General features: G+C 70.5%; 71 protein-coding genes, 1 tRNA gene and 8 pseudogenes (1 of these 80 running past the window's edge). 43 read left to right on the top strand and 37 right to left on the bottom strand.

What is annotated here, in order from left to right:
* The coding region (locus CKY47_RS31680) for a helix-turn-helix domain-containing protein (protein ID WP_306750015.1) at window positions 1-297 on the bottom strand (297 nt) is incomplete at its 3' end.
* 338 nt (window positions 298-635) lie between these two features.
* Between CKY47_RS31680 and cas3 the strand changes: the two genes are divergently transcribed.
* The 7 genes from cas3 to cas6e are packed head-to-tail and all read left to right on the top strand — an operon-like array spanning window position 636 to window position 8216.
* Window positions 636-3029 carry a CRISPR-associated helicase Cas3' gene (gene cas3, locus CKY47_RS31685; protein WP_306750087.1) on the top strand — a complete coding sequence of 798 codons (2394 nt, stop codon included), beginning with the start codon at window positions 636-638 and terminating at the stop codon, window positions 3027-3029.
* The gene (locus tag CKY47_RS31690; RefSeq protein ID WP_306750016.1) at window positions 3026-3394 is read left to right on the top strand and encodes a hypothetical protein; all 369 of its coding nucleotides are present in this window, start codon (window positions 3026-3028) and stop codon (window positions 3392-3394) included. Before cas3 ends, CKY47_RS31690 begins: the two co-directional genes overlap by 4 nt.
* Window positions 3391-4998 carry a type I-E CRISPR-associated protein Cse1/CasA gene (gene casA, locus CKY47_RS31695; RefSeq protein WP_306750017.1) on the top strand — a complete coding sequence of 536 codons (1608 nt, stop codon included), beginning with the start codon at window positions 3391-3393 and terminating at the stop codon, window positions 4996-4998. The genes CKY47_RS31690 and casA overlap by 4 nt, the downstream gene beginning before the upstream one ends.
* A complete protein-coding gene (gene casB / locus CKY47_RS31700; protein WP_306750018.1) occupies window positions 4995-5663 on the top strand; it encodes a type I-E CRISPR-associated protein Cse2/CasB in 669 nt (222 codons plus the stop codon). The genes casA and casB overlap by 4 nt, the downstream gene beginning before the upstream one ends.
* Window positions 5660-6835 (top strand): type I-E CRISPR-associated protein Cas7/Cse4/CasC, encoded by a 1176-nt coding sequence (gene cas7e / locus CKY47_RS31705; RefSeq protein WP_306750019.1) that lies wholly within the window; start codon window positions 5660-5662, stop codon window positions 6833-6835. Before casB ends, cas7e begins: the two co-directional genes overlap by 4 nt.
* A gap of 5 nt (window positions 6836-6840) precedes the next feature.
* The gene (cas5e, locus tag CKY47_RS31710) at window positions 6841-7560 is read left to right on the top strand and encodes a type I-E CRISPR-associated protein Cas5/CasD (protein WP_306750020.1); all 720 of its coding nucleotides are present in this window, start codon (window positions 6841-6843) and stop codon (window positions 7558-7560) included.
* Window positions 7551-8216, top strand: a complete 666-nt coding sequence (cas6e, locus tag CKY47_RS31715) for a type I-E CRISPR-associated protein Cas6/Cse3/CasE (protein ID WP_306750021.1) — start codon at window positions 7551-7553, stop codon at window positions 8214-8216. The genes cas5e and cas6e overlap by 10 nt, the downstream gene beginning before the upstream one ends.
* 353 nt (window positions 8217-8569) lie before the next feature.
* Here the strand turns inward: cas6e and CKY47_RS31720 are convergent.
* From CKY47_RS31720 to CKY47_RS31730, 3 genes and pseudogenes are all read right to left on the bottom strand, one after another.
* A pseudogene (locus CKY47_RS31720) lies at window positions 8570-8674 on the bottom strand (transposase); the annotation flags it as partial.
* An 835-nt stretch (window positions 8675-9509) separates the two neighbouring features.
* Window positions 9510-10160 (bottom strand): 2'-5' RNA ligase family protein, encoded by a 651-nt coding sequence (locus CKY47_RS31725; RefSeq protein ID WP_306750022.1) that lies wholly within the window; start codon window positions 10158-10160, stop codon window positions 9510-9512.
* Window positions 10157-10432: a hypothetical protein gene (locus CKY47_RS31730; protein WP_306750023.1), complete on the bottom strand. Its 276-nt coding sequence runs from the start codon at window positions 10430-10432 to the stop codon at window positions 10157-10159. The genes CKY47_RS31725 and CKY47_RS31730 overlap by 4 nt, the downstream gene beginning before the upstream one ends.
* 26 nt (window positions 10433-10458) lie before the next feature.
* Here CKY47_RS31730 and CKY47_RS37085 point away from each other — a divergent pair.
* Window positions 10459-10767 (top strand): annotated as a pseudogene (locus tag CKY47_RS37085) (transposase family protein); the annotation flags it as partial.
* Window positions 10731-11645 carry an ISAs1 family transposase gene (locus CKY47_RS31735; protein ID WP_306750024.1) on the top strand — a complete coding sequence of 305 codons (915 nt, stop codon included), beginning with the start codon at window positions 10731-10733 and terminating at the stop codon, window positions 11643-11645. The pseudogene CKY47_RS37085 and the gene CKY47_RS31735, both read left to right, overlap by 37 nt.
* Before the next feature lie 107 nt (window positions 11646-11752).
* On the opposite strand, the gene CKY47_RS31740 is transcribed toward CKY47_RS31735, so the two are convergent.
* From CKY47_RS31740 to CKY47_RS31765, 7 genes are all read right to left on the bottom strand, one after another.
* Window positions 11753-12688, bottom strand: coding sequence for an anti-sigma factor RsbA family regulatory protein (locus CKY47_RS31740; protein ID WP_306750025.1), 936 nt, complete (start codon window positions 12686-12688; stop codon window positions 11753-11755).
* Window positions 12689-12860: 172 nt separating this feature from the next.
* On the bottom strand, window positions 12861-13856 hold the full coding sequence (locus CKY47_RS37090) for an anti-sigma factor antagonist (protein WP_371320769.1): 996 nt from the start codon (window positions 13854-13856) through the stop codon (window positions 12861-12863).
* A gap of 1053 nt (window positions 13857-14909) precedes the next feature.
* Window positions 14910-15851, bottom strand: coding sequence for an anti-sigma factor RsbA family regulatory protein (locus tag CKY47_RS31745; RefSeq protein ID WP_306750026.1), 942 nt, complete (start codon window positions 15849-15851; stop codon window positions 14910-14912).
* Entirely contained in the window at window positions 15848-16690 is an 843-nt protein-coding gene (locus CKY47_RS31750; protein WP_306750027.1) for an MEDS and STAS domain-containing protein, read from the bottom strand. The genes CKY47_RS31745 and CKY47_RS31750 overlap by 4 nt, the downstream gene beginning before the upstream one ends.
* A gap of 249 nt (window positions 16691-16939) precedes the next feature.
* Window positions 16940-17098, bottom strand: a complete 159-nt coding sequence (locus CKY47_RS31755; RefSeq protein ID WP_306750028.1) for a hypothetical protein — start codon at window positions 17096-17098, stop codon at window positions 16940-16942.
* A 1182-nt stretch (window positions 17099-18280) separates the two neighbouring features.
* Complete coding sequence (locus tag CKY47_RS31760) at window positions 18281-19639, bottom strand: beta-galactosidase (RefSeq protein WP_306750029.1); 1359 nt, start codon at window positions 19637-19639, stop codon at window positions 18281-18283.
* Complete coding sequence (locus tag CKY47_RS31765; RefSeq protein ID WP_306750030.1) at window positions 19587-21119, bottom strand: cellulase family glycosylhydrolase; 1533 nt, start codon at window positions 21117-21119, stop codon at window positions 19587-19589. Before CKY47_RS31765 ends, CKY47_RS31760 begins: the two co-directional genes overlap by 53 nt.
* Window positions 21120-21284: 165 nt before the next feature.
* Between CKY47_RS31765 and CKY47_RS31770 the strand changes: the two genes are divergently transcribed.
* A complete protein-coding gene (locus tag CKY47_RS31770; protein WP_306750031.1) occupies window positions 21285-21542 on the top strand; it encodes a hypothetical protein in 258 nt (85 codons plus the stop codon).
* Between the two features lie 233 nt (window positions 21543-21775).
* Here CKY47_RS31770 and CKY47_RS31775 read toward each other — a convergent pair whose 3' ends face one another.
* The gene (locus CKY47_RS31775) at window positions 21776-24235 is read right to left on the bottom strand and encodes a glycoside hydrolase family 2 protein (protein WP_306750032.1); all 2460 of its coding nucleotides are present in this window, start codon (window positions 24233-24235) and stop codon (window positions 21776-21778) included.
* A gap of 259 nt (window positions 24236-24494) precedes the next feature.
* Between CKY47_RS31775 and CKY47_RS31780 the strand changes: the two genes are divergently transcribed.
* The 5 genes from CKY47_RS31780 (at window position 24495) to CKY47_RS31800 (ending at window position 33064) form a co-directional block, all read left to right on the top strand.
* Entirely contained in the window at window positions 24495-26150 is a 1656-nt protein-coding gene (locus CKY47_RS31780) for an ABC transporter substrate-binding protein (protein WP_306750033.1), read from the top strand.
* Between the two features lie 170 nt (window positions 26151-26320).
* Window positions 26321-28048 (top strand): glycoside hydrolase family 13 protein, encoded by a 1728-nt coding sequence (locus CKY47_RS31785; RefSeq protein ID WP_306750034.1) that lies wholly within the window; start codon window positions 26321-26323, stop codon window positions 28046-28048.
* Between the two features lie 74 nt (window positions 28049-28122).
* The gene (locus CKY47_RS31790; protein WP_306750035.1) at window positions 28123-29625 is read left to right on the top strand and encodes a glycoside hydrolase family 43 protein; all 1503 of its coding nucleotides are present in this window, start codon (window positions 28123-28125) and stop codon (window positions 29623-29625) included.
* A gap of 269 nt (window positions 29626-29894) precedes the next feature.
* Window positions 29895-31148, top strand: coding sequence for an ROK family protein (locus tag CKY47_RS31795; protein WP_306750036.1), 1254 nt, complete (start codon window positions 29895-29897; stop codon window positions 31146-31148).
* A 935-nt stretch (window positions 31149-32083) separates the two neighbouring features.
* Window positions 32084-33064, top strand: a complete 981-nt coding sequence (locus CKY47_RS31800) for an ROK family protein (protein WP_306750037.1) — start codon at window positions 32084-32086, stop codon at window positions 33062-33064.
* Between the two features lie 81 nt (window positions 33065-33145).
* On the opposite strand, the gene CKY47_RS31805 is transcribed toward CKY47_RS31800, so the two are convergent.
* Window positions 33146-34234, bottom strand: coding sequence for a lytic polysaccharide monooxygenase auxiliary activity family 9 protein (locus tag CKY47_RS31805; protein WP_306750038.1), 1089 nt, complete (start codon window positions 34232-34234; stop codon window positions 33146-33148).
* Between the two features lie 90 nt (window positions 34235-34324).
* The gene (locus CKY47_RS31810; protein ID WP_306750040.1) at window positions 34325-35281 is read right to left on the bottom strand and encodes a cellulose binding domain-containing protein; all 957 of its coding nucleotides are present in this window, start codon (window positions 35279-35281) and stop codon (window positions 34325-34327) included.
* 999 nt (window positions 35282-36280) lie between these two features.
* Between CKY47_RS31810 and CKY47_RS31815 the strand changes: the two genes are divergently transcribed.
* The 3 genes and pseudogenes from CKY47_RS31815 to CKY47_RS31825 form a co-directional block, all read left to right on the top strand.
* Entirely contained in the window at window positions 36281-38947 is a 2667-nt protein-coding gene (locus tag CKY47_RS31815; protein WP_306750041.1) for a cellulose binding domain-containing protein, read from the top strand.
* A 39-nt stretch (window positions 38948-38986) separates the two neighbouring features.
* Window positions 38987-40078, top strand: a pseudogene (locus CKY47_RS31820) (IS630 family transposase).
* A gap of 118 nt (window positions 40079-40196) precedes the next feature.
* Window positions 40197-40735 (top strand): annotated as a pseudogene (locus tag CKY47_RS31825) (helix-turn-helix domain-containing protein); the annotation flags it as partial.
* A 113-nt stretch (window positions 40736-40848) separates the two neighbouring features.
* Here CKY47_RS31825 and CKY47_RS37095 read toward each other — a convergent pair.
* Window positions 40849-41046 (bottom strand): helix-turn-helix transcriptional regulator, encoded by a 198-nt coding sequence (locus CKY47_RS37095; RefSeq protein WP_371320770.1) that lies wholly within the window; start codon window positions 41044-41046, stop codon window positions 40849-40851.
* Window positions 41047-41154: 108 nt separating this feature from the next.
* Between CKY47_RS37095 and CKY47_RS31830 the strand changes: the two genes are divergently transcribed.
* Window positions 41155-41487 (top strand): hypothetical protein, encoded by a 333-nt coding sequence (locus CKY47_RS31830; RefSeq protein WP_306750043.1) that lies wholly within the window; start codon window positions 41155-41157, stop codon window positions 41485-41487.
* A gap of 262 nt (window positions 41488-41749) precedes the next feature.
* A complete protein-coding gene (locus CKY47_RS31835) occupies window positions 41750-42271 on the top strand; it encodes a hypothetical protein (protein ID WP_306750044.1) in 522 nt (173 codons plus the stop codon).
* A 320-nt stretch (window positions 42272-42591) separates the two neighbouring features.
* Here the strand turns inward: CKY47_RS31835 and CKY47_RS31840 are convergent.
* Window positions 42592-43454 (bottom strand): IS5 family transposase gene (locus tag CKY47_RS31840; RefSeq protein WP_371320774.1). Its coding sequence is split into 2 segments (ribosomal slippage): window positions 42592-43086 and window positions 43089-43454, totalling 861 coding nucleotides; the frame shifts between segments, so codons are not numbered across the junction.
* A 303-nt stretch (window positions 43455-43757) separates the two neighbouring features.
* Here CKY47_RS31840 and CKY47_RS31845 point away from each other — a divergent pair.
* From CKY47_RS31845 to CKY47_RS31870, 6 genes and pseudogenes are all read left to right on the top strand, one after another.
* Window positions 43758-44978: a hypothetical protein gene (locus CKY47_RS31845; RefSeq protein WP_306750045.1), complete on the top strand. Its 1221-nt coding sequence runs from the start codon at window positions 43758-43760 to the stop codon at window positions 44976-44978.
* Between the two features lie 270 nt (window positions 44979-45248).
* Window positions 45249-45551, top strand: a complete 303-nt coding sequence (locus CKY47_RS31850) for an FAD-dependent oxidoreductase (protein WP_306750046.1) — start codon at window positions 45249-45251, stop codon at window positions 45549-45551.
* A gap of 497 nt (window positions 45552-46048) precedes the next feature.
* Window positions 46049-59377, top strand: a complete 13329-nt coding sequence (locus CKY47_RS31855) for a hemopexin repeat-containing protein (RefSeq protein ID WP_306750047.1) — start codon at window positions 46049-46051, stop codon at window positions 59375-59377.
* A gap of 21 nt (window positions 59378-59398) precedes the next feature.
* Window positions 59399-60880: a DUF3626 domain-containing protein gene (locus CKY47_RS31860; RefSeq protein ID WP_306750048.1), complete on the top strand. Its 1482-nt coding sequence runs from the start codon at window positions 59399-59401 to the stop codon at window positions 60878-60880.
* A 330-nt stretch (window positions 60881-61210) separates the two neighbouring features.
* Window positions 61211-62024, top strand: a protein-coding gene (locus CKY47_RS31865) for an IS5 family transposase (protein ID WP_306750049.1) whose coding sequence is annotated in 2 segments (ribosomal slippage) — window positions 61211-61554 and window positions 61553-62024 — 816 coding nt in all. Because the reading frame shifts where the segments join, the coding sequence is not laid out codon by codon here.
* A gap of 12 nt (window positions 62025-62036) precedes the next feature.
* Window positions 62037-62386, top strand: a pseudogene (locus CKY47_RS31870) (transposase); the annotation flags it as partial.
* Window positions 62387-62791: 405 nt separating this feature from the next.
* On the opposite strand, the pseudogene CKY47_RS37100 reads toward CKY47_RS31870, so the two are convergent.
* Window positions 62792-62953, bottom strand: a pseudogene (locus CKY47_RS37100) (helix-turn-helix domain-containing protein); the annotation flags it as partial.
* A gap of 302 nt (window positions 62954-63255) precedes the next feature.
* On the opposite strand from CKY47_RS37100, the gene CKY47_RS31875 reads away from it, so the two are divergent.
* The 8 genes from CKY47_RS31875 (at window position 63256) to CKY47_RS31910 (ending at window position 83715) form a co-directional block, all read left to right on the top strand.
* Window positions 63256-64914: a hypothetical protein gene (locus CKY47_RS31875; RefSeq protein ID WP_306750050.1), complete on the top strand. Its 1659-nt coding sequence runs from the start codon at window positions 63256-63258 to the stop codon at window positions 64912-64914.
* A gap of 19 nt (window positions 64915-64933) precedes the next feature.
* Window positions 64934-66334 carry a hypothetical protein gene (locus CKY47_RS31880; protein WP_306750051.1) on the top strand — a complete coding sequence of 467 codons (1401 nt, stop codon included), beginning with the start codon at window positions 64934-64936 and terminating at the stop codon, window positions 66332-66334.
* An 11-nt stretch (window positions 66335-66345) separates the two neighbouring features.
* Entirely contained in the window at window positions 66346-70947 is a 4602-nt protein-coding gene (locus CKY47_RS31885; RefSeq protein ID WP_306750052.1) for a DUF6603 domain-containing protein, read from the top strand.
* Between the two features lie 22 nt (window positions 70948-70969).
* Window positions 70970-72106, top strand: a complete 1137-nt coding sequence (locus CKY47_RS31890) for a Kelch repeat-containing protein (RefSeq protein ID WP_306750053.1) — start codon at window positions 70970-70972, stop codon at window positions 72104-72106.
* A complete protein-coding gene (locus tag CKY47_RS31895) occupies window positions 72103-75171 on the top strand; it encodes a hypothetical protein (RefSeq protein ID WP_306750054.1) in 3069 nt (1022 codons plus the stop codon). Before CKY47_RS31890 ends, CKY47_RS31895 begins: the two co-directional genes overlap by 4 nt.
* Window positions 75152-80086 (top strand): hypothetical protein, encoded by a 4935-nt coding sequence (locus CKY47_RS31900; RefSeq protein ID WP_306750055.1) that lies wholly within the window; start codon window positions 75152-75154, stop codon window positions 80084-80086. Before CKY47_RS31895 ends, CKY47_RS31900 begins: the two co-directional genes overlap by 20 nt.
* A complete protein-coding gene (locus CKY47_RS31905) occupies window positions 80083-81864 on the top strand; it encodes a hypothetical protein (protein WP_306750056.1) in 1782 nt (593 codons plus the stop codon). The genes CKY47_RS31900 and CKY47_RS31905 overlap by 4 nt, the downstream gene beginning before the upstream one ends.
* 900 nt (window positions 81865-82764) lie before the next feature.
* Entirely contained in the window at window positions 82765-83715 is a 951-nt protein-coding gene (locus CKY47_RS31910) for an integrase core domain-containing protein (RefSeq protein WP_306750057.1), read from the top strand.
* A 333-nt stretch (window positions 83716-84048) separates the two neighbouring features.
* On the opposite strand, the gene CKY47_RS31915 is transcribed toward CKY47_RS31910, so the two are convergent.
* Window positions 84049-84675 carry a hypothetical protein gene (locus CKY47_RS31915; protein WP_306750058.1) on the bottom strand — a complete coding sequence of 209 codons (627 nt, stop codon included), beginning with the start codon at window positions 84673-84675 and terminating at the stop codon, window positions 84049-84051.
* 221 nt (window positions 84676-84896) lie between these two features.
* Between CKY47_RS31915 and CKY47_RS31920 the strand changes: the two genes are divergently transcribed.
* A complete protein-coding gene (locus CKY47_RS31920) occupies window positions 84897-85088 on the top strand; it encodes a hypothetical protein (RefSeq protein ID WP_306750059.1) in 192 nt (63 codons plus the stop codon).
* A gap of 557 nt (window positions 85089-85645) precedes the next feature.
* Window positions 85646-87019 carry a helicase-associated domain-containing protein gene (locus CKY47_RS31925; protein ID WP_306750060.1) on the top strand — a complete coding sequence of 458 codons (1374 nt, stop codon included), beginning with the start codon at window positions 85646-85648 and terminating at the stop codon, window positions 87017-87019.
* Window positions 87020-87179: 160 nt separating this feature from the next.
* On the opposite strand, the gene CKY47_RS31930 is transcribed toward CKY47_RS31925, so the two are convergent.
* The 6 genes and pseudogenes from CKY47_RS31930 to CKY47_RS31940 form a co-directional block, all read right to left on the bottom strand.
* A complete protein-coding gene (locus CKY47_RS31930; RefSeq protein ID WP_306750061.1) occupies window positions 87180-87557 on the bottom strand; it encodes an integrase core domain-containing protein in 378 nt (125 codons plus the stop codon).
* A 163-nt stretch (window positions 87558-87720) separates the two neighbouring features.
* Window positions 87721-87915 (bottom strand): annotated as a pseudogene (locus CKY47_RS37105) (IS3 family transposase); the annotation flags it as partial.
* Window positions 87884-88312 (bottom strand): transposase, encoded by a 429-nt coding sequence (locus tag CKY47_RS37110; protein ID WP_371320771.1) that lies wholly within the window; start codon window positions 88310-88312, stop codon window positions 87884-87886. The pseudogene CKY47_RS37105 and the gene CKY47_RS37110, both read right to left, overlap by 32 nt.
* Before the next feature lie 337 nt (window positions 88313-88649).
* Window positions 88650-89531: a hypothetical protein gene (locus CKY47_RS31935; protein ID WP_306750062.1), complete on the bottom strand. Its 882-nt coding sequence runs from the start codon at window positions 89529-89531 to the stop codon at window positions 88650-88652.
* Between the two features lie 127 nt (window positions 89532-89658).
* Window positions 89659-89922 carry an integrase core domain-containing protein gene (locus CKY47_RS37115; RefSeq protein WP_371320772.1) on the bottom strand — a complete coding sequence of 88 codons (264 nt, stop codon included), beginning with the start codon at window positions 89920-89922 and terminating at the stop codon, window positions 89659-89661.
* Window positions 89923-89947: 25 nt separating this feature from the next.
* Complete coding sequence (locus CKY47_RS31940; protein ID WP_371320773.1) at window positions 89948-90739, bottom strand: integrase; 792 nt, start codon at window positions 90737-90739, stop codon at window positions 89948-89950.
* Window positions 90740-90785: 46 nt separating this feature from the next.
* Here CKY47_RS31940 and CKY47_RS31945 point away from each other — a divergent pair, with 46 nt between their 5' ends.
* Window positions 90786-91760 carry a recombinase zinc beta ribbon domain-containing protein gene (locus CKY47_RS31945; RefSeq protein WP_306750089.1) on the top strand — a complete coding sequence of 325 codons (975 nt, stop codon included), beginning with the start codon at window positions 90786-90788 and terminating at the stop codon, window positions 91758-91760.
* On the opposite strand, the gene CKY47_RS31950 is transcribed toward CKY47_RS31945, so the two are convergent.
* The 4 genes from CKY47_RS31950 to CKY47_RS31965 all read right to left on the bottom strand — a co-directional run bounded on the left by CKY47_RS31950 (window position 91742) and on the right by CKY47_RS31965 (window position 98026).
* A tRNA-Leu gene (locus CKY47_RS31950) sits at window positions 91742-91824 on the bottom strand. The genes CKY47_RS31945 and CKY47_RS31950 overlap by 19 nt on opposite strands.
* A gap of 1582 nt (window positions 91825-93406) precedes the next feature.
* On the bottom strand, window positions 93407-93934 hold the full coding sequence (locus CKY47_RS31955) for an ABC transporter ATP-binding protein (RefSeq protein WP_306750063.1): 528 nt from the start codon (window positions 93932-93934) through the stop codon (window positions 93407-93409).
* A gap of 470 nt (window positions 93935-94404) precedes the next feature.
* Window positions 94405-96873 (bottom strand): ATP-binding SpoIIE family protein phosphatase, encoded by a 2469-nt coding sequence (locus tag CKY47_RS31960; RefSeq protein ID WP_306750064.1) that lies wholly within the window; start codon window positions 96871-96873, stop codon window positions 94405-94407.
* Complete coding sequence (locus CKY47_RS31965) at window positions 96866-98026, bottom strand: acyl-CoA dehydrogenase family protein (protein ID WP_306750065.1); 1161 nt, start codon at window positions 98024-98026, stop codon at window positions 96866-96868. The genes CKY47_RS31960 and CKY47_RS31965 overlap by 8 nt, the downstream gene beginning before the upstream one ends.
* A gap of 912 nt (window positions 98027-98938) precedes the next feature.
* On the opposite strand from CKY47_RS31965, the gene CKY47_RS31970 reads away from it, so the two are divergent.
* Together CKY47_RS31970 and CKY47_RS37120 are read left to right on the top strand one after the other, a co-directional pair.
* Window positions 98939-99184, top strand: a complete 246-nt coding sequence (locus tag CKY47_RS31970) for a WGxxGxxG family protein (protein ID WP_306750066.1) — start codon at window positions 98939-98941, stop codon at window positions 99182-99184.
* Between the two features lie 310 nt (window positions 99185-99494).
* Window positions 99495-99747, top strand: a pseudogene (locus tag CKY47_RS37120) (hypothetical protein); the annotation flags it as partial.
* A gap of 242 nt (window positions 99748-99989) precedes the next feature.
* Here the strand turns inward: CKY47_RS37120 and CKY47_RS31975 are convergent.
* From CKY47_RS31975 to CKY47_RS32005, 7 genes are all read right to left on the bottom strand, one after another.
* On the bottom strand, window positions 99990-100934 hold the full coding sequence (locus CKY47_RS31975) for a sensor histidine kinase (protein WP_306750067.1): 945 nt from the start codon (window positions 100932-100934) through the stop codon (window positions 99990-99992).
* Window positions 100931-101749: an MEDS domain-containing protein gene (locus tag CKY47_RS31980; RefSeq protein WP_306750068.1), complete on the bottom strand. Its 819-nt coding sequence runs from the start codon at window positions 101747-101749 to the stop codon at window positions 100931-100933. The genes CKY47_RS31975 and CKY47_RS31980 overlap by 4 nt, the downstream gene beginning before the upstream one ends.
* Window positions 101750-101958: 209 nt before the next feature.
* Window positions 101959-104424 carry an ATP-binding SpoIIE family protein phosphatase gene (locus CKY47_RS31985; RefSeq protein WP_306750069.1) on the bottom strand — a complete coding sequence of 822 codons (2466 nt, stop codon included), beginning with the start codon at window positions 104422-104424 and terminating at the stop codon, window positions 101959-101961.
* On the bottom strand, window positions 104421-104774 hold the full coding sequence (locus tag CKY47_RS31990; RefSeq protein WP_306750070.1) for an STAS domain-containing protein: 354 nt from the start codon (window positions 104772-104774) through the stop codon (window positions 104421-104423). Before CKY47_RS31990 ends, CKY47_RS31985 begins: the two co-directional genes overlap by 4 nt.
* A 739-nt stretch (window positions 104775-105513) precedes the next feature.
* Window positions 105514-105876: an AQJ64_40280 family protein gene (locus CKY47_RS31995; RefSeq protein WP_306750071.1), complete on the bottom strand. Its 363-nt coding sequence runs from the start codon at window positions 105874-105876 to the stop codon at window positions 105514-105516.
* 915 nt (window positions 105877-106791) lie between these two features.
* Window positions 106792-107013, bottom strand: a complete 222-nt coding sequence (locus CKY47_RS32000; protein ID WP_306750072.1) for a hypothetical protein — start codon at window positions 107011-107013, stop codon at window positions 106792-106794.
* A 91-nt stretch (window positions 107014-107104) separates the two neighbouring features.
* Window positions 107105-107290: a hypothetical protein gene (locus tag CKY47_RS32005; RefSeq protein ID WP_306750073.1), complete on the bottom strand. Its 186-nt coding sequence runs from the start codon at window positions 107288-107290 to the stop codon at window positions 107105-107107.
* A gap of 758 nt (window positions 107291-108048) precedes the next feature.
* Between CKY47_RS32005 and CKY47_RS32010 the strand changes: the two genes are divergently transcribed.
* From CKY47_RS32010 to CKY47_RS32025, 4 genes are all read left to right on the top strand, one after another.
* Window positions 108049-109275, top strand: coding sequence for a PP2C family protein-serine/threonine phosphatase (locus CKY47_RS32010; RefSeq protein ID WP_306750074.1), 1227 nt, complete (start codon window positions 108049-108051; stop codon window positions 109273-109275).
* 430 nt (window positions 109276-109705) lie between these two features.
* The gene (locus tag CKY47_RS32015) at window positions 109706-110152 is read left to right on the top strand and encodes an ATP-binding protein (RefSeq protein WP_306750075.1); all 447 of its coding nucleotides are present in this window, start codon (window positions 109706-109708) and stop codon (window positions 110150-110152) included.
* Between the two features lie 418 nt (window positions 110153-110570).
* Window positions 110571-111017, top strand: a complete 447-nt coding sequence (locus CKY47_RS32020; protein ID WP_306750090.1) for a response regulator — start codon at window positions 110571-110573, stop codon at window positions 111015-111017.
* Window positions 111018-111320: 303 nt separating this feature from the next.
* Window positions 111321-111875, top strand: coding sequence for a hypothetical protein (locus CKY47_RS32025; protein ID WP_306750076.1), 555 nt, complete (start codon window positions 111321-111323; stop codon window positions 111873-111875).
* 862 nt (window positions 111876-112737) lie between these two features.
* Here CKY47_RS32025 and CKY47_RS32030 read toward each other — a convergent pair.
* Together CKY47_RS32030 and CKY47_RS32035 are read right to left on the bottom strand one after the other, a co-directional pair.
* Complete coding sequence (locus tag CKY47_RS32030; RefSeq protein WP_306750077.1) at window positions 112738-112947, bottom strand: hypothetical protein; 210 nt, start codon at window positions 112945-112947, stop codon at window positions 112738-112740.
* A gap of 15 nt (window positions 112948-112962) precedes the next feature.
* A protein-coding gene (locus tag CKY47_RS32035; protein ID WP_306750078.1) for an RHS repeat-associated core domain-containing protein crosses the window boundary here: on the bottom strand, window positions 112963-115343 show its 3' portion. Its footprint extends 712 nt past the window's final position; 2381 of the gene's 3093 nt are visible here — the last part of the coding sequence; its start codon lies beyond the right edge, outside the window — the gene reads right to left on this strand; it ends in the stop codon at window positions 112963-112965.

A 115343-nucleotide genomic window follows, 5' to 3' on the forward strand; every position in this document is an offset into this window, starting at 1 on the left:
GTAGGCCAGTCGGGCGGCCCGTTCACCGGCGGCGCGGAGGTCGTCGGCCAAGCCGGCGAGCAGGTCCACCGCTTCGCGGACGTAGCGCCAGGCGGTGCTGTGGGAGATGCCGAACCCGATGGCGAGGCGGGCGTGGGTGTCGCCGTTGCGCAGGTGGGCAAGTACGAGCAGCGCCTGACGGCCGGGTTCCAGTCGACGCCATCGGGACCGACGCCGTGTTCGTTCCGCGCGGATGAGATCGGCCAGGCGGATGAGGGTGTGGTTGGACAGCGGAATCGCGGCAGGGTAAGACAGCACGGCGAGGCTCCCGGTTGGGGCATCGGATCTTGGTCGACTGCTGTCTTACCGGGAGCCTCGCCCACCGCGCCCCATCACCCAGCCCGGGCCGTGACCTGCACCGTCACGATGAAAATGGCTCAGTGGTCGGCAATGGGCTGCTGATGTTCTCACGGTCATCTGAGCTGTACCGCAGATGACTTCTCGCGCGGCGCTGCGACGTTTGGGTGAACTTCGGTCTCAATGGTGCTGGTGCTGCTGCCCTGATTGGATTTATCGAACGCGTTTCTGCTTTCATGTCGCACCTCGACGTCGGGGGAACGTCAGGTTCTGAAGCGAGGAGCGAAGCGGTTGTGGGCATGCCTCCTGTGTGGGGCGCCTGGGGGAAGTGGTCGCGGAAACGATTGCCGCACCCGCTGGTGTGCCACCTGATCGACACGGCCTTGGTGGCGCGGGAGCTGCTGCCGCGGTTGCTCGGGCCCCGGTGTCTGGTGATGTTGCGGACGACGTTTCGGCCGTTGGGGGATGCCGATGGTTGGATCGCCGTGCTGTGCGGCATTCACGACCTGGGCAAGTACTCGCCGACTTTTCAGGGGATCAAGGCCGATCTGGCCGCCGGGCGCCTGGGACCGGAAGCGGCATCTGATGTCCATTTCGTGCGCAAGCTCGACGGTGTCCAGCGCTTGGACATCCCCCACGGGCTGCTGACCGCACTGCACGTCAAGGACATGCTCACGTCGTGGGGAGCCGATGTCGTCGTCGCGGACGGGATCGCCGTGGTGTTGGGCGGCCATCACGGCTACTTCCCCAAGAGTTCGGCGGTCGCACAGGCCCGGACGGCCCGCAACGACCATGGTGGCGAGACGTGGGCGCGGTGGCGCGATGCGATGGTGCTTCAGATTGTCGATCATCTCGGGCTGGTCGATCCGCGGACGTTGCCGTGGTCGAAGGTCGAGTTCGATGTCGTCGCGGGTGTCGGCTTGGCGGGACTGACGACGGTCAGTGACTGGATCGCCTCCGACGAGTCGAATTACGAGTCGCCCGACGGGCCCTTCGATCTTGCGGAGTATGTCCGCGCCGCACGTCCGCGCGCCGTTCACGCGGTCCTGAAGGCCGGTGTGCAGCCGTGGAAACCGCCGGTCGACACCAGCTTCAGGGGCCTCAACCCGAAGACGTCGGATGTGCCGGAGGTGCGGCCGGTTCAGGTGTTGGCCGAGCGGTTGGTGGCCGATCGGCGTGGGCCCACGATGGTGGTGGTCGAGGCGCCGACCGGCGAGGGCAAGACGTTGCTGGCGTTGCAGGCGGCGGCGACGTTGGTGCGAACCCTGAAGCTGTCCGGTGTGTACGTGGGCATGCCGACCAAAGCCACGAGCAACCAGGTGCTGGAGGAGTTCGAGGCGCTGTTGGATCGGATCAAGGACACGACCGGTGTGCATCTGGTGCACTCCGACGCGCGAAACTACTTGGCCGAGCGGGACACCGAGCCGTCGGATATCGGTCACGACGATCCGCACGACGATGACACCGCGGCCCGGGAGTGGTTCACCCGTAAGAAAAGCCTGCTGGCCAGTCTGGGGGTCGGGACCGTGGACCAGGTGGTCCGGGCGGGCATCCGGTCCGGGCACGGGTTCGTGCGGCTGGCCGGGTTGTCGGGCAAGGTCGTGGTGTTCGACGAGGTGCATGCCTACGGCGTGCACATGTCGACGCTGCTCGATCGGCTGTTGATGTGGCTGGGGCGGTTGGGTGTCTCGGTGGTGGTGTTGTCGGCGACGCTGCCGACGCGCCGGCGCGACGAGCTGGTCAGGGCATGGCAGGCGGGGGTGACGGGACGTCGCCCCGGCAGCGTCGCCGCGGTGCCCGCCTGTGGCGGCTATCCGCGGGTCACCGTGGCCGACGAGGAAGGTGTCACTGCGCACAAGGCCGGTGTCTCGAAGGTCAACCGGGAACGGGACGTCGTGCTGGACCACCCTGTACCGGCCGAGCGCGTCGTGTCGTGGTTGCTGGAGCAGGCGCGCAGCGGACGCGGTGTTACGGCGGTGCACAACACCGTCTCCCGCGCGAAGAAGACCTACGAGGAGGTGAACGCGACGGTCGCCCGACTGCCGCAGGAACACTTCGTCGACGGTGTGCGGCCGGTGGTGAAGCTGATCCACGGGCAGATGGACCGCGTCGAGCGAAGCGAGGTGGAGCGATGGCTCCGGCGCGGGTTCGGCCCCACAGGCACACGCGTACCCGCCATCGTCGTAGGGACGCAGGTGCTGGAACAGAGCCTCGACCTGGACTTCGACGCGATGCTGACCGACCTGGCGCCGATGGACCTGCTCATCCAGCGCGCGGGACGGGTCCACCGCCACAACCGCACGCGGCGGGGACCGCTGCTGCTGGGCATCACCGGGGTGACCGACACCGACAACGCACCGGTGTTCCCGCCGCACGTGCACACGATCTACGCCCGCTACGTCCTGCTGCGGACCTGGGCGCTGCTGCGACACCGGACGGTGATCCACTGTCCGCAGGAGGTCCCCGCCCTGGTCGACGCCGTCTACGGCCCGCCGGAGGCGGTCCCGTGCCCCTCCGGTTGGCAGACGGCATGGCGGCAGGCGGAAACGGCACACCGCACGCACGTCCACCGGCAGGTCGACCGGGCGGCGAATCTGTACCTGCCCGTACCCGTCGGGGAGGTCGTCCTGGAACAGCTCTCCGAGCAGCCGCAGGATCCCCGCCGGACTCGCGAGAACAAGGGGAACCGGTGAACGACGACGAGTACGACGACCTCGACACCGCGGTCGAAGTGGTCCTGCTGCGAGCCGACGACGACCGGGCTGTCAGGGCCACCCCGGTACGCGGCATGACGTCGATAGACCTCACCGCCACCGAGCTCACCGCATCGACGGTGCAGGAGTTGACGGATTCCGCCACCGTGCTCTCCGCCCCGGACGGTGTGCCCTCGGACGTGGTGCGGGCCCTGCGGGCAGCCCCGGTCCCGCCCCTGTTCGCGAGCTCCCCGTGGCTGTGTCACCACCGGGCTCTGATACTGCGCGACGGGCGATGCCCGGTCGCGGGCCACGTCCTCAACTACGGACCGGAGTTCGGCGTGTACGTCGATGGTGACCTGTGACGCGCGAGGCGGCGACATCGTTCGACCTGCTGACCGAGCGGTGGATCCCGGTCATCGACCGCAACGGCACGCCCGACAAGGTCGGGTTGAGACGACTGCTGCTCGACTCACACATGCTGAGGCGCATCTCCGGCAGTACCTCGCCCATGACCGCCGCCTTGTACCGGTTGGTGCTGGCGTTGTTCCACCGCGCCTACGCGGTGACCACCGAGGTGGAGTGGAAAGACCGCTGGGAGGCCGAGTCGCTGCCGGCCGAGCCGCTGGAGCAGTACCTGGCCGAATTCGGCGACCGGTTCGACCTGTTCGACACCCGGCGGCCCTTTCTGCAGTGCCCGGCGCTGGCACGCATCGCACCTCAGACTCCGGCGAAGCTGATCCCCCACCGGGCGGTGGGAAACAACGTCACCTTGTTCGACCACACCACCGTCTCCGACATCACGCTGCTCGGCCCCGACGAGGCCGCCTGCTGGCTGGTCACCACCCAGGCGTTCGACCCGGGCGGCACCAAAACCCCCTATGAGGGTGTGAGGTCCTCGAAGCTGGCACCGTGCAACCGCCTCGGCGTCGTCCTGGTCGAGGGCGACACCCTGCTGCAGACGCTGCTGTTCAACGCCCTGCTCTATGACCCGGAACTGCACAAGCCGCGCAAGACCACGCCCGACGACGCACCGGTCTGGGAAGCAACCGTTCCCCCACCGGGCATCCCGGACAAGCGACCGGCGCGTGGCTGGACGGACCTGTTGACCTGGCCCTCGCGGCGCATCCTGCTCTCCCACCGCCGTGACGGTGACACCACCAAGGTCGACGGAGTCGTCATCACACCCGGGGTCGAGTTCACCGGCGAACTGGTGCACGACGAGAAAATGGCAGCCTTTCGGCAGCCGACCGGGACCAACGGCAAGCCGAAGAAGGACGTGCCGCTGCAGCCGATCCGGCTGGCTCCGCTGCGCGGAGTGTGGCGGCACAGCGTCGAACTGCTGCTCGCTGACCAGCCGGGGGAGGGGCGGTCCCGGATGAGGCCGCCGGCGCTGGACCAGATCGCCAGGCTGGCCGAACGTGGCCGGCTGCCACAGGACGCCTCGTACACCCTGCGCGTGTTCGGCCAACTGCTGAACAAGGAGCAGTCCGTCGTCGTGGACTACCTCGAAGACGCAGTACCGGCGCCGGTGGCGCTCCTGCGTGCCGAAGACCTGGTCCTGGCGACCCTGGTGGGCACCGCGATCGCCCTCGCCGACGACGCCGGGGCCGCGCTGCGCCACCTGGAAAGCGACTACCGGGAGGAACGGCGCGCCAAACCGGTCTCCGGGCTCGACCTGACGTACTGGCCGCGCCTACCCAACGCCTTCGGTGAGCTACTGGAAGGCATGGCCACAGCCCGGCGGGAACGGCGCCCGGAGACCGACGCGCTGACCGCGTGGGCCGAGCACGTCGCCGACACCGCCCGCTCCGCCGGCAACCGCTGGGCCCAGAGCGCCTCGACCGACGGGCGTGACCTGCTGGTCATCGCCAAGCACGTCGAGAAGTTCGACAATATCGTCGCCAAGCTCGTGCGCACCTTCCACGTGAAAGTGCGCGGCTCCCTCACGAAAGAGCAGGACGGGTGACAGACAACCGCCTCAGGCAACGCCGCCGGGCCTTCACCGGCTACCTCTACGGCCTCCACCGAGACCTGTCCTCGGACAACGGCGCCAAGGCCGCGGAGTCCCGCCGCGTATTGGCCCGACTACGGCGGACGTTCTCCGGCCCACGCCAGGAAGCCGAAGCCTACGAGTACGTCTTCAAGCACGACCCCCCACACAGCGAGGAGGAGGCGTGGCTGCTGCTGGCCGGACTGTTCGCCCTGCATCCACAGCCGCGACGCGATCCGTCCCGACGCGGCTCGCTGGGCGGCTCGATGGGCGAACTGGAGGCCCGGCGCGGCTTCGCCGCCACCCGGCGCTTCACCGACCTGGTGGCACGCGACCGTGACGGCCTGCCGCACCACCTGCGCCAGACCATCCGGCTGCTGGCCTCCCACGACATCACCGTCAACTACGACCAACTGCTGGACGACCTGGTGATCCTGCTCGGTGACGACCACCGCGAACAGCACGCCCACAGCGTCCGCCTGCGCTGGGCCCGCGAATTCCACCGTCCGTCACCCGAGCAGGTCACCAGGACCACCACCGGGACCACCGACACAGCCGGCGACGCGTCGGACGGCGCCCCCGACGGCGACCCCGAAGAAGACTCGGCCCAGGACGACTACGCCACCACGGAGAACTCGTGATCCTCGAACTGCACCTGCTCCAGTCCTTCCCGGTCAGCAACCTCAACCGCGACGACACCGGCCAACCCAAGACCGCCACCTTCGGCGGCCAAAGCCGCGCCCGCATCTCCAGCCAGTCGATCAAGCGCGCGTCACGTCTGCTGTTCAACCACTACGGCCTGGACAAGTCCGAGACGGGGATGCGCACCAAGCGACTGATCGACAACGCCGCCAAGCAGCTGACCAAGGCAGGGCGTGACGCGGAAACCGCGCCCGGTGTCGTGACCGCCGCGCTGGAACACCTCGGATTCGGCGTGGACCAGGACAAACTGCTGACCGAGTACCTGCTGTTCGTCGGCTCCCAAGCCATCGACCGGCTGACCGACTACAGCCAGACCCACTGGGACACCCTGGCCGCGACCACGGCGGCCAAGGCCGCCGCGAAGCAGGCCGAAGACGAAGCCAAGGCCAAGGGCAAGAGCAGAGCCAAGAAGGCGAAGACCGAAAAGCCCAAGCCCGACAAGCAGGCCGTGGCCGACGCCAAATACATCCTCGACGGCGCCCGAGCCGTGGACGTCGCCCTGTTCGGTCGCATGATCGCCGATAACAAGGACTTCAACGTCAACGCCGCCTCCCAGGTCGCCCACGCCCTGTCAACCCACTCCGTGCGCAACGAGTTCGACTTCTACACCGCCGTCGACGACCTCAAGCCCGACGCCGAATCCGGCGCCGACATGATCGGCACCGTCGACTTCAACTCCGCCTGCTACTACCGCTACGCCAACGTCGACATCGCCCAACTGACCCACAACCTCTCCGGCGACACCGACCTGGTCGACCGCGGCCTGCGCGCCTGGCTGTACTCCTTCATCCACGCCGTCCCCAGCGGCAAGCAGAACTCCATGGCCGCCCGCACCCTGCCCGACACCCTGCTGGGCGTCGTCCGCGACCGCGGCGCGTGGAACCTGGCCAACGCCTTCCTCAAGCCGGTCGTCGCCGACGACCTCATGGCAGCCTCCACCGAACGCCTCACCGATCACTTCACCCGTCTGCGCGCCTTCTACGGCAACGACCAGATCCGCGCCGTCGCCGCAGCCTCGGTCACCGGCGACATCCCACACCTGGATGCCGACGACACGGTCACCGGCATCGACCAGTTCACCACCCGCCTGCTCACCGCGACCCGGGGCTGACCACCATGGCCACCTCTCTGGCCCTGTGCTTCGACGCACCCATGCAGTCCTGGGGCACCCGCTCACCCGGCACCCTGCGCGACACCGCCGCCGAGCCGACCAAATCCGGTGTCGTCGGTCTGCTGGCCGCAGCCCTGGGCGTGCACCGCGACGACCACGACGCGATCGCCGACCTGGCCGCGCTCACCCTGGCCGTACGCGTCGACCGCGAAGGCATCCCCGAACGCGACTACCACACCACCCAGAACGTTCCCACCACGCTGGGAAAAGGCCACCGCACCGTCGTCAGCGAGCGCTACTACCTCGCCGACGCACTCTTCCTGGTCATCCTCGAAGGCCACCCGGAACTACTGCAACGCCTCAACCACACGATCGACAGTCCGCGATGGCCGGTGTTCTTCGGCCGCCGCGCCTTCGTCCCCGCACGACCACTGCTCACCCGCACCGGCCTCACCCACCAACCAGCCCTCCGGCTCCTGCACACGCACCCCTGGCTGGAAAACGACCCCGACGTCAGAAAGAGCGAAAGCGACAAAACCGAGCGCGTGCCGCTGCGCACCATCATCGACTGCCCGGCCACGACGCCGGGCGCAGTGCCGCGCCGCGACCACCCGATCAGCTTCACCCACGGCGACCGACGGCACGGTCTCCGTCACGTCCTACCCGCCACCACCCCGCTCACCGACCCCATGATCAGCGATGGAGACCAAGCCCCGTGTTCCTGACCAAGCTCTCCATCAACGTCAGGTCCCGCGAGTTCCGCCGCGACTTCGCCAACATCCACGACCTGCACCGCACCGTCATGTCCGCCTACCCAGACACCGACGGCAACATCCCCGCCCGCCAAGCCCACGGCGTGCTCTGGCGCCTGGACCCCACCCACACCGGCTACACCGCCTACATCCAGAGCCACACCAACCCTGCCTGGGGCAAGCTCCCCGGCGACTACACCACTGCCCCCGCCGAAGTCCGCCCGCTGCAACCGGTACTGGACACCATCACTGCGGGGCGCAAGCTGTCGTTCCGGCTGCTGGCCAATGCCACCCAGGACACCCGGCCCGTCGAACTCAAAGGCAAAACCCGCCGCGTGGCACACCACCAGCCCGACGACCAGATCGGCTGGCTTATCCGCAAAGGCGACCAGCATGGCTTCGTCATCCCCACCGCCCGCGACGGCCAACCCGACGTCAACCCCTCACCGGTGCCCAGAATGACCGGCCGCAAGGACGACACCACCGTCATCGTGGACCCGGTCCGTTTCGACGGCCACCTCATCGTCACTGACCACACCGCGTTCACCCAGGCCTTCACCACCGGCATCGGACGCGCCAAGGCCTACGGCTGCGGCCTTCTCAGCCTCGCACCACCACGTAACACATGACCCCCTACCCACTGCACACCACCCGCTTTGTGCACGGCGTGCTCTCCGCCCAAGTCCGCACCGGAGGCCGAACAACGAGATCGAGTACTTCCTCGATGCAGGCGGTCGTCATCGGCCAACGGTCTGACCGAGAACCCCGGGCAGATGACCACGTACGCTCTTTGCAGCCGCGGCGTGTCGTCAGTCGGACCGCCACGCCGTAGACGTGCTCCCGGGCGGGTTACTCGTCAAGTTCGGGACGCCCTCCCGCCCTCCGCCACGCCGGGCTGAGTTCAGCGCCCTGGAGCCAGCCGCGCACTGTGGCGAAGAGTTCCTCGCGCTGGACCGCGGACAGCTCCCGCCACCACAGCGTCGCGGCCGGGTGCCGTCTTCCACAGCCCGTACCGGTCGGACAGATCCCGCCACGGAGCGCCCGTGCGCAGCTTCCACAGGATCGCGTTGAGCACCTGAAGGTGATCCCGCTACTCGAACCATGCCCCGACACTGGAGGTAACAGCAGGTCGATCAGAGCCCACGTGCGAATCAGTACTCGCGCGAGGAAGACGAGTCGTTGGACGGCTTCGCCCTGCCCTACCGGGATCACCCCGCTCGCGCGGGGAAGACGCGACCAGGAGGTACAACTCCCGGAGGTACCCGGGGCCACTCCCGCTGGCGCGGAAGACCCGGCGGAGATCGCGGCGTTCGACCCGTCGGACGGACCATTCCCGCTCGCGCGGGGAAGCCCCCTCCCACCACGACGAGATTCGGTACCAGGTGGGACCACCCCCGCTCGCGCGGGGAAGACGGCACGCGGCGAGTCCTGCCGGCGCGTTCGTGCGGACCACCCCCACTCGCGCGGGGAAGACGCTTCCTGATCTCTACGTTACAGGCCGATGCCTGCATTTTCATTCGGTTCATTGCGGTTTGAATATCCGATTGAGTGATCTTCCTACTCGCGGGGGGTGGTCCGAACCTTGGGGCAAGGTCGTCGAGGGGCTCGACACTGAGTGTCGGATACCAGACACACTTGAATCCTGACGATCAGGGCGGGCAGGAGTCGGCGAGTTCAGATGATGATGAAGCACTACCCGCCGAAGTTCCAAGGCGTCACGCTTTCGGCACCGCCAAGGTCTACCGCCCTTCCATAAAGAGGAACCCATCGGCGAAGCCCTCCGCCCTTCTGCGGCGAGGTCGTCATCGCCGTCAAGTCCGGCTTCGATCTGTGCCTTGACGGCACCGACGCCGGACTGCCCAGCTGGCCCGGGCACATCAGCGCTACGCCGCCACTCCCTGCATGGCAGCGACAGCCCAGTCCTACGTGACGGGATCGTTGGCCTCGCGCGGCCCAAGAGGCACAGTCGCCACATCGGTCCACTCGTAAGCTTTGTGGTCGCGGTTGAGGTCGATGAGCGATACCGACGAGACGACGACCTCGCCGTTGTGCCTGCCATGCGCGTCGAGCGCTTGGGCGACCGGTTCCATGGGGCCCGCGGTGTTCGAGTACCCGAGACTGACGTGCGCACGGAACCCGGCCTTGGGTTCGGGGACGTGGTCGGTTCCCCAGATGTCCCCGATCGCGGCGCGGATGGCCAAGCGCAGATCGGCCAGCGGCTCCAGAGGCCGGGCGGGCATTTGGATGGTCTCGGGGTCGACGTACGCGGGTCCGATGGTGACGGTGATGGGTTCGAGTTCGGCGCACCGCTTGCGGGCGGCGCCGACGATGAGGTCGATGTCGTGCCGGTCGACTTCATCGGTGAAGCCGACGCCCTGAAGTGTCAGGTGCAACCACCGGGCCGGAACCGGATCCAGCTGGGGGAGTCCGGCCAGCACGGGGGCATAGTCGGCGACGAGGCGCTGTGCGCCGGGCTGGTCGGCGAAGGTGACGTGCCAGGTGTAGAACGACCTGCCGGTCACCCAGCCGGGCCTCCACCACCAGTGATCACGCATCCGGTCCGGCTCGGTCACGCGGTCAACTCCTTGGTCACGGCGTCGCTGCGGAAATCGTTGACGGCATCGAGGATCCGCCTGGTGATCGTGTCACCGGGGCTGTCGGTTCCCGCCACTCGTGCGCCGACTTCGGACATCCGGTGCATCAGTGGCCGGACACGATGGTCCAGGGCGATTGCGTAGTCGGGTAGCAAGGCGCTGAGCTGGGAGTTTGGGGCGTGAAGGGCCTTCTTGGAGGCGATGGCGGCGGGTGAGATCGCATCGGTGATCATGGAGTTGCGACGCTTCACGACTCCGAGGAAGACCTCACTCGCCGATGACATCATCTCTCATCACCGCACTGACCGTCACGACGCCCTCCGGCAACGGCCCGGCGGCGCCTGTCACCGATGGTGAGCAGGGTGGGCTGCTGGATCCGCGTGACCCGCGCGGGATCCGATACCCACTGTCGGCACTGCTGATGGTCGCGGTCTGCGCGGTCCTGGCCGGGGCGTCGCCATTCGCGGCGATCAGCGACTGGCTGCGGGATCTCGACGGCCATGCCCGTGAGCGGCTCGGTTTCGACCGCATCCCTTCCAGCACAACGATGTGGCGGCTGTTGACCCGCCTCGACGCCGACCTGTTGGCCACCGTTCTCGGCGGCCTCACCACCCGCGCCCGACGATCACCGCCGGTGCGTCCGCGCCGACATCGTCACGTCATCGCCGTGGACGGCAAACCCTGCGCGGCGCCCGCCTGGACGACGGCCGCCAGGTCCATCTGCTCTCCGCGTTGGACACCGACACCGGCATCGTCCTGGCCCAGGTCACCGTGGACGCGAAAACGAACGAGATCCCCGCGTTCACCCCGCTTCTCGACGCGGTCCACACGGTCGTCGGCACCCTGAAAGGCACCGTGTTCGTCGCCGACGCCCTGCATGCCCAAGCCGGCCACGCCCGCCAGGTCGCCGCCCGCGGAGCCCATCTGATGACGGCGGTGAAGGGCAATCAGCCGACGTTGTTCGCCCAACTGAAATCCCTGCCCTGGCCCGACATCCCGGTCGGAAATCGCACCCGCGACCGTGGTCACGGACGCCGCGATACCCGCACCGTCAAAGCCGTCACCCCGCGCACTCCCGGCGGCATCGCGTTCCCGCACGCCGAGCAGGCCGTCCGGATCACCCGCAGCCGCACCACCGGCGCGAGGAGCACCCGTGAAACGGTCCACTTCACCGTGTCCCTGCCCGCCGGCGACGCCGCGCCGGCCGAGCTGCAGGACTGGATCCGCCGCGAATGGCTCATCGAGAACCAGATCCACCACGTCCGCGACGTGACGTTCCGTGAAGACTCCCACCAAGCCCGGACCGGCACCGGCCCCGCCGTCATCGCCACCCTGCGCAACACCGTGATCGGCTGGCACCGCACCAACGGCGACACCAACATCGCCCGCGCCCTCCGACGCGCCAACCGCCGATCACACGACCTCATCACCGCCGTGACCAGCAGCTACCCCACAACGCAGTGACCCTGCCGCAAGGCCACGACCGCGACCGGCTACTCGCCGTCACCACCGAAAGTGCGCCAGAGCCACTCGTTCGACAGACCCGTCATTCGGACTCGGAGCGGGGTCGTTCAGGTGATCCGCAGGTGCAGGCGCACGGTCGTACCGCTGGTTCGCGGGTGGATTTCCACGATGTCGCAGAGTTGGCGCACGATCCACATGCCGTGTCCGCGGGCGAGGTGGGAGCCGGGTCGGAGGTAGCCGAGGTACCAGTCGGTGACGGGACGGGGGCCTGTGTCGGTGATGTCGCAGACGATGGTGTCGGCGGTGCGCCAGAGGGTGAGGTGTCCGCTGCCGCCGCCGTGCCGGACGGTGTTGGTGGCGACCTCGTTGACCGCGATGACGAGGTCGTCGAGTTTGTCCGGTGGCAGGCCGAGGGAGGTGGCGGTGGTGGCGGCGAAGTGGCGCACGGCGGACAGGTCGCGGTCGAAGCGCAGCACCACCGCGGCCGGGTCGATCGGGCTGGGCGGCCCGGTGGTGAAGTCGGCGGGCTCCTGGTAGGCCGGGCTGGGGTCGGGCGTCGGGGTGCCGGCCAGGTGGGGGTGGGTGCGCAGGGCGTCGTGCACGATCGGCGCGGGCACGGTGCGGGTGTCGTAGGGACAGATGATCCAGGCGGGGGAGTCGGCGAAGGCGACGTTGATGGCCGACTCGTACCTCGTCCACGCCTGGACCCGGGTGGCGTCGCGCCCCTGCCACACCGGCTCGCCGATGATGCGCGTACGTCGTCGCGGGGTCGAGGACCGGTCGACGTAGCGCTGGTAGGCGGCGAGGGTGCGGCCAGGTGCGTCGTACCAGGTGTCCGCGTCGGCGAACTCGATCCGCGCGGCCTCCGTCCCCAGGGTGTCGCGCAGCATGGCGGTGTTGTGCGCGGTGGTCACCGCCAGCACGGCATCGCCGCGCTCCAGGCCGTCACGGCAGAACGGCACCGTCGCGGCCAGGAACCGCTCGTCGTCGCCGTAGACCAGTGCCTGGTGGACCAGGCGCGCCGGGGTGGGAGTCGCGGTCACGCGGTGTTCCTCTCTGTGACCAGCCCCATGCCGGGGGGCATGCTCCCAGCCCACCGATCAGAGCACTCCGCACAATACCGGGTCGAGGTGCTCGACATGTCTTTCGCCAGGGCCGGAAGCGGTCGGGCTTATCGATCCGGCTTGCCGAGCCGGAGTCCGGGTACCTCAGTGGTCAAGGGCGTCCGTCCGAGGAGCGAGCCCAAGTCCGGGGCGACGCTCTGTACGGGTTGCTACCGTCGGGGCGTCCCGGTGCCCGAAGGCGTGCTGGGCATGACCGGTGTTGACCGACGCTCCGCGGCGGACGACGACCCGCGTGACGGGCATACCGGCCACCACGCTGGTCACGACCGACACCGACGACGTGCTCGTCCATGAAGACCGCTCCTTGCTGCGTCCAGGCGTCCGCTGTAGAAGGCTGGTGACTCGGTGTGCGACGAGTCGTCTCGGAGGGTATCGGCTTCACGCCTCGACGGGGGCCGACCGAACGCCTTCCGATGTCGCTCTCGCACATCGCCGCGGCAGCATCGGGCCGCGTGGGGCGTCGAAGTCGACGACGGCGCGAAGTGTGCCGATAACACGATCGGCTGACAGAGCACGCCGGACGACCGGAGTGCTGGCTGCTCGACACCCAGGCCGCCCGGCTGGCCGTCACCGGGACAGCCTCCGCCCGAAGGATGCGTCCGGACGAATGCCGTCCGCGTACCCGACCTCGGGCCGCCTGCTCCGCTCCTACAACCGGATTCGATGACGATGTATCGACCAGTGGGAGGGTGGTGTCGCGCACGGCGGCCACCGCCTGGTCCCGATCAGGGCGGATGTCGAACACCTTGTCCAAGCCGGTGGCCTGCAGCGGACGCAGTACGGCGCGATGACCCGCGGCGACCACGAACGCGGCCCCGCACCGCCGGGCGTGCTCGGCGGCCTGGACCACCAGTGCCAACCCCGGCGAAGCCAGGAACGTCACCCCGTCGAGGTCCAGTACCAGGTCCGAGGTCGCCTCCTCCAGCCAGGCCGACGATTCGTACCGGACCACCTCGATGCTGCCGGCGTCGATCTCTCCCGCCACCCGCAGCACCGGCACGTCCCCGGAGGCGGTCCACCGCACGGTGACGAGCCCCGCACCACTGTCGATGTCCATCAACGCACACCCCGCTAGCCTTCGACGCATCGACGGACCGGTGCTCCGATGGGATGTCGCCAGCCGGACAGCTCACCCGGAGTGGTCAAGCTGTGGTGCTTCCACCGGCCATCCGGTTCCGGTGGCCAACGTCCGGGCCGCTCGGCAACCAGCCGTGTCGGGTCTTTGTCGCCGACACCGCGCACGTTCGCGTGACCGAAGTGGTGACGATGGGCGCAGTGCCGGTGCTGTCGACGACCTGAGCGGCACGAGGTCTCGCCGCCGGCGATCGACTCATCCCCGCCCACGAGGCGTACGTACGGCGACCGCAGGGGTGACCCCCGGTTGAACCGTCACTCCACGGTGACCGCGCCACCGCCCGGAAGGGGGTTGGCACCCATAGGACGACGGTCTGTTGTTGGACACGTCGGTGCAGTGCGAGAGCCTGGCCGTGATGCGCGCCCGGGTCGGCAGCCTGCTGCGAGGGTTCGGCGAGGACTTCGTCCGGGACGCGCAACCCGTCCGCCACGTACTCGTCGCCAATGCCTGCGACCACGCCGACAAACCCCACCACCTCAGCGTGCGCTGTCATACCCGACGTGAACTCCTCATCGAGGTCCGGGACGCCTCCACCGATCGTGCCCCGCGGTCGGCGCCTCGACGGCAGGCCCCAACCGCGGCAACGGCATGAAGGTGGTCGAAGCACTCAGCAGCGACCCGGGCGTGCGTCCCACCGACAACGCCAAGGTCGTCTGGGCCCGCCTGCGCATACCGGCCTGACCACACCTCGCCGACGTCGCACTGCCCGATGACGACGGCGCAACGACAGGGTCGGATGCGAGCGGCCGGAACACGGGACACGTCGGCCCGTCGGACAAAGCATGGAAGATGCCCGCTGCCGACGGCCGGCCCGCACCGCCGCGGCCGGTAGCGCGCCGATCGTCGCCGACTGGTCCGTCCTCGCCGACAGCGGTCCGTGAACTGCGAGTTCGACATCCAGGCCGCGGTCAGAAGCGCTGTCGCGCAGCGGTGTGTTCAGGGCTGGTGCGTTGCCGCCGAAGCTCGACCCGTATCAAGGGGGAGGGCTCACGGGCCTCGTGGCTGTCATCCGTCCAAGAAGAGGAAGGCGTACATGGTGGTGCCGTGGGAGCTGGTGTGCGTGCGCACGAGATCCGCCAGTTGGTTGACCAGGAGGAGTCCGCGGCCCCCGTGCCGGCCGCGCTCGGGTGGTCTGCGCCCGGCCAGCGGGTCCGCCAGATGCCCGTCGTCCTCGACCGCGCAGACCAGGTGCCCCTCGTCGCGCCAGATCCGCACGCGGCACCCGCCGCCGGTGTGCCGGAGGCTGTTGGTCACCAACTCGGTGACGATGAGTTCCAGGTCGGCCGTTCGCTCGGGCGGTGATCCCGACTCCCGTGCCCGTTCGGCGACGAACCGGCGGACCTCGCGGATGCGGGAGGTGGCGGTGACGGGGAAGACGGCGACGTCTGCTGCGGCCCGCACCGGCTGGTTGTAGCGGTCGACCACGGCGTAGGGGTCGTAGTGCTCGCTGTCGCGGCGCCGGGTGGCGTCCCACACCGTCGGGTGCGTGGCCAGCGCGTCGGTCAGCACACGGTCGTCGAGTGTGCGGGTGTCGTAGGGGCAGACGATGGTGACGTCGCGCCCGGCGAACGCCACGTTGATCAACGCTTCGTGCTGGGCGCAGGCGGGGTACTCGGTCGTGGTGCGCCCGGCCCAGATCGGCTCGCCGACGATGCGCACGTGACCGTCGCGGTGGGCGTCGGCGAACCGGCGCAGCACGGTCGGGATGATCCGGCCGGGATTGCGGCCCGCGACCTCCATGTCCAGCATCAGCACCTCCTCGACGTCCGCGCCCAGGGCCTCGCGCAGCAGCCGCAGCCGCGCGCCGGGCACTGCCACGGCGACGGGGTGCCCCTCGGCCAGGCCGTCGGTGACGAAGGGCACGAGCGTGCCCAGGTACTCCTCGTCGGAGCCGTAGAACAGCGCGGGGTGGACGAAGCCGGCGAGGGGCGGTGTTGCCGGGGTCATGCGGTCTGTTCCACGCGTACGTCGTGCAGGTCGAGGAACTCCGTGAGGCGGCTCAGGCCCGGCCAGGACGCGCGGAGCACCAGGGGCGTGCCACGCTTCGCCGCCAGGTCGGCCAGGCGCAGCAGGCTGTTGTGGTCGAGGAACGTCAGCCCCGTGGCGTCGAGCACCATTTCCCCGCCGCGCGGCCGCAGGTCGACGCGATCCAAGGCCCAGGCGAAGAGGTCCTCGGTGGAGGCGTCCACCTCGCCGCCCAGCGCGGTGACGTGATCACCGGCGGCGTGTAGCCGGAAGCCGGGTGACTGCGCGTTGGTGTTCGGGTGCAGGCACGCGAGCTGCGCGAACGCCGAGTCGTCGACCTCCCCGGTGGCGTAGGCGCACAGCGCGGAGAACGGGTGATCGGCCATGTAGTGGTCCACGAGGTGTTCGTAGCGGGTGAAGGCGGCTAGCTGCCGCGGGGTGCGTACCAGCGGGGTGGCCTCGGCGGCCACGCGGAACCCGGCGAACCCGTCGGCCACGGCCGCCTCGGTGGCGGCGGCGTAGGCCCGTACCTGGGCTTCGGGCTCGACCACCGTGCCGAACGGGTACGTGGCGTCCAACGACGCGACCCGGGCCGCGCCCTCGCGCAGCGCCCGGTCGATACCGTCGATCCCGCGCAGATCCTCCACCAGGACATCCGCGGAGCCGGAGGCGACGTAGCAGACCCGCAAGCCCCGCTCCAGCCCGTCGGACAGGAACTCCCGCGCTCGAGCCCGGAACTCGTGCACATCGTCGTACCGCCAGCATACGTGGTCGTGAGCCCCCAACCCGCGTGCGTGCACCACCGCCCCGGACCTGCGCATCCCTGAATACTACGTGTGCGCAGTGCTGCGGGTACAGGCAGTCGTCGACGCTACCTCCACCGGCCACCTCAACAGTGTGGGAAGGGATCTTCGCTGCGGGCACTGCGGACCCGGGTGACGTGCCGGTGCGGCGACGGCGCGCCGTTCCGTGCGCGCCGGACATGCCCGTCGCCGGACGGTTCGCGGGAACGCCTCACGTGGCGGTGCGCGCCCTGCCCGACCACGCGGGTCGAACGTTCGGCACGGGGGTCACGCACTGCGCCGGCAACCGTCCGGTACATCTTGCTCGGTGGCGGCCGCGGCGTCGTTGTCGGCCGCCATGACGTCGGGTCGCGTGCCGCGTCGCCGGAACCACTCCGGCAGCACCGCACTGTGCTGCACCGGGGGAAGGGTCAGCATGCGCAGCACTCCGTCCTCCGTCCGGTGAACGGCGGCGTGCTTCCTGGCCAGGCTGTCCTGCAGACAGCCGATCGAGCCCAGAGTGCGGGCCAACGCGGTCCTGCAGCGGTAGGCCGCTTCCCGGCTTCGTCGCCGCTTTCGGCGCAGACGTCCGCCGCGAGCCTGCCGGCCACGCGGGTCTGCGTGACGTGACGGGCGATCGACCCGCTGCGGTCCCAGGCGCGGGAGATCCGGGCATGCCGGTCTGTCGTCGGTGCTCCGGCAGATCTCGTCACCTGATCAGTTTCGCGGCGCACGCCCGGCCTTCGCCATATCCGTCACCCACACGTGTGACGTGCCGTCGATGCCCGGCACGCACGTCGAGTCACAACCCCGCTGGTCGTCCGCCACTCGGGAAGCGCTGGGAGGACACCAGCGAGATCACGTGCACTGAGTGATCGTCGGTAACCTTCGGCGTCCGTGCTTCTTTGCTGGACCACCCCCGCTCGCGCGGGGAAGACACTTCCTGGGCTGCTACGTTACAGGCCGATGCCCGTTTCCTTATTCGGTGCATTACGGTCTCGAATATCGCCCTAAATTCAGTAGGGCAGACGTCAGCAGGGTCATCTCATTCGGCATTCTTACTTGTCGATGCAACCATGCGGATCTCGAACAAGGAGGGTCTCACGGCTCCTGACTGTCGACGGTGGTCCTCCGACGGCCGGTAACCCGCTCAGTGTTAATTGACTCAATATATGCTGAGGTGGTAGGTCGACGTCAAGCGTGTGGAGAGCTCCGGCCTCCGGTGCTCCGGATGCGAGGTCGTCGACCCGCGTGACCGCGGACGTCGATATCGCGCTCCCGTCAAGCATCGGATCGGGTGCACCAGGTGTCGTGGAGTTGGACGACCGGCCTGAGGGCCGACGGCGCGCGCTGCTGTGGCGTTATGCGATGGAGTTGGACCGCGAGGGTGCGGCCGATCGGGTGCGCCGGGCGGATCCCCGGTGACCTCCCGTCACGGGTCGGGATCTACTTCCTGCTCGCGATGTGCCTGTCTCCAAGGTCGGCTACCGGCTGGCCCGGGACAAACTGACCGCCGGCCTGACCGGGGATGCGCGTGGCCTGTCCGACGGCGAAGGCATTGCGTGACCTGCGCCGAAGAGCTCCGCCGAGTCGGTGGTGACGCCAGTGGCGCGAGGTCTGGGTGTCGAATCAGCGCTGGGTGTCGAACTCGGCGCGTCGACCCTGTCCGTCAGAACGGGTCCACCCAAGGTAGGTCTCGGCCGCCTCGGCGATCGAGCCCTCGGGCAACGACTGGACGACCCCGTCGGCGTGGATCGCGCCGGCCGCGTGCTCCACGAGCAGCCAGCGGCCGTCGGGATGGCCGGCGGCACGAGCCCAGCCACGCGCCCGGTCGGCGGCGAAAGCGCGTTCGGCCGGTGCTTCACCCACCGTCGACGGGTAGTGGTCGATGGCGACGAGGTCGACCTCGCGCGCGAAGGCGGCGTGGTCGACGGGCACCCAGCCGCCGAGGACGAAGTTCGTGGTGACCGGTGCCCGGCCCGCGACAACGGCTTTCTGTACGCGGTAGTGGCGGACCATCGAGGCGGACGGGAAACGTCGGTAGTCGAGTTCGTGCGCGGGGTTGGACAGGTACTGGGTGGCGCGCGGCGGCAGGATCTCGTCCCACCGGCTGTAGCCCTGGGACCAGAAGGCCGTGCTCCATGCGTCGTCGAGGACGTCGAGGGTGCCGTGCCGTCCGCGCAGCCACTCCTGGAACGAGTGTTCGCAGTGCTCGCAGAAGCACCACGTGCCGTACTCGTTGTGGATGTGCCACAAGCGCACCGCAGGATGCTGGCGGTAGCGGTCGGCCAGCTCGGTGGCGACCCGCACGCTCGCCTGCCGGTATGCGGGAGCGTTGACGCAATAGGTGTCGCGCGAGCCGTGGGTCAGACGTACCCCCTGCCGGGTGACCGGTAGGGCGTCCGGGTGCAGCCGGCCGAACCACGGCGGCGGCGACGCGGTGGGCGTCGCCAGGCACACGCCCACGCCCGCGGTGTGCAGGCCGTCGAGGACGCGGTCGAGCCAGTCGAACTCGAACCCGTCGGGTGAGGGCTGCAGCCGGGACCAGGAGAACACGCCGACGGTCACGAGGTTGACCGACGCGGTGCGCATCAGCGCCACGTCCTCCGCCCAGGTCTCCTCGGGCCACTGATCGGGGTTGTAGTCCCCTCCGAAGAACAGGCCGCTCGTGCCTCGGCCGCGACCGTCAAATCCGTGGTGGAGATCTTCCGCGCGAAAGGCGGCGTGGTCGGGACGGGGAAAGGCTTCGGAAGGGCCGGCGTCGTCATCTGGAGAGGAATCTTGCACGGGACGTACCTGTTTCGTGATCGCGACGGAACCTGCGGTCGGTGATCGTCGGTCGGGGAGCTTGCCCGCCGAGCCGCCCCGGCCGGGTCGTGTTCGGACCGGCAGCCGGGGCGGCTCGACGTGCGGGTAGAGCTGTGCGGTTGATCGGTCAGCGGATCGCGTAGGGGTCTCGGGCGAGCAGGTGAGCCTTGTAGCCTTCACCGATGCCGGGCTCGGGCGTGCCGGCCCAGTCCTTGATGAGCACGGCGCCGGTGACGCAGCCCCACGGGGTCCAGGTCCACGGCATGTAGCTGACGTTGTGGGAGTCGGCCCAGTTCGCCAGCCGCTGCATGTAGTCGAAGTTGCAGTCTTCCTGACCGAATTCGCCGAGCACGACCGGGACCTGCTGGGCGATCGGGGCGATCTGGCTGTCCCAGCACGCTTCGTTGGCACAGGAGTTGAAGCTGTAGGCGTGCCACGAGACGGCGATGTTGTCCAGCGGGTCGGCCGGCTTGTACTTCAGCCACTCACGCAGGTCGTTGGCCCACTCCAGACCGCCCAGCATCAGGACGTTGGTGGCGCCGGTGGATCGCACCGCGTCGACCAGGTCCTGCATGCCGGCGATCTCGTAGGGGATACCCGTGCACATGCCGCCGTCGCGCCAGCACTGCCAGCCCGCCGTCTTGTCCCAGTTCGCGCCCATCTCCGGGTACGGCTCGTTGAACAGGTCGAACACGACCGCGTCGTTGCCCTTGAACGTGTTCGCCACACTGGTCCAGAACTGCGGGGAGTACTTCGCGTCGGTCATCGGCTTCTGGCACACCGCGTGCTCGTCCTTGCAGTGCCAGTCCGGGCTGTTCGTGTAGGCGCCCCAGGTCCAGTGCAGATCCAGGATCACGTTGATGCCGTTGGTCACCAGCAGGTCCGTGTAGTCCTTGATGGCCTGCTGGTAGGCGGGGCCGCTGGGCGTGCCGTAGACGCCCAGCCAGCACTCCTCGTTCAACGGGACCCGCACCGCGTGGATGTTCCAGGTCTTCATCGCGTCCACCGATGCCTGGTCGACCGGACCGCCGTCCCACATGCCCTTGCCCTGCACGCAGGCGAACTCGGACGTGGAGCGGTTCACCCCGAGCAGCCGGTACGGCCTGCCGTCCGCGGTGACCAGCTTGTTGCCGGAAACCCGCAGCTCCGGTGCCGGCCCGTCGACCGGAGGGTTGGTGGTCGTAGTGGTGGTCGTGGTGGTGGTGGTCGTCGGGCTGGTGCCGGTGCACGTGGCGCCGTTGACGGCGAAGTCCGTCGGCTTGGCGTTGGTGCCGCTGTAGGCGAAGTTCGCTCCCACCGAGACGCTGCCGTTCACCGGGATGGTGCTGTTCCAGTTCAGGTTGGCGACGGTGATCTTCTTGCCGGACTGCGACCAGTTGCCGCTCCAGCCGTGCTGCAGGGTCTGGTTGCCGGCGTAGGAGTAGGTCAGCGTCCAACCGCTGACCGGCGACGAGCCGGCGTTGGCCACGGTCACGTTGGCGCCGAAACCGCTGCCCCAGTCGTTGGTCGCGTAGTCGACCCGGCACGCGAACGCCGCCGCCGCGCTCGCGTCACTCGCCCACGATCCGCCCGCCGCCGCCAGCAGGGCGGTGCCCGCGATGGACACCACAGCGCCCACCGCGGCCAGCGCGGTGCGACGCTTTCTGATTCTTCCCAACATCAGCACTCCTTTGTGCGGGTGACGGCCCAGCCCGCCACCATGTTCTTCGGAAAGCAGTTCAACTGGCAGGGGGGAGGGCCACCGAATTGGGGGTGGACCGCTCCGCCCTGGTCACACCGGGGAACTTCTGGGAGCGTTCCCAGGTGGGACGGTAGCGAAAATATCGTGGAATCTGAAGACCTTCGTGCGGAAACGGTCGGTTCGTATCATTTCGTCGACTTCCCGTCAGCTGGGCCGCGCGAAAAATGGGTCGCCGATTTCGGAGATGTGGCCGATCGTCTGATGTCGGCCATCAACTCCTGGCTTTGGTGTCCCCTATCTGCGGAAGCCGGGGGTGAAGGCGTGGGGTCCGGTCGCGAACTCGCGGTCGCGGAACCGGAAACGCACGACCGTCCACCGGTCCGTCATGCTGAGCACGGGTGAATCTGTCGGCACCGCTTCCTCCTCACTCTCCGAGGTGGCGCAGGACGTGGGGGGTGGTCAGCCGCCGGTAGTGGCCTGGGTGGACGGGCCCGCCGACCAACCAGACGTCGGTGTGCATCGGCAGGTCGCCCGCGGACGGGCCGGTGGACCCTCGACGGCGCGGTGAACGGCCACTGGAAGTCGTTCCAGGCGGTGACGAACCCGAAGGAGCCCTGAATCAGGTACCACGGGTTTCACGCTGTGGTACGCGAACCTCCCAACGCCAACGTGTTGGCGCAGCTGAGCACCCGCGGGTGCAGCACAACGGTCGGTTCCCGCAACTTCTCCGACGTGCGGACGGTGAAGTGGTGCGTTTCTCCGGCGGTGAGCGAGATGAGCATGTCGTCGACGACCGCGTCGGCGGCCACTTTGTCGGCCAGCAGGCTGAGGTCCCGGACGTACGAGGTGGCCCGGACGTCCACGCGGTATCCGCCGGTCACAGGTGTGACGTCGGCGGTGAACGGCTCCGGGTGGTAGTGGAGGTCGAGGTCTTCGCGGAACAGGTGGTGAGTGCGGACGCCGTCGACGGTCGCGACCAGCACTTCGTTCGTCGGGTCGGTGGGTTCGAGGAGGTGATCGGTCAGGTCCAGCCGGGCGGTGGATCGGGGCGGCACGTCGAGCCTCAGGTCGGCCGCGGCCAGCACCTCGCCGGCGAAGTCCTGTCGGGTCACGCTCACCGCGCCGACCCAGGGTTGGTCGTGGTCGTTGATCGCGACCAGGGTGGGCCTCCCTTCGCGTGGTTGGACGGTCAGCAGCCTCGGCGCGAACGCGTGCCTGAGGGCGTAGTAGAGGGGTTTGGGGCGTTCGTCGCTGTCGATGGCGGCCCACGAGATGGCCGGCCAGCAGTCGTTGAGCTGCCAGACCAGGGCTCCGGCGGTCCGCGGCCACCAGGAGCGGTAGTGCTCGATGCCGAAGGCCACCGCGCGGGCCTGGTTGAGCTGGGTCGCCCAGTGCCACTGCTCGAAGTCGGTCGGGACAGGCAGGTGGGGTGCGAGGCCGCGGTCGAGGTTGCCGTTGCCGTTGACGGCTTTCTGGTGGAGCCGGAACGCGGGCGAGGCGGGCGTCAGCGGCCGGCCGTGGACCCATCGGGTGAGGGTGGTCCAGGTGGGTGGTCCCTGGAAGCCGAACTCGGCGCTGAAGCGGGGGATGTGGTCGCGGTAGTGGGTGTAGTCCAGGAAGTTCCAGACGTCCCAGTCGTGTCGGGTGCCGTGGCGGGCGTCGTTGGGTGGCAGGTCGCCGGGGCTGTACGGGCTGCCGGGCGCGTACGGGCGGGTGGGGTCGAGTTCCTCGACGATCTCGGGGAGCAGGTCGTGGTAGTAGCCGCTGCCCCACGTCCTTCCTTCCAGGCTGTCCTGCCATCCCTCCCACTCCGCGTAGGCGGGTAGGTTTTCGTTGTTGCCGTTCCACAGCACGAGCGACGGGTGGGCGACCAGGCGGGTGACGTTCTCCCGCGCCTCGGCCTCGACCTCCCCGCGCAGCGGCTCCTCCTCGGCGTAGTAGGCGCACGCGAACGGGAAGTCCTGCCACACCATCACGCCGCGCTCGTCGCAGGCGTCGTAGAAGTCGTCGGTCTCGTAGATGCCGCCGCCCCACACCCGCAGCATGTTCATGTTCGCGCCGACGGCCTGGTCGACCCGACGGGCGAGCCGCTCGCGGGTGACCCGGGTGAGGAGGTGGTCGTCCGGGATCCAGTTGGCGCCCTTGGCGAAGACGCGCTTGCCGTTGACGACGAAGACGAACGGGGTGCCGAACTCGTCCGGCTCGGTGTCCACGGTGACGGTGCGAAACCCGATCCGGCGCCGGACCGCGTCCACCTGCCGACCATCGGCCTGCAGCGCGACGGCCAGGTCGTAGAGCGGCTGGTCGCCGTAGCCCACCGGCCACCACAACCGCGCGTCCGGCACGAGCACGGTGACGTGCGCGGCGTCGCCCGTGACCGCCGGTGCTTCCGTGCGGTCGCCGACCGTGACCGACACGGTGTAATCGCGATCCGCAGCACGGTCCAATGCCAGGTGCACGTCGACGCGGCCGGTGCCGTCGGCGTCGACGGTGACCAGCGGGCGCACCTCCGCCAGGCGGGCGGTGCCCCAGCGTTCCAGCCGCACGGGTTTCCACAGGCCGGCGGTCTGCAGGTCAGGTCCCCAGTCCCAGCCGAAGGAGCAGGCCATCTTGCGGATCGCGTTGTACGGGTGCGGGTACGCGCGCTTGCGCCAGCCGAGGTCGGACTCCGCCTGCTCGGCGTGGTCGAGCGCGGACCACAGCGTCACGGTCAGGTCGTTGTCGCCGTCGCGCAGCGATCTCCCGACGTCGAAGCGGTAACCGCGGTGCATGTTGGCGGTGTGGCCGAGCACCTCGCCGTTCAGTTCGACGGTGGCGACGGTGTCGATGCCGTCGAAGACCAACTCCACCCGTTCACCGGCCCGCGCCGCCTCCGCTCGGAACGTCGTCGAGTACTGCCAGTCGACCCGGTGCATCCAGGTCAGCTCCGCCTCGTTGCGGTCCGCGTACGGGTCGGGGATGAGGCCTGCGGCCATCAGGTCGAGGTGGGTGCTGCCGGGGACCCGCGCGGTCACCTCCAGGTCGACCAGGCCGGCCGGCACCGGGCCTCCCAGGGCGCGCAGGCGCCAGCCGTCGTGCAGGTCCAGGCGCGTCATGGCGGCTCTCTCCTTCGTTGGTCGACTCAGGGGCGAAGCGCATCGAGATGGTTACTCAGGAAGATGAAGTAAGTCAACACCTGGACTTATGGACATCGCGACCTGTTGAGACATAGCCCGCCGATCGGCGAGCCTCCGCTGTTGACGGCTTAGTTAGAGGACCTAATAATGGCCGGGCGCAGGGTGCTGTCGTGACGCGTCCCGCCAGCCGCACGTCAAGGAGGACGTCGTGATGATGTCGAGAAGTCCCGGCGCACGTGTGCGCGCCGCAACCGTCCTGCTCGCCGCGGCGGTCGTGGCCGCGGGGTGCGGACCGTCGGGCACGTCGGCTGGGGCCGAGAGCTCCACCTTGGTGGCGTACGGCGGCCAGTCCGGTGACTACCAGATCAACTTCAACCCGTTCGCGCCGACCACCATCGGCGGAGGGGGCACGATCTTCCAGACCCTGTTCTTCTACAACGTCCTCGACGACGCCGAACCGACACCCAGGCTGGGCACCGAGTTCACCTGGAACGCGGACGGCACGCAGCTGTCCATCACCCTCCGGGACGGCGTGACCTGGTCCGACGGGGAGAAGTTCACCGCCGCCGACGTCGTGTTCACCCTCGACATGATCAGCAAGCACAAGGGGATGAACAACAGTGGTTACGCCGGGCGGGCGGAGGCGGTCGACGACACGCACGTGACCATCGCGTTCGACCGACCGTCGTTCGTGGACGGCCCGTCGGTCCTCGGCAGGACCTACATCGTGCCCGAGCACAAGTGGAAGGACATCACCGACCCGGCGGTCGCCGCGGTGAAGGACCCGGTCGGCACCGGCCCGTACCTGCTGGAGGAGTTCAAGCCCCAGGCGTACACGCTCAAGGCGAACCCGGCCTACTGGGGCGGTGAGCCCGCCGTCAAGAAGGTCCGCTACCTCGCGCTGTCGGGGAACCAGGCCGGCGCTGCGGCGCTCGATGCCGGGGAGATCGACTGGCAGACCGGGCCCGTGCCCGGTCTTCAGGACGTCGGGAACACCTACCCCGGCTACCAGGCCACGATCACCCACGCGAACCAGATCGTGCTGGCGACGTGCAGCAGCACCGCCCTGGGCTGTCAGGGGCCCCAGACCGACCCGGCCGTGCGCCAGGCGATCCACCACGCCGTCGACCGGACCCAGACCAACGCGCTGGCGTTCGAGAACACCGGCGGTGACGTCTCACCCAGCTTCCTGCTACCGGGACGGGACGGCGCCCTCATCTCCGACGAGCTGCGGAACAAGACCGCCCCGATGCGACCGGATCCGGCCAAGTCGCAGCAGATCCTGGAGAGCGCGGGCTACGCCAAGGGCTCCGACGGCATCTACGCCAAGGACGGCGTGTCGTTGTCGCTGACGCTGAGCGTCGTCGCCGGCTGGACCGACTACATCACCGCGGCGGACACGATGAGCCAGCAGTTGCGACAGGCCGGCATCAAGATCACCGTGCAGCAGGTGTCCGGGAACGAGTTCGTCGACGCCCGGGACCGCGGCGCGTTCCAGGTGATCATCGACTCGCTCTACCAGGGGCCCGCACCGGACCCGTTCTACCTCTACAACTACTTCTACAGCACCGCGCAGACCGCCGCGGTCGGTGCCAAACCCGGTCCGAACTTCAGCCGGTTCTCCGACCCGCAGGTCGATCAAGCCCTCGACGCGCTCAAGCTCCTCAACCCCGCCGACACCGCCGCCCGGCAGCCCCACCTGGACACGATCCAGACCCGCATCGAGCGGACGATGCCCTACATCCCGGTCCTCACCCAAGGCACGATCAGCGTCTACCACAACGCCAAGTTCACCGGCTGGCCGACGGAACGCGACCTGTACGCCTCCCCGGCGGTCTGGTCCCACCCCGACAGCGCGGAAGTCCTCATGCGCCTCCGCCCTGCGGGGAAGTGACCCCCGGTCCACCTGGCACCGAATCCGCGTGCTCCGCGACCACCACCCGGTCTGGAGACCTACGAGCGGCACATCACCTGCCGCCACCGGTGGTCTTCCTGCTCTTCCAACGCATGCTCATGCGCGGCGTGACCCCCGGCGCGGTCGAACAACACCCTCGAAGGACATCCATGACTCTCGACCAGACGGTCACCCCCGCACTGGACACCGCCCCGTGGTGGACCTCGGCCGTGGTGTACCAGGTCTACCCGCGCAGCTTCGCCGACTCCAACGGCGACGGTGTGGGTGATCTCAACGGCGTCACGTCGCGGTTGGAACACCTGGAGCTGTTGGGCGTCGACGTGATCTGGCTGTCGCCCGTCTACGCCTCGCCGCAGGCCGACAACGGCTACGACATCTCCGACCACCAGGCGATCGACCCGGTGTTCGGCACGTTGGAGGACTTCGACCGGCTGGTCGCCGAGGTGCACGCCCGCGGCATGAAGTTGGTGATGGACCTGGTGGTCAACCACACCTCCGACGAACACCCGTGGTTCGTCGAGTCCCGCTCCTCCAAGCACAACCCGAAGCGTGACTGGTACTGGTGGCGCCGGCCGCGGGACGGGTTGGAGGCCGGGCAGCCGGGCGCGGAGCCGACGAACTGGCAGTCGTACTTCTCCGGCCCGACCTGGACCCTCGACGAGGCGACCGGCGAGTACTACCTGCACCTGTTCGCACCCGAGCAGCCGGACCTGAACTGGGAGAACCCCGAGGTCCGGCAGGCGGTGTACGAGATGATGCGGTGGTGGCTGGACCGGGGTGTGGACGGCTTCCGGATGGACGTCATCAGCCTGATCTCCAAGGACCCCGCCCTGCCCGACGGTGCCACCACCGGCGCCGGCGGCCTCGGCGACGGGTTCCCGCACTACGCCAACGGACCGCGCGTCCACGAATTCCTCCAGGAGATGCACCGCGAGGTGTTCGACGGCCGGTCCGGCGAGCTGCTGACCGTGGGGGAGACGCCCGGCGTCACCTGGGAGGACGCCCGGCTGTTCACCGACCCGGCGCGGCGGGAGCTGGACATGGTGTTCCAGTTCGAGCACGTCTGCCTCGACCACGGCCCCGGCGGCAAGTTCGACCCGCGCCCGCTGGACCTGCGCGACGTCAAAGCCTCGCTGGGTCGTTGGCAGCAGGAGTTGAGCGAGGTCGGCTGGAACAGCCTCTACTGGTGCAACCACGACCAGCCCCGCGTGGTGTCCCGCTTTGGCGACGAAGGCGACCACTGGCGCGAATCCGCCACCGCTTGGGCCACCGTGCTGCATCTGCACCGCGGCACGCCCTACGTCTACCAGGGCGAAGAGCTGGGCATGACCAACGCGCCGTTCGCCGGCGTGCACGAGATGCGCGACATCGAGTCCCTCAACCACTACGCCGAGGCCGTCGCCGCCGGCGGCGACCCCGAGTCGGTGCTGCGCGGCCTGCGCGCCATGGGCCGCGACAACGCCCGCACCCCCGTGCAATGGGACGCCGGCCCCAACGCCGGCTTCACCACCGGCCAACCGTGGCTCGCGGTCAACCCCAACCACACCTGGCTCAACGCCCAAGCCCAGTACGACGACCCGAACTCCGTCTTCAACCACTACCGCAAGCTCATCGAACTGCGCCACGAGCTCCCCGTCATCGCCCGCGGCGACTTCCGGATGCTCTTGGCCGACGAACCCCACCTCTACGCCTACGAACGCACCCTGAACGACGACTGCCTGATCGTCGTGGCCAACCTCAGCGGCACACCGCAAACCGCAGCACTGGACGGCGACTGGTCGGGCGCCGACCTACTGCTGTCCAACCTCGACGAACCATCGATCGTGAACGGTCGGATCTCCATGGAACCGTGGTCCGCGCACGTCTTCAGGAAGTAAGAGCCAGGACGCTCGGGCCCGAGCAGCCGGTGACCACCGCCGCGCAACCCGGAGAACCGACAGAAACAGGTGAGATGAACCAGCCGATCATCCCTGGCATGCACCCCGACCCGAGCGTCTGCCGCGCAGGTGAGGACTACTACCTCGCCTGCTCCAGCTTCGAGTACTTCCCCGGTGTCCCGATCTTCCACAGCCGGAACCTGATCGACTGGGTCCAGATCGGCAACGCGCTGGACCGGCCGAGCCAACTCCGCCTGCCCACCGGCACCGCCTCCTCCAGCGGGATCTACGCCCCGACACTGCGCCACCACGAGGGCCGGTTCTGGCTGATCGTCACCAACGTCGCGGGCGACGGCAACCTGCTGTTCCACACGGAGGACCCGGCGGGTCCCTGGTCGGACCCGGTGCGGCTGCCCGACGTCCGCGGCATCGACCCCGACCTGGCCTGGGACGAGGACGGCAACTGCTGGTGCACCTACGCAGGAGTCGGCCAGGTCCGCATCGACCCGACCACCGGCGAGACCTTGGGAGAACCCCGCGGGCTCTGGTCCGGCACACCGGGCGCCCACGCCCCCGAGGCGCCGCACCTGTACAAGATCGGCGACTACTGGTACCTGATGATCGCCGAAGGCGGCACCGAACGCGGTCACGCGGTCCTGATCGCCCGCGGCCCCACGGTGAACGGCCCGTTCGAACCCTGCCCGGACAACCCGATCCTGACCCACCGGGGCACCAGCCACCCCATCCAGAACACCGGGCACGGCGATCTCGTGCAGGCGCCCGACGGCTCGTGGTGCATGGTGCTCCTCGGCGTGCGGCCGCGCGGGGGGACGCCCGGCTGGCACGTGCTGGGTCGGGAAACTTTCCTCGCGCCGGTGCGCTGGGTCGACGGATGGCCCGTCGTCGGCGAGTTGGGGACCGACTCCGCCGCGCCGCCGCGCCCCACCGTCACCGAACCCGTCCGGGACGACTTCGACGAACCCGACCTGCACCCCCGCTGGATCTCCCTGCGCCACCGGCCCGCCGACCGCTGCACCACCGAGGCCCGACCCGGCTGGCTCACCCTCCGCGCCGACGGTGGTTCGCCGGACGATCCGGACGTCACCTTCATCGGGCGCCGTCAGCAGCACCTGGCGTGCCGCGCCCGCGCCGCGATCGACCCCACCGAGGGCAGCGGTGGCCTGGTGGTGCGGCTCGACGAGCGGCACCACTACGCGATCGAGGTGGCAGACGGGCAGGTCAGCGCCTATACGCGGATCGGACCGCTGCGGTCCCTGGTGGGGTCCGCAGCGGCGGGACCGGGCGAAGTGGTGCTGGAGATCGCGATCGCCGAGCCCCGGACGCCGACCGATTCCCGCAACGGTCCCGACGTGGTGACCCTCGGCGTCGTCCGACCGGATGGCACCCGCACCGAGCTGGCCCGCCTGGACGGCCGCTACCTCTCGACCGAGGTGGCCGGGGGCTTCACCGGACGGGTGATCGGCATGTACGCGTCGAGTGGAGCGGTCCACTTCGACTGGTTCGACTACGAACCGGTCGAGGCCGCCGCGGACGACGACACGACGAAACAGGTGTGAAACTCCACGACATGCCGTTGGATGCCTCTTGGAGACCGTCGCCGGCAGCGACCACCAGGCCAAGGTGGCCGCGCTCATGACGGCCCGACAGATGCGACCCCCGTGGTGCCGACGCTCACGGGATGGCCGCGTCCTCCCTTATTCAGGATTCCTCTGAAACTGAATGCGCTGGTGGTGGCACCTGGAGGGGGTGACGGTGGGTGACCCGGTGGGCCGGGTAAGGGCTAAGTGAAGTAGCCTGGCGAATGGGTGCGGCGAAGGAGGGAATCGTGGCGAGAAGCCCGGTCTGGGCAAGCCGGCCGAAGACGCGAGGCGTGGTCCTGGACGTGATCAGAGCGGCGCGCTCGATCAGCCGGGTGGAACTCGCGACGGCGACCGGTCTCACCGGGGCGACGATCTCCGAGGTCGTGCGCGAGCTCCTGGGCGACGGGCTGGTCGTCGAGGCCGGTCGTGGCGCGCCGACGGGCGGCAAGCCTCGCACGATGGTCCAGCTCAACCCACCGGCCCGCTACGGCGTGGGGGTGCAGCTCGAGCGCAACGCCTGCGTCATCGTGGTCGTGGACCTCGCCGGCCGACCGGTGGCGCGCACGTCGTTCCACGGCGTGTCGTCGATGCCGCCGGAGCAGGCGTTGCCGCTGGTGGCGTCGCGGGTGGACGCCCTGTTGACGACGGCGGGCGTCGACCGCGAGAAGGTGCTCGGGGTCGGTCTGGTCAGCTACGGTCCGCAGGACCGGGGTACGGGTGTGTTGTTGACGCCGCAGCCCACCGAGGAGTGGTACGACTACCCCGTCGCGCCGCGCCTGGCGGAGAGCCTGGGCCTGCCCGTGCTGCTCGACAACGACGCCGCGGCGGCGGCCATCGGCGAGTACTGGATGGGTGCGGTGGACCCGCACAGCACCTACGGCTGCTTCTACATGGCCACCGGGATCGGCGGCGGGGTGGTGGTCGCCGGTGAGGTGTACCGGGGCAGCTCGTCGAACAGCGCGGAGATCGGCCACATCTCGATCGACGTCAACGGCGACGAATGTCCGTGCGGCAACGTCGGGTGCCTGGAGAACTACGCCGGCCCGTCGGCCCTGGTCCGGCAGGCGCTGGCGATGCCGGACCTCGCCCGGCGACTGGCGCTCGACCCGGCTGCCGACGACTTCCTGACCGAGTTCGCACGGATCGCGGCGGCCGCGAACGCCGGCGATCCCGAGGCCCGTGAACTCGTCGAGCGGTCGGCGCGCTACCTCGGTCACGCCGCGGTCACCGTATCGGTCCTGTTCGACCTGGACGCGATCGTCCTGGCCGGACAGAGCTTCGCGGTGGCCGGGTCGATCTACCAGTTCGTGATCCAGCAGGAGCTGGACCGCCGGTTGTTCGCCCGCAAGGCGCATCCGGTTCGGGTGGTGCCCGCGGTCAACGGGTCGGATGCGGCCGCGATCGGCGGGGCGATCCTCGTCCTGCAGAGCGAGCTGATCCTCGGCCGCTCCGAGGACGGGACACGGCCGGTGCCCGCCGTTGCGGTCGAGGCACCGTGACCGTTCGAGGTCGCCCGACCGGCGACCCGCGGCGCGCCCTCGCGCGGCCGGACACCGCGGTGGCGGCCTCCTTTCGGCCGTCAGAGGTGATCTGTTCGCACACGCTCGGGGAGCACAGCACCGTCGTGCGTTTCGCGGCGCGACCAAGAAGGACAAGTTCCTCGCCGACTGGACCAAGGTCCACCGCACCGTCAAGTCGGTACTGCCCAACGCGCGCATCGACGGCCCTGGGTGCGGGTGGGTTCCGCACGTTCCAAGGCGTCGACGGTCGTGTGCGTAGTCGTCCCGTCGTCCGTAGCTCAGCATGAAGCGAGGCTCCAACGCTCGTCTGCGATGTGTGACGGAATCTCGGCGAGTGGAGCGAGGCGTGGGGTAGGCAGGCGGCGCGCATCCTGATGGGCGGCGGCACCCCTTCGCCGCGGTGTTCTGCGGCAGCGAAGGGGTGCCCGCGGCGTCGCCGACGCCCTCCGAGCTGCAGGCAGGCGTGTGCCCGACGACGTGTCGACAACCGGGACGTCATGGCACCGGCTTGCCGGTCACCGCGTCGACGTGGAACCGGGCGGACACGGCGGATCTGCTCCTGGCCGCCATCAACGGCGCACCGAGATCCGGCCGCCGCATCAACCCCTGCCGGCTCGTCGCCCGCGACTCCGCTGCGGTCCCCGCCGGACGTACCTGAGCAGGCGGCCCGACGTCGTTGGGCCGGGGTGCGGCGCGAGCCTTCCAGGAGAGCGGGTTTCTCGTCGTGGGTCGCCGGGCGTTATCCGTGCAACCGGTATCGTCTGCCCGTGACCTCGCGAATCCGTGCCGCTCCTTCGTGGCCGAAGCTGCCTGGGGTCGCGCGCCGGATCCTGCTGGAGGTGCTGATCCACGGTGCGATGCCGCGAGCCGAGATCGCCGTTCGACTGGACCTGTCGCGGCCGACCCTTACCCGGGTGACGAAGACGCTGGTCGACGAAGGTCTGCTGGCGGAGGGTGGCACGGAGTTGCGCTCGGTCATGGGGCGGCCGTCGGAGTTGCTGCGGGTGCGGGGTGACACCCACCGCTTCCTGGGTGTGAAGCTGACCGGCGACCGGCTGTACACCGCCGCCACCGACCTGACCGCGACGGTCGCGGCGAGGGTCTCGGAGCCACTGCGCTCCACCGATCCCGACGAGGTCGTCGCCCAGATCGCCGAGGTGGCGGCCATCTACCCGGACACCACCGGGATCGGGGTGACGGTCGGCGGAACCGCGCTCGACGGCCTGGTGGTGTCCTGCGCCTTCCTGGACTGGGCCGACGTGCCGCTCAAGGCGATGGTCACCCAGGCGACCGGCGTCCCGACCGCGGTCGGGAACGACGTGCAGGCCCTCACCGCGACCGAGCACTGGTTCGGCGCGGGAGCCGGTCTGAAATCGATGGCCGTGATCACCATCGGCGCCGGCGTCGGCACGGGGCTGATCGTGGACGGCAGGCTCGTGGAAGGCGCGCACGGCCAGCCGCCGAACTTCAGCCACGTCCTGGTCGACTCCAACGGCCCGCTGTGCGGCTGCGGCCGTCACGGCTGCGTCTCCAGCTACTTGATGACGCACGTGATGCTGCGCCAGTTGGAAGGGCCGCCGACCTACGGGCAGGCAGTCGAACGGGTTCGTCGCGGCGACCCGGAGGCCGAGCGGGTCTTCGGCGACGCCGGTTACGCGCTCGGGGTGCTCATCGGCACCGTGGCCAACGCCGTCAACCCGCAGAAGGTGCTGCTCACCGGGGAGGGCCTGCCGCTGTACGAGGTCGCGTCCCGGCTGGTGGCCGACGGCTTCGAGGACACCTACGAGGACGACCCCGACCTCGTCGAGTTGGACGTCCAGCCGTTCGACTTCGGCGAGTGGGCGCGCTCCGCCGCCGCCCTGGCGATCCAGGCGACGATCACCGGCGTCATCTGAGTCGACCCGTGTTCGACAGCGGCTGCGACCACGCCTTGGACCGCCCGCCGATCACGGTCGCGGGCGGTCCAAGGGTCCGGCTCAGGATGCCGTGCAGGTGAGTGCCGGGGTGCTGGCGGTCCCAGAGGCGACGAACCCGAAGGTCGCGCTGGCCCCCGCGCCGAGCGAGCCGTTGTAGGCGGCGTTGCGGGCGCTGATTGTCGGTCCGCTCGCGGTGAGGGTCGCACTCCAGGAGGAGTTGATCCGCTCGCCGTTGGTGAAGGCCCACTGAGCCGTCCAGCCGGTGATCGGAGCGGAGCCCGCGGTCACGCGCACCTCGGCCTGGAACCCGCCGGACCATTGGGAGGTGACCCGGTAGGAGGCCGTGCAGCCTCGCTCGGGTACATCCGTCGTGGTCGTGGTCGTGGTCGCGGTGGTGGTGGTGGTGGTGGTGGTGGGAGTGGTGCCCCCGTCGGTGAAGTTCACGTCGCTGCAGAAGTAGTAGGACTGGTCCCCGTGGCTGGCCTGCCACACGGTGAACAGGACGTGGTGGCCGGTGCGGCCGGGCGCGTCCACCTCGACCGGCGTCCTGGTGCCGGTCGCGATCCGGCCGGTCTGTCCGACCAGTTCCAGATCGGCCCAGCGCGGCTTCTGCGTCTTGGCGTCGAAGCCCTGCTTGGTGGCGTAGACGCGGATGTAGTCGGCACCGTGGGACGACGTGTCGTTCAGGTTCAGGGTGAACCGGCTGGGCCGGTCGACGGTCTTCCAGGCACCGGGTTCGTCGAACGCGGCGTAGCGGCCGTTGAAGGTCATGCCGCCGCTGCACAGCTGCCCGTCGGGCACCGCGGCCTGGTGGTCGCCGCCGACACCGTCGCGCAGCAGGCCGTTCCAGTTGTACATCGCGGACGGGTCGGCCTGCCACGCCTTGTGGCACATGGGGTCTTCCGCGGCCATCTGCGGCGACGGGCCGTTGGGCCACCGGAAGTAGCAGCCGTAGTGGCGCGCGGGCGGATCGCTGACCGCGCCGTGGGCGGAGGCCGTGCCCGCGCCGAAGGTCACCAGCAGGGTGGTCAGCAGTGCCAGGCACGCGCCGAAGACAGCCGCAGCGCGCCAGGCGATGGCGCGCGACGACGCGCTCGGTGCACGCCGCGTTCGACGAAGTGGTTCGGTGCTGTCGGTCCGGTGGATCATGTGTTACCGCCTAATCTTCGTTGATCGACGATGGAGGTCGGGGATCGACCGGTGTGGCCCACGGGATCGCGCGGGCCACACCGGTTCGGATCAGGACAGGGAGCAAGTCGGGGTGGGGTTCCAGCCGGCGGGGTCACCGTTGACGCTCATCCCGGCGGTCGCGGTGGCCGTCGGGATGAGCGGGTCGTTCCACGGGGCGTTCTTCACGGTGACCTTGGTCCCGGTGGTGGTGGCCTGGCCGTTCCAGGTCTGCCCGACGGACATGCCTGCCGCCAGGGTCAAGGTCGCCGTCCAGGCGGTGCCCGGCTCGGTGCCGGTGTTGCGGACGGTCAGGTCGAGCCGGAAGGCACCCGGCCACTTGTCGACCACCCGCACCACCGCGTCACACCCGGTTCCCGGCTGGGAGTCGTCCCGCTTGGTGCGCACGGACAACGCCCTCGACGGCGGTGACGGGTCGCCCGCGGCGTTGTTGGCGCGGACGGTGGAGGTGCAGGCGGTATCGGCCGTCAGCCCGGTCACCGACAGGGTCGTGCCCGCGGTGCGGCCGGTGGCCGTGCCGTCGCGCTCGACGGTGTAGTCCGCCGCGCCGGCGACCGCCGGCCACGACAGCGTCAGGCCGGTGGTGGTGACGTCCACCGAGAAACCGCACGCCTCGTCCCGCCCCTTGGCGCCCCAGCCCAGCAGCGGCACCGACAGCAGGGTCTTGGTACCGGTGCGGACGTTCTGCTCGTGGGCGCGATCCGTCGTGGAACCGTCCGGCAGGGTGGAGGGGGCCGGGCCGGGTTCGTCGATGTTCTCGAAGTACCAGTCGGACGCGCGGTCGGTGTTGTCGTAGCGGAAGTTGTAGCGCGTGGTGTGGTTCCCACCCCACCGCTGCACCGGCAACCGCAGGTCGGCGGCCATCTCCTCGCTCGCGAAGTTCATCCCGTAGATGTCCTCGCTGATCGGCAGCCGATCAGCGGCGATGTCCACCCGCAGATCGGGCCCCGCCGCGGCTGCCGAACCGGTCGGCGCACCGACGATCATGCCGGACACGAAGACGCTCACCCCCCGCGGCGACCCATGGACGCCTTACACGCACTGCACTGGGCATGTCTCGTATTCCTTCGGATACGCGGGAACTCCCAGGACGGGGCGGCCCACCGACCTGGGAGCGCTCCCAGGAATGGCGTCACGCCGCCGATCGGACAACGCGCGAACTCCGGACGACCAACCGACGGCTCGCCCCGTCAGGCTCGACCTGGGTCCGACGACCCCGATCCACCCGTCCCGCGAACCAAGGTGCCTGCAAGAGTCAACTGTGAAACAGGCACTTCTGCGATCGCGGTTCGACGTCCCGTTTGAGTGCTGATCACTGCGAACGCCGTCAACCTTACTGGTCAAAGCCTCGCTGTGGTAGGCCTTGACCGGGTCTTGGGTGCTTCGTATCGTGGCACACTAAGTTCAACTGCAAAACTATGCGAGATGATCTCTCCGGAGGCGACTCCCTGCTCGCGAGTCGAGACGGGACCGTCCGACGGCGGAAGCGCTGTCGGGTGCGGCAAGCAGGAGCCCGCTGACGGTTCGTCCGGCTCGCGCGTCACGGACCGACCACCTTTGAGGTCGAGGCTGCCGACCCGTCCTTCCCGTCCCTGCCCCTATCCGGGAGACAACGAACAGGTCCGGGCGGTGTTCCGGGATCTGAGCAAGGGCCTGCGGCACACGCATGGCCATCAGCGGTGGACGTTGGCCTGGATCGATCGGGTGATTACGAGAGTTCCGGCGTAGTCCACGCGGCCTGGGCGGTGTGTTCGCCGGTTCCCCCGGCGCGGTGCGTGGCTCGGTCGAGTGCGACCGCTCGACAACGGCCTCGACGATCGGGCCCGAGCAGCCGGTGACCGCAGCCGCACCGACACGAAGAGCCGACAGGAGACGGGATGGACCAGCCGATCATCCCTGGCCTGCACCCCGATCCGAACCGGCCGCTGGGCCGGTCGACTGCGGGGTGCGACCCGTGCTCGCGCCGACCAAGCTCTCCAACACCTCCCGCACCGTGAGGAACCTTCCATGCGCATACCGCAAACCCGGCCCAGCTTCTCCGCGATCCGATCCGGGCGACGCGCGTTCGCCACCGTCGCAGTTGCGGCGCTGCTCGCCGTCGCGTTACCCGTGGTGATCGCGTCGGTCACGACGACGTCTGCTCAGGCCGCTCCGGTTCAGCCGTACACCTTCAAGAACGTCCAGATCGGTGGCGGGGGGTTCGTTTCCGGGATCGTGTTCAACGAAGGCGCGAAGGACGTCGTCTACGCCCGCACCGACATCGGTGGCGCGTACCGGTGGAACCAGGCCAGCGGCCAGTGGGAGCCGATGTTGGACTGGATCGGCCGCGACCGGTGGGGCCACACCGGCGTCGCCGCGCTGGCCGCAGATCCGGTGGACACCAATCGGGTGTACGCCGCAGTGGGCACCTACACCAACTCGTGGGACGGCAACGGCGCGATGCTGAGCTCGGCGGACCGCGGCCGCACGTGGGAGACCTCGCCGCTGCCGTTCAAGCTCGGCGGCAACATGCCCGGCCGGGGCATCGGCGAGCGGTTGGTCGTCGATCCGAACGACAACAGGGTGCTCTACCTCGCCGCGCCGAGCGGCAAGGGCTTGTGGCGCAGCACCGACCACGGGGCCACGTGGGCGCAGGTCACGAGCTTCCCCAACGCGGGCAACCACGTGCCGGACCCGTCGGCCGACCCGGACAGCCCCCACGCGCAGAACCTCGGCCTGCTGTGGATCGCCTTCGACAAGCGCACCGGCGGCACAGGCAGGGCGACACGGGACGTCTACGTGGGCGTGGCGGACAAGGAGAACATGCTGTACCGCTCCACGGACGGTGGCACGACCTGGACGCGGGTGGCCGGCCAACCGACCGGGTTCCTGCCGCACCGGTCGGTGTTCGACCCGGTCAACGGCTACCTGTACCTGGCGACCAGTGACACCGCGGGACCGAACGACGGCGGCAGGGGCGACGTGTGGCGGTACGCGCCGGTCACGGGTACGTGGACCAACATCAGCCCGGTGCCCTCGTCCAGCGGTGACAACTGGTGGGGGTACAGCGGTCTGACCATCGACCGGCAGAACCCGAAGACGCTCATGGTCGTCACGCAGATGCAGTGGTGGCCCGACATCACGATCTTCCGCAGCACCGACGGCGGCGCGAGCTGGAGCCGCATCTGGGACTGGAACGGCTACCCGGAACGCACGCTGCGGTACGAGATGGACATCTCGTCGGTACCGTGGCTGGACTGGGGACGCGCCGACGAACCGCCGCTGGTGTGGCCGCAGCTGGGCTGGTGGGCCGAGTCGATGCAGATCGACCCGTTCGACTCGAACCGGTTCCTCTACGGCACCGGCGCCACCATCTTCGGCAGCGCGAACCTCACCGCGTGGGACACCGGCGACAAGATCACGATCAAACCCGTGATTCGAGGGCTGGAGGAGACCTCGGTCGGCGACCTGTTCAGCCCGCCGCAGGGCGCGCCGCTGTTCAGCGGCGTCGGTGACGTCGGCGGCTTCCGTCACGACGACATCGACCGCATCCCCGCCGCGGTGTACTCCGGCGCGCCGATGAGCTCGGTCCTGTCCCTGGACTACGCCGAGCTCAAGCCGTCGGTCATCGCACGGTCGGGCAGGCCCGAATCCGGCACCTCGTACCTGGCGGTCTCCACCGACGGCGGCACCACCTGGACCGCCGCGGCGACCCGACCGCCGGGCACGAGCGGCCCGGGCGAGAACGGGGCGGCGATCGCCGTGGGCGCCTCCGGCGACCGGCTGCTGTGGTCACCCTCCAACGCGCCGGTCAGCTACAGCACCGACCTGGGCGCCACCTGGACCTCCTCGACGGGAATCCCGTCCGGCGCGCACGTGGAGGCCGACCGCGTCAACCCCCGCAAGTTCTACGGTTGGTCCGGTGACCGCCTCTATGCCAGCACCGACGGCGGGGTGTCGTTCAGCCCGGCCGCCACGGTGCCCAGGGCCGACGACGTGAAGGCCGTGCCCGGCCGCGAGGGCGAGGTGTGGGCGGTCGGCGGTGGCGGCGTGTTCCGGTCGACCGACTCCGGCTCCACCTTCACCAAGATCGCAGCGGCGTCCTACGCCAAGTCCGTCGGCTTCGGCAAACCCGCACCCGGCCGAACCGCCGCCACGGTGTTCCTGGGCGGCGGCAACGTCGACGGCGTGCACGGAGTGTTCCGCTCCGACGACAGCGGCACCACCTGGGTCCGGGTCAACGACGACCGGCACCAGTGGGGTGACCCGGGCGAGGCGATCACCGGCGACCCACGCGTCTACGGCCGGTTCTACCTCGGCACCAACGGCCGGGGCGTGATCGTGGGCGATGTGGCCGAACCGATCACCACCACGACCACGACCACTGGTGGGTCATCGTGCTCCGCCGACTACCGCGTCGTGAACTCCTGGCCTGGAGGGTTCCAGGGCGAGGTCGCCGTCACCGCCGGCGCACGGGCCACCCGGTCCTGGACGGTCACCTGGTCCTACGCGAACGGGCAGCGGATCCCCCAGCTCTGGGGCGGCACGCTGGTCAACGGGGGTCCGAACGTCACCGTGAGCAACACCGGCTGGAACGGCAGCCTTGCACCGGGCACGTCGACCACGTTCGGCTTCACCGCTAGCCGCACCGAAACCAACCCCGCACCGACGAACATCACCTGCACGACCGGCTAGTGTCCTCCGCCGGAGATCCGCCTATTGAGCCTAGTGTGGGTGGATGACGCGGATCGGACGGCCGCCCGCGAGGTGAAATTGGGCGAGCAGGAGCGCGAGACGTTGCTGCGGTGGGCGCGTCGGGCGAAGTCGTCGCAGGTGTTGGCGCAGCGGTGCAGGATCGTGCTGGCGTGTGCGGAAGGCTTGTCCAACAAGCGGATCGCCGAGGACTTGAGCGTCCAGCCGACGACGGTCACCAAGTGGCGCACGAGGTTTCTCGAGCACCGCCTGGACGGCCTGACCGGCGAGGCGCGGCCGGGCCGTCCGCCGTCGATCCCGCTGGACCGGGTCGAGGAGGTGATCGTGGCGACGCTGGAGGAGGTCCCGCGCAACGCCACGCACTGGTCACGGACCTCGATGGCCGAACGCACCGGCCTGAGCGCGTCGACCATCGGCCGGATCTGGCGGGACTTCGGCCTCAAACCGCATCGCGCCGAGACCTTCAAGCTCTCCACCGATCCGTTGTTCGTGGAGAAGGTCGTCGACGTCGTCGGCCTGTACCGCAACCCGCCGGAGCGGGCGGTAGTGCTGTGCGCGGACGATAAGTCGCAGATCCAGGCGCCGGACCGCTCGCAGCCGGTGCTGCCGATGATGCCGGGCATGCCCGAACGCCGTACCCACGACTACCACCGCAACGGGATCACCAGTCTGTTCGCCGCGTTCAACGTCGCCGACGGGACCGTGATCGGCGAACTGCACCGCCAGCACCGCGCCACTGAGTTCCGCAAGTTCCTGACCACGATCGACAGGACGGTGCCGGCGGAGTTGGACGTGCACCTGGTCTGCGACAACTACGACACCCGCAAGACCCCGGCGATCAGGAAGTGGCTGGCCGCGCACCCGAGGTTCCACGTGCGCTCCACCCCGACCGGCTCGTCCTGGATCAACCAGGTCGAGCGGTGGTTCGGATTCCCCACCGACCAGATGATCACCGCAACGCCCACCGCAGCGTTCAGGCGCTGGAACGCGACATCCGTGCCTGGATCGCCGACTGGAACGCCAATCCCGCCCGTTCCTGTGGACCAAGACCGCCGAGGAGATCCTGGAGTCAATCGCCCGATTTGTAGGCGGATTTCCGGCGGAGGACACTAGTGCGTTGACCACAGATTTTCACCGGGTTGAGGACACGCCGGACAAGATCCCCGACGCCGGCTCGTGGTGATCCCGTGCTCGGTGGTGACGTAGTCGCCGCCGAGCATGAGAGGCATCGATGGCCGAGCCGGTCAGAGCACGTCGATTAACCGAGGACGAGGGCCGTCGCCTGCTGAACTACGTGCGGCGGGGCAAGCAGGGCACGATCCGGATGCGTCGGGCGATGATCATCCTCGCGTCGTCGTCCGGGACCCCCGCGCCGTCGATCGCCCGGCTGGTCGCGGCCGATCCGGACACCGTGCGGGACGTGATCCACGACTTCAACGCCCGCGGCCTGGCGGCCCCGGACCCTGGCTGGGCGGGAGGCCGTCCCCGCCTGATCGGCCACGACGACGAAGCGTTCGTCGTGGCGACGGCAAGGCCCGCCCCGCCGGGGCGGGCCTGCCCTTCACCCGGTGGAGCCTGCGCAAACTCGCAGCCCACCTGCACCGCAACCCCGACCGACGGGTCCGCGTCGGCCGGGAACGGCTCCGGCAGATCCTGCACCGACACGGAATCAGCTTCCAGCGCACCCGGACCTGGAAGACCTCGAAAGTCCCCGCCTTCGACGCCAAACTCGACCGCATCGACGAGGTCCTGACCCTCTTCCCACGGCGGTGGGGACTTGACCCTGGATGTCGGACACCAGACCCGCTGGGATCCTGACGATCCGGGTGGACAGGAGTCCTGTTCAGATGGTGATGAAGCACTACCCGCCGGCTCGGTTCAGGTCATGGTCCCCGCTGTTGGAACAGTTCGAGCGGCTGTACGTCAAGCGCGTGGGCGAGGATGAAGACGCGGTCGAGGCTGGGGGAGTGTCTGCCGTTCTCGATGCGGTTGACGGTCTTGCGGTCGAATCCGCTGGCTCCGCCAGTTGTCGAGCCCGCCGATGCACAGGGCAAGGGCTCACGCCTACTTTTTGCCGGCACTTCCGCCGAGAGGGCTGAGCGTATGAGAGGGGCTGTTCAGGCGTACCTCCTGCTCTGTTCGGGTGGTGCACGGGTAGGGCCGCGTCAGCTTGGTGGTGCGGAGTGGTCATGCAGGGCGTCCGTTCCTCCACGGTGAAGGCGATCGCGGTGATCATGTTCAGGACCGATCAGGATCTGCTCGACGGCTGGTTGCAGACCGAACAGCGCAGAGGTGAGCGGAGGCGCTCGCAGGATCCGTATGTTCACCTGGGGTTGCGGTTCGCCTTCTACGGGCGGATGTCGACCTCGGAGCGCCAGGATCGGCGCACCTCGCGGTTGTGGCAGTTGGAGATGTCCGGGTTGCTGGTCGAAGGCCGGCGTCGGCTGGTCCGAGGGCACGGCCGCGACCGGAACCGCATGGATGCGCCTTCACTGCTTCATGCTTTCAGCCTATCGTCGTGAAGGCCATTCGGCTCTACGCTGAGGTTCGTACGGGGTGAATGGCGAATGACGGCAACCGTCGAAGTCGGATGCGGTCTCCGCTCTGCTTCGTGAGCGGTTACCTGCCGATACCCGAAATGCTCCGGCGTGCGGTTCGGCGATATGGGGTCGCCTTGCCGTGATAGTAGCGTCTTGCCGCAATAGTGAGGAGGGGGGTTTCGCGCGCTCTGTACGCATTGCGAGGATCGATTCTGGGAAGAGGGGAACAATGATGCGCTCTCGCATGTCCTTGACCGTCGTCGGCGCCGTTGTGGCACTCGCCGCGTCAGCGGTGCTCGCGCAAAGCGGCGTCAGCGTGGCCCAGCCGCCGGTGCGGGTCGACCAGGCGGTCGAGCACCTGGGCGCCCAGGTGGACCTGCCTGCCGGTGCCTGGACGGACACGCCCTTGGAGGTCGAGCTTCCCCGGGTGGGGGTGTACGCACTGGACGCCGACGTCCGGGGGCGCTTGTCCGGCATCCCGTCCGTCAACACCTACATCAGTGCCAGGCTGTGGAACGACACGTCCGACAGCGTCGTTCCGGACAGCGAACGGCTGGTCAACCAGATCATCGACCACAACACCGGTGACGCCCTGACCGGCAGCAACCAGACCGCACCGATCAGCGAGCTGGTCCGGGTGGACGGGCCGACGACCATCCGGTTGCAGGCCCGGCGGATCGATGCCGTCGGGTCGGCCACCGTCGCCCAGATCTACTCCGACGGCGCCGGACGCACCTCGCTCCGCTTCGAACGGGTCTCCCGCTGACCGGGCAGACCCGCTGACAGGCAGGTGACCCGACCGCGCAGCGCGCCGCGGCCGGGCCACCCAGTGCGGGGACGCGTCACCTACCCGGTCCCGATCGGTTCGACCCGCACCGTCGGCACCCAGGTTTCACCCGCCTACCTGCTCCTCGCCCCCAGGTCCCCGATTCTGCTCCAGCTCCCTACCTGGCCACCGCCGAACTTCGTCGTCCTCGCCATCGCATCGAGGGCCCATCACGTGTCGCATCGCGCACCCAAGCCATCAGCGGCGTCCTGGACGCACCACACCACCTGTGGTCGCCCTAGGCAGTGTCCTGTAATTCGTCATCGCAGCCAGAGCACGATGGCGGCGATGGTGAGTTCGGCCTGGTAGTAGGCGGCTCGTTTGGCGTAGCGGGTGGCCAGGCCTCGGAACTGCTTGAGGCGGTTGAAGCAGCGCTCGACCACGTTGCGCTGTTTGTAGCGCTCCTCGTCGAAGGCCGGTGGTCGCCCGCCGCGTGAGCCCAGGGCCGCGCGGCGGGCGACCTGGTCCTTGCGTTCCGGGCAGGTGAACGTGACACGGCGGGTCCGCAGGGCCCGCCTGGTCGACTTGTGCGAGTACGCCTTGTCCGCGATGACCGCCTCGGGCCGCATCCGCGGGTGTCCCGGTCCGGAGCGGGCGACGCGGATGCCGTCGAGCAGCGGCAGCAGTTGCGGGTTGTCACCCGCCTGGCCCGGCGTGATCAGGATGCGCATCGGCAGGCCGCGTCCGTCGACCGCGATGTGGATCTTGGTGCTCAGTCCGCCCCGGGACCGGCCGAGCCCTTCCCCGTCGACCGCGAGGGCTTCGATCCCGGCGGCGCATCCCCCTTTTTCCGGGTCCCGGCGGCGTGCTGGTGGGCCCGGACGACGCTGGAGTCGACGCTGATGATCCACTCCAGCTCGCCGACCGAGTCGTCCTTGACGATCACCCGGTCCAGGATCCGTTGCCAGGTGCCGTCCGCGGTCCACAACCGCAGCCGTTCGTGCGCGGTCTTCCACGGCCCGTACCGCTCCGGCAGGTCCCGCCACGGCGCACCGGTGCGCAGCTTCCACAGGATCGCGTTGATCACCTGACGGTGATCACGCCACCGCCGTCCACGCCCCGACACCGGTAACAGCGGCTCGATCGCTGCCCACGCCCGATCGGTCAACTCACCACGACCCACCATGCACCAGAACTACCAGACACCCTGATCAAGGAATTACAGGACACTGCCTAGTCCTGAGCGGGAAGCACCGATGAACGCTCCTGCGGGGCTCGTTCACCTTGACCGAACCACACACGACGAATCCTGCCGGGTTGGCATTGCGCTGCCGTGTCGATTCCGGCACTCGGCGGCCGAGCCCGTCGCAGCAAATGGAACACCTTGCGCCTCCGTCAACGCCGAAGGGCCGTCATGACCGACACGACACGTCGCGACCTGCTTCGACTCACCGCTGCCGCTGTGGTGGGTGCCACCACGGCGGGCTTGGCCGGTACCGCCCCCGCGGGGGCGGCCACCGGGCCGGGCGACCCGCTGGCCGAGGGCCGGGAGAGGCTGGACCTCGCGCAGAGCCCGGATGCCATCCGGGGCTTGAAGTGGCGCGGGGTGCAGCTCACGCAGCCACCCAACCCGAAGTTCGCGGTGAGGTTCGAAACGCGGGGCCTGCCTTATGCCACGGCGGCCTTCTCGCTGGCCAACAACAACCTGAGCACTGTGGTGCTGCGGGTGGCCAACATGGGGGACCTGCCGGCGGGCACCACCAGGCGGCAACGCGATGACGAGATCATCAAGCTGCTGCGGGAGCTGCACCGCCAGGGCGTGACCACCTACCTGTGGAAGCGGCAGTGGTTCCAGCGCAGCGGTATCACCATCAGCTACCAGCGGCCCTTCACCGAGGCCGGCGCGGACGAGTTCATCGACGACATGAGCAGGCTGATCAACCGCGCGAGGACCGAGGGGATCGCCGGCTCGCTGCAGGGTGTCGCCGCGATCGAGACCAACCTCAACAACTGCGCGGAACTGCGGGAACGCACGCTCTACGTCGCCCGGGGCATCAACTCCAGGACCGACAACTGGCTCACCTCGCGCACGCTGTTGATGCCGGGCGCGGGCATGGGCCCGTACTTCAAGGGCATCCACAACGGCGGCGAGGCGTGGCTGACCCAGCTCAAGGCCCAGACCGGGTACTTCGCCCTGATCTACAAGCACATGCGCAGCCAGGACGGCAACGTGTGCGAGCTGCAGAGCCTCAACGGCCGGTGGGACCAGGCAGTCGGCTGGGACGCCGCGAGGACGCCGGACCAGCAGATCGCCTTCCTGCGCACCACGATGGGCCTCTCCGACCTGGAGTGGTACTTCCGCACCCACCGGGCCGGATACCCCAACCACACGCACGTGGTGTTCTGGGGCGACCTGGGCGACGGTGTCGCCGGCCTGTCCGCACGCGACGGGCAACCACAGTGGAACTACAACACCATGCGCGCCCTGCACAGGCTGCTGGTGAAGACCAACCGCTGGCACGGCTACTTCTTCAACTTCCCCTTCGCCCGCGAAGGCGCCACCGGACAGGACCTCTGGCGCTACCTCATCACCGTCGCCGACGACGGCAGCAACACCCGCAGGAAGAATCGGGCCCCGAACCGCTCGGGCACCCACGAGGTCTGGGACGAGTGGCACCTGTGGCCACAGGAGAACGCGGTGTACTGAAAGACCGACCCTCGCCTTCCAGTCCTGGCGCCTCTGACGCCTCGACGCGGGCGCGGGGTGGCCGTTCGTGGGGCCTATCAGACTGTGCGGCGCCGTGAGCCCTCCACGGCCGATCGGCGTATCCGCGGTGACCGGACGACTCACGCGGGTCGGCACCGAACCGGGTGTCGCCTCCCAACGGACACCGCTGAACCGGCAACCGTTACGCCGTGTCTGGTTCGCCGGACCGACCGGACGCGAGCGGAACTGCTCGACGCCGCGGTCGACCTGATGCCGACCCAGGGCCCCGACGGCAACCTCGTCGTCGGCGACACCCACCACTACGCCGTCACCCACGACCCGTTCCCCGACCAGGACACCGACCACCTGGTGCTGCGCGAGGCGACCCGGCTGCTCGGCGTGCCGGACCTGACCGTGCGCCGCCGCTGGACCGGTGTGTACGCCTCCACCCCGGACGAATTCCTCGTCGCCACAGCGCACCCGACGACCCGTGTCGTCTCGGTGACCTCGGGCATCGGCATGACCACGGCGTTCGGCCCCGCCCCCACCGTCCTGGACGACCTGGGCGACTGACGGCGCACCTCGCGGCCGATCGTCATCGGCGCAAGAAGACACCCGTCTTCTGCGCCGTGCTGCGGCGCAAGTGCCGCGGAGGGAGCAAGGCTTCCTCCGCACGGCTGCCCGTGTTCCGCTCGCCGCGTCCCCGTGTGCGGCCATCCGGGTGAATTGCTCGCCCAAGGCGTAGCGACCGGTCCGGGTGCGGCGATGTCCGCTTCGGGGGTGGGAGTCGCCGCCCCCGGTCGATGCCCGGGAGGGCGGATGGTCCGGTTAGACCGGGGTGTTGGCGGTTGTCGGGGCGGCCCGGACCGCGTTCGGCGCGCCCGCGGTCCCGGAGGTCCGCCCGCGACTGGCCGGCGGATCACCCGCCGGATCCCGGACAAGCACTGAATCGACGTCGACCGGTTGCCCGACGCGGTATTCCGGTGACGTTCGCACGGTCACGCGATCGTGACCGATCACCGTTGTGCGTAGTCGACCTTGGGGGCCCCGCCGTGCGTCGTGACCATTCCTTGCCGACCTACGAGCAGCTCTTCGGGGCGCTCGACTTCCGCGCGGTCGACGAGGGGCGCTCGGTCTACTCGCCGGCGGCCTACCTGGCCGATCTCCTGGAGCTGATCGACGACAACTTCACCGGGGACCCGCTCACCGGCCCGGATCGGCGACCGGACATCGCGACGATCCCGCTCGACGGGGAACACGCCTACACCGAGTTACCCTATCTCGACGTGGTGAACCGGGTGCTCGCCGCCGTCATCGGTCCGGACGCGCACGCGGAGCTGAAGCGCCTGCGATTCCCGTTCGCCCTCCCGTTCGACCTGGACCGGGAAAAAGTGCGCCGCCACCTGCGCCATTTCCGGATCGGCCCGGTCGAGCTGTACGAGTTGTTCGCGCGCCGGCCGGAGCGCGATGTCGTCGCCCGCGAGTTCCTGGGCCTGTCCGCCGACGACGTCGCGCTGGTGACCACGGTCGTCACCGACCCGGCCGACCTCCTGGCGACCTTCTACGGGGGCGACGGCTCCTTCGCCGACCTGGAGGACGCCCGCTCGTTCGTCCGCGCCACGCGGCTGACCGCGACCGAACTCGACGCGCTCGTCACCTCGGGCGCGGACGCGTTCGTCCACCAGGGCGGGCCGCGCGTGACCCTCGACCCCGCGGGGCGGAAACTGGTCTGGGGCGACGGCTCCGCGCCCGTGCCGCCGGAGTGGTTCGAGCGGGTCAGCAGGTTCGTGCGGCTGGCGCGCAGGACCGGCCTGACGCCGACCGAGACCGACGTGGTGCTGCGCCGCTGCTGCGGCAACCGGATCGACCTGGCCGCGCTGCGCGTGCTGGCCGTCGTGGTCCACCTGCACCGCGCCATGGACCTGCCGGTCGACGTGGTCGCCTCCCTGGTGGGCCCGATCGACGGCGACCTGTTCGAGCGCGTGTTCAACGAGCCGTTCGCCGCCGAGCGCACGGTGATCGCCGGACCCGCGACCCCGCCGGCGGACGGCGTGCGGGTGCTCACCGCCTCCGGTGACTTCCTGGCGCCGCGCAACCAGGAGTACCGCGTCCGCGTGAGCCGCGCGGTCGGCCTGTCGGAGGCGGACCTCGCCGTCACCGTCCGGCGCGTGCGGCAGCGGTACTCGGGCACGGTGGCCGGGTCCGGCCCGTTCGACCACGACGGGATCGGCCTGGACGCCCTGTCCCTGCTGCACCGGGTCGGGCGGCTGACCCGCGCGCTCGACGTCACCGCCACCGAGCTGTTCGGCGTCCTGGACGCGCTGGCCAACGACCCGTTGAGCCTGCACGCGAGCGCCTTCGGCGGGCTGCTCGACACCGGACCGCAGACGTCGGACCCGTACCTGCTGCTGGAGGCGCGGGACGTCGGTTCCGGCCTGTGCCTGGCACAACTGCTGCTCGGCGTCGTGCGGTGGATGCGGGCGCTCGGCGTGGACAGCGCGGAACTCGGCGACGTCCTGGGCGGCACGCCGCCGGGCGAGGTCGACGAGGAGTGGGACGCGGTCCGCGGCCGGTTGACCGAGAAGCTGGACGAGGTCGCGCTGACCCCCGACCTGTTCGTGTCCGAGCGGTTCGGGCAGCGCGCCGCCCAGGTCCTGCACGACGTGCTCACCCAGTCCGACGGTGTCGTGGCCCAGGACCACCGCGTGCTGCGGCTCGACCCCGCCCTGGTCGGCACGGCCGCGTACGACGCGGTGACCGACCTGTCGGACATCACCGAGGAGGACTTCCGCGGGCTGGGGCTCGCCGCGCCGCTCGCCGGCAAGGTCTTCACCAACCTCGTGCTCACCGGCCTGCTGGACTCGTCGGGGACCCTGGTGGACGACCGGCTGCCGACGACGGTCGCCCGGTTCCGGCTCGCGAGCGACTTCACGGCCGTCCGGGAACGGCTGTTCGCCCTCCTCGCCGAGTGCGGTGCGGCCGAACCCGCGGCGCTCTACCCCTCGGACCTCGCGGCGCTGGGCGGGCTCACCGACGACCAGCGGGCGGAGCTGTACGACAACCTGGTCGTGCTGGGCCACCTCGACCCCTCCGGCGCGATCCTGGCGCCGGACTTCTTCCAGGCGCCGGGGAACGTCGCCGGGTTCGCGGTCACCGTGCCCCTCGACGCCGTCGCGCCGGAGGTGTTCGACCTGCTGCGCGCACTCGTCGAGCGGGCGCGCACCGAGCCGGTCGCGGTCGACCCGGAGATCTTCGCCGACCTCCCGCTCACCCCGGGGCAGCGGGACGACCTGCTGGAAAGCCTGCGGTTCAACGGTTACGTCGACGGCGAGGACAACTACGTCGATCCCGCGGCGCTGGCCCGGCTGACCCTCGACGGGTTCGGCCTGGCCGTGACGTTCCACCCGCACCGCGCGGCCGTCCTGCGCGCCGTCCAGGACCAGCTCGCCGCCGCCCGCGCGGCGGTGCTCACCGTGGACGCGGAGGGGTTCGGCGAGATCGCCGACCACGCCGCCGCCCGCGCCGCGGCCGAGGCCCTGGCCGGCGCCTACCTCGACGACAACGCGGTGCCCGACGAGATCCGGAACTTCTTCGCCGACCCGGACAACGTGGTGTCGCTCGCCGGATCGCCCTGGGAGCGGTTGTTCTCCGCGGGCGACCTGGCCACCATCACCCACCGGATCGCCACCGTCCTGACCGAGCAGCGGCCCTACCGGTTCGACCTCGACGCGATCGCCGAGCTGGGCTTCGACGCCGACGAGACCACCCGGCTGGTGGCCATCCTGGTCGCCCGCGGCGACCTCCACGACGACCTCTCGGTGCCCGAGGACCGGCTCGCCTGGTTCGCCACGCCGTCCAACTCCCTCGGCTACACCCTGCCCGACCTGGAGGACTACGCCACCGACGTCTTCTACCTGCTGCACACCGCCGCCCGGGAGCTGGTGGCGGGTGTCGAGGAGGTCACCGCGGCCCTCAGCGCGCAGGCGACCGTGCAGCGCGACGCGCTGCTGGAGGTGCTGGCGGACGCGACCGGGCAGCGCACGGCCACGGTGGAAGCGCTGTGCACGGGCGTTTGCGGCAGCGTGGCCGGGGCGTTCGACGTGCTGCCCGCGGCGGGATCGGCCGGCCGTCGCGCCTACCACCGGATCCGGCGGTTCGCGCTGCTGGTCGCCCGGCTCGGGCTGGACGCGACCGGCGTGGGCGTCGTCTTCCACGACCAGGACCTGGCGGGCAAGTTCCCCGAGCCGCTCGTGCTGCCGACGGGTGCAGACCGCATCGACGCGCTCCTGGAATCCGCCGACGGCAACCGCTACCTGTTCCGGGGCAACGCGTGGTGGGCCTACCCGGAGGGCGCCGAGATCCCCATCGGGCCGCCCCGTCCGCTGGCCGAGCTGTCGCCCCGGTTCGCCGGGCTCGTCGGCGTGGACGCCGCGTTCACCGACGCGCAGGGCGCGGAATGGCTCATCGGGCACGACGCGGCCGGGTCGCACGCCTTCACCCGCGCGCCCGGCGCCGGGCACTGGGACCGCGGCACGCAGGTCTGGGGCAAGGTCCGCAACACCTTCGACCACGAGCCGGCCCGGATCGACAGCGCCTTCGTGGACGCCGAAGGCCGCACCTACCTGTTCCGGGGCGACCAGTACGTGCGCTACTCCGGCTCGGACCACACCTTCGTGGACGAGGGCTACCCCCGCGCCATCGGCGAGTGGTGGGAGGGGGAGGGGCGGCACACGCCGCTGCCGGAGCGGTTCCGGACCTCGGTGGACGCCTCGTTCCAGGACCGCGACGGCACGACCCACCTGTTCGCGGGCGACCGCAGCCTGGCCGTCGGCGACGTGCTGGGCGACCGGCCGACCGCCGAGGTCTGGGGCCGGGTGCGCAACGTCCTGGCCGACACCGGGCGGATCGACGCGGGCTTCGCCGAGGCGTCGTCGGTCGTGCTGTTCTCGGGCAACCAGGTGGTGCGCTACTCGGACAGCATCGAGAACGACGGCGTCCTGGTCGACGAGGGCTACCCGCGCTCGATCGAGTCCCACCTGGCCGGTGTGCCGGTCGGGTTCGACGGCGCGCTGGACGCGGCGTTCGCCGAGCCCTCCGGGGTGGTGCACCTGTTCAAGGACGGCCGCACGGTCGCGCTGGAGCCCATCGGGGCCGCGGCGGTGACGCCGGCCAGGCCGGGCGCGACCGCGGACCGCTGGGGCGTGCTGGAGCCGGTCCTGACCGGCGGTGTGGTCGATTCCGCGTTCGTGGGCCTCGACGGGATGACCTACCTGTTCAGCGGCGGCAAGTACCTCCGGTACTCCGGCGCCGACTACTCCGCGGTCGACCTCGGCTACCCGCGCCGCATCGCCCCGGACTGGGGCGGGCTGCGCAGCGTCGGCGCGTCCTTCGTGCTGGACGGCGCGACCCACCTGTTCGGCGCGGGCGGGTTGCTGTTCGACCTCCCGGTGGAGCACGAGCCCGACCTGGCCGCGGGCACGGTCTCCCGGGCGCTGCGCGACCTGCTCCAGGAGCGCGGGATCGGCGTCGGCGTGGACACGCGCGTGACCGGCGCCGCGCCCGAGTGGCGCCTGCAAGCGGAGCACGGGATCAGGCTCGTGCTGCGCCGGGCGACCGACCGGATCGAGGTGCACGCCGACCCGGATCAGGACGTCCAGTACCACGTCCGCTACTCGACCCGCGCCTACGCGGTGCCCGACGGGGGCTACCCGAGGCCGCTGGCGGAGAACTGGTGGAACCTCCCCGACGGTGGGTTCACCACGGTGGACGCGGTGTTCACCGGCCGGGACGACCGGACCTACCTGTTCTCCGGCGACCTGTACGTCGTGTTCGACAACAAGCGCCGCTGGTGGTCCGAGCCGAGACCGCTGGGCGACCGGTGGGACAGCCTGCCGTTCGACCACGTCGACGCGGCCTTCGTCGGCAAGGACGGCAAGACCTACGTCTTCTCCGGCACCCGCTACGCCCGCTACACCGGCAACGACCACACCGGCGTGGACGACCGGTACCCGGCCACGAACGCGGCGTTCTGGGGCAACGTCGCCAACGGCATCGCCCGGCACGGCCGCGTCGACGCCACGCTGGTGCTGGACTCCGCCACGTACCTGTTCAGCGGCAACCAGTACGTGCGCTACGACGGCGCGGACCTCACCACCGTCGCGGACGGCTACCCCAGGTCGATCGAGGCGCTGTGGCACGAGCCGCGGTTCGCCGGGCTGCCCGCTCCGCTGACCGGCCCGGTCGAGGCGGCGTTCGCCGACCGGCGCACGACCTACCTGCTCGTCGACGGCCGTTGGCACGCCGTCTCCGACGCACCGCACCGCCGTTACCCGGGGTTCGGCGACGTCCGCTGCGCGTTCGTCGAGGACGGTGCGGTCCTGGTCGAGGAGGCGGCCGGCTGGCAGCGCTACAGCGCCCTGGAGGGCGCGACCGTGACGAAGACCCCGGTCCGGCCACGGGTGCTGCGCGCGGTGCCCGCCGGGTTCCGCACCGGTTTGGACGCCGTGCTGCGCGGCGCGGACGGCAACACCTACCTGTTCAAGGGCAGCGCGTGCTTCGACGTCCGGCTGAACCGGGAGTACCCGCTCGCCGAGGACTGGGGACGCGGCCGCAACACCATCGCGCAGGACAACCGCGTGGACGCCGCGTTCGTCGGGCGTGACGGGCGCACCTACGTGTTCAGCGGCGACCAGTTCGTCGTCTACGAGGGCACCCGGGTCGTGGACGCCGAGATCGTCGGCGAACCGCGGCCGATCGCCGAGCACTGGGCCGGCCTGACCAGCGTCACCCTGGCCTACGTCCGGGGCGACCGGACCTACGTGTTCGAGAAGCCGGACGCCGCGGGCGTCCAGCGCTACCTGGTGTTCTCCGGGACCGGCTACACCCGGCCCGACCAGGGCTACCCGCTGCGCGCCGACGCGACGTTCTGGGACGTCCCCGCCGACCTGCGGCCCGACGGCTTCACCGCGCCCGACGCGGTGCTGTTCGAGGGCGAGAACATGCTGGTGCTGACCGGCGACCGGTACCTGGTGCGGCACGAGGTCACCGGCGCGTGGTCGCCCGCCCGGCCGGTGAGCAGGCTCTGGCCCGGCGTCGAGCGCGACTGGCCGGCCGCGGTGACCGCCGCGTTCACCGGGCCGGACGCCGCGACCTACCTGTTCTTCCCGGACCGGTTCACCCGCGTGGCCGCGGGCGCGGTCGCCGCGCCCCGTCCGATCCGGGACGCCTGGGGCCGGTCGCGGAACAACTTCGTGTCCGGCGGCGGTCGTGTGGACGCCGCGTTCGTGGCCTCGGGGAACACGACGTTCCTGTTCTCGGGCGACCAGTACGTCCGCTACACCGGCACCGCCTACCGGCACGCCGACCCCGGCTACCCCAAGCTCATCGCGGACAACCTCCGCCACGAGGACGCGTTCGCGAACCTGCCCGACTCGTTCGAGGACGCGGTGGCCGCGCGGATCGAGGCGGGCGCCGGCGCGGTGATCGACGCCGTCGTGGCCAACCGGCGCACCGCCCACCTGTTCGTCGGCGGTGAGTGCCACGTCGTCTCGCGCACCGCGACCGCCACCTACGACGTCGCCGAACTGGGCCTCGGCCGGGTCCGCAACACGCTGGCCGAGCAGGGCCGGGTCGACGCCGCGCTGGTCGACGACGGGCGCACGTTCCTGTTCAGCGGCGACCAGTACGTGCGCTACTCCGGCGGCGACCTGTCGTTCGTGGACGAGGGCTACCCCCGCGCGATCGAGACCGCCCTGCCCGGGGAACTGGGCATCGGGACCCTGCCCGAGCAGATGCGCGACGGCGTGGACGCGGCGTTCCGCGGAGCCGACGGCGGCGTGCGCCTCTTTGCCGGCCCGCACTGGATCGACGTGCGGCGGCCCGACGTCCGGCCGGTCGCCGGCGTCTGGGGTCGGGTCCGCAACGCGTTCACCGACAACCCCGGCGTGGACGCGGCCTTCGTCGCCCCGGCCGGCGAGCTGTACGTGTTCCGCGACGGGCAGTACGCCCGCTACAGCGGCGACGACCGGACCCACGTGGACGACGGGTTCCCCCGCACCGTGCGCGACGACTGGGGCGACCTGCCCGCCGGGTTCGAGGAGCGCCTCGACATCGCGTTCGTCCTCGACGGACGGACCTACCTCGGCCGGGGCGACCAGTACGTCCGCTACTCCGGCGACGGGTACGGGCGGATCGACCGGACCTACCCCCAGGCGTTCCACCGGCGGTGGTCGGCCTGGTCGGACTACCGGTTCGAGGACCTCCGCGCGATCACCCGGTTCGCGGGCCTGGCCCGCGCCCACGACGGGCTCGCCGAGTTCGTCGCGACCGGGCCGGGCACGTTCACCGACCCGTACCTCCGGCTCGCGGAGATCATGGGCTGGGATGTGGAGGACGTGCGCTGGCTCGTCCGCCGACGCGCCCTGCGCACCGGCACGCCCGACGACGACCGGGTCGAGCTGGAAACGATGCTCAAGCTGGTGGACGTGTTCACCGCGGCCGAAGCGCTGGGCGCGGGACCCGCCGCGGTCTTCGACGTCTGGTCGGGGCTGCACGGCGAGCGGCCCTCCGACGCCGCCACGGCCGTGCTGCTGCACGACCTGCTGGCACGTCGGCACGGCCCGCAGGACTGGGCGGTGCTCTCCCGCCAGGTCCACGACGAGTTCGCCGTGGTCGAGCGGGACGCGCTGGTGGCTGCCGTGCTGGGCAAGACCGGCGCGGACACCTCGCGCGAGCTGTTCGAGCAGTTGCTGATCGACGTGGACATGGGCAGCCGGGGCACGACGTCCCCGATCCGGGAGGCCATCGCGGCGACCCAGTTCTTCCTGCACCGCTACTTCCTGGACCTGGAAGACGTCACGCACCCCGGCGGGTCGGACGGGCAGGTGCGCGACCGGCTGCGGACGTGGTGGACCTGGATGCGCAACTACCGGGTCTGGGAGGCCAACCGCAAGGTCTTCCTCTACCCGGAGAACTACCTGCGCCCGGAGCTGCGGGACCGCAAGACCCCTGCGTTCGAGGCGCTGGAGGCCGACCTGCTCCAGGGCGAGGTCACGCCGGCGTCGGTGGAGCGCGCCTACAAGCGCTACCTCGACGAGTACACCGAGGTGTCCCGCCTGGCGATCGCGGGCGGCCACGTCTACACTGCGGGGTCCGACGACACCCGTGACCTGGTCCTGTTCGGCCGCACCCGGACCGAGCCGCGGCGCTTCTACTACCGGCGCGCCCGGTTCCGCAGCGCCGACAAGCTGACCGGCTCCTGGGAGCCGTGGCTCAAGGTGGACGTGCAGATCGACGCGGACGAGGTGCACCCGGTGCACGCGTTCAACCGGGTGTTCGTGTTCTGGACCACGGTGGAGTCCGTCCCGCCGGCCACGCCCGCCACGACCACGCTGGCCACCCGCGACCAGGGCGACAGCCAGCAGGTCACCGCACCGCCGGCGACCGAGCAGGTGAAGATCCACTACTCGTTCTACAACCTCAACGGGGAGTGGGTGCCGGCGCAGACGTTGGCCATGGACACCCGCGGCGACGGCACGATCCACGACGTCCGGCTGGCCGTCGAGGTGGCGGGCGGCCACGCCGACGATCCCCAGTCAATCGCCGTGACCTGCACCTACTCGGTGATCACGACGCAACCGGGTGAGGACGGCGCCGCGCCCACGCCGACCAGGTCCACCCACGTCCAGGCGTCCGCGTTGACCGCGGAGCTGGTCGAGGAGGTGCTCCCGGTGCCCGCCCTCCGCGCGGGGGCGGACGTGGTCGCGGCCACCGACCCGCTGCGCGAGGTCCTGGCCCAGGCCGAGATCGACGCGGTGGCCGGCGCGGACCCGGCGAACCGGCCCAGGGTGGTGCCGTTCACCAGCCCGACCGGAGCCGACTACGGACCCTGGTTCAGCATCGACCACAAGGGCGGCAGCTTCCTGTGCCGCCCGGCCGTCGTGGCGCCGGCCGAACCGGTCGTGCCGCGCCCGCAGACCGACCTCGGCCTGACCGGGTGGACCCGGGTCGACGCCGCGGTCGAGCTGCCCGGCGGCACCCGGTACTTCTTCGACAACCAGGCCCACCGCCACGTCGCCGTCACCAGGGGCAGGCCCGGCGACGGCGGGACCATCGCGGACCGCTGGGGGCGCAGGACCACCAACCTGACCCGCACCGGCCTGGTGGACGCCGTGCTGCACCGCCGCGACCGGGACGGCGAGCGCACCTACGTGTTCTCGGGTGGGCAGTACTTCCGCTACAGCGGTGCGTTCGGCGCGCTCGACCCCCGGTACCCCAAGGACCTCCTCACCAACGACGAGAACTTCCCGCGCTGGGGGCGGATCGACGCCGCGTTCACCGACCTCAACGACACCGAGTGGTTCTACACGGCGGCCGGCGGCGGCCGGATCGAGCGCGGCGGCAGCCCCGGGACGCCCGCCACCGCCCTGTTCGGCGGCAGGTCCGGGCTCACCCGGTTCGACTCGGCCATCGTGGACGCAGACCGGCAGCTCACCTTCGTGTTCACCGGCGACGAGTACGTCCGGTACTCCGGCAACCACTACCAGGCGCCCGACGAGGGCCACGCGCACAAGATCTCCGAGAGCGGCGAGAACTTCCCGAAGTGGGCGAAGATCGGCGCGGCCCTGCGGGTGCGCGGCACGTCGTGGTACTTCAACGACGCGACCCTGACGTGCAGCCAGGTCGAGGTCGAGCAGCCGGGGGAAGGCCGCCCGCACCGCAAGCCCAAGGTCGTGGAGACGAGCTGGCCGAGCCGGGACCTCGGCCGCGGCGTGACCACCGGCGGCCTGGCCACGGTGGACTCGGCGTACGTCGACGGCACGTTCCTGTACCTGACCAGCGGTGCGCAGGTCGTCCGCTACACCCTGCCGGGCCAGGGCGGTCAGGTGCCGGAGACGGTCGACGAGGGCTACCCGAAGCCCTTGTCGCAGCCGATCACCGCCGTGTTCCGGCGCGGTCCGCACCGCTACGCGTTCAGCGGCGCGTACTACGCGCGCCTGACGTCCGGTCTCACCGACGTCACCGGCTTCGCGCCGATCGAGGGCAACTGGGGCGACCTGCCGGAGAACTTCGCCGAGGTCACCGGCGTGCTCGACAGCGAGTCCGACCACCGCCTCTACCTGTTCGTCGGCGAGAACCACCTCGGCTACCCGAGCACGACCACGGTGCCGCGACCGTTCGAACGGGCCGCGCTGCCCATCGAGGTCGTCCGCCTGACCACGAGCACGGCCGCGCAGCTCAACCAGCGGCTGCTGGGCGGTGGCGTCGCGGCCCTGCTGGCGCCCGCCGGGCAGGAGCTGGACGAGCGCCCTGCGTTCCGGACCGACCGGTCGGACCGCAACACCATCCAGGTCCGCGACGACCGGGTGGTGGCCAACCGGCTGCCCGCCGGGGCGCACCTGGACTTCCAGAGCGCCAACGGGATCTACTACTGGGAGATCTTCTTCCACGCGCCCGTCCTGATCGCGCAGGCGCTCAACGACGCCCAGCGGTTCGCCGACGCGCGGCAGTGGTACGAGTACGTCTTCGACCCCACCGAACCCGACCGGTACTGGCGGTTCCTGCCGTTCCTCGCGGTGGACCTCGCCGCGCTGGCCGACCGGTCGCGGCGCGACCTGGCGGAACTGGCGGGCACGCTCGCCGCCGCCGGGTTCGACGAACCGGCGGGCCTGGCCGCCGAACTGGACGAGGTCCTGGCCGACCTGGAGCGGCTGACGCCCGGGTTCCGGGAGAACCGCCCGCTGGACGGCGCGGAACTGGCGGTGCTCGACCGGCTGGCGTCCTCCCGGCTGCACGTGCTGCTCGCGGACGCGGTGACCGCCGCGAAGGCCCGGATCACACCGCGCATCCGCGAGCCCAAGCGCAGCCTGTGGCAGGGGGTCGTGCGGGCCGTCGAGCAGTTGCAGGAGCGCACCGCGCTGGTCGCGGACCTCCAGCGGTACTACGACCTGGTGGGCGACCGCGACAGCCTCATCGACGCCTACCGCGGCGACCCCTTCGACCCGCACGCCATCGCCGACCTGCGCCCGGTGGCCTACCGCCGCGCGGTGGTGATGGCCTACATCGACAACCTGCTCGACTGGGGCGACATGCTCTTCCGCCAGCACACCGGCGAGAGCGTGGACGAGGCCAGGATGCTCTACATCTTCGCCTGGGACCTGCTCGGCCTGCGGCCCGAGCTGCCCGGCAGGCTGCCGCTCACCCCGTCGCGGACCTACCGGGAGCTGGACGACGAGCCGGGCGAGCTGGACCTGCTGGCCGAGCTGACCGGCGGCGGCAGCCTGCTGGAAGGACCGGGCGGCGTGCACGCCGGCGTGGCCAACCGCTACTTCCGGATCCCGGACAACAGCGCGTTCACCGCTTACTGGGACCGGGTCGAGGACCGGCTGCGCAAGATCAGGCAGTCGCTGAACATCCTCGGCATCAGCCAACCGCTGCCGCTGTTCGAGCCGCCGATCGACCCGATGGACCTGGTCCGCAGCGTGGCCGCGGGCGTCGGGGTGGAGCAGGCGGTCGCCGCCGGCGCCGCCGCGGCCGTGCCGCACTACCGGTTCGAGGCCACGTTCCGCCGGGCCCAGGACCTGGCCGACCGGCTCCGCCAGCTCGGCGGCGACCTGCTCTCGGTGCTGGAGCGGCGCGACGCCGAGGAGCTGGGCCTGCTGCACAACCGGCAGGAGGGCGTCATCCTGGAGATGACCCAGGCGATCAGGGACGCCCAGGTCGAGGCCGCCGCGGCGACCGTGCGCGAGTTGCAGGCCAGCCGTGAGGCGGCCAACCAGCGGATCGCCCACTACCAGCAGCTCATCACGACCGGGATCACCCCGCTGGAACAGGCGCAGATCGGCATCATGGGCGCGGCCGCCGCCCTGCACCTGACCTCGGGCGTGCTCAAGGTGGCCGCGGCCATCGCGCACGCCGTGCCGCAGGCCACCATCGGGCCGTTCAGCATCGGCTCGACGTGGGGCGGGCACCACCTCGGCAACGTGCTGGACAAGGGCTCCGAGATGCCGCAGGTGCTGGGCGAGGGGTTGACCGTCACCGGTGAGCTGCTCGGCGTGCGCGCCGAGCAGGAACGCACCCACCAGGAGTGGGAGTTCCAGCTCGCCAACGCCACCGGCGACCTCGCCCAGATCAACCACCAGGTGGCCGCGGCCGAGCAGCAGTTGGCGGTCGCGCGCCGCGAGGCCGAGGTCCTCGCCCGGGAGATCGACCACAACCGGGCCGTCGGCGCGCTGCTGAAGGACAAGTTCACCAGCGTCGAGCTGTACGGGTGGATGGCAAGCCGGCTGTCCGGCCTGTACTTCCAGGCGTACTCGTTGGCCTACGACACCGCGAAGGCCGCCGAACGCGCGTTGCGGTTCGAACGGGGCCTGGGCGACGCCGAGGCGGCCGTCATCCGCCCGGTCCACTGGGACAGCCGCCGGGCCGGGTTGCTTGCCGGTGACAGCCTCGGGGTGGACCTGGACCGGCTGAACCAGGTCTACGCCGACACCGGGGCCCGCGGTCTGGAGATCACCAAGCAGGTGTCGTTGCTCGAACTGGACCCGGCCGCGGCGCTGCGGCTGGCCGCGAGCGGGTCGTGCGAGTTCACGCTCACCGAAGAGCTGTTCGACCGCGACTTCCCGGGCCACTTCCGGCGCCAGGTCCGCACCGTGACGGTCACCTTCCTGGACGACAACGGCGAAGCGGTCCAGCCCAACGCCACGCTGACGCAGGTGGGTCACAAGACCGTGCTGGAGCCCGACCCGAAGGCGGTGCGGCACCTGCTCGACCCCAAGGAGCCGCTGCCCGACACCGTGCGCGGCGACTGGCGGGCGAGCCAGCAGATCGCCCTGTCCCAACCCGGTGAGCAGGAGAACAACGGGCTGTTCGAGCTGCGCTACGACGACACCCGCTACCTGCCGTTCGAGGGCACGGGCGCGGTGTCCACGTGGCGCCTGGAACTGAACGGCCGCCGGACGACCGGGTTGCGGGACGTCCTGCTGACCGTGCGCTACACGGCCGCACAGGGCGGTGAGGTGTTCGCGAACGCGGTGAAGGGGATGCTCAAGCCCTACCCGACGGCCCGCTTCCTCGACGTGGCGACCGAGTTCCCGGACGAGTGGCAGGAGTTCGTCGAGGGCGACGGCGCCGAGCTGACCCTCCCGATCACCGGGGACCTGCTGCCCGGCCTGACCGGACGCCAGGTCATCGGCATCTACCCCCGCTACGGCACGGTCGACGGCTCCGCGCCGCGGCTGACGGTCAACGGCGACCGGGCGATGGCGCTCACCGAGGGCAAGCTGCTGCTCACCCCGGACCTGCGCGTCGACGGTGACGGCTGGACCTTCGTGCTCGACGGAGACAAGGAGGCCCTGACGGGCCTCGGGCTCGTGCTGGCCTACCGGGCCTCGGTGGCCTGACCGCGGAGAGGACGGGCAGCGATGGAAGCCAGGAAGAAGACGACGACCACCACCACGAGGAAGAAAAAGCCCGTGGACAAGGGCAAGAAGCCCGCGCGGTCGGAGCTGGACACCACGACGGAGGACCCGCGCCTGGCCAAGCGCAAGCGCAAGAAGAAGGAAGTCCCGCCGGTGAACGTCGCCGAGGACCTCCGTGCCGCTCGGGAGCACTGGACGAGGAACGAGGCGAAGGACGCGGACCCGAAGGACCCCATGCTCAGGCAGATGTCGGGCGAGGGCGACCAGCGGGACCTCCTGTCGAAGGCAGTGCCGATGTCGCTCGTCGATCCGCCGATGCAGAACCCGATGCAGGAGGGCACCCAGCGCATGGTGGCGAGCGCGCGTGACCTCATGGACATCAAGACACTCCAGGAGATGCGGCCCGAGGTCTACGGCACGCTCACGCCCAACCAGGTCTGGTCGCTCGTCGCGGCGGAGCGCAAGGGCGAGTTGCAGCACGGGCGGGCCATGCACGACTCGGAGCTCCGACTGGTGGAGCTGAACAAGAAGTTCGGCACGGATTACGAGCCCGATGACCTCCCGGCCATCTTCAGGTCCCTGCGGGACCGGCGGCTGGCGTCCAACTTCTTCCTGTCCCTGCCGCCCGGCGGAAACCGGGACGGGGTCGCGGAAGGACCGTCGCTGCTCGACCACTTCATCGCCGACGCCGACGGCCTGTTCCGCAACGTCTGGGAGACCGGCACGTCACAGGCGTCCTCCAACCTCGCCACGCGCGGCGGCGTGGAGGAGCGGTTCGGGTACGCGTTCGCGCTGAAGCGCACGGAAGGTGTTCCGCTCACGTTCTTCGGCGGCGGCGACGGCAAGTTCGCCACCGCGCCGGTCGGTGCGCCGGTCGACGACGCCGACACGTCCCCGGCGGGGATGTACCTGCGCAAGCTGCAAGCGGAGTCCCCCAACTACCTGAAGCCCGGCGAGATGCCGAAGTACGCCGCCGCGGTCGGGGAGTCGCAGGTGTTCGGGGTCTCCGCGCGGTACGGCTCGTCGGTCGTGTACTGGAAACCGGACATCGACTGGCGCACCACCCGGACCCCGGGCGACAGCTGGAGCAGCGAGTACCTCCAGTCCGCGTTGTCGTTCGTCAGCGCCAACTACCCGGAGTCGGTCTTCGCGTACACCGACATCTCGGTCGCCCGCCTCGCCGCGGCCGAGGCCACCGGCTTCAAGCGCGACCGGGAGCTGGCCGAGAAGATCGAGGAGACCGGCGGGAACCTCAGCGCGTACATCGAGACCCAGATCCACGGCGACCTGTCCTGGAAGGACGTCGACAAGGTCGTGCTGAACTACGGGACGTACGGCGGGATCAAGGGCAACATGGTGATCACCTACGAGGACGTCGAGAAGGACGCGGAGAAGCTGAGGCGGTTCGCCAAGGCGAACGGGTACGGCTTCACCGTGGAGATGGGCCGGAAGTACGTGCACTCGGACGAGAACGCGGAGAAGTGACGTCCCGGCAGAGGACTCGCGGGAAGCCCGAGCACGGGTTGCACCGCGACCTCTCCTGAGCCCACGCCGATTGCCGCCCGGTCGCCGTGCACCCGCCGGTCGCGGCGGGTCGCGGTGTATCCGCCGACCGCGGAGGCTTGCCGTGCACCCGCCGGCTGCGGCCGGTTGCCGTGCACGCCGACCCGGCCGGGCCGGTGGTGCCGATCCCGCGCGACGCGGCAGCGGATGCTCAGGGCTAGGTCCGATACCGGTGACTTAGAGCTCCCAACAGAATGATCTTGCTTATACCTCGATCTTGTCGGGTGGAGTGTTGTCCGGCGGGAGGTTGGTGTGGCCCGGCGTCGACCGTGGGAGGTCGAGGACGAGTTGTGGGAGCGGATCGAGCCGTTGTCGCCGGTGGTGTCGCGCAGGCCCCGCAATCCCGGGCGGAAGCGGTTGCCTGATCGGCAGGTGCTGTGCGGGATCCTGTTCGTGCTGCACACCGGCATCCAGTGGGAGTTCCTGCCGCGGGAGCTGGGCTTCGGTTCGGGCATGACCTGTTGGCGCCGGTTGGCCGAGTGGAACGAGGCCGGTGTGTGGCGGCGGCTGCACGAACTGCTGTTGGCGGAGTTGCACTCCGCCGGCGCGCTGGACTGGGACCGGGCGGTGGTCGACTCCTCGCACGTCCGTGCGACCGGACGCGGCCCAAAGCGGGCCGAGTCCGGTCGACCGCGCCCGACCGGGCTCCAAGCACCATCTCCTGACCGAGGGCGGCGGCATCCCGCTCGCCGTGCTGCTCACCGGTGGCAACCGCAACGACGTCATCGGCTTGGAGCCGCTGCTGGACGCGGTGCCCAGCGTGGGCGGCCGACGAGGGCGTCCCCGCCGACGCCCGAAGACCGTCTACGCCGACCGTGCTCACGACCACGACAAGTACCGCAGGTGCCTGCGTGCCAGAGGGATCGCCACCCGGATCGCCCGCTGCGGCGAGCCCCACGGCTCCGGCCTGGGCGTGGTCCGCTGGGTCGTGGAACGCACGATCGCCTGGTACCACGGCATGAAACGCCCACGCATCCGCTGGGAACGCCGCGACGACATCCACGAAGCCTTCCTCGGCCTCGCCACCTGCATCATCTGCTACCGACACGTCCGGCGATTCTGTTAGTAGCCGTAAGCGGGCTCCGAGCACCACCTGATCACCGACGGCGGCGGTGTACTCCTGGCGGTGACGCTGACCGGTGTCAACCGCAACGACGTCACCCAGCTGCTGCCGCTGCTCGACGCCGTCCCGCCGGTACGCGGGCGACGCGGCCGACCCCGACGCAGACCCGACCGGGTCTGCGCCGACCAGGTCTACGCCGACCGGGGCTACGACCACGACACCCACCGGAGCAGGTCCGCGCCAGGGGTGTCCGGCGGTTCATCGCCCGCCGCAGTGTCGAGCACGGCTCCGGACTGGGCGTTCACCGATGGGTGGTCGAGCAGACGCTGGCGCTGCTGCACCGGTTCCGCAGCCTGCGCATCCGCTGAGGTCTGCTCGGCGTGCGGCCCTTCGATGCCCAGGACCGGCCGGGCGGCGCGGTACCGGAGCGCAGCCCGCACTCGTCGACCCATGCGATCGCCGCACCCCTCGGCCCTCGCCCTGGCCTCGATCGCCGGGTACTCCTCATCCAGCCACGCCCGCACCACGGCGGACTGCTGTTCATGGGCCCGTCGCGCCGGGCGCTGCGGAGCGAAGCCGTCGACGCAGCCACAACCCCACGCCTGCTCGGTCATGTCGACCCCGACGACCAGCCGGATCAGCTCCACCACCGCCGGGCGGGTCCACAACGGCCCGCCGATCAGCAACTCCTCGGGCGTGTAGTCGGACATCGCCGCGAACAACGTGCCCCGATCCTCCGCGCTGATCAGCTCGGCGGGACCGGGACGTCCCCTGCGAGTCGCCAGGCCGTCACGACCGTTCCGTCGGTAAGCCCGCCACCAGGTGCCCGCCGAACGTTCGGAGACCCCGAACACCTCCGCCGCCTGCCGGTAACCCTCGACCTTCCCGGCCTCCAACGCGGCCACCACCCGCAACCGCAGCACCTCACGCACCGCAGGCGACAACCGGTGCGCACCCCGACTTCGATCGCGAGTGATCAACGCACAGGAAGGTGATCACTCTCGACTCAATAAAGACCTGCGACGATGACTTTCGAGCGGCACATGCCCGCCGACCGCACTCTGAACCTCGACCTCGGTGATCTATTCACCGGCGATTGATCGCTTTCGACCCGGTGCTGCCCAATGGTCAATCTTCCGGCGGGACTTGTTCACCCGGTCGGGTGGCTGCGCCTGTGGATGGGCTGCGATAATTTGGAGCCGGTGCTGTCGGACGACGTTCTGAGGTGGTAAGAGTGGCGTCCGAGGAGACCAGGGCCGCGCGGAGCCGAGTCGCCGAACGATTTATCGGACGACCCGGTGTGACGGGTGTCGGTATTGGCGCCAAGGTTGTGAACGGGCAGCCCACCGGTCAGGTCGCGGTGACCGTGTTCGTGCAGGAGAAACTGCCGGCGGCGGAGTTGTCCGCCGAGGAGGTGATTCCCGCCGATGTCGACGGTGTGGCGACCGATGTGGTGGTGCTGCGGGACTTCCAGCTCGTCGACGAGCCGTTGGGTGCCGTGTACAAGGACGAGAACGTCGACGAGGGCAGGCACCGGCCGATCGAGGGCGGGATCGCGCTGAAAGGTGCCGTGAACGGCGCGGGAGCCGGCAGTATCGGCTGCATTCTGCTCCACAAGGAAGATCCGGCGAAGGTGTACGCACTCACCTGCCACCACGTGATCGCCCACGTAGCAGAAGAGAAGCTGGACCGGTTCGGGCTCGAGGTCACCGGTAGGAAGATCCTCGCGGAGCCGGTCAAAGGCGTGACCAAGGTGGGGCAACCGGATCTGGAGACCCGTTCTACCTGTTGCAAGGGGATCTTCGGTACCCACGCGGACGGCGAAGAGGTCCCGGAATGGGATGCCGCTGTGGTCGAGTTGGACCCGGGAATCGAGTACCGCAACGACATCCGCGGGTTGAGCGTGCCGGGGGAGGACTCGGTCGCGGTCGCCGGGGAGGCGCCCATGCCGACCGAGGCGCAGCTGGCCGATCACAGTTACCTGGTGCGCAAGCGCGGCATGCGGACCGGTCTCACCGGAGGCCGCATCGTCGCCGCGCATTGTGACATCGTCTTCGCCCGCAGGGCCGACGAGTCGCCGGAGAGTCCGGAACGGTTCAGCGCCAAGGACGTCGTCATCGTCGCACCGCACCCGAACCCCCAGGTGCCGGCCGGTGAGCACCCGCACTTCCTGCTCGGGGGTGACTCCGGCTCGGTGACGGTCGACACGGCGAACCGGGTTCTCGGGTTGAACTTCATGCGTTGCAGTGGTGGTTCCATCCGCCCGCCCGATCCGAACCTGCCGGTCGACACCTACTTCGGGGTGATCTTCCCGCTCTGCACCATCCTGAAGAGGTTCGATGACCGCGGGCTGAAGCTCAAGCTCGGCACCGCGGCACAACCGGGGCAGACGCACACGGTTCCCGGGCGGCCCACCGTCGCGAGCCAGATCGACGAGGAACGGATCACGGTAGTGGTACCGGAACCGGCGGAGGAAGTCCCGGCCGTGACATCCGCGCCGGCGAACGCGGACCAGCTCGCCGCGGACCTGGCCCGATCCGCACGGGGGCGGGAGCTGTTGGACTTCTGGCGAGCGCACTCGCGTGAACTGCGGCGCCTCGTCAACTCGGACAGAAGGGTGGCTGCCGCGTGGCACCGCAGCGGAGCCTCCGCCGTCTACCAGGTTCTGTTGCGCGGACTGGAGACGGACACCCTCCGCATTCCCTCCACGGTGGACGGCAAGCCGCTGGACGTGTGCCTCGACAAGCTCCTCGCGGCGCTGCGCCTGTCCGCGAGCGAGGAGTTGCGTGCGGACCTCGACCGGATGCGTGAGCTCCTGCCGGACCTCGCGGGGCTCACCCGCTCGCAGATCATCGCCGCGTTGAGCGGCGTGCCGGCGACGTCCCGGCACTGAGCCAGAAGGGTGTCGCCGCATGCGATCCGAGTCCACACTGCTGCCGACCGCCGACCCGCCGAAGTTCCCTCGGCCCACCCCGCCAGGCGAGCCGACCGGCAAACCGGCCCCGCCGCCCGCCGACGAGATGCAGGAGTCCGAGTCGGTGCTGATCGGCGGCGGACCGATCTCCAGCCAGGTGGATTCGACGTTCATCGGCACGCTCACCACCTTCGTGCAGGACGTTTCCGCGCCTGGCGTCCTGTACGCGCTGACCTGCCTGCACGTGCTCGGCAAGGTGGAGGTCACCCTCGACGCGTCGGGACAGCCCGTGAGCGACCGGGTGATCGCGCTGCCGACGCGCAACGTGACCAGGGTGGGACAGGTGAACGCGGACGGCTCCTGCTCAGGTTGCTCCAACGACACGTTCGGCACCTACGCGGGCGGTGAGCTGGTGAACCGCGACTGGCGCGACGTGGCGCTGGTCCGGCTCGACCCCGGTAGGACGTTCTACGGTGAGGCCAAGGAACTCGGGGTGGTCAACGGGATCGCGCCGCGCCCGACCGCCACCGAAATCACCGACAAAAGCTACCTGGTGCGCAAGTACGGGCACGCCACCGGCTGTACCGGCGGCAGGGTCGTGAAGGCGCAGAAGGTCGTGTCGGGGCAACCGGCCCAGTACCTGGTCGTGCCGCATCCGAGGACCGGGATCCCCTACCCCCAGGTCCACTTCGGCGTCCGAGGTGACTCCGGTGGCCCTGTGCTCACACCAAGCGGTTTCCTGCTCGGCTACGTCACGGGCACCGCCGTCGTCAACGCCGGCGAGTTCGAGCCGACGGCGACGGGCACGGTGAACGTCACCTTCGTGACCTCCATCGAGGCGATACTCCACCACCTCGCCGCACTCGCGCCGCCGCTGGCCGTCAAGCTCGTCGACCCGAGGCCGGCAGGCGAGGTCCGCACCGTGCCGCCCGCCCCGGCCACGACCGCACTGCTCGACGACGACGTGGTCACCATCAGCATGCCGCCGTCCCCGCCACCCCGGCCGGCCGGCGCTCCCGTGCTGGGGGACCGGTTGCGGGAGGACCTGTCGACCTCGGCGTTCGGCAGGGAGGTGCTCGGCCTGTGGCAGCGGCACTCGGCCGAGCTGACCGCGCTGGTCAACTACGACCGTCGGGTGCTGGTGACCTGGCACCGCAGTGGGGCGTCCGCGGTGTTCCAGCGACTGGCCAGGACACGCGGGCTCGCCGAAGCGGCACTGCCCAGCACCGTGAACGGCGCGCCGCTGCGGGACTGCGTCGACCGGATGTACAGCGTGCTGTCCGACCGGGGTGGTCCGGAGCTACGCGCCTCGCTCGACCAGGTGCGCGCGCGGTTGCCGGAGCTGGCCGGGCTGACCTATCCACGGATCCTCGCCGCGTTCGACGCGGTGCACGACTGAGCGAGGCAGGCATGGCCGACACAGCGGGCACCGTCGAGCAGATCGCGCTCGACCTGGCCAGAGCGCTCACCGGGCTGGGCAACCGCATCGCCGGGGACCGGCTGCTCGACCTGCTGGCCGAGCTCGGCACCGCCTTCCCGCCCGCGTTGCTGACCAAACCGCAGATCGTCGCGGCACAACAGTCCATCGGCCACACCAGCGCGACGGTGAGCAGCGCGGCGCAGTCGCTCCTCGGTGCGGTCGGCGCGGGTGAGGCGGACGAGATCGTCGCCAAGGGCGCCGCACTGCTGACCGCGTGCGGACGCACCGCTGAGGCGTACCTGGAGTTGGCCAACGCGCTGCAGGCCGTCGGGCCCACACTGCCGGGGATCACCCCGACGCAGGTGGCCGACCTCGTCGCCGGCTTCCCGCGCAAGCTGCTCGACCTGGCACTGCTGGGGCTCGTCGATCCCGGCCGGCGGCTCACCCGGGTGCTCGCGTTGTTCGGGCTCGCGGAGGTCCAGACCGTCGACGCCGACCCCGCCAACCCCAGCACGGTCGACCACCAGCGGGTCACCCTGCGCCTCGACCGGCTGCCCGGCTTCCTGCTCAACCCGGTCGACCAGCTCCGACAGCGCTACGGCTGGGGTGAAGCCGGCTTCGACGGTGAGCTGCTCCTGAAGGCCCTGCACGCGTTGCTCGTCTCCCTGCGCCTACCGGCCCTGTACCGACCCGCCGCCGAAGGGCAGCCCGCCGCGTTGGAGGCGTGGGCGTTCGACATCACGCTGGGGGAGGGCGGACTCGAGCTCCGCGTCGTCATGCCGGTCGGGGCGATGGTCACCCGCACGGTCACGGTGTCGCCGGAGTGGGAGGTCGAGCTCGACGCCGAGGGCGTGCTGCCGCCCGGCGCGGCGGGCCGGCTGCGCCCTCCGTTCGAGCTCGACATCCCGGGCGAGGAGACGGAGCTGCGCGGCTCGGTCGAGCTCCGTTACACGGCACCGAACCGGTTCCTCGTGCTCGGCACCGCGGGCGGCAGCCGCATCGAGGTGGGCGAGGTCGGCATCCGGGCCGGGCTCGCCCTGGTCTACGCGGACGGCTCGGTGACCGGCGAGCCGACCGTGGCCGGCGACGTGCGGGGCGGCAAGCTGGTGATCGACGCGTCGAACGGGGACGGTTTCCTCACGACCCTGCTGGGCGGCGGTCGCCTCGAGACGGACTTCGAGGTCGGGTTCTCGTTCTCGCCGGAGGACGGGCTGAACTTCCACGGCGGCGCCGGCCTGACCATCCAGCTCCCCCTGCACGTGCGGCTCGGCCCGATCGACCTGCGTGCCATCCGGATCGCGGCGAACCCGAGCGGCTCCGGCGTACCGATCGAGCTGTCGGCCACGATCGGTGCCGAGCTCGGACCGATCAGGGCGGTGGTCGAACGGCTCGGGCTGGTGGCCGAGCTCCGCTTCCCGGAGGGCGGCGGCAACCTCGGGCCGGTCGACCTCGCGTTCGCGTTCAAACCACCCGACGGGGTGGGGCTGTCGCTGGACGCCGGCATCGTCTCCGGCGGCGGCTACCTGTACGCCGACCCGGAGCACGGCGAGTACGCGGGCGCGCTGGAGCTGGAGTTCGCCGGTGTCGTCGAGGTCAAGGCCATCGGGTTGATCACGACCCGGATGCCGGACGGCAGCAGCGGGTTCTCCCTGTTGATCGTGCTCTCCGCGGAGTTCGGCGGCGGTGGCGTCCAGCTCGGGTTCGGGTTCACGCTGCTCGGCGTCGGCGGCATTCTCGGGCTGAACCGCAGGATGAACCTCGACGCGCTGGTGGAGGGCGTCGTCACCGGCTCGATCCAGTCGGTGATGTTCCCGAAGGACGTGGTGGCCAACGCACCGCGGATCATCAGCGACCTGCGGAAGTTCTTCCCACCGCAGGACGACACCTTCCTCGTCGGTCCCATGGCGAAGATCGGCTGGGGCACGCCGACGCTGATCAGCGTGTCGCTCGGGGTGATCGTCGAGATCCCGCCGGGCAACATCGCGATCCTCGGGCTGCTCGAGTGCGTCCTGCCGAGCAAGGACGTCCCGCTGGTCGTGCTGAAGGTCAGCTTCATCGGCGCGCTGGAGGTCGACAAGTCGCGGCTGTGGTTCTTCGCGAGGATGTTCGACTCGCGGATCCTCGCCATGACCATCGACGGCGGGCTGGGCCTGCTCGTCGCCTGGGGCGACAACCCCGACTTCGTGCTGTCGATCGGCGGGTTCCACCCCGCGTTCAGCCCGCCGCCGCTGCCGTTCCCGGCGCCACCCCGGATCACCGTCGACATCCTCAACGGGCCGGGACAGCTGATCCGGGTGTCCGGCTACCTCGCCGTCACCAGCAATACCGTCCAGTTCGGCGCGGAGGCGGAGATGCGGCTGGGCTTCGGCGACTTCGGGATCGAGGGTCATCTCAGCTTCGACGCCTTGTTCCGGTTTTCCCCGTTCTCGTTCGTCATCCAGATCTCCGCCGGTGTCTCGCTGAAGGCGTTCGGCGTCGGCCTGTTCAGCATCGACCTCGACTTCACCCTCGAAGGGCCCGCGCCGTGGCGGGCACACGGCCGTGGCTCGATCTCCCTGCTGTTCTTCGAGATCTCGGCCGACTTCGACATCACGTGGGGCGAGGAGCGCACCACCACGCTGCCGCCGGTCGTGGTGCTCGCGCTGCTGGAGGGCGAGGTCCGCAAGACCGAGGGCTGGCAGACCCGGCTGCCGGCAGGCGGGACCAACCCGCTCGTCACGCTCCGGCAGTTGCCCCCCGGCGACGATCTCGTGCTGCACCCGCTCGGCTCGCTGTTCATCCACCAGCGCGCCATCCCGCTCGGCGTCCGGATCGACCGGGTCGGCGGGCAACGTCCCAGCGACGGCAGGCGGTTCACGGTCGAGCCGGCGCAGAACAGCGGATTCGTGCGGCAGTCCGTCATCGGCGACAAGTTCGCGATGGCCCAGTTCCAGGACATGGACGACGCGGCGAAGCTGTCCCGCCCCGCCTACGAGACCCAGGACGCCGGCCTGGAACTGGTCGCGGCGGGCGGCGCGATCGCCTCGCCGAGGGTCGTGCGCCGCAGCGCCCGCTACGAGATGTCCGTCATCGACAACGAAGCGCCGTCGGTGGGGGGTGCGGTGATGCGTGTCCGGACGGGGAACGGCCGGAGGAGGGGAAAGTTGTACAGCCCGCCGTCCGCGGTGTTCGGGCAACTGCTGACCGGCAACAGCACGGCACGGTCACCACTGTCCCGGCAGGAGGCCCGGCAGCGGCAGCCGTTCCCCGTCGAGCAGACCGTGAGGGTCACCGGCGACCGGTACGTCGTCGCGTACCTGCGCAACAACCACCAGGCGTTCCCGCCGGCCACCGCGGGCGCCACGACGTCGAGCTTCCGCAGCGCCGCGACCGCCGCCGACGCCATGGCCGACTGGATCCGCCTCGACCCGGCCCTGGCCGGGCAGCTGCACGTGCTGCCGCAGGCCGAGGTGCGCGGCGGGGTGCTCGCCGGGTCGGGCGTCTGGTCGGCGGCCGGTTCACCACCGGTCGCCGTGTCCGGTGCGGACGCGGTCCGGCTGGGGAACGGCCAGGTGCTCGTCGCGGGTGGCGCCGACGCCACCGGATCGGCCGTGGCCACCTCGGCGCTGTTCGACCCGGTCGCCCGCACCTGGGCGCGCCAGACCGCGTCGCTGGCGACGGCCAGGCAGCAGCACACCACGACGAAGCTGGTCGACGGCCGGGTCGTCGCCGCCGGCGGGCTCGGCGCGACCGGCGGACCGGTCGTCACGGCTCTCGACGCGAGCGACACGCCACTGGCCTCGGTCGAGGTGTTCGACCCGGCGACCGGCACGTGGACCACCCCGCAGGGCGGGCTCGCGACAGCCCGGTCCGGGCACTCGGCCACGGTCGTCGCCAAACGCCTGCTCGTCGCGGGCGGCACGGGCGCGCGAGGCGTCGCGCTCGCGTCGGCCGAGCTGCTCGACCCGGCGACCCTGACCTGGGCCGCGGTCGGGCCCATGACCGACGCACGGACCGGGCACGCGGCCGTGTTCCTGCCGAGCACGGGCAAGGTCCTCGTCGTCGGTGGTGCCGTGCCGACCGGCGATGGCGAACGGGCACTCGCCTCCTGCGAGTTGTACGACCCCGACGCGAAGACGTGGACCCCGACCGGCAGCCTCGCCGTCCCTCGCAAGGGTCACCGGGCGACCCTCCTGCCGAACGGGAAGGTGCTGGTCACCGGCGGCGACGCGATCCCCGCCGTCCCGTACCGGGTCGAGAGCCTCACCTCGGCCGAGGTGTACGACCCGCAGACCGGCGCGTGGACGCCGGTGGCCGACCTGCCGGGCGGAGGCCGCAGCGGGCACCGGTGCGTCCCGACATCCCGGGGTGCCGTCGTCATCGGCGGCGTCGGTCGGCCCCGCGCCACCGCCGGGTTCCGGGAGGTCGTTGCTTTCGACCCCGCCACCGGCTCCTGGACCGGGACCGGCGCACTGGCCACCGGCCGCTGGGACTTCCCGGCCGTGGACCTCGCGGACGGCCGCGTCCTCGTCGTCGGTGGCCGGGCGCTGTCCGGACCCGCCGCACCAGGCCCAGCCCAGCTCGCCACCACGGCCGAGACCTACCTGCCATGACCCCCAGCCGGAAGGAACTCCGATGACCACCGGCATCCTCGCCGAGACCTGGTCGGCCGCGGACGACTACGTCATCGCCGCCTGCTGGCGTGGCCAGCACGACGCCCCGGTGGTGTTGTCCGGCGACACGAAGCTCCTGGTCGCCGGCGGCGCGGACGCCACCGGCGCGAGCCTGCGGCAGAGCGCGCTGTTCGACTTCGCGGCCGGCGAGTGGTCGGCCGCCGTCCTGCTCGGCACCGCCAGGCAGCTGCACGCGTCGACCCTCCTGCCGGACGGCAAGGTGCTCGCCACCGGAGGGGTCGGGCCGGGTGGCGCGCCACTGGCCACGGCCGAGATCTACGACCCGGTGGCCGACGAGTGGGCCCCGGTCGCGAACGGCATGGCGGTGGCTCGCTTCGGGCACAGCGCGACCACGCTGTCGAACGGGCTCGTGCTCGTCGCGGGCGGCAGCGGGCTGCGTGCGGGCGGCGGGGTGCTGGCACTGCGTTCCTCGGAGCTCTTCGACCCCGCCACCGGGATGTGGCAGCCGGTCGGGAAGGATATGGCCGACGCCCGCACCGGACACACCGCGGTCGCCATGGACGCCGGCAAGAAGGTGCTGGTCTGCGGCGGCAGCGTGCCACTCGGTGCCGGCCACGACGCCGACCTGGCCTTCTGCGAGCTGTACGACACGGTCGCCGGGACCTGGCAGCCGACCGCGACCATGCGCCACCCCCGCAGCGGCCACAGCGCGACCGCGCTGACCCCCACGACCGTGCTCGTCGCCGGCGGGCGCGCACCGGGGGCGAGCGGTGACGGCTTCGACCCGTTCGCCCGCGCCACCGCCGAGGTGTACAACCTCAACGGCGAGAAGTGGACCGATACCGCCGCCATGCCGGCGGGGCGCGCCTTCCACCGCGCGGTGCCCTTCGGGCCGGACAAAGCGCTCGTGATCGGCGGCGCCGACCACCCCGACAACGAGACCGGCTACCGCGGCGTCCTCCAGTACGCGAGCGGCACGTGGACCCCGTTCGCCGGGCTCGCCGAGGGCCGGTGGGCGTTCGCGGCTGCGGCGTCCGGAACGAAGGTGCTCGTCGCCGGCGGCATCACCCGCACCGGGCTGGCCGCCGCGACGGGGCCCGTCGAGCTCACCGCGACCGCGGAACGGAGCGAAACGTGAGCGGCTCCTACTCCTTCCTGCCCTGGCTGCGGACTGGGCTCACGACCAGGATCACCGGCGAGCCGGGCATCGGGCGGGCCGGCATCCCGGTCCAGCTGGAGCTGTCGGGCGACGCGTTGGAGGCAGGCGACCCGGTACCGCACCGGCTCATCGAGCAGCCGGTGCAGCTCTACGGCCCCGGCGACGTCATCGGGATCGACCGGCGGGCCATCTCGCGGATGGAGCCACCGCCGTTCGCCACCAACTTCGAGCCGAACTACCTGGCGCACGTCGAGTTCTACGAAGAGGACTTCGCGTGGCGCTACAGCCCCGCCGCGCCGAACGCCGCGACGAAACGGCTCACCCCGTGGCTGGCGCTGATCGTGCTCTCGGCCGGTGGCGAGTCCGGCGACCCGGAGTTCGAGGACGGCTCGGGTGACGGGCCGTTGCCGTTCATCACGGTCACGGCGCCAGGAGCGTTGCCACCACCGGGAGAGCTGGGTGCGTGGGCCCACGTCCACGTCAACGGCGTGTTGCACCAGGACCCCCAGGTCGACGACGCCACCGACATGGGCACGGTGCTGTCCAACCTCACGAAGGTGCTCCGTGACGCACCGGACAGCGCCTGCTCCCGGCTCCTGTGCCCCCGCCACCTCGAGCCGACCACGACCTACCACGCGTTCCTGGTGCCCGCGTTCGAGACCGGCCGGCGCGCCGGGCTCGGCATGGAGCCGGGGCAGCTCCCGGCGGCGACCCCGAGCTGGGGTGTGCCGGACATGCCGGCGTCCGGCCGGCTCCCGCACTACCACCGCTGGCAGTTCACCACGAGCGCGGCAGGAGACTTCGAGTACCTGGCCCGGCTGCTGAAACCCGTCGAAGCCAAGGAACCCGTCGGACTGCGGGACGTGGACGCGCACCAGGTGCCCGGCTTCGGCCTTCCGGAGCTCACCACACCGACCGAACCGAGCGGCGTGCTCCGGCTCGGCGGCGCGCTGCAGCTGCCCGACTCGGACGCGGTCATCGACGACTACGAGAACTGGGACAACTACCACGGGCCACAGGACCCGCCCGGCCCACCCGGTCCGCCCGACCCGCCGCGCCCGCCCTACCCGAACCAGTGGCAGCGCGCGCTCGCCGGGTTGATCAACCTCGCCGAGGCCTACCGGCACGCGCCGGCGGTCACCGCGAACACCACGTTGTCGGCGCGGATCACGGACCTGGCCGGTCAGGTCGACCCGGTGATCACGCCCCCGCTGTACGGGCGGTGGCACGCGCTCACCCCCACCCTGCTCACGGAGCCGGACGGGTCGCCGAAGTCGGACGAGGAGGTGCGCAACTGGGTGCACCGGCTCAACCTCGACCCCCGGCACCGGGTCGCCGCGCACTTCGGCACCAAGGTGGTCCAGGCGCGGCAGGAGGAGCTGATGGACGCCGCCTGGCAGCAGCTCGGCGAGGCACGGCGGGCGAACGCCTGGATCAGGGCCGCGCAGCTGGCCAGGGAGGTCGGCAACATCCTGCACGGCAAGCACATCAAATCCCGGAGCGGCGTGGCCCAACCCGCCGCCCGGACCGCGGCCGAGCCGCTGCCGTCCGGCAGGGCGCTGACGCTCACCGCACCCGCCCACCCCACCGTCCTCGACCATCCGGACGCGACACTGGTGGCGGCCGAACCGGAAGAGGTGCTGGCCGTCGGGTTCAAGGTGGCGCAGAGCCGGGTCGCGAGGGCGCCGGTGTCACCGACCATGCGCCGCATCACCCGGCCTGGTGGCCGGCTGATGCGGACACTGGGCACGTCGCTGGACACCCTCCTCGCCCGCATCGACGCCGAGGAGGTCGCCGCGGCACCCTCGCCGGAGGAGGCGCCACCCGGCCTCGTCACCGCGTCCCGGCTGGGCGGCCGGGTGTCGTTCCGGGTAACGGCGGCGGCGAGCCGACCTGAGCTGGGGGTCGCGACCACCACCAGCGCCGTGCTGACCGGCCTCGCGGCCGACCGGACGGTCATGAAGAAGATCGTCACGGCGGTGAACCTGCCCGCCCGGCTCGCGCCGCAGGCCGGCGAGCTGACCGAGGTGATGGCCTACCCGAGGTTCGACACACCGATGTACACCGAGTTGCTCAAGATGGGGACGGACACCTTCGTGCCCAACCTCGGGCTGCTCCCGCCGAACTCGGTGACCCTGCTGGAGAACAACCGCCGCTTCATCGAGTCCTACCTCGTCGGCCTCAACCACGAGATGGCACGCGAACTGCTGTGGCGGGAGTACCCGACCGACCAGCGCGGCACGCCGTTCCGGCAGTTCTGGGACCCGCGCCCGGCGCTGCCCCGGCCCAAGGAGACGGCCGCGGCCCGGCGTGAGCGGCTCTACGACATCCCACCCGTCCACGACTGGGGGAGGAAAGCGCTCCTGGGCCACAACCCCAACCCGAAACCGGAACCGGGGGACCCGCCGCCGAAGAACGACCTCGTGCTGGTGATCCGAGGCGAGCTGCTGCGGAAGTACCCGACCGCGGCGGTCTACGCGCACAAGGCCGCGTGGCCGGACGCGCCCGGCCAACCCGGCGTTCCCGACATGAGCGGTGAGCGGACGCCGGCGCCGCTGCCGGAGAACGTCGACCCGCCGCCGGAACTGATCCGGCTGCCGATCTACGAGGCCAAGGTCGAGCCGGACATCTACCTGCTCGGCTTCGACCTGGACGCCGACGAGGCCCGGGGCGGGAACGGCGATCTCGGCTGGTTCTTCGTGCTGGAGGAACGGCCGGGTGACCCGAGGTTCGGGCTCGACGAGGACCAGCCGGGTGAGCAGACGGAGGTCGAGGTGTGGAACGACCTCTCCTGGGGCAAGGTCGATCCGGCCCCGGGGCACGGCTTCATCCGGTTCGACGGGGGCGTCACCGTCGGACTCGACGACTTCAACGGCGACGAGGACGACCCGGAGAAGGCACTGCAACGCGAAGACGACGAGCAGATCCCGCAGTGGCACCCGAACGTCAGCGCCGCGGACGTCGCCTACATCCTCTTCCAGGCCCCCGTGCTGGTGGCCATGCACGCACAGGAGATGCTGCCGGATGCCCCCACTCAGCCTTGACTTCCCGGTGCTGCTGGGGCCGGTCCGGGTCGAGACCCGCTTCACGCAGACCGAGCTGCTGGTCCGGGTGTTCCCCGACGAGTGGTCGGTCAACAAGCTCGAACCACGCCCGACCAGGGCGGAGCTCACCGCGCTCGACGCGTACTGGGTCGCGTTGTGGGCCTCCGGTGGCTCGCCGGTCGGCGAGCAGGCCGCCTGGCACGAGCTGATCGCCCGCATCCCGGCCGGGCGTGCCGGTTGGCTGCTCCAGACCCACACACCGGTCAACCCCGGCGAGCGCCCGCTCGACGTGCCGGCCGGCACGATGGTGCTCGTCGTCGTGAGCCGGCAGGCACTTCCCGAGGGTGACCGGCAGGCCGCGACCAAGTACTGGACGGCAGTGTGGCGTGCACACGGTGACCAGACGAAACTGCGCCAAGCCGAGATCACGTTGCTCGCCGACGTCGGGGCGACGAAGGCGACCGCGATCAAAGCCCGCCGACCGTCCGGTGTGGACAACGCACCCGCGACACCCGGCGACGCCGTGGTGGTGGCGCACCTCGTGCTGCCGGCGCCGGCCGCGAACCAGATCGCGCCGGAGTCCTGGACCGTGGCGGCCACCGCGACACTGCTGCCCGACCGGTTCACCGTGTTCGGGTACGTCGGCAACACCCTCGTGTTCTCGAAAACCGGAGGAGCCGTGCGCCAGGGCCTCGCGGTGAGCCCGAACCCGGCCGAGCCCGCCGCGACCCAACTGCGGATCGACGAGACCACCGGCGCACTGTTCGTGCCACCCGCGCTGCGCTGGCTGACCGACTTCGACGAGGCCGTCATCGCCGGTATGGGCATGCGGATCCCACTGCAGGACGGTTTCCGCGACGGCGTCGACCGGCTGGTCGTGCTCGGGCTCCGCGAGCAGGCGACACCGACGCAGACCGCGACCGCGTTCGGCACCCTGCTCGCCGACCAGCTGCACAGCGCCACCGGGCTCAGCTTCCTGCCGCAGGGCACGCCGACGAACAACTCCGAGGAACGGTCCGCCGGCCAGGACCCGAGGACCGAGGCGGAAGCCGGGCTGTCGACGGTGGCGGGGTTCGCCGCCGCGGCGGTCGACTGGACCACCAAGACCGACGGGGAGTGGTTCGCCGAGCTGCTCGGCCTCGACCCCGCCGTGCTGTCCGGGGTACCGAACGCGGACGGCCTCGACCGGCGGGACGCGCGGGCCGCGCACACGGCCCTGTGGCCGGCGACCTGGGGCTACTTCCTGCCGGCACTGCTCGACGGCGTGCTCACCGGTGAACAGCTCGCGCAGACCCGGGAGTTCTTCCTCGCCCACGTGTCCGGCCGGGGACCGCTGCCCGCCGTGAAGATCGGTCGCCAGCCGTACGGGATCCTGCCGACGACCGTGTTCTCCCGGCTCGCTTGGCCGGCGTCGGCAACGCACCGGATCGCGCTGAACGCCGTGCTGAAGGACGTGGCGCAGGACTGGCACATCGCGCTCGAACACGTCGTCAGCCTCGGCAACCCCGGCGAGGACCTGCACCAGACACTGCTCGACATCCTCGCGCTGCACCCGACGTCGGCCGAGTACCGGATCCGCTTCGCGCAGGGGGTGGCGGAGCTCGCCGAGCAGGAGGCCACCACACCCGTCCGCGAGCTGCTCGCCAGGCTCGGCCGGCCGGACGTCACGCCGGAGCTGCTCCAGCAGGTGTTCGCGGACGGGGCCGAACCACTGACCCTGCCGGTGGTCGACGACCGGCCGTTGTCCGAGACGGCCCTCGTCCGGCCCTACACCACCGATAACCGCGACTACCTGACCTGGCTCGTCGAGAGCGACCCCGACACCATCCTGAACGAGCTGGGCTTCGCCGACGACCAGCCGCCGTCGGCGCTGCTGTACCTGCTCGCCCGGCACGCGGTCCTGTCCTCCGCGAATGGAACGGTACCGGCGGACCTGGCCCAGGCACTCACGATCCTGTCCACGCTGCCCACCGGGAAGCTGGAGCGGGTGTTCGCGGAGCACCTCGACTGCGCCACCTACCGCCTTGACGCGTGGCGGCTCGGGCTGGTCAACGAGCGGCTGGCCGAGCTGCGGCACGGCCAGGACGGGACCGCGACGCCGGTCCGCGGCCTGCACCTGGGTGCCTACGGCTGGCTCGAACACGTCACCAGGAACACCGACCCGGTGGACATGGTAGACGTGCCGTCCGACCTCACGGGGCTGTTCGGCGCCGCCAAGCTCCCGCGCGACAGGAACAACGGCGGGTACGTCCACACCCCCTCGCCCGCGCACGCCCGCACCGCCGCGGTACTGCGTGCCGGTTACCTCGCCAACGCCGACGAGTCGACACCGAACGCGTTCGCGGTCAACCTCAGCTCCGAACGCGTCCGGCTCGCCATGACCATCGGTGACGGCATGCGCCAGGGCCAGTCGCTCGGCGCGTTGCTCGGCTACCGCTTCGAACGCGGGCTGCACGACCGCGCCATCGGGCTGGACGAGTACATCGCGGGCCTGCGCCTGAAGTTCCCGTTGCGCGCCAACAAGATCCCCGAGACGAAGCTGGAGCCGGACGACCCGGCGGCGCCGAAGACCGTCGAGCAGGTCGAGGCACGCAACGTGATCGACGGACTTGCCCTGCTGCGCCGCGCGAACGCGCTGCGGGACGACGCACCGCCGGACGTGGAGCACCCGGACGACTACCCGTTCGGCTTCACCGACCTGAAAAAGGCCGACGCCGCCACGGTCGGCCACATCCGGGCGGAGGTGAACGCACTGCGCAACACACTGGACGCGGTGGCGGACGTGGCCGTCGCGGAAGGCACCCACCAGGCACTGCAGGGCAACACCGAGCGCGCGTCCTCGGCACTCGACGCGTACGCCAAGGAAGGGCTCCCACCCGCACCGTCGGTGATCGAGACACCCCGCAGCGGGACCACCCTCACCCACCGGTTGGCCCTGCAACTCACGCCGAACCTCGATCCGGACCACGGCGCACCGCTGCTCGGCCACAACAAGCCCAGGGCACAGGCCGAGCCGTCGGTCAACGACTGGCTGCCCACGGTGCTGCCGAAACCGCAGGACGTCGCGGCACGGGTGACTTGGCTCGACGAGGACGGCGTCGAACACAGCCACGTCGTCACCCAGGCCGACGCCGGCCTGGCGCCGATCGACCTGCTGTGGGCGTTGCGCCCGGCGGACCAAGCCGCGATGACCGACCTCGACGACCGGATCATCGGCGTGGTCGTCGACGAGGCGGACCCTCGACCGGACATCGAGCTCCACATCGACTACACGAGCAGGGTCAAGGGCAAGGTCACCTTCTTCGAGGTCTCCCCGCTGGTCGCGGCCGTGCGCACGCTGCTGACGACGTCCCGGCCGCTGCGCCAGAGCGACCTCGTGCCCGCCGCCGGGCCCACGTCGGTGGACCGTGCCGCGGATGACGCGATAGTCCTGTCGAAGAAGCGTCCGGTCGCCGTGCTGGCGTCCATGACCGGCCTGATCGAGGTCGTGGCCCAGTACGTCGAGGAGCTCGGCGAGCTGTACCCGGAAGGTGCGCCGCCCGCGCTGTCCACGGTGGTGGACAAGATCGACGACTTCCTGACCGGGTACGCGAACCTCGCGGTGAGCGCGAGCGGGTTCGGCCTGGTGCGCAGCGGCTGGGGTGAGCTCACGCTGTGGCGGCACGGGGTGTTCGCCGACCTCCTGGAAGCGGTCGCCGTGCTGGCCACCAGGATGGCCGACGCGCTCGCCGAGGCGAACGTGCTGATCGAGCAGGAGGACGACCTGCCACAAAACCCGGTCGAGCCCCGGTTCCAGCTGCTGGAGAAGGCGGAGCGGCTGCTCACCACCAAACCGGGGCCACGCACCGACAACGTGCTGCAGATGCGCAGCCGAGTACGCAGCCTCCGCAACACCTTCACCAACGAGGTCAACGGGCTCAACCAGGTGGCGGGCACCAACCGGACGACGTTGAGCGGCCTGTTCGAGCTCGTCGCGAACCGGCTGCCGCCCGCCGACTTCGACCCGCAGGGCCTCGACCTGACCCCGTTCCGGGACCGCGTGGTGACCTTCGGCGCGGACCTGCTGGCACGGGCGAACAAGCTGGCGGAGGAGCTGACCGCGCGGCGCATCGCCGCGAACGCGGCACTGCAGCTCTACGACACGGCGCCGCCCGGCCCCGACCGGGTCCGCGCCGGCACCGACGCGCTGAAGGCACTGCTCGGCGAGGACGTCTTGTCGGTGCCCGAGTTCACCCCGCCCGGCCCGGTCATCGACCAGTGGCGCAAGGCGCGCGACGACAGCGAGGACCTGGTCGGGCACCTCGAGTCCACCCGGGACTTCCCGGTCGACGACTGGCTGCACGGAATGGCACGGGTGCGGGAGAAGCCGAGGTTGTGGGAGCAGGTCGTGGTGCTCTCCGACGCGCTGCTCGGTCCGGGCGGGCTGCTCGGCGTCGGCCTGCCCAACCGGAAGGACCCGGAACTGTCGCCGATCCAGCTGCCCTACGTCGAGGGCGACCACTGGCTCGGCATGGAGTTCGCCAACGATCCCGCGCTGCCCGACCAGCTCGACCAGGACCGGCTGCTGTTCACCGCGCACTACGCGGCCGGGCTGGGCCACGAGCGGCAATGCGGGCTGCTGCTGGACGAGTGGACCGAGGTGATCCCCGCCGAACGGGAGACCACCGGTGTCGCCGTGCACCACAACGGACCCGACGCCGAGCCACCGCAGGCGATGTTGCTGGTCGTGCCGCCAGATCGGGTGCCCGGCGGGCAGTGGGCGACCGCCGACCTCGTCGACGCGGTCACCGAGACGTTCGAGATGGCGAAGACCCGCGCGGTCGAGCCGGCACACCTCGGTGCGACGGCGTTCGCGCACCTCCTGCCGGCGACCGTGCTGTCGGGTCCCCAGAACACCCGGAGGGCCGGCCGATGACCGAACCCACGTGGACGCGGCTGGAAGGCAGGCCCCGCACCACCGACTTCGACCGCGCCCTGCGCGTCGAGGTCAGGGATCCGCTCTGGCTGCTCACCCGGCAGTGGCAGCTCGGCGAGTTCCTCGGCACCGACGGTGGCTCTCCGGTGGCTGTGACGTACTCGGCCGGGCACGCGCGGCCCAGCCGGTTCCGGCCGCCCGACGGCCCGCCGGAGGACCTGCCGGCCGACCGCCCACTGGAGACGGTGGCGGAACGGCGACGGCTGTCGTTCGCCCACGGCACCGAGAAGATCGGGTTCGACCTGCGGCTCGCGATGGGTCACCGCTGGTTCAAGATGCTCCGCAAGATCGGGTTGCTCGGCCTCGGTCACCGGTTCGAGGAGCAGTACGCCGAGAAGTACCCGATCACGCTGCCGACGGCCACCGACGTCACGCGACGCGCCAACCCTGCCGTCTGGGCGACCATACAGGCCGTCGCGGGACGCCGCGCCGACGGGTACGAGCTGTACCTGCACGTGAAGGGCGGCGGCAACGCCGACGACGGCATCACCACGTTCACGCAGTCCAACCGCACGAAGCTCATCAACGCGGGCAAGCGGTTCGTCACGTGGTTCGACCTGCTGATCGACCAGCCGACCGGTGTCACTCCCGCCCGCCCGGACGGGAACGCCACCTGGGACCCGAGACGCCTCGAACACCGGTTCTCGGTCGCCGCCGCGAAGCCGGACGGGGGCGAGAAGACCCTGACCGCGCGGGAGTACCCCGGCGGCACGCTCGACTGGCACGCGTTCTCCGCAGACCCCGGCCCGGCACTGGGCGGGGTGAAACCGCCGGAGCCGGCACTGTCCAGGACGGTGTTCCCCGCACCGGTGCGGTATTCCGGTATGCCGCTGCCGCGCTGGTGGGCGCTGGAGGACGGGAAGACCAACTTCTCGGCCGTCCGCCCGGACAGCACTGATCTCGCCCGGCTGGTCTTCCTGGAGTTCGCACTGGTGTTCAGCAACGATTGGTACCAGGTGCCGTGCGATCTGCCGGCCGGCACCATCGCCCGGATCCGAGGCCTGGTGGTCACCGACGTGTTCGGCCACAAGCAGTGGGTCGACCCGGCCGGGAAGGGCTACGACGAGGACTGGCAACGCTGGTCGATGTTCACCCTGGACACCATCGGCAGCGACGACGTGCCGGCGGACACCGACCTGTTCCTCCCACCGAGCGTGCCGAAGGTCGCTGTCAGCGCTCCGCTCGAGGAGGTCCTGCTGATGCGCGACGAGAACGCGAACCTGGTTTGGGGCATCGAACAGACCGTCTGCCTGCCCACCGGCGAGCCGCACCGGGGCGCCGAGGCGGCTGCCGATGCGGTGGCCTACCGTCGCCGGCAGGCCCCGCCACCTCCACCGCCCACCGACCTCCCTCGCGCCGCGCTCTCGTACGCGGTGATGAACACCATCCCGGAACATTGGATCCCGTTCATCGCGGTGCGCGTCCCCGACGACAACCGGGAGGTCCAGCTCCAACGCGCGGCCATGCCCAGTGCCGTCGACGGCCAGCCGGTCCGCCCGAGAACCACGTTGCTGCGCGAAGGTTTCGACCGCGGCGAGCAGTACTTCATCAACGAGGAGGAGGTGTCGCAGGCCGGGACCCGCCTGTCCGTGTCCTACAACAGGACCCGCTGGAGCGACGGTCGCGTCGCGGTGTGGCTGACGGCCCACCGGGGCGAGGGCCGCGGCCAGGGTTCGAGCGGTCTCCTGTTCGACCTCCTCATCGACACCCCCCTCTGACCGGTCAGGCCCGGAGCTGCACGTGAGCACTGCCGGTCCGACAGGACCCGTTCTCTTCGCCCAGCGGCGAAGACGGACGATCGGCGGGAGACAGACCTCGCCGACGCCCTGCGCCTGGTCCTGGACGCGACCCGCAGTCGACCCGGTCGGCCGGTCTTCGGTGTCGCGCGCATGCCGACGTAGACGCAGCCGGTGCCGTCGGTGAGGGCCGAGAACACGACCGGCTCCAGTCGTCGCTGAAGGCGCCGTCGGCGCGGCCGGCGAACACCGCCTGCGACACCGGGACCAGATCCGATGATCCTCACACCGTTTGGCGGAGCTGGGTACTGGAGTTCAGGCTACTGGAGCGATCCTGGGGGTCGGAGTTCGTACTCGATCGGTGTGCATTCCGAGGGCGGTGTGGCGTCGCAGCCAACTGGGGTTGTCCCTGTGCCTGCCGATAACCTCATCCATGCAGGTAGAGGACGTACGCAGCCCAAGGGGAGTCGAGCGTTCGCGGGCACGGCTGCCATCCGCTGTAACGTCGATCAGCACGGCATGATGACCGGCTGTGCTGCTCCGACCGGCCTACCTCGGCGTGACCAACGCCTTCGCGCTGCTGCGCCTGCTGCCCATGAGCGACCGGAACAAGGCCGTGGAGATCCTGGTGCTGCGGCACCAGACCATGGTCCTGGAACGCCAACTCGGAGACGCCCGTCCACGGTTCTCCCCCGGCGACCGGGCGTTCCTCGCGGCACTGCTGCACCGACCCCCGGTCGCCACGCTTCGTCGGCTCCGCCTACTGGTACGTCCGGACACGGTGCCGCGCCGGCACCGGACCTCCTCGCACGACGCCACGCAGCCAGATCCCGACCCAAACGGCCCGGCCGCCCACGGACCATCCGCTCGATCCGACTCCTGGTGCTACGCCTGGCGCGGGAGAACCCCGCCTGGGGCCACCGCCGCATTCACGGAGAACTCCTCACACTCGGCATCACAGTCGCAGCATCCACCGTCTGGCAAATTCTTAAAGACGTCGAGATCGACCCGGCACCCGAACGCACCACTACGACCTGGTCGGCCTTCCTCCGCTCCCAGGCCGACGCGCTCCTGGCCTGGGACTTCTTCGAGACCGCCACCCTGAGCGGCATCCGCCTGCACGTACTCGCGGCCATCGAACACGCCAGTCGCCGGGTCCACGTGCTCGGCGTCACCGCACACCCGACCGCCTGCTGGGTCGCCCAAGCCGCCAGGAACCTCGTTATGGACCTCGAAGACGCGGGCATCCGGGTCGTCCTCAGCGGCGTCCGCATCCCGCGCATGAACGCGATCATGGAACGCTGGATCCGCAGCTGCCGCCGCGAACTCCTCGACCGCACACTCATATGGAACCAGCGCCACCTGCTGCGCGCCCTGCGCGAGTACGAGCGCTTCTACAACACCCACCGACCCCACCAAGCATCGCCAACGCCCGACCGCTACAACCACTGCCACAACCAGCGGCCGACCAAGCAGTTGTCACCCACCTCGACGTCCGCAGACGGCAACGACTGGGAGGCATCCTCAACGAGTACCACCACGCAGCCTGACCTGCACGGACGACATTCTCGGCACGCACAGGGTCGGCACCGGCAGGCCGGGTTCCATGTCACCCTCCGCGCCACCCGTTCGCGGAACGCATCCCGAGCCGGGAGAGCTGAGTACCCGCCGCAGGGCCAGCGCGGCCGTGACCGCGGTCCACAGGTCGTGGAACGAGCTGGACGCCGCCCACTGCTCCTGCCCTCGCACCGGCAGACACCCCACGAGCACCGACCATCAAGTAGGGTCGAAGCAGGGTCGGGAAACACAAAGCCCCACGAGACTCCCAGATGACCTGGAAATATCTCGCGGGGCAAATTGTGTGTCCGAGAGGTTTGCCCGAACGCGCATCCGTGGAGAATTTCCCACTCGCCTTGAAGGGGAGTGGCTCATAAGTCCAGCTTGGTAGGGGTCTGGGACTCCTGTGCAAGAGTGGGGAATTCCCCGCGCAACTTTCATGCAGTGAAATCTGGGGCCATCTTCGGCGGACACGCTCCATCACTGTAGGCTGCGGCTGCGGGTGTTCCTGGACGCTGGGCGACGCAAAGTGAACTCGCCAAGAATCCTGACGACATCGCAAAACCGAATAGTTTGACGTTTGTGCTGCTGACTATCCGTTAATAGTCGCTACGTCATCAGGTGTAGTTCCTGTGCGTGGTCGGCGCGGCGGGTGTTGGTGGTTGCGATGGACAGATCTCGCGGCCTCCCAGCCTTCGGAGGTGGGCTGGTGGATGTGAAGGCTTGTGTGGGTGTTCCAGCCGGGCCACGGGTTGTGTTCCATGGCTTCGCCGGATCGGCGTTCCTGGTAGATGACCCGCCCGAGTACGAGGTCGGTGTTGGCGAGCCCGGTGTGGAGGGTGTCGGCGCGGACGAGGAGGGCGTGTTCGCCGGGTTCGAAGACGGCGGGGCGAAAGCGATGACGTCGCCGTCGGGGGTGCGTACGGCGCCGTCGCGGACGTAGGCGCCGGCGGTGAGTAGTCGGAGGAGGTGGGCGCTGGGTAGGGAGACGGCGACCGAGTTGGTCAGCGAGCAGTCGTAGGTGCTGCCTTCCCACACGTAGTGGTCGGTGGCGTGCAGAACCGGTGCGGGGATGTTGGTGTCGGTGGTCCAGCCGTCCTGTTGTTCGCGGTCGTCGAGCAGGCCGGTGTGGGCGGGTTGGTCGGGGAACTCCGCGAGGAACGCGCTGTTGGTGAAGCTCTGGTTGTAGTGGTGAGGCTCGTAAGCGTCCAACGGGAAGTCGAGAATGCCAGGCACGTCGGCGCGGTGGATCAGGACGGTGTGCTGGACGATGGCGTGGTCTGCCTAGACGCCCCCGCTGGACAGCCTGAAGGCAGGGCCGTAGGCGTCCCAGTTCCAGGCGACAATGCCCGAGCCTCTTCGCTGGTGAGGGTGCTCCTGGATGCTGTGGCGCACTGCTCACCGGCCTGCTGCGCGCGGCGCTGCAGGTCGGGTTGCAAGGCAGACTCGACATCCAGGTGCTGCTGGGGTTCAGCGCGTACACGCTGTGTCCACCGATGCGGTTCTTCGAACAACGCAGCCCCGACGGCCCGGTGACCCGCTTCGGCAGCATCGCCCTGCTGCGCGAACTGATGATCGGGAGACCCGATCTCGGACCTGCTTGTCGCGTTCGTGTGGTCGACGCGTTCGGCAGTGATGTGACCGAGTAGCACTCGTCCATCTCCTGTCAGCGTCCGTTGAGTGGTGGGACCACCGAAGAGGCGCCAACGCCGCGCCGGTGAGGTGCTCTTGGGGCTGCCGTGGCGGTGGGCAGAATTCCGACATGGACATGCTTTCGTTCGCGAGGCACCTCGGTCGATTGGATCGGGCGCAACTGGATGAGGTGCGGCGGGTTCGGCGGGAGGCGCGGAAGCCTCCGCTGCCGGACGACCCCGGGGCGCTCGCGGAGCGGTTGGGCGAGGAGGGCGTCGCGGCCGCGATGCGGTTGGTAAGCCGGGATGCGTTGGCGGTGGGGCGGGTGGTGGCTGGGTTGGGGTCAGGGGCCACCGTGGAGTCCGTGGTGGAGGTGACCGGCGGGGATCGGGAGGCGGTTCGGGCGGCGTTGACCGAGCTGCGGCAGGTCGGGGTGGCGTGGCCGGACGGGGATGTGGTGTGCCTGGTGCCGCAGGTCCTGGAGCGGTTGAGGCGGACGACGGAGCGGTGGGAGGTGACCGGGCGGCCCGCGGTCGAGCGTGGTCGGGGTGCTCCGGACGGCGAGCTGCGGTCTTTGGCGCAGCACCTGCTGCGGTCGGCTTACGCGTTGTTGGACACGGGCAGGCCGATCGCGGGGTTGAAGAACGGTGGAGTGGGCAGCAAGGAGCGGAAGCGGCTGGGAGCGGCGCTCGGACTGGACGACGAGTACCTGGTGCTGCTGTTGGAGCTGCTGTTCACAGCCGGGTTGTTGGCACGGGCCGGGTCGGTTTTTCGGGTGACCGCGCGGTACGAGCAGTGGCGGGGGGAGACGCCGGCTCGGCAGTGGGCGAAGTTGGCCTGGGCCTGGGCGGGATTGCCCCACTCCCCGGTCGCCGAGCGCGAACCGGCCGCCTCGAAGATCTATTCGCCTCGTGTCCGGTCGGCGCGGTGGGCGGTGCTGCGGGCGGCGCGGGGTGGGTCGTCGGTCGACGGGGTCGCTGCCGCTGCCTACTGGTTCTGCCCGTTGGTGCACCAGCACGCCGAGGTGGTCGTTCGCGAGGCGCAGATGCTGGGGGTGGTGGCGGGGGACGTACTGAGCGTGTGCGGGCAGGCGCTGTTGTCCGCTGACGACGCGGAGGCGCTGGCCGCTGCGGTGGCCGGGGTGGTGGTGCCGATGCCGTGCGAGGTGGAGGTGCTGGAGGACCTGACAGCCGTGGTGTTCGGGCAGTTGACGGTTGAGGCCAGGCGGGTGCTGGAGGCTGCCGCGGAGAGCCGGGTGGAGGACGGGGCGCAGGTGTGGCGGTTTACCGCGGCCAGCGTGCGGGCGGCGTTTGCCCGAGGGTGGACTGCGGAGTCCCTGCTGGCCGCGTTGACCGACCTGACGCGGCAGGACGTGCCGTGGGCGCTGCGAGTGCTGCTGGGTGAGCAGGGACGAGGGCAGGTGCGGGTACGGGAGGTGGGATGCTGCCTGGTGGCCGAGGCCGAGGTCGTTGCCGAGGTGGTGCGGTTACCTGGTTTCGTCGAGCTGGCGCCGACCGTGGTAGGAAGCGCGATGGCGCCTGCGGAGGTGGTCGCGCGGTTGCTGGCGGAGGGGTTCGCGGTGGTCGAAGACCTGTCGTCGGGCAACGTCGCGGTCCGGCGGCGAAAGCCGCAGGCGGTCGATCCTGCGGAGGAGCCGGTTCCGGTGGACCTCTCCGACCTGGTCGCGGGCGAGCCCTCCACGGCGCAGGTTGTGCGGGGGCTGAACAGGGAGTTGTCCGACGAGGCGGTGGCGTTGTTGGCGGGGGCCATCGACGAGAAGTCGGACGTGCGCGTCGACTACGTCAAGAAAGGGGGCGAGTTCTCACAGCGCACCATCACCCCGATCAGGTGGGATGGGCCGTTCCTGGTGGCGTGGTGCCACCTGCGAGAGGACGAGCGGCAATTCAAGGTGACTCGGATCAAGGCGGTGTCACCGGCGCACCCCTGAGGAGATGCCTTACGGTCAGGCGGTCGGCTCAATGTGCGTTCTCGTATCCGCTAGTCTGGAAGCGGGCTGGACTGCGGGTTTAGTTACTGGAGTTCCAGTTCTCGTCGCAGCTCAATGGCGTGAGTGTCGTTGAGGTTCCCCCGATAACCCGAGGTGGTTGTTACCTGGATCGGGTCGGTGATGCCGGGACGGTAGTCGGTTCGGCCTGGGCGGCGTGCCAGGCGGCTTCGTACTCGTCGGGGCTGAGCCAGCCGAGGTCCTTCTGGATGCGTTCGGTGTTGTAGAACCCGTCGATGGAGGCGAACAGGTCGTTCTCGGCTTCGTCGCGGGTGCGCCAGGAGCGCCGGTAGACCAGCTCGATCTTGAGCGTGGAGAAGGAGTTCTCCATCAGGGCATTGTCGTAGGAGTCGCCGACCGACCCCATCGAGGGCAGGATTCCGTTGTCCGCCAACCGTTCCGCGAAGCGGAAGGCCGTGTAGGTCGAGCCGCGGTCGCTGGTCTTCCAGCCCACGATCCGGTTGGAGAAGGCGTCGCGCACGGCCGCGAGCCAGAAGGCGCCCTCGCCGGTGCGGATGCGGGTGGCGTCGGCGACCCACAGCCGGTCCGGCGCGGGCGGTGAAGTCCCGGTTCACCCGATCGGGCGCCGGTGCCGCTCCTGGATCCTGCCTGGTCGACGGGGCGCGCCACTGTTTGCGCAGGAAGGCGCCCTGCAGGCCGGCCTGGCGCATCAGCCGCTCGACCCGCTTGCGCGACACGCGGACGCCCCGACGCCGCAGGACCTGGTGGACCCGCGGGCTGCCGTAGGTTCCACCGGAGGCGGTGTGGATGTCGGTGATCTCGGCGGTGATCGCCTCGTCCTCGCGCTCACGGCGGGACGGGTCGGCCTGTCGGGCCACCCAGCCGCGGTAGGTGGAGGAGGAGACGCCCAGGACCCGGAGGACGAACTCGACCCCGAAGCGGTCGCGAAGCTGCTCGACCAGCTTCACGACCGTCGCCGGGTCGGGTCGAGTTCCGCCGCGAAAACGCGGACGCGGTCTTCAGGATCTCGTTGGCCCGCTTCAGTTCCGCGTTCTCCCGCCGCAGCCGGCGCAGCTCCTCCGACTCGGCCGCGGAGGGCCGGTCGCCCCGCTCGCCGCGGTCGGCCTCGTCCTGCCGGATCCAGTTCCGCAACGCCTCCGGGTGCACGCCCAGCTGCTCGGCCAGGCGCCGGATCACCGGCTTGGGGTCCGACTCCCGGTACAACCGGACCGCGCGGGACCTCAACTCGTCGGGGTACTTCTTCGGTGGTGCCACGGACGACTCCCATCAGGCCCTATCGGACCATGCCTGGAAAGACTCCGAGCCACCGGGGGAACCTCAGTCCACGGCCAGCGCCGCGAATGCGGTCGGGTACTGGCCGGGAATCCCGCAGTCCAATGCCACCTCCAGCAGCGTCTGGTGCCCGAGGCCAGGCGGTGACGGTGTCGGGCACCGTGAAGGTTCGGTTGTAGGTCAGGGTCTGCTCGGTGTCGGTGTCGGTGTCCGTGCAGGCACACCGGCAGCGGGTGCCCACCACTCGAGCGATGTCGGCGACGTCGACATGTTCGTTCCACACCGCCTTCGGCCGCGCGGGCCCGCTCCCGGGCAGCGCTCAGGATTCCAGGCGCTCCGCGGTGTCGGAGAGCAGGGCGAGGAGCCAGCGCCAGGTTTCCGGGTCGGTGGTGGACAGCGGCTTGGGGGAGAAGAAGTACAGGCGGTTCTTGACGATTTCGATGTTGACCGGGCGTTCGGCGTACCGGGCCAGGAGGTCGGGGGAGAAGAGGGTGCGGTCCAGCAGGGCCTGGATCTCCGCGGCCCTGCCGAACGGCCCGGAGACTGTGAAAGCTTCGGTGCCGGGGCCGCGCAGGTCGGGGTTCCCGAGGGTGGCTCCGCCGGACATGTGCCGAACGCCCGTGCCTTTCGCCCGCGAGGTCAGCAGCAGGTGGGGAAGGTGGGCGTCGAGAGGGGTGGTTGCGTAGCCCAAGTGGTACGTTTCCGCGCCGTGGTAGCCGGCCGTGTAGTGGTACTGGCCGATTTCCATCGGACGTGGCCCTTCGATGCTGACGACGTCGACGGCGCAGCGGTTGTTGCCGATGTCGAAGACCCCGGCGGGTTGCTCCGGGTCCTTGACCTTCATCCGGTAACCCATGCCGTTGCGGGCGGCGAACTGCATGATGCGGTAGTGGTCGATCCGCACCTGCCCGCTACCTTTGCGGCCCTGGACGACGACCAGGACGATCAGCCCGAGACCGATCACCAGCGGCAGCAGCCCGAGGAGCCGGACGCCCACGCCGCCGTCCGGATAGGCGCCGGTGAGGTACATGTTGAGCGGAATGCTCAAGAAACCGGAGAAAGCGGCAATGATCACGGCGAACACGAGTGCGCCGCACGCCATGTCGCGGCCTGGGGGGTCGCCGTTCGCTTTCGCGTGCGCCAATGCCGCAGCCGGGTCGACGGGGGCGGCGAGCGGGGAGTAGTCGAGGTCGTCGGGCACGGCTCACGCTACCCCGTCGAGCGGGCGGAACCTTCCCGGTTGGGCGGTTCGGGTGCGACCGAGGCGCCGGTCCGGCTGCCGGGTGCCTGGCAATCCCCTGTGCCGCTCGAAAAGTCATCGCTGCTGGTCAAGCGACATGTCTGTACTCGTTGATGAGCCCGCCGAGGACGCGGGTGCGGAGCAGTCTGTGGGTGTCCAGGTCGTGTACCGCGGGAGGATTCTGTTGAGTCTCGGGCGGTAGCTGGTCTCGGGCCTGGTGGGGGCGGTGTCGGTTGTAGTGGTTTTCGTAGGTCGTGAGGACATGGCGTGCGTGGGTCTCGCCCAGGATCAGGATGTGGTCGAGGAGTTCGCGTCGGATGGTGCCGACGCCCCGTTCGCAGTGGGCGTTCATCCGGGGCGCCTGCGGCGCGCTTCGATCACGCGCAGGTCGTTGCTCTGGAGACGGTGTCGAACGTCTGGCTGTACTTGCCGTCGCGATCGCGTGAGAGGGAGTGCAGGGACTCCGTCCGGTGTCCGAGGTCGGCGGTGAGGTTTCTGGCCTGCTGCGTGGTCCATGCCTGGGTCGGGTGGGCGGTGACGCCGGTGATGCGCAGGCGTCTGGTGTCGTGTTCGAGGAACGCCATAGCGTAGAGGCGTGTGCCGAGCACGGTGTCGAGGTGGAGGAAGTCCGCTGCGATGATGCCCTGGGCCTGGGCGGTGAGGAACTGCCGCCAGGTCGGGCCGGTGCGGCGTGGTGGCGGGTCGATGCCGGCGTCGTGCAGGATCCGCCAGACCGTCGAGCAGGCGACGTGGTGGCCGAGGCGGGCCAACTCACCCTGGATCCGGCGGTGTCCCCATCGTGGATTCTCCCTGGCGAGCCGCAGTACGAGCGACTTGACCGCCGCTCGGGTCGGTGGGCGTCCGATGCGTCGCCGCGCGCTGTAGTCCCACTTGCCGGCCACGAGTCTGCGGTGCCAGGCGAGCAGGGTGCCCGGCGTGACCGGGAAGATCTCCGGCCACCGGCAACGATCCACCGCCCCGGACAGGGCGGCGAACCAGAACCGATCGGCGGGCTCATAGCGGACCGGACCCGTGAGTTGCCGGCGCAGGACCGCGTTCTCGTGCCGCAGCACGAGCAGTTCGGCATCCTTGGCCGCCTCGCTGCGGAGAAGCACCGCCGGGACGGACAACAGCTTCCGGGTCACCTTGTACAGCAGGGACATGATCACCCGGACATGGTCCCAACACTGTGGCAGCCTTGCTCTACCAGCGACGATGACTTTTCGAGCGGCACACGATGGTTGGCAGGGCAGTACGGTACGGGCGATCTTGGATAACCCGAGGTACACGGGGTTCGCGTTCTTCGGGCGGTGGGCGCGGCAGGAGACGTTGCTCGACCCCGACGACGTGGCGGCCGGCTACGTGATGCGCTTCCGGCGGGCGAGCGCCGATCGGATCGTGCGGTCGCGCAAGCCTGCTCATCCGGCGATCGTGAGTGTCGAGGAGTTCACGCAGGCGCACCTGCTGCGCAAGTCGAAGTCCGCCGGCGGGTTGAAGACGGCTCGTAAGACCGAGCGCGCCGAGCGGCCCATGAAACGGCCGTACCTGTTCCGGGGCATCGTCCGGTGCACCGCGTGCGGTCGGAAGCTGGAGGCCAGTCCACGGGCGCGCGGCGTGTACTACCGGTGTCCCGCCCGGACGCTCGCACCCGGATCACCAGCGCTGGCCACGCATCCGCCCACGGTCTACCTCCGGGAGGACGTTCTTCAGGAAGCGGTGAACGGGTGGCTCGGGCGATTGTTCGCACCGGAGAACCGGGACCGGACCGTTGTGGCTCTGGTGGAGTCGCAGGGAACGAATGGAGCGGCGAATGGCAGGGAGGCCGCCAAAGCCCGGCTCGCCAAAGCGGAGGCGCAGTTGAGCCGGTTCCAAGAGGCCATCAAAGCCGGAATCGACCCGCTGGCACTGGTCGAGCCGATGAACGAGGCGCAGGCGGTTCGAGCTGCCGCGCGGGCGGAACTGGAGGGAACACCGGCGCCGGACGCCCTGAGCGCCGCCGAGGTGCACGCGATGATCGACTCACTGGGTAACGTCGGCGAGGCGTTGGCCGATGCTGAGATAGAGAGCGTGGCGAGCCTCTACAGGGCGGTTGACCTGCAAGTTCGCTACACGCACACGGCCCACGAGGCTGATGTGATCATCAAACCCGTGGGCCGTGTGAATAGTGCGCGTGTCCGAGGGGGGACTTGAACCCCCACCCCCTTTCGGGGACTAGCACCTCAAGCTAGCGCGTCTGCCATTCCGCCACCCGGACTCGGCTCTCGCCGTGGTGTGTGCATAGATTACATGATCGTTCTCGGTAGCCAAAATCGGGGCCCCCTGTTGGCCGATCGACTGGCATAGTCGCTGGTAGAGCAGCTGCGGGGCGGTCGTTGTGAGTGGGACGCGGAGCCGACCCGTTCGCTGGTGATCGCTGGCGCGCTGCGGCGTCGCGGCACCGTGCAGAGCGAGTGCCGCGACTGATCGGGCGCACCCGCTGAAGCGAAGGCTGGACGTTCGGGGTCGGCGGGTTGCACTGCCGCAACCTGGGCTGTACCACGCGGCGGCGGACCTGGGCTCGCGCGGCAGGCGGCTGGTGGACCGGGAGTCCCAGCCGGAGCTGTGGTGGGAGCTGACCGGAGGCACGACCACCGCGCTGTCCTCGGCGGGCGCTCCGACGAGGCCGAGGCGATCTACGGCGAGGTGCGGGCGGCCTCGAAGGACCCGGCGGAGTAGATGAAGGTCGCCTACGGCATGGCGATGCCCTACGCCCGGCACCACCCCCGGAGGAGCGGCACGATGCGCGAGTCCAGGCGGTCGAAGGGCGGCCTCCGTCGGCGCTGCTCTGGACGGTCGTGGTCGGCACGGCGTGCGGCGACCGCTGGGGTTCTGCGGCGGCGGGGCCGAGATCGGCGCGCGGGCAGGACGCCACGTGCGAAGGCGGCTTGGCCGACGTGCAGGGGGGCGTCCCCGATCACGCTGACCAGCCGTACGACCAGGGCCACCGGCGAGTCCCACGACTCGTCCACGCCCCGGGGCGGGTCTTCGGCGACGAGGTCGCGTAAGTAGGCGGTGCGGTCGTGGACCGCCTGGTGGTGGTCGAGCAGCAGGTCGGCCGGCGCGGTGACGGCGGGGACCTGGCCGGCGCCGTGGCGGAAGCCGGTGTCCCCGGTCGGCAGCGGCGGGTCGAAGCGCGCCGCTCGGCCGTCCAGACCTGCTCGGTGCCCGCGACCTCGGCGACGTGGTCGTCCCGCACCCGGGTCAGGACGCTGCGGGCGCTCCGCGCTACGCCTGCGAGTCCAAGACCATCCAGGACTGCTCCGATCCGTTCCGGCGAAAGTCGGAGATCGTTCCGAACCGGACGCGGATTGGAACGGCACGAGCGCCCCCGCTCCCGGTCGACCGCATCCGTGTCGACCGGGAGCGGGGGCGGAACGGGTCGTCGGCGCCAGCCGACCGCGACAACGCCGTGATACCGCTGCTGGACGCGTTCGAGCTGGTGGTCACCGACAACGCGGGCTCCGACCCGCAGGTGGACGTGTCGAAGACGGAGAGGCGCTGCGGGCGGAGGCGGGCATCACCTGCCCGCCGGTCTCGGCGAAGAACCTGGTCGACACCTGCACCGGGTTCTTCGCCGAGACCGGCTACTACCGGCGGCCCGGGAGCCGGCTCCGCCCGCCGCGTCCACGTGGTCGGCGTCGCCGGACCGAGGCGGAGCAGGGAGCCGGCGGACGCGCTCTAGTTCGCCTCGCCGGTGAGCGCGAACGACCGCAGTCGTCGGGTGGCGCCGATTGTGCCCACCACGACGAACACCGACGCCATGATCAACGCGGTGGGCGGCGACATGGTCGAGGAGATCAGCCGTCGAGCAGTTCCATCATGTGCATCCGCTGCCGGGGGTCCATGCCGTTGAACGGCTCGTCCAGCAGCAGCACCTCCGGGTCGTGCACCAGCGCCGCGGCGACCCGGCTCCGCTGGCGCATCCCCTTGGAGTAGGTGGAGATCCGGCGGTCCTGCGCGTCGCGCAGGTCCACGACGCCCAGCGCGGCACGGGCGGCGGCCGTCGGGTCGGGGAGCTTGTGCAGCTTGGCGCTGGCCAGGACGAACTCCCACGCGGTGAGGAATCCCGGCACGCTCTCGCGCTCGGTCACCAGGCCGAGCCCGCGGTACACGGCGGGGTTGGCCCACGCGGGCTCGCCGCCGATCACGACCTCGCCCCGCGACGGGGCCAGCAGGCCCGCCATCAGGTGCAGCCCGGTGGTCTTGCCCGCGCCGTCGGGGCCGAGCAGCCCGGTCAGACCCGGGCCGATCGACAAGCTCACGTCGTTGACCGCGACCACGTTGCCGTACCAGCGGGACACGCCTGCGAGTTCGACGGTGCTCACGACCTCGTCCGGTTCTCTCCTGAGGTTGCCGGCCTCCCGACCTCTGGGGGTGGCCGGCGCACTGCGGTCGGCGCATTGTCGATCGTGCCCGAATCCAAGCCTGGTCGGCTTCTCAGGGTCTGCAGAAGGAGCGGCTCCAGCGCTGATCGCGTGATCAACGACTTGGCGGGGAGGGCAGGTCGTGCGCCGGTGGCTACCGGTGGGCAGGGTTGGTCTGCGCAGCCCGACGACGGCTACGCGGCGGCGCCCACTCGTGCGGTGAACCGGGTGCGGCGCACCACGGCGACCGGTGCGGTCACGCGCGTCCGGCTCGACGCCGACCCCGCGCGTGGCCGTCCGGCTCGCGGTGTCCGCGAGCCGGACGCGCGACGACGCCGTACGCCGGAATGGGCGGGGCGGCCTGGTGGCGTGTCCGGGATGGCGGCCCAGGTCGGTCGGGTCGACCACGGCTGAGCCGGGATCGGCCTGACTCATCCGCCTGCGGAGTCCACGTCGGGTGACGCTCCGACCGGGATGTCGGCCCAGACGGTCTTGTGGCTCTCGTGTGTTTCGACGCCCCATCGACTGCTGATGGTCTCGATCATGAGCAGGCCGCGACCGCGGAACGGGCCGAGGGACGACGTGCCGGGGTGGGGCGGTGTGCGAGGGGTGGTGTCGTCGACCTCGACGCGCACGACCGGTTGAGCGAAGGGCCTGCGCAGGCGCAGGGCGCGTGGGCCGTGTGCGTGTTCGTAGGCGTTGGTGACCAGTTCGGTGACGACCAGTTCGGCGTCTTCGACCACGTCCTGGTGGAGGTCGGCGAGGACTGCGCGGGTCCAGGTCCGTACCTCGGCCAGCGGCGGCGTGTCGTCGGCGAGGGGGAACTCGTCGTGGTGGTCGTCCTGCTCCCGGGGCGCGGGCGGCAGGGCGGTGAGAACGAGGACGGCCATGTCGTCGCGCAGGCGGTCACCCCACCACTGCCGGGCGTCGACGAGCAGGGCTTCGGCGATCGCGTCGGCGGGGTGGTCGGTGCCCGGGCGGAGCGGGATGCCGGCGAGGACGGTGGCGATTTCCTCGTCTTCCCGTTGTCGGTATCCGCCCGCGCCTTCGGTGAAGCCGTCGGTGTAGAGCACCAGCGCGTCGCCGGGGTGCAGCGGCACCTCCGCCACCTCGTGGCAGACCTCGTCCAGCACGCCGAGCACGGGGCCGCCCACAGCCAGCGGCGTGGCGTGGCCGTCGCCGTGCAGGAGCAGGGGAGCGGGGTGGCCCGCGCAGGTGATCCGCAGGCGGGCGGGGGTGGAGGAGGTGTCGAGCACTGCGTAGACCAAGGTGCAGAACGGGCTGCTCTGGCGCAGGAGTGCCTGGTTCACCAACGACAGGACGTGGCCGGGCTCGGTGCTGTGCTGGGCCGCGGTCCACAGCGTGTGGCGCACCAGACCGGTGACGGCGGCGGCTTTCGGGCCTTTGCCGCAGACGTCGCCCAGCACGAGCACGTGGTGCCGGTCCGGCGTGGTGTAGGCGTCGTAGAAGTCGCCACCGATCTGGTCGTCGTTGTAGCCGAAGGGGTGGTAGCGGGCCGCGAGGTCGAATCCGGGCAGTTCGGGCAGGTGAGGTGGCAGCAGCGGTTCTTGGAGCGCTTCGGCGGTGCTGCGCAGCCTGCGAACCAGGAGGTCCTGTCGGATGCCGACGGCGATTTGGTCGGCGACGCCTTCCAGCGTGGTCAGCGCGTCCTGGCTCAGGTGCCGGCCGGTGACGGCGGTCAGCACGCCCATGAGCCGACCGCCGAACACCAGCGGGTACCCGGCGAAGCGGACCGCTCGGTCACCGGTGGCGTCTGCGTGATCCGGCAGCGGGTTGTCCAGGTAGGGGCGTTGTCGTGCCGCGATCGCCGCGATGGTCGTCCCGGTGGGCCACCCGGCGTCGTGCGCGTCCTCGGAGTGGGAGCACGATCCGGCCTTGGCGGCGTGGGTGAGCCGTGCGCTGCGTGGGCCGACGGTCCAGATGTGCGCGCAGGTCGCGTCCAGGTGACCGACGATGGCCTGCGCGCACCGGTGCAGGTGGTGCGGCAGCTTGCCCGGTGCGGTCGTGGCCGCGGCGACGTCCGCGGTGAGCAGGGCGTGCTTGGTGCGCTCGGCCAGTCGGCGTTGCGCGAGCACCGAAGCGGTGACGTCCTCGACGAGCACCAGTGTGCGTTCGACCTCGTCGGCGTCCACCACCCGCTGGGCGGCCAGCCGGAGGGTCTGCGCCGTTTTCCGGCGGTCGAGGCGGTCGAGCGTCGTCTCGACCGGGCCGCGCGAGGCCAGGAACGCCCGTAGGCTGTCGTGGACCTGCGTCGGGAAGAGCGACGACAGGCGCGGTCCGGTCGAGGCGGGCCCCACCAGGTCCAGGACCTCCGCGGCCCTGTGGTTCCACGCGGTCAGCACCCCGCTGTCACCCACCACGACGGCACCGATGGGGGCTTCGGCGAGCAGCCGGCCGAACACCTGGTCGTGGACCTGCCGGACGAGCACGCCGCTGTCGGTCAGTCGTTGTTGGGCGGCGGCGCGCACGGCGGTGTAGGCCCGGCGGTGTGCCATGGACTCCAGTACGTCGCGCACCACTTCCGGGAGCCGGTCGTCGGACCCGGCAGGGAGGTGACGGGCCTGGTCGGCGGAGAACAGCAGCGGCAGCATCGCCGTCCTGCTCTCGACGCCGGGCGCGGACGACACGACGACCGCCACGGTGATCCCGTCGGGCCGCAGCGCGTGCACCAACCCCACGGGCGCGGGGAGCTGCCTGCCGAGCACGACCAGGACAGGACGGGAGCCGGTCGGGGCCTGGGCTGTGCGGGCGAGGAGTTCCTCCACGCCCGCGGAAACGATCTCGACCCCGTCGCCCAGCACCGCCCGCAGCTTCGGCGCGACCTCCGCGGTGGTGCCGGTCAGCAGGACGAGAGGTGGGGAGGGGGACACGTCAGTCACCCAGCAGGGGTTCACCGAGCAGGGCCTTGCCAACCCACACGCGCAGCAGGTCGGTGACCGGGGACATCACGTGTGCGGCGCGGGCGTCACGCAGGAGGCGGTGCAGCACCGAGTCGCTCGCGTAGCCGAGTCCTCCGGTCAGGGTCAGGGCGTCGTTGACGACCGCCTCCGCGGCTTCCGCGACCTCGGCCTTGGCCGAGCACAGCGCCGGCAGGGCGTCGGGCTCACCGGCCTCCGCCGCCGCGGCGGCGTGGTACAGCAGCCGCCGGGTCCGTTCCACCCGGGCCCACATGACGCCCAGCCTGTGCTGGACCAGCGGTTGGTTGGCCAGTGCCCGACCACTGTGCGCGTACCGACGCGCCATCACGTGGGAGCGCGCCTCGTCCAAGGCCGCGACCGCGACCCCCAGGTAGGTGCCGGCCATGGCCATCAGGAAGTAGGGGGCCACGACGTTGAACACGTACCAGATCTCGTCGCCCTGCTCGCCCAGCAGCTGTGTGCGGCCGATCTCCACCCCCTGCAGCTCCAGGGCCCGGGACTCGTTGCCCCGCATCCCGAAGCCGTGCCACGGGGCACCCCACGCCATGCCCGGCGTGTTCGCGTCGACCACCGTGCAGGAGAACTCGCCAGGCGGCGCCTCCGGGCCGGTCGCGACGGTGGAGATGACGTAGGAGTCGGCGTGACCGCCGTTGGTGACGAAGCTCTTGGTGCCCGACAGGCGCAACCCGTTCCCGCCGCTGCGTTCCATGCGAGTCTGGGGCAACCAGAACTCGCCGCCGTTGCCCGGCTCGGACAACGCCAGGGTCGTCAGGTGCCGTCCCTCCGCGATCGGGGCGAGGTAGCGTTCCTGGTGGAAGTCCGTGGCCTTGGCGGCGATCACCGCGGAACCGACCAGGTGCATGCCGAAGCAGATCGACGTCGATGCGCACGCCCGGCCGGTCACCTCCCCGACCTGCACGACCGCCGAGAGCCCCTGGCCCATCCCGCCGAACCGCTCGGGCACCACCAGACCGCCCAACGTGCTGCGCAGCGCGGTCATCCCTTCGACGGGCCACCGCTGTTCCCCGTCCACCGCCGTGGCCTGCGGCCTCAGGATGTCCTGGCAGATCTCTCTCGCCAGGAGCACCGCCTTGCCCAGTTCCGTCCGGGTCATGCTGCCTCCCCAACTCGTCGCACCTGTCGGCCCATCAGGGTGCAGACACGCGGACCGAGCCTAGCCGGCCGCCTCGACACGGCGGATGCCGCCATGCCGAGGCCCGGGAGCCGGACACCCCGCAGCCTGCCGGTAGCCCTCGACCTGCCCGGACCCCAGCGCGGCCACCACCCGCAACCGCGCCACTTCCCGCTCCGCGGGCGGCAACCGATGCGCACCCACGGTCACAAGTGATCACCCCGCGGCGGTGACCTGTCCGGATGCGGACACCGCGACCGGGGCGCACGGGACGGCGGCGACCGCACGAGGCGGGCGCGGTACGGATGGCCACGCAGAAGAGGGCCGGGTCGCCGGTCAGGTGGAGATCGAAACCCCGTCGCACTGCGACGACCTCACCGCCGTGCGCGAACGCATCGACGGGGCGCTGCGGCTGGTGGCGGCGGAGTCGGCGTCCAACGCCCACGACCACGCCGACAACTCCCGGCACCTGTTGCTGCACCGTGGAGTCCACCCCCGCCCGCGGGCCCGAACTCGTTGTCGAGGCCCGTGGCGCAAACCTCGATCACGTCCCGGTCGTCGGGTTCCCACGCCGTGAATCCCGCCTCCCGCGCACCGACCCGGACCACTCATCCCGCAGGTGCACCGACCGCATCCGCGCGCCGGAGGCGATCGTGACGTTCCGGGGTCGAGTCGTCACCCCTGGTCGTACTTCGTGCGGTTGACGTGACCATCAGCCCTGCGGCCACGCTGAACCGCGGGCCGTTGTCGACGACGCCGCAGCCGGGACGTGCGGGTGATTGCGGGCATGTCGGTGTCTTCACTCGAATGGGTGTTTTGCTCCGAGGCCGTGTAACTGTCCACTTCGGCGGTACCCATGGCACCTCTGCAAACGCCATGGACCGGAGGAATGACATGGACAACGTGAAGCGCCTCGTAGCGGCACTCGTCCTCGGCGCGGCCCTGTCCGCCGTTCCGGCGGCTGCCGCGTCCGCGCAAGAATCCGCGCCGCGTGCCACAGCAGCGGTGATGGCCCAGGACAACAACGATGACGACGACAGCAGCGGCAACTGGGGCCTCCTGGGCCTCCTGGGCCTGTTGGGGCTCGCGGGGCTGGCCGGTCGCAAGAAGCGCGGCGTCGACCACGTGACCGGTCGGTAACCGGAGCGGTGGGGAAGGATCTGTCGTGCGTTTCGGGAACACCCGCGTCGAGTTCCTGGGGGGCCGCCCGGGGTGCCTGACGATGCTGGCGATCTCGATCGTGGTGTCGGTCCTGCTCACCATCCTGCTGAACGTCTTGCTGTGACCAACATGCCCGTGGTGTGGAGGCGGGCCGGCACCCAGCAGCGTCGTAGGGCTCCCGGGCGTACCGGGGCGGGCCTCGGCCAGTGGCCCTGGAGCGCTGCCGGGGGTCATGGCGCTGGTGACGGCCGGTAGGGCTGAGCCGAGGGGCGGGTCCTTCGGTGGCAGGGTGGGAACGCGACCAACACCCGCCGCGCGGAAGACCTGTCCGCGCTTCCACCGCAACGCCCCGCTGTCCGTCGAAGGCCGCCACCGCCTCGCCAGGCGCTGCGGCAACCGCCCTGGAGGTCGTGGCCGAGGGCACGGCCGTGTCGGTGCGCACGGTCGGCCGGCATCTGATCCACCTCGGACCCAACCGCCGCCGGTTCTCGACCCGACCGGAAGGACGACCGCGCCGAGAACACCGGTACCGGGAAGCCCGCCGAGAAGCGGTCACCACAATCGGCTCCGCCCGTCGCGCGTGCGTTCTTCGCCGCCCGCGACATCGGCCACGTCACCGCGTCGTCACCGACAACGGCTCCTCCGCGCACACGACTCCACCACCGTGCTGCGCGACGTCCGCCACCGGTGTGGAGCGTGCACCGGCACCACCGTCGGCCCCACACCACCGCCGGAAGCGACCACCGGCAACCCGGCCCCACACCGACGACGTGGACTCGTGAGGCTAGCGGGTGAGGTGCAGGAAGGCGTGGGTGGTCGTGCCGTGCGGGGTGGTGTGGGTGCGGACGAGGTCGGCGAGTTGATTGACCAGCAGCAGGCCGCGGCCGCCTTCCTGGTCGGGGCGGGCGGGGTGGCGGCCGGCGAGCGGGTCGGCGAGGTGGCCGTCGTCCTCGACGGCGCAGATCAGGTGGGTGCCGTCCTGCCGGATGCTCAGCAGGCAGGTGCCGCTGGTGTGCCGGAGGCTGTTGACCACGAGTTCGGTGGTGATCAGCGCGAGGTCGGCGGTCCGGGCGTCGGACAGGCCCAGGCGCTGGGCGTGCGCGGTGACGAAGCGGCGGGCGCCGCGGATGTCGGCGGTGGTGCCGACCTGGAAGGTGGCGGCACCCGGGTCGGTGGCGAGGGCCTGGTTGTAGCGGTTGACGACGTCGTCGGGGTCGTAGTGGCCGCTGCGGTAGCGGCGGGTGGTCTCCCACACCAGCGGGTGGGTGGCCAGTGCGTCGGTCAGGACGTGCTCGTCGAGCGCGGTGGTGTCGTAGGGGCAGGCGATGGTGACGTCGCGGCCGGCGAAGGCGAGGTTGATCAGCGCTTCGTGCTGGGCGCACGCGGGGTACTCGGCGTCGGTGCGCCCGGCCCAGATCGGCTCGCCGATGACTCGGACGTGCTTGTCGGGGTGGCTGTCGGCGAACCGGCGCAGCACGGCGGGGATGATGCGGCCCGGGTTGCGGCCCTCGACCTGCATGTCGAGCAGCAGCACGTCCGCGGCGGCGTTGCCCAGGGCGTCGCGCAGCAGCCGCAGGCGGCTGTCGGGCACGGACGCGGCGACCGGTTGGCCCTGTTCCAGGCCGTCGGTGACGAAGGGCACGAGCAGTTGCAAGTACTCCTCGTCGGAGGCGTAGAACACCGCGGGGTGGACGAAGTCGCCCGAGGGGGAGAGGTCGGTGATCGTCACGCGGCACGCTCCACTCGGATGTTCGCGAGGTCGAGCAGGTCCACCAGCGTGGACACGCCGGGCCAGGTGCGCAGCCCGGGGAACACCCCGCGGTCGGCGGCGTGCCGGGCCGGGCACAGCAGGCCGAGGTGGTCGGGGGAGGCGGGGTCGGTGGCGAGCACCGGTTCCCCGCCGCCGGAACGGGAATCGGCACGTCGCGGCACGGGGGTGAACAGGTCCTCGTCGAACCGGTTCACCTCGCCGCCCGGGGCGGCGACCCCGTTGCCCCCGGCATGCAGCCGGAAGCCGGGGGAGGAGGCGTCGGCGTTCGGGTCGATGCACCCGACCTGCGTGAACGCGTCGTCGTCCACTTCGTCGGCGGCGCAGGCGCACATGACCGGGAACGGCCGGTCGGCCGTGCGGCGGTCGATCCGGTGCTCGTAGCGGGCGAAGGCCGCCAGTCGCTCGGGGATGCGCACCAGCGGGGTGCGGTGGGCGGCGACGGGCAGACCGGTGAACCCGACGGCCGGGGGCGCCCCGGCGTGGTTCCGCGCCTGCGCGGCGGGCTCGACCACCGTGTCGATCGGACAGGTGGCGTCCGGCGAGGCGACCTGCGCGGCGCTGGTCCGCAGCGCCCGGTCGGCCTCGGCGGTCCCGTCCAGGCCGTCGAGCCCACCGGTGCCGGTGCAGCGGACCCGGTACCGAGGGGTGAGCCCCTCGGACGGGCCTTCGGGGGCGCGGTCGCGGAACCCGCGCGCGTCGCGGAACCGCCGGCACGCGTGATCACCGGGCTCGGACCCACCCCGCGTGCCCCACCGACCCGGACCGGCGCACACCCACCACCTCGGCCCGCTCTCCGCGCGGTGCGCCCACACCCGTGTCCGGAAGGAGAAACCGCAGGTCGGGTGCGGTGGGACCGGAGGTGGCGCGGGCAATCGACCCGGACCCTGTCCAAGGTGGGGTGCCAGTCTCCGCACCCTCCGGGAGACGGTACTCGCGACACCGGCAGCCGGGTCGGCGGTACCGGCAGCGACGGGGATCGCGGTCACGACGTTCCTCCCGGGGGCCGGGTGCGCGTCGTGGCGATCTCGGCCCAGACGACCTTGCCGTCCGGGGTGGCCCGGGTGCCCCACCGGGTGGCGAACGCGTCGACCAGGATCAGCCCGCGGTGCCGCTCCTCCTGCGGAGTCGCTTCGAACAGCCGCGGCGCGGAGGCGCCGTGGTCGGCGACGACGACGGACAGGAGGGAGTCCTGGTGGTGCAGGCGCAGCACGATGGGGCGGTTGGTGTGCTGGACCGCGTTGGCGACCAGTTCGCTGGTCACCGTCAGCGCCGCGTCGCGCACCTGGGGCAGGTCCCACAGGCCCAGGTGCGCGGCGACGAAGGCGCGTGCCCGGGTCGTGACCGTCGGACCGGTGTCCAGCGGCATGGAGGCCACTCGGCGGTTCCCGGCGAGGTGGTGCACGTGCAGCAGCGCCACGTCGTCGTCGTGGCGTCCGGCGGTGAGGCGGTCGATGAGCTTGTCGCAGGCGACCTGGAGGTCCAGCTCGCGCGGCAAGGCGCCGAGTTCGGCCAGCAGGGCTTCGATACCGGTGGTCAAGTCGCGGTCGCGGCTCTCGACCAGGCCGTCGGTGTAGAGGGTCAGGCGTGCGCCTGCCGGAAATGACGTTTGTCGCTGCAGGAACGTCTCGCCGACGCCCAGCGGCATGCCCAGGCCCTTGCCGATCAGGTCGGTCGTGCCGTCCGGGCGCGTCAGGATCGCCGGCAGGTGACCGGCGTTGGCGTAGGCCAGTGTGTTGTCGGCGGGGTCGTGCACGGCGTAGAAGCAGGTGATGAACGTGGCCTTGGGGGTGACACCGGCCAGTCCCGAAGCGTGTCGCAGCACGTCGGCGGGTGGCAGGTCCAGCAGTGCGTAGGAGCGCACGGCGGTGCGCATCTGCCCCATCACGGCCGCCGCTGTCACACCCCGGCCGACGACGTCGCCGACGACGAACGCGGTGCGCCCGGCCGGCAGTTCGAGGACGTCGAACCAGTCACCGCCGACCTCCGATCCCGTGGCCGCCGGCAGGTAACGGGACGCGATGGCCAGACCGGTCACGTGAGGCACCGCGGGCAGCATGCTGTGGGTCAGTTCGGTGGCCGTCGAGCGCTGGCGGTCGAACAGGCGGGCGTTGTCCAGGGCGATCGCCGAGTAGCCCGCGATGCCCTCGGCCAACTGCTCGTGCCGCTCGGTGAACCGCCCGGCCTCGTGGTGGCCGAAGAAGAACCCGCCCAGCACCTCCTGCGATGAAGGGGAGATCACCGGTACGGCCAGGTAGCTGCGAACGGGGAGGTGTCCTGGTGGCATCCCCTGGTAGGGGGTGTTGTGGCCGTAGCGGGGGTCCTGGGTGATGTCGTCGGAGCGGACCGCGCCCTCTCCGTTGAAGGTGACGGCGAACACGTCGGTGTTGCGGGGCATGGGGAAGCGCTCGAACGCCGACCTGGGCACGCCCGACAACGTGTAGAGGGTGTAGGACTCGCCGTACTGGTCGACGAGGTTGTAGAAGAACGCGCCGAACTCCGCCCCGGTCGCCTTGGTCGCCGCGTCGGTGGCGTCCTGGACCAGGGTGTCGAGGTGGAGTTGTGAGGTCAGCCGGTGACCGACCACCTGCAGGGTGTCGACCAGTTCAACTTCGGCGCGCAGCCGCCGTACCGTGGTCTCCAGGTCGGCCGCCTGTTCGCGGGAGGTGTTCTCCAGCACGCGCAGGTGGTCGCGCAGGGCGTCGCGCTGCGCGACCACGTCGACGTCACCGCGCCCACCGACGGGGTGGGCCAGCAACCCGGCTCGGATGCTCACGGCCACCGCCCGGAACAGCTCTGCGGTACCCGCGGGGATCGGCACGCCCGCGAGCAGCACCACGCAGAAGAGGTTCCCGTCGGGCAGCGCGCCACCGAACGCCAGCGCCGAGCGGACGCCGTGTTCCCGGACGAAGTCCTGATCCGGGACGTGCTCGCTGCCGTCGGCCTCCGGCACGTGGAACACGTCCAACCGGTCCCACGCCTCGCGGGTCGTGCCACCCGCACTCCGCGAACCCGACGCGGCGGCCAGCGCGGAGATCATCGGCACCGCCGCCGCGGCCTCCGCCGAGGTCGGAAGGAGCGTGCCGGGCATGCCCGACGCGGTCGGGGCGGTCCGCGTCGGCCCCATCCCGGCGGTGGCTTCCAGCACCAGGCAACACGCGCCCGCCTCGACATCGCCCGACACGCTCTCGCGCACGACCTGCTGGGACGCTTCGGGCAACGCGTCGAAACGACGGGTGGAGAACAAGCGTGCCGACCGCACGACCGACCCGCCGCGTTCGTCCGCGAAACGGTCGCGCAACCGTTCCACCACCTCGGCTGCCGCGGCGGCGAAGTCGTCGGCGCTCTCGGCTGCGGCCCGGAGGTCGGCGGTCAGCCGCACCATGTCCGACAGGCCGAAGGAGGCGAAGTCGCGACCATCCCGGGCGTCCCGAGGGGGGAGGCTGCTCACGGGGTCGATCCACCCGGCGCGTCGGGCACTCGCGGGTGGATGGTCAGGAGTTGGTGCAGCATGGTCAGGGTGATCGCCGATTCCACCTGGGGGCGCGGGGCGGCCAAGTGCAGCGCACCGCCCGCCGCCTTGGCCACCTTGTGCAACCGGACCAGCGCGCTGAGCGCGCTGGAGTCGCAGAAATCCAGTTCGGACAGGTCCAGCACCAGCGTCCGACCCTCGGCCGCGAGGGGTTCGACCACCTCCAGCATCCTGGGGGTCGTGCCGAAGTCGAGTTCCCCCACGACGGTCGCCACGGTGTCGGCACCGCGGTCGTGAACACCGATTTCCAGCGGCAGCGCTTCGTGCACCCTGGCTCCTCTCCTTCGTCCGGACTTCCACCTCGCCGTGTGACCGCAGGTGGGACCAGGGTAGCCCTGGAGCACGAGGTCGGGTGTCTCGCCCAAGGGTGTCGGGTGTCGCTGATCGACGCTCCGAGGGCCGTGCGGTGCAGTTGACGTCCGCAGTGGGTCACCGCACCGGTGTGCCGGTGGGGGCCGAGCGCGGTGAGGGTGCTCCGCAGGCGTCGGTCGCGACGTCGTGGTGCGCCTCCGTGCCCGTCCCGGCGGGCGGGCTGCCACGGTGGTGCTCACCCGACCGTGGTTGAAATGGTCGAGCACCTCCATGGTGACGCCCCGGAGCGGACTGTGGGAGCGGAATGGGAGCCGTCGGACGCGTTCGGCAGCGTCGAACCGCATTCGAGGGCTTCCGATGGCCGTATTTCCGCAGTGGTCGTTCCGCTGGTGTCGACTTCGTCGAGGCTCTATTCACGCCGAAGAGGTCGCCGGGCTTTCCCGGTGAAGTGGATTGACGACCGCTGCGATCGGGACCGGGCCGGATGCCGGTCCGCGACAGGGCGCGAGTCCTCGGTGGGACCAGGCCTGCGGAGATCGACTCCGTCGGCCGGAGGCTCGCGGTGGTTCCCTGTTCCACCACGCTCCACCTCCGCGCCGCCCGGCGGATTCCCGGGCCGGCTGTTGGCGGTCCGCCGCCGGGAGACCGGCACGCCGCGCCGAGTTCCGGTGGGCGCGGGTGCGCGCCGGCGGGGGTTCAGTCGCCCGACGCTGCGCGAAGGGCGGGCTGGACGCCGTCGCCGATGACCCGAGGCACGTCCGTTCCGGGCAGGTTCGGCAGTGCGGCCCAGTGCGTGACCAGTTCGTCGCTCCTCCCGCCGAGGGGGTGGCGGACCACGCGGTCCGCGTCGATGAAGCAGTTCTCGACGACCTCGCCGGTGTCCTCCACGAGGTGGAGGCGGCGGAAGTGCGCGGGGAGGACCAGCCAGAACTCCTGACCGCTCAACGGCTCGGGGTCGTCGGGATCGACGGGGTAGCGACCGGTCACGGCGGCGGCGACGGGGACGCCGTCGTGGGGGAACCGCTCGTCGACGCTGATCCACTCGATCGCCATCCTCATGAGCACGGACCTCCTCGTCGATGGGGCAGTCCGGAACGGACTCAACCCCACCCCGGGGTCGGCCGCATCGGGGAGATCCCCCACAACGCCCCGGATCGCACCGGCCCCGTCCCGGTTGCCACTGCCGGACCGCCGTCGCGTGAGGTGCTGACCGCCGGCGCGCGTCGCGGCCCGGCGGAGGACGGTTCCGCGGTGTCGTACGTACGCCGCGCCGAGGGCGGGTGATCGCGGACGGGTGTCGCTGCCGCGGGTGTCGTCACAAGCGCACCGGGCGGTCTCCGCGATCAACCGCCGGACGGTCCGGGTGCCCGGGAACGTGGTCGGTCGTGGACGACGGGAACATGGGCCGGGCGTGACCGCATGAATCGTTCGCCGTCACCTGGAAAGACCACTACTCGCACCACCGGTGTCGTGACACGATTTGTGCGTCCCACTGCCGGAGGCTTGGCCGGGACTCCTGCGGGGATGACGGTCCCTGTTGTGCTTCCATGATGGGGCGATGCCTTCTGCTTGTCGAATCGACCGGCGATCCGCCGTTGGGACGGGTTCGGCGGGCTTGCGAACCCCAGGTCCTCACCCTGTGGTCGATGCCGACACGCGGATGTCCGCATCGCCCCTCCGCGGTGAGGTCGATGCGCATTGTTCATTCTTTCCGTCCACTCGGGCCAAGGTGATTGCCGTCACCGCCGTGGTGACCACGTCCCGCAGTCGGCGGGCGTGTCCGCTCCCGCGTGCGGCTACGACGTCGTGCACCGGCTCCGGTGCCGAGGGCGGACCTTCCGCGATCCCGTGTCCGGTGCGGAGGCGCGTCGAGCAGCGCCGTTCGGTGCTGCGCAGATCCGTGGCGGTGGTCACCGCCGCGCTGGTGGTGCGGGCCACGACCGCCGTGGTCGTCGCAGCGCCCCGGGCGGCGGCTCAGGTCGATCCCGGCGCGATGACACCCGCGACCACCGGCGAGACGGGCATGCCGGACCCGACTGAGTGCACACCGGCCCGGTAGTCGACGGGAAGGGAGACGTCGTCGGCGTAGTCGCTGACCGGCAAGGAGCACACCGCGACCGCACACCACACCCCGAGGACGACGTCCAGCCGCTTCACCGTCGCAGGCGTCGTGGTGTGCCGGTCGACCACCGGCACGCCCCCGCCGCGAACACGCCGCAGGCGAACAGCCAGCCCACCGGAGTGGAAACCGCCGGCACCCCGCCGGTCGGCGCGCCCACCGCCGGGATCACCGCGCCCCGCAGCAGGAAGTGCCCGCCGACCAGTAGCCGGAGTACCCCAGGAAGACCGCGACCTGCGTGAGCCCGCTCTGCCGGGTGAACCAGGTCTCCTGCGCCCGCGCGACCGCCCGTGCCTCGCCGCGCTTGCGCCGCCTGACCGCCTGCCGCGGCTTGTGCCCGCCCTTGGCGCCCACCCGGCCCGCTTCTGCTCCACAGCGCTGTCGGCACCCCGTCGACCCGCGTCGGGAATCGGCTGCCGGTGGCGAGTTCGGTGCTCGTCGACCCGACCGGCACGCGGCCGTCCGGGAACACGACGACCGGACGTCCCGGCGACCGCCTGCCGATGCGACCGCGCGCTCACGGGCCACGTGGTCGTGCTCGTGAGCGCAGTCGGCCCCGGTGAACGGCACCTGCGCTCCCTCAGCCGCGTCCTGGCACGGCGGAGTCCCGCCCCGATGAGCACCGTAGAGGAGGACTTCACCCGTCGCGGTGACCGTAGGGCACAGCGGACCATGACGTTCCGTGCCCGCCTGACGCCGCGGCGACCTGCGCACCGGCACGCCGCCGCCGGCCGCCCACAGGATCGACGCCGGTCTGCGAGTGCACTGGTCGAGCACGCGGCGGGTGGCCCCGGGCGGCCCACCGCCAGAGGAACGGCGAAGGCGCCAGCCGGAACGCGGACATCGAGGTGCACCGGGAAATCGGCGATCGGCCCAGTGGACACCCGGGGTCCGCCCTGTCACGAGCGACCCGGTCCGCATCGTCCGCACGACCGTGTCCCCGGAGTCGGACGGAACACCCGGTCGACATTCCGGGTGAGGGATCACCGACTCCGTGCAACCAGGGGAGGACCAGCCTCCGAGCTGTCGGGGGAGTTCAGGTCGCCTGGACGAGCCCAGCAGGATTCACTCCGTAGGCTTACGCGGTCGGACGGCGGACGAGGGGGCGGGGTATGGGTGATATGCGGAGCCCGGAGCTGCGGCTGCGTGTGTTGGAGGCGGTCACCGACAGCACGCTCCGCGACCTCGACCAGGAGAAGCTCTTCGAGGTGCTGCTGCGGCGGGTGCGCGACCTGTTCGCGGTCGACACCGCCACCGTTCTGCTGGTCGACCCCGGCGGCGAGCAGTTGGCGGTCAGGGCCACCTCCGGTCTGCGGGAGGAAGTCTTCCAAGGCGTTCGGGTACCGGTGGGCGCGGGCTTCGCGGGCCGCGTGGCCCTGCTGCGGGAGGCGGTGTACGTCGATCACGTCGATGAGTCCACGGTGACGAGCCCGCTGCTGTGGGAGCGGGGTCTGCGGGTCCTGCTGGGTGTGCCGATGGTCACCCAGGGCGACCTGATCGGGGTTCTGCACGTCGGCAGCACCACTACCCGTCGGTTCACCGACGGCGAGGTCGAGCTGCTGCAACTGGTGGCCGACCGGCTGGCGATGGCGGCGCACATGCACCGGTCGCATTCGGAACGGGCCGCCGCCGCCATGCTGCAGGAAAGCCTGTTGCCCGGACACCTGCCCGTTGCGGAGGGCTGGGAGATGGCCGCCCGCTACGTTCCCGGCGCCGAGAGCGGTGTCGGCGGCGACTGGTACGACGTGTTCGTCCTCCCCGGCCGGCGCATCGGCGTGGTGATGGGTGACGTGGTGGGCAACGGGCTGCCTGCCGCGATCGTCATGGGCCGGCTGCGCAGCGCCTTGCGCGCCTACGCCCTGGAGTCCCCCGACCCGACGTACGTGCTCGGCAAGCTCGACCGCAAGGCCGGCCACTTCGAGGCCCACAGCATGGCCACCGTCGCCTACGCGGTCATCGATCTGGCGACCCACCGCATGGACCTCGCGCTGGCGGGCCACCTGCCGCCCCTCCTCGTCCTGCCCGGGCAGGACGCCTGCTTCGTCGATGTCCCGGTCGGTCCGCCCATCGGCTACAACCTGGCCGTCACCGGCCGCCGGGGTGCGAGCACCGACGTGCCACCCGGAGCGCTGATCGCCCTCTACACCGACGGCTTGGTGGAACGCCGTGACGTGGAGCTGGACGACCAGTTGGAGAAGCTGCGGAGGGTCGTGTCCCCGATGCCGCCGGAAGCGGCCTGCGTCCGGATCATGGCCGCCATGGTGGGCGATCAGCCCGCCGGCGACGACGTCGCCCTGGTGACGGTACTGCACAGCCCCGTGTTCCACCCGCCGGTGTGACGCCCGCAGCACCACGAGCCACAGGTCTTCCAGGTCGACCGGAGTCCCGTCCGCGCCGTGACGGCGCGCGAAAGCGACGGCACCTCGCAGAGCGGCAGTGGTCCGGGTGCCACCCAGGCTGCTCCACGTGGCCCCGACCTGCGTTTGCGCCGACACCGGCCAGGACCTCGATCCCGCGAAAGCGGGTGCGCCGCGGCGCCGGTACCGGACCGCGCTGATCGCGTTCGCGAGCTTCCGGCTATCCCAGGCCCGTCCGGCGACCTCGTCGACCCCCATCTCGTCGGAAGCCTGCGCACGTTCCGCCCCATCCCATGGAATGGGAATGAGCTGCCTGTGCCGAGCAGGCATGCGAATGGCGTAGTGGGGGTAGTCCATGCACACGTGCATGAGGCAGGGCGGACGCGTCCGACTCGCGAAGGGAGCCGTGTCCGTGACCTTGTACCCGGGCTCCGACCAGCCTTCCCGAGCAGGCGAGCACACTGGTCACGGCAAGGACGAGGTGGCACTGGAGACTTCTCTGCCGTGCGAAGACCTGGCTGTGATGCGACAGGAAGTACGCAACCTGCTCCGGGGCTTTCACGAGGAATTCGTGCAGGATGTCGAACTTGTGTGCAACGAACTCGTGGCCAATGCGTGTGATCACGCCGACGGGCCCCGTCGACTGAGGATATGTCGCCGGGGCCACGGCGACGACGACGAACTGGTCATCGAGGTCCACGACGCATCCGCCGACCGGGTTCCGACGGTCGGGGGTTCCACGGCAGGGCGGAATCGCGGTAACGGGTTGCGCATGGTCCAAGTCCTGAGCAGCGACTGGGGTGTGCGCCGCACGGGAGCGACGAAAGTGGTGTGGGCGCGGCTTCCCGTCCCGGTCTGACCGCGCACCGCGAAAGCGACTGGCCGCTCGACGTCGAAGGTCGTTCCGCCTGCCGCCGGTCCTCTGCTGGTACGTGGTCGGTCCCGAAGAGGGAAACGCGGGCGTGGAGCGGGGAGGTCGATCGCGTACGGATCTGACGAAGGCTTGTCGCTCCGCACCCCGAACATCGTCGAGCAGATCGGCGTCCGACGCCACCAGGAGCGCCGCGACCGTCCAGCGGCGGACGCCCGGCCGGCTCCAGCGTCGAGGTGCCGGGAGCACGGACCCACACGTGCGGCGCGTGACGGACGAGCGGTGGAGTGGTGCTCACCCGGACCACCACGGCGGGAACCGGGTCTGAACGACATCCAGGTTGGGCGGCGGCATCCACGCCGGCACCTCGGGTCGCGGCGATTAAGGTCACCGCGTGACCAACGCGATGGGTTCCTCGGGCTTTACCCACGAAGCGGTGCTGGACGTGCTGCTGGTGGAGGACGACCCCGCTGATGCGCTCATGATCGCCGAAGCCCTGGTCGACAGCCCGGTGCGGCTGCACACGGCGCGCGACGGTGACGAAGCCCTGGCGTTCCTGCTGCGCACCGACGGCCACGACGACGACGCTCCCAAACCGGGCCTGGTCCTGCTGGACCTCAACCTGCCCCGCCTCGACGGCCGCGAGGTCTTGGCCCGGATCAAGGCCGACGAGGCGCTGCGGTCCATCCCGGTGGTGGTGCTGACCTCCTCGCAGGCAGAGGCCGACGTGGCGGCCAGCTACAACGCCCACGCCAACGCCTACATCGCCAAACCGCTCGACGCCGAAAACTTCGCCGCCGTCATACGGCAGGTCGCCGCGTTCTTCGGCACCGTGGCCCGCCTGCCCGGATGACCACGTACGCCCGGTCAAGTGGCAGAAGCGGAGCGGCGAACCGGCACCGACGGGGTGAACGGACCGGGGGACGACCGCGCGCCGTCGCGATGGCCCAGGCACCGGCGGAGGGACCGTTCCGATGAGCGCCACCACAGGAAGCCCCGAGTGGCTGTTTCCGAGCTTGAGCAGGTAAGCCCTTTTTGTCGTGCGTGGTCGCCCGGCTGGTCCTGTCGGGGGTCGTCAGGGTGGGGTCATCCTGGGTGCTTGGTGTGTGCTCGCGCCCACAGGGGGTATTGGGTGCCGCCCGGATGGAGAGCGATGATGATCAAGTCGTTTCGCACCGTCATGGCCACGCTGACGACGGCCGTCTGCGCCCTCGCGCTGACCGTGCTTGGCCCGGCAGGCACCGCCTCGGCCGGGGTGCTGGACGTCACCTGCACCCCGCCCAGCAGCCAGAGCACCACCTTCACGCCGCCGCTGACCGTCACCCCTCAGAACACCGTCGTCAGCGTCACGGGGCAGTACGGGCCGTGCGTGTCGCTGAGCAACCCCGCCATCACCTCCGGCTCCCGCACCTACATCGGCCAGGAACCGGGACGGTCCTGCCTCGACCTGCTGGACAGCGGGCCCGCCACCTTCACCATCACCTGGAACACCGGCCAGACCTCGACCGTCTCCGCCAACAGCACCTCCACCATTGTGGGAGCCGCCGTGGTGGTCACCGTCACCGGCACGGTGACCTCCGGCTTGTTCGTCGGGAGCAGCGTCGTCCAGATCATCACCGGCCCGGCCGCCGACGTGCTGCTGTGCACGCTCGGACTGGGCACGGTCGCCGGCATCTACGCCCTGGCAACCCTGGAGATCACCTCGCTCTGACCCACCGTCCCCAAGGCCACCCCACCACCACGAGGCCCATGGTCCGCTGGTCCATGATCCGCATCACCAGCCGCCGACTCACCCAACCCCAATAGCTCGGAAACAGCTACTGACACCGCGGTACGCCGTTGCGGGGTCGAGGCCTTCGAAACCAGGGCCGGCGCGGCGGTGCCGAGGGGCGACGGCGGTGTGCCCCACCTGGTGGTGGACGACCTGCCGGAGGGCTCCTTCCGCGTGCTGGACACCGACGCGCCCACCGTGGTGGTGGACTGACCGGGGTCGGGCTGTTGTGCGGAGAGGCGGCGTTCGCGTTGCCGGCGTCCATCCGCTGGGGCGGGTGAATCCGACGCGTTCCGCGTGTGGTGCCTTCACCGGTCGTGCGACGCGAGGTGGCTGCGCTCGGCCTGCTCGCTGTCGGCCCGCTCGCTGTCGGCCCGCTCGCCGTGTCATGAGCGCGTTCCCGCTGACTGTGCCGTCGGCACGACCGCCGCGCCGATGAGCGCTGGGTGCCCCGAGGTTCGAGGGGCCGGGGCAGGCGAACGCGGAGAGCCTGCATGGTGTGCCGTCGCCGGATCAGCCGTCGCTGTGACCCCCGAAGGGGTGAGGCGGCGTCGGGGCCGTGGCGGTCGGTCGGTGCGGGCCGGCGCATTCGGGCCCATCACCCACGACCACCTGGCTGAGGGGGCCGGGCATCCCGGCGATGCGCTCCCTCCACTCGGCGACGGGCACACCGAACGGGCTCAGGTCGTCGGCATCCTCCCGACCCCTCGTGTCGCGCGGCGCGGCCAGCCCGTGCACCTCGGCGGCGCGATCGCGTCGTGGCGTGCCCTCGCCCACCGGGCACGCCACGACGCGGATCACGCTATCGACGTGTCCTGCCGCGGATCGCCACGCCCGCCGCGGCCACGGCCAGCGTCAGGAACACCGCGTAGCTCACCGCTCTGGGCACCGCGCCGGTGAGCAGGAGCACCAGGTTGAGCACCATCGACCCGAGCACCAGCAGGTAGGCGCGCCGTTCGAGGCCGGTGAGGCCCGGTGGCGGTGGTCGTCGGTCGCGTTCGTGGCGTCGCACCGTTCTCCTTCCTGGTCAGCAGACCCACAGCGCCGTGAAGGCGACGCCGACGGCCGCTCCGGTGAACAGGACGTTGTAACCGGGGATCAGGAATCCCGCCGCGGTCCAGCCGACGGCGGTGCCGAAGGCGGAGACGTCGCAGGCGTTGGGGGCCGTGCCGGTGGGATCGCTGAGGTTGACCGGGTCGCCCTGCGCATAGGCGTAGGGGTTCATCTCCTGGCCGGTGGGGTCCGGGGCGGTGAAGCGCGCGTAGGTCGGGTTGTAGAAGCGCTCGCCCAGGGCGTACACGCCGCCCTGGAGGCGGTAGCCGCCCAGCCAGCGGAACGGGTTGGCGTCGGCGATCGCGCCGCCGTTCGTGGTCACCGCGGCGCCGTAGGGGCTGTAGACGTAACTGGCGGCCAGGTTGCCGTTGGTGTCGACCAGGCCCAGGACGCTGCCCTGATGGTCGGTGACGGCGCCGTAGCGGGCCCCGGCGGGCGTCCGCAGACCCAGCAGCAGCCCTTCCGGGTCACGGCTGTAGCCGGTGCGCGCGCCGTTGTCCACGGTCTCCGATACCCCGAGCGCGGTGCGGGTGAACACGTGCGTGGTCGCCGATCCGCCGGGCGGTGTTTCGGTGATCGCCGCCGGCTGCGTCTGGTCGGCGGTGTCGTAGCTCAGCGACAGGGTGGTCTGGCCGCTGGTGGTGCCGCGGATCAGCTGGTTGGCGGGGCTGTAGGTGAAGGTGCCGGCCGGGGAGGCGCTGGAGGTGAGGTTGCCCGCGGCGTCGAACCCGACCGCGGAGCCGTCGACCCGGGTGAACCGGTCGGCGGCGTCCACCTGGTAGGTGTGCCCCTCGCCGGAGAGCAGGTTGCCGGCGTCGTCGTAGGTGTAGGTGCCGGAGTTGGCGCCGGTCAGCCTGCCGAGCGCGTCGTAGCGGTAGGTCGTGGTGCCGCCGGCCCTGGTGCGGACCTGCACCTTGTCGGTGTCGGTGCCGTCCGCGCGGCTGTAGCGCCACGTGGCGTTGATCAGCTCCGACGCGGTGGCGGAGGTGACGCGCAGCGCGGTGAGGCGACCGGAGGAGTCGTAGGTGTTGGTCTGCGTCGCCCCGCCGGGGAAGGTGGTGGCGGTGCGCCGGTCGGCGGCGTCGTAGGCGAAGGTGGTCGTGCCGCCGAAGGCGTCGTCCAGCTCCACCAGCCGGTCCGCGGCGTCGTAGGTGTAGTGGGCGGTGCCGCTGGGCGTGGTCAGCGCGAGCAGGTTGCCCACCGCGTCGCGCTGGTAGGTGATCGTCTCCGCGCCCTTGCGGGCCTCGACCAGGGCGTTGCGGGGGTCGTAGGTGAACGTGCGGGTCGCGGTGGGCGTCTGGGTCTTGGTGAGGTTGCCGTTGGCGTCGTAGTTGTTGGCCTGCAGCACGGTCGCGCCGTGCTTGACCGAGGTGACGCGGTCCAGGGCGTCGTAGCCGTAGTCGAGGCGCACGCCGTTGCCGTCCGTCACGCTGGTGATGCGCGACAGCGAGTCGTAGGTGTACGACGTCGCGCCGGCGGGCGCGGGCGGTGCGACCTCGGTCAGGTTGCCCGCGGTGTCGTAGGTGAAGTCGGTGTACTCGCCCTTGCCGTCGACGCGGTAGGACACCGTGCCGTTGGGGTCGTTGTAGCCGAACGTGGCGACGTCGACGTCCAGCGCGTCGGACCGGACCTTGAGCAGGTTGCCGGCGTCGTCGTACTCGCGCGACAGGTTGTTGCCCGACGGGTCGGTGACCAGCGTGGGCAGGTGCGGGTGCGCAGAGGAGGTGTAGCCGACGGCGCTGGTGGCGCCGGTGGGTTGGCTGCTGCCGGTGGGGTTGTTCAGCGTGTCGTAGCTGTAGCTCACCTGGTGGTCGAGGGCGTTGGTGGTGGAGGCGACGTCGCTGTTGGCCGTCCAGGTGGTGCTCCGCCGGTGGCCGAGGGCGTCGGTGACCGACACCGGCCGGTCCTGGTCGTCGAACTCGTAGCGGGAGGTGTGGCCGTTGGCGTCGGTGACGGTCACCGGGCTGCCCACCCAGCCCTCGTCGACGTAGGTGGTGGTGAGCGGGCCGTCCGGTCCGGGCTTGGTGATCGTCGAGACCCTGGCGCCGTCGTGCTCGATCCGGTGCACGCCGCCGCGGGCGTCGGTGATCGTGCTGATGGTCCCCGACGTGTCGGGCAGGTAGCCGATCTCGATCCGGTTCCCGCCCCGGTCGGTGAACCCGGTCAGGTGGGGGAGGCTGTTCGGCGCGGTCCGACCGTAGGTGAAGTCGCCGAACTTCGCGCCGGACGGGTCGGTGATCCACTGGATCATGTCCGCGCCCAGCAGGCCCGTGGGCGTGTTGGTGAAGGAGGTGACGCGACCCTGCGTGTCGGTGATCGACGCGAGCCCGCCGCGGGTGGTGTACCGGAAGGTGA

The organism is Saccharothrix longispora (genome assembly GCF_030852425.1).
Lineage (GTDB): Bacteria > Actinomycetota > Actinomycetes > Mycobacteriales > Pseudonocardiaceae > Actinosynnema > Actinosynnema longispora.

Coding starts and splice junctions, on each gene's coding strand:
- cas3 (WP_306750087.1), top strand. CDS start 636: ATGCCTCCTGTGTGGGGCGCCTGGGGGAAGTGGTCGCGGAAACGATTG.
- cas5e (WP_306750020.1), top strand. CDS start 6,841: ATGGCCACCTCTCTGGCCCTGTGCTTCGACGCACCCATGCAGTCCTGG.
- CKY47_RS37090 (WP_371320769.1), bottom strand. CDS start 13,856: ATGCGTCGAAGGCTAGCGGGGTGTGCGTTGATGGACATCGACAGTGGT.
- CKY47_RS31745 (WP_306750026.1), bottom strand. CDS start 15,851: ATGACCCCGGCAACACCGCCCCTCGCCGGCTTCGTCCACCCCGCGCTG.
- CKY47_RS31750 (WP_306750027.1), bottom strand. CDS start 16,690: ATGCGCAGGTCCGGGGCGGTGGTGCACGCACGCGGGTTGGGGGCTCAC.
- CKY47_RS31765 (WP_306750030.1), bottom strand. CDS start 21,119: ATGTTGGGAAGAATCAGAAAGCGTCGCACCGCGCTGGCCGCGGTGGGC.
- CKY47_RS31775 (WP_306750032.1), bottom strand. CDS start 24,235: ATGACGCGCCTGGACCTGCACGACGGCTGGCGCCTGCGCGCCCTGGGA.
- CKY47_RS31785 (WP_306750034.1), top strand. CDS start 26,321: ATGACTCTCGACCAGACGGTCACCCCCGCACTGGACACCGCCCCGTGG.
- CKY47_RS31790 (WP_306750035.1), top strand. CDS start 28,123: ATGAACCAGCCGATCATCCCTGGCATGCACCCCGACCCGAGCGTCTGC.
- CKY47_RS31805 (WP_306750038.1), bottom strand. CDS start 34,234: ATGATCCACCGGACCGACAGCACCGAACCACTTCGTCGAACGCGGCGT.
- CKY47_RS31815 (WP_306750041.1), top strand. CDS start 36,281: ATGCGCATACCGCAAACCCGGCCCAGCTTCTCCGCGATCCGATCCGGG.
- CKY47_RS31830 (WP_306750043.1), top strand. CDS start 41,155: ATGCAGGGCGTCCGTTCCTCCACGGTGAAGGCGATCGCGGTGATCATG.
- CKY47_RS31835 (WP_306750044.1), top strand. CDS start 41,750: ATGTCCTTGACCGTCGTCGGCGCCGTTGTGGCACTCGCCGCGTCAGCG.
- CKY47_RS31850 (WP_306750046.1), top strand. CDS start 45,249: ATGCCGACCCAGGGCCCCGACGGCAACCTCGTCGTCGGCGACACCCAC.
- CKY47_RS31860 (WP_306750048.1), top strand. CDS start 59,399: ATGGAAGCCAGGAAGAAGACGACGACCACCACCACGAGGAAGAAAAAG.
- CKY47_RS31880 (WP_306750051.1), top strand. CDS start 64,934: ATGCGATCCGAGTCCACACTGCTGCCGACCGCCGACCCGCCGAAGTTC.
- CKY47_RS31885 (WP_306750052.1), top strand. CDS start 66,346: ATGGCCGACACAGCGGGCACCGTCGAGCAGATCGCGCTCGACCTGGCC.
- CKY47_RS31890 (WP_306750053.1), top strand. CDS start 70,970: ATGACCACCGGCATCCTCGCCGAGACCTGGTCGGCCGCGGACGACTAC.
- CKY47_RS31900 (WP_306750055.1), top strand. CDS start 75,152: ATGCCCCCACTCAGCCTTGACTTCCCGGTGCTGCTGGGGCCGGTCCGG.
- CKY47_RS31905 (WP_306750056.1), top strand. CDS start 80,083: ATGACCGAACCCACGTGGACGCGGCTGGAAGGCAGGCCCCGCACCACC.
- CKY47_RS37115 (WP_371320772.1), bottom strand. CDS start 89,922: ATGAACGCCCACTGCGAACGGGGCGTCGGCACCATCCGACGCGAACTC.
- CKY47_RS31945 (WP_306750089.1), top strand. CDS start 90,786: ATGACTTTTCGAGCGGCACACGATGGTTGGCAGGGCAGTACGGTACGG.
- CKY47_RS31965 (WP_306750065.1), bottom strand. CDS start 98,026: ATGACCCGGACGGAACTGGGCAAGGCGGTGCTCCTGGCGAGAGAGATC.
- CKY47_RS31970 (WP_306750066.1), top strand. CDS start 98,939: ATGGACAACGTGAAGCGCCTCGTAGCGGCACTCGTCCTCGGCGCGGCC.
- CKY47_RS31995 (WP_306750071.1), bottom strand. CDS start 105,876: ATGAGGATGGCGATCGAGTGGATCAGCGTCGACGAGCGGTTCCCCCAC.
- CKY47_RS32010 (WP_306750074.1), top strand. CDS start 108,049: ATGGGTGATATGCGGAGCCCGGAGCTGCGGCTGCGTGTGTTGGAGGCG.
- CKY47_RS32020 (WP_306750090.1), top strand. CDS start 110,571: ATGGGTTCCTCGGGCTTTACCCACGAAGCGGTGCTGGACGTGCTGCTG.
- CKY47_RS32025 (WP_306750076.1), top strand. CDS start 111,321: ATGATCAAGTCGTTTCGCACCGTCATGGCCACGCTGACGACGGCCGTC.